Below are 114,645 nucleotides of genomic sequence, written 5' to 3'. Positions count from 1 at the left end.
ATGTGCGCGCGGATGCGACTCCACAGCCCATCGGCTCCGAGCAGGAGAGCGCCATGGGCGCACCGTCCATCGGCGAACCGAAGCTCCACCGAGTCCCGCCCCTCCTCATAAGACTCGACCGGTTGTGCCAGATGGAGCGCCACCTGATCCTGACGCTGCACCGCTTCCAACAACAGTTGCAGCAAATCGGCACGCGCGATGGTGAGGTACGGCGCTCCATAACGCTCACGGGCCCGCGCAGCCAAGGGCAGCACGCCGAGTTGTCGGCCGCCGGCAGCGTCGCGCACCACCAATCGTGGGGGCTCATGCGCCACCGCTTCGAGTGCGCGCCTCAGGCCCCATTCATGCAAAACACGGACGGCATTGGGCCCCAACTGAATGCCCGCCCCAAACTCCTCGAAGGCGCGACGCCGCTCGAACAGTGAGACCACCGCCCCCCCGCGCGCGCAGGCAAGCGCACTCGCCAACCCGCCGATCCCGCCGCCCGCAATCAAGACTGTCCGATGCATGCCGAGGATTGTGCCGTTCGTTGCGACGCCGCCCGTGCATCCACGAGAAGAAAAAGCACCGGATTTGCGCAAACACAAACAAAAACGCCCGACAGGCGCCGGGCGTTTTTGAGCGTTTGGGGTGGCTGATGGGACTCGAACCCACGACGACCAGAATCACAATCTGGGACTCTACCAACTGAGCTACAGCCACCGTAGAACCAAAATTATATATCGGAGCTCAGCCGCCCTCGGCCTCTTTCGACGGCTCCGGGACCAGAATCTTGACGCCAAACGCCGCCTTGAGCGACGAAAGGTAAGCCTGGACTTCCGCGCCGGTCCACGCCTCTGCCCAGGCCTGCCGGCTCTTTTGGCGCATTGCTTCCGGCACTTCCGTCGCTGGCAAGACGGATTTCACGCGCACCACCACATAACCCTGGGCGCCAAGGTCGACGCCCACCAGCGCAGGCAAATTCGAGCGTGGCGCACGCAAAACCGCGTCGATGACCGCACCCGGCAAGCCAGCGGTTTGATCACGGCCGACGGTCAACCGCTCAGGGAGAACGGCCGAAGCCGGCGTGCTCTTCCACTCGCGCAAACGTTTTTCGCCCTCCGCCTTAGCCAGGGCGACGCTGCGCTCTTCGAGCCAAAGCTCTTTCACCTGGTCGCGAACTTCGGCATACGGTCGCGTGTGTGCCGGTTCATGGCGCAACACCCGCCCCGCAACCAGACGGTTCGGCCCCAATTCGATCGCCTCGGTGTTGCGCTTTTTCTCGATGGACTCAGCGCTGAACAGGGCGGCCAAGAACTTCGGATCCGCCAGCACACCGGCCTCGCCCGGTTTGGGCTTGCGCTCCACGCCCTGAGCGACTTCGAGCCGAAGCTTGAACCGTTCGGCAACCGGCTTGAGACTCTCCGATTGTTCGTAGACGGCGTTGGAAAAACTCTCCGCCAACTCCGCGAACCGACGCTGCGCGAGGGTTTTCTTCAGTTCGTCGACGATTTGCGCCCGAACCTCCGCGAGGGATTTTTGCTGCCCCCCACGAACATCGGTCACGGTGATGATGTGATAGCCAAATTCCGTCTCGACCACATCGCTGATCTCGCCCTTCTTGAGCGAGAACACGGCGTCCTCGAAGGGTTTGACCATGGCGCCGCGGGCGAAGAAACCCAGATCACCCCCATTCGCGGCCGAACCCGGATCCTGCGAAACCTGACGGGCAAGCTCCGCAAAACGCGCCGGATTCTGGCGCAGCTGCTCGCGAATTTCGTTCGCTTTGGCCTTGGCCTGCTCTCGAGCCGCCGCGCCCGCCCCTGAATCGACAGCGATCAGGATGTGGCTGGCCCTGCGTTCTTCCGGTGTGGCATACCGCGCCGCGTTCTGCCGGTAGTAGTCCTCGACCTCAGCGTCGCTCACCGAAACGCTTTGCCGAACGGTGTCGACATCCAACACGACATACTCCACGTCGATACGCTCCGGCGCCTGAAATCGCTGCGGATGGGCCTCGAAGTACGCCTTCAACTCATCCTCGGTGGGCTTGAGGCCATCGCGGAAACTCTTCGGTGCAAATCGTGCCAGCTCGATTTCTCGCCGCTCGAACAAGGCCGCCAGCGCGACGTCCGCCAGCTGGGGAACCATCAATTGGCTCTCGCTCACGGCCCGAACCACCTGTTGGGCCGAAAGTTCGGCACGAACCTGCGCCTCGAACACCTCGGGCGTCAAGCCTTGCGATGCCAACAACTGCCGGTAGCGATCGACATCGAGCTTGCCATCCGGCCCGCGCAGGCCCGCAATCACCGGATTGCTCTGCAGCTCCAGCGCCAGCTTGGCGTCGCCCACCGATAGATGCCAGCGACGTGCAGCCGCTTCGAGCAAACGGTCCTGGACCAGGCGCTCGAGGGTGGCGTAACGAGCTCGAGGCGACTCGAGCAAGCCAAGGTCGAGGTTCGGCATCGCTTGACGCGCCCGATCCACCTCGAGCTTGTGCGCCTGATCCCATTGCGCCTGCGTGATTTCCACGTCGCCAACCCGCGCCACCACCGGCGACTTCTCCCGGAAACGGTTGTATCCATCGAGCCCGAACAGCACGAACGAAGGAACGATCAGCAGAAACAGCAGGAACTGCATGATCCTTTTGTGCTTGCGGACAAAATCAAACATGAATCAAACTTTCCTGGACAGAAAAAAAGAGGCGAACGGTCCGTTCGCCTCAGTTGAAATGGTGGGTGCTGAGGGGTTCGAACCCCCGACCTACGCCTTGTAAGGGCGCCGCTCTACCAACTGAGCTAAGCACCCCATGCCCGAGCCGACGCAGCCGTCGCCCGACGGTGGATCAGTTGACCGCGTCGCGCAATGCCTTGCCAGCCCGGAACTTGGGAACCTTTGCAGCTTTGATTTTAATGGACGCTCCGGTACGTGGATTGCGGCCGCTTCGCGCCGCACGCTTCGTCACCGCGAAAGTACCAAAACCGACCAGCGAAACCGACCCGCCCTTCTTCAGCGTGGTCTTGACCGCACCGAACATCGCTTCCAGCGCGCGGGCGGCGGCCGCCTTGGAAATATCCGCCTGGGTCGCGATGTGCTCAATCAATTCCGACTTGTTCACCGAATGCCCCTCTTTCATTGGTTTTCGAACGGCTATCCCGCCGCGGCGGGTAGCGCCCCACAAAAAAGCCACGCGAAGCGTGGACCTGCCTGTCTGGGCCCGAGGACTGGGTTCAGCCCCGGTAGCCGATGCGGATTAGATTCGCTGCACCCAGGGGTGTCAATCGCCGGGCAGGCCGTTGCTACAACTGCTCACAAACCCCCGAAATTCCTGACACCAAGCCCAACACCGTCGGCGCTGCCTCGTGAACGATGGACAGCATCAGCGGCGTATGGCTAAGGCGACACCGGCCGCAACGAAAGCCGTACCGACCAAGGTCAGACCCGTGACAGGCTCATCGAACCAGACCCAGGCCAGGATCGCCGTCGTCGGCGGAACCAAGTACATCAAACTGGCCACCGCGGTCACGGCGCCGCGGCGGATCAACAGGTAGAGCAGCGAACTCGCGCCCAGCGTGAGTCCAAGCACCGACCAGCCCAGCGCAAACACCAGCGCTTCGTTCCAGGCCATCCCCTCGGATTCCAGCCCAGCGAGCGGCGCTGCGATCACGGCCGCCGCCAGCAATTGCACCGAACTCGCGACCGGCAGATCGACCGGCGCCAAATGACGCTTTTGGTACAGCGTCCCGAACGTAATGCTCAACAAAGCCGCAAGGGCAAACAGCACGCTCGTGAAGCTCAGCGCACCTGCCGTGGTGGGCAGGTGCAGCTTTTGCCAAAGAACCAGGACCACGCCGACAAACCCCAGACCGAGCCCCAGCCAACGTCCGCTGAACGCTCGTCCCCCATCTTTGAAACCGGGCTCCGGTTGAACCAGGATCGCCGTCAGGATTGGTTGCAGCGCGACGATCATCGACACCAGACCTGCTCCCATCCCCGCTTTGACGGCCGACCATACCCCACCGAGGTAACCCGCGTGCATCAGCGCCCCCATCACGGCCAGATGCCAGTAGGTGCGCCGATCCACGGGCCATGGGCTGCGAGCCATCCATGCCCACCCGAGGAACAAGGGGATCGACAGCAAAAACCGCCACAGAAGAAAAGTCCAGGGTGGCGCGTGGGGCATCCCTAGGCGGGCCACGATGAACCCCGTGCTCCAGATCAGCACGAACACCGCCGGCGCCAACACCGACCAACGCGCAGACGGCGCCACCGATCTATTTCGCCCGAGCCCGAATCTCGGGGACCGCGCGCCTCAAGTAGTAAACCATCGACCAAACGGTCAAAACCGCGGCCACCCAGATCAGCCCATGTCCCCAACGCCGGGTGTCGATCGAGCCGAAGAGCGTGGCGTCGAAAAGCAAGAACGGAATGGCCACCATCTGGAACGTCGTCTTCAGCTTCCCGAGCATGTGCACAGCCACACTGCGCGAAGCGCCGATCTGAGCCATCCACTCCCGCAACGACGAAATCGCGATTTCGCGGCCGATGATGATGAGTGCCACGAAGACGTCGACCCGCTGCAGATGAACCAGCACCAACAGGGACGCCGAAACCAGAAATTTGTCCGCCACCGGATCGAGAAACGCACCGAAGGCCGACGCCTGGTTGAGCCTGCGCGCAAGATAGCCATCGAGCCAATCGGTCAGCGCAAAGACCACGAACAAAAGCGTTGCAATCTGGTTGGCCCGCTCCATTTCGACCGGCAGGTAGTAGGCCCCCACGATCAGCGGAATCGCCACGATACGGGTCCAGGTCAGCAGCGTCGGAACGGTCAGGAACATGTTGGCATTTTGGCACGAGCCCAGCGCGTCGGAATGGCTTCAGTGAAACGCGCGATGGATGGTTTCGGCGAGCGACCGGGATATCCCCTCGACCCGCATCAAGTCCTCGACACTGGCCTCCGAGACGCCCCGAACCCCACCAAACTGCTGCAGCAGCCGAGCGCGGCGCTTGGGGCCGATGCCTGGGATCTCTTCGAGCGCCCCTCCGCCGAAGCGCGTCTTCGCGCGCTGCGCACGCATTCCAGTGATCGCGAATCGGTGAGCCTCATCGCGGATTTGCGCCACCAGCATCAAGGCGGCGGAGTCGGGACGCAAGCTGCGCTTCTCCCGCCCATCCGCGAAAACCAACTCCTCGAGTCCGACCTTGCGCCCCTCGCCTTTTTCGACCCCAACGATCAAGCGCTCGCTCAAGCCCAAGGAGCGGAACACTTCCGCAGCCGCATGAACCTGCCCAACCCCGCCATCCACCAGAACGACCGAGGGGAGCCTCCGGCCACGGGCATCCCCTCCTCGCGCCGATGCCTCTTCCCCAGTGCTGACCGCCGCCTCCGAAGGCTCGACTGCGGCCAGCGGGCCGTAACGACGTCGAAGCGCCTGTCGCATCGCCGCGTAATCATCCCCCGGGGTGATGCCTTCGATTCGAAAGCGCCGATATTTGGAGGGCTGCATTTGGTGGTGGTCGTAAACCACGCAGGAGGCATGCGTCGCCTCGCCCGAGGAATGCGAAATGTCGAAACACTCGATCACGACCTCATCCAGGTCCTCGACATCCAAGCCCAAAACCTCCGCCAGCGCCTCGGTCCTCGCGCGGTGCGAGCCTTGTTCACTCAGAACCCGTGCGAGCTGAATCTCGGCGTTCTTTTCAGCCATTTCCAGCCACACACGATGCACCCCCCGGGGACTGTCCGTGATCTTCAAGCGCCCTACCCCCTCCTGGACGAGCAGTTGCTGGAGCTCAGGCTCGACGGCCTGACTGACAATCAACAAGGGCGGTAGGGCCGCCCCGAGGTAATGCTGCGCCAGAAAGGCGTGGAGTACCCGCTGCTCCAGCGACGCCGGTGCCGAAGCACCTTCGTGCGCCTCGTTCACGTCACCCACAGCCGCAGACGGTTGCCAGCCTTCGGAGATGGCCATGGCCTCCTCGATGTTCTTGGGGAAAAACGCCCGGTCGCCCAAATGCCGCCCGCCGCGGACCATCGCCAAATTGACGCAGGCCCGACCACCGCCCACGCGAACCGCCACGATATCGGCGTCCTTCTCGCCCCCCGTTTCCACGGCCTGCTGATGGAGGATCGTCGACAGCGCTGCGATCTGGTCACGAACCTCGGCTGCCCGCTCAAACTCGAGCGCGTCCGAATGGGCCTGCATGCGTGCGCGCAGTTCCCCAAAGACCTGCTCCGTCTCCCCCCGCAGAAAAGCGGCTGCGCTGGCGACGTCGCGTCCATACGTTTGCGGATCGATGTACCCGACACAGGGGCCCGAGCAGCGCTTGATCTCGTACAGCAAACAAGGCCGGGTGCGATTCAGAAAGACTGCATCCTCGCAGGTGCGCAAGCGAAAAACCTTTTGGAGCAGCCGAATCGACTCCTTGACCGCTGCCGCGTTCGGGTAGGGCCCGAACAGCAGATGCTCGCGAACCGGACGTCCGCGGTAATAGGCCAAGCGTGGAAACAGCGTGGCAGCGCCCGAGCGCGGTCCGCTCGGCTGCTCGCTGCCCGCATACATCAACACGAGGGACGGGTAACTCTTGTCGTCGCGAAAGAGAATATTGAACTTCGGGCGTAGCGCTTTGATCAGGTTGTTCTCGAGCAGCAGCGCCTCGGCTTCGGAGCGAACGACCGTGGTCTCCAGACGGCGGATCTTGCTCACCATGTAAGCGATACGCGTCCCACCGGTACGCAGCCGGAAGTAGCTTGCGACGCGGCTGCGCAAGCTCACAGCTTTGCCGACATACAGCAGTTGATCCTCCGCATCAAAAAACCGATAGACACCGGGCAGGTCCGGGAGCGATCCCACCTGTTCGAGGAGTTCTGGCGGATGGGGCACGACGTCGGTGGGCTGAGATTCCATAGGGTGTCTCGTACGGCACAAAGCGGCTGGGCTATCCAAGGCAACGCTGAATAAGTTCCCGTGAAGGCCCGCGCCCGCCGCCGGGATGCGCGGCGCGCAAGGGAGAATTTCAGCGTCACCACAAGCATATCGAGACCCTGAGTTGGCCCCAAAACGGCAAAGGGCCGCAGTCGGAAACTGCGGCCCTCAAAATGGTCGGCGTGGCGGGATTCGAACTCGCGACCCCTTGCACCCCATGCAAGTGCGCTACCAGGCTGCGCTACACGCCGAAGCTGCAATTATATCGTGCTTTTCAGTGAAGAATCGCTCGTTTCCGGCTCGCCGTCCTCCAACAGACGTCGAATTTCGAGCAACTGTTGGCGGATGGAGCCCAAGGCCGATGAAGCCGCGATCGGCGAGTTGGAACCCGCGGCATCCGAAGCCTCAACCACAATGGGTGAGCCGCCCTTCTCCAGCGGCTCACCCGTCCAAACGCCGGCGTCGCTCGCACCTTGCTGCAGCTGCGCTCGAGCGCCGCTGATCGTAAAGCCTTGCTCATAGAGGAGTTCACGAATCCGCCGCACCATCAAGACTTCATGGTGCTGGTAGTAGCGCCGGTTTCCGCGACGCTTCATCGGCCTCAACTGAGCGAACTCCTGCTCCCAATAGCGGAGCACATGCGGCTTCACGCCGCACAGGACCGCGACTTCTCCGATCGTGAAGTAGCGCTTCGCAGGAATCGGCGGCAAATTCGCAGCGCTCGTCATCGTTCAAAATCCGAGACATCGTCGCCATCGGCTTTCAAAGCCGCGTTCGAGCCGCCTTGAAGCTGGGCACGCAGCTTCTGGCTCGGGTGGAACACCACCACGCGCCGAGCTTCGATGGGCACGAGCGCCCCGGTACGCGGATTGCGCCCGGGCCGGGGCGCTTTGGTTCGGATCTCAAAGCTGCCGAAGCCCGCGATGCGGACATCTTCGCCCTTGATCAATTCGCTGCCGATCAGGTCGAAAAATGCGTCCACCATCTCCTTGGACTCGCGCTTGTTCAGCCCGATGCGCTCAAACAGCAGCTCCGCCAACTCCGCCTTCGTCAAAGCCGGTGTTTCGAGGTTGTCGACCGTGATCTCCATCGCTGGCTCCATGTCTGCCACCCACTCGTGAACCCAATGCGCTTCAGGCACGCAAGCGCGCCCCGAATTCCCGCTGAAGCGAGGCAAGAATCGTAGAAACGGCCTCGTCCATCTCCGCATCCGTCAGCGTTCGCTCATTCGAACCAAAGACCAAACGAATCGCGAGGCTGCGATGACCTGCGGGCACCGCTTGGTCCGACTCAGCGCCCGCAGCCTTGGGGCGATAGACGTCGAAGATCCGCACGTCGCGCAAGATGGTCCCAGGGGCCGCCCGTTCGATCGCCGCCGAAACGGCCCCAAACAAGACGCCATCCGGCAACACGATGGCGATGTCGCGATTCGAGGCGGGGAAACGTCCAACCTCGATCAAACGCGGAACCACGCGCTCGCAGGCCGCACGGAAGTCAATCTCGAAGAGGACCGGAGGCCGCGCGAACTCCCATTGTTGCCGCCAGCGGGGATGCAGCTCGCCGACAAATCCGATCGAACGCCCTTCGAGCAAAATCGCTGCGCTGCGCCCCGGGTGCAAGGCCGGATGCTCGCTGGCTTGAAACGACAGGCGCCGCGGCTCGAACAACTGCTCGATGTCGCCTTTGACGTCAAAGAAGTCGACCCAACGGCCTGGGCCGTCCCAGTGTGGCACATCCGTCTGCCCATAGGCAATGCCTGCGAGCTTCAGGGGCTGGTCGATGCCCGCCACTTCAAAGGCCGACTCCGCAACGTTCGGGTTGCGGCGAAACACACGACCGATCTCGAACAGTCGAACCCGGTCTACACGATGGTCGAGATTGAATCTCAGCGCACTGAGCAGAGACCCAACCAGGGTCGACCGCATCACGGCCAGATGGCTCGCGATCGGATTGAGAACCCGGATTGGATCGGGATTCGCCGCCAGATCGCGCTCCCAAGCCTCGTCAACGAAGCTGAAGCTGATGGTTTCGTCGTAGCCCAGATCGGCCATCACACGACGTAAATCCGCCGCCGAGCGCTCGGACTCGGCACTCGGCTTGGCCTGCAGCGGCGCAAGAGGCGTCTCGTCGGGCAACTGGTCGTAGCCGATCATGCGGGCGATCTCTTCGATCAGGTCTTCTTCGATCCGCAAATCAAAACGGAACGTCGGCGGCAAAACGGCGAGCTGGCTTTCGTCCAGGCGCCGCGTCGGCAACGACAGCGCCCGAAGCGCTTGCTCGCAGCGCTCGATTCCCAAAGGCATACCCAGCACCTTCTCTGCGCGATCCACGCGCAAGCGCACTTCCTCCGGGCTCGGAACGTTCACCGGGAGGTCCTGGACCGGCCCGGGCTCGCCGCCACAAATCTTCTGAATCAGGTCGGTGATCCGCTCGAGGTGTTCGACCGTGAGTGCTGGATCAACGCCACGCTCGAAGCGGTGCCCAGCGTCCGTGGAAAAGTTGAATCGACGCGCACGTCCCGCGATCGCCCTGGGCCACCAGAAAGCCGCCTCGAGGTAGACATGGCGCGTTGCTTCGCCCACAGCGGTCGCATCGCCCCCCATGATCCCCGCCAGCGACTCCACCTGCTCCGCATCGGCAATGACGCCGACGGTTTCGTCCAGCTCAACCGTCTGTCCATTGAGCAGCTTCAGGCGCTCACCCGGGCGTCCCCAACGCACCTCGAGCCCGCCGTGTATCCGTTCCAGGTCAAACACATGCGAGGGCTGCCCCGACTCGAACATCACATAGTTCGAAATGTCGACCAGCGCCGACACGCTGCGCTGCCCACAGCGTCTGAGGCGCTCGACCATCCAAGCCGGCGTGACCGCCTGCGGATTGACGCCCCGAATGACCCGACCGGAGAAGCGGCCACAAAGATCCGGGGCCGCCACTTTCACGGGAAGTGTGGCGTCGGTCCTCGGCTCGATCTTGGGGAATTCCAGGGGTTTGAGCGGGGTTCCCGTGAGCGCGGACAGTTCCCGCGCCACGCCATAGACACTCAGGCAATGCGCGAGATTGGGCGTGAGCTTGAGCACGAAGATCGTGTCGTCCAGCTGCAAAAAGTCGCGAATGTCTACGCCGACCGGTGCCTCGGGACTGAGCTCGAGCAAGCCGCCATGGTCGTCCGAAAGCCCGAGCTCCCGTGCCGAGCACAACATGCCCTCGCTCTCCACACCCCGCAACTTGGCCTGGCGAATCTCGAAGGGCGCACCATCGGCCCCCGGTGGCAACGCCGCGCCGACGCGAGCACAGGGAACACGGATGCCCGCCCGGGCATTCGGTGCCCCACAAACGATTTGGAGTAAACGATCCTCTCCCACATCGACCCGGCAGACCCGCAAGCGGTCAGCATTCGGATGGGGGGTAGCCTCGACGATCAAGCCGACGACGACACCTTGGAAAGGAGGGGCCACGGGGCGGGTTTCCTCGACCTCGAGACCACCCATCGTCAGCACATTGGCCAACTCGTTCGTAGACAGTGGGGGGTTGCAGAATTCGCGCAGCCAAGACTCAGGGAATTGCATTTGGGGCGCCTTTTGAATTACTGGAATTGCCCAAGGAAACGGACATCGCCTTCAAAAAACAGACGCAAGTCGGAGATGCCATAGCGCAGCATGGTCAAACGGTCAGGCCCCATGCCGAAGGCAAAACCCATGTAGGCCTCGGGATCGAGTCCCATATTCCGAATCACGTTGGGGTGCACCTGCCCCGCCCCCGCAACCTCGAGCCAGCGACCCGCAAGCGGCCCATCGGGAAACTGAAGATCGACTTCTGCGCTCGGCTCGGTGAACGGGAAGAAACTGGGACGGAAGCGCAATTGGAGATCGTCGCGTTCAAAGAAGGCACGGCAGAAGTCCGTGAAAATCACTTTCAAGTCCTTGAAACTGACACTTCTTCCGACCCAGAGTCCCTCGCACTGGTGGAACATGGGCGAATGCGTCGCGTCACTGTCGACCCGGTAGGTGCGGCCCGGCGCAATGACGCGAATATCGGGCATGTCCTCACCGGCCTCGAGCCGGTCCCGATATTTCGCAACGTGATGCATCGCGTGTCGGATCTGCATCGGACTCGTGTGGGTGCGCAGCAGATAACCGCCCTCGACGTAGAAGGTGTCGTGCATCGACCGCGCTGGATGATCCGCGGGCGTGTTGAGCGCCGTGAAGTTGAACCAGTCTGTCTCGATCTCCGGCCCCTGCGCCACGTCGAAACCCATCGAGCCAAAGTACTGCTCGATGCGCATGATCGTCCGCGAGACCGGGTGCACGGCACCTGCCCCACGGCGACGCCCTGGGAGCGTCACGTCCAGGCGTTCGGCCCGCAACTGCCGCTCGAGCTCCTCTGCCGCCATGGCCTGTCGGCGCTCGTTGAGCGCGGCCTCGACCGCTTGCTTGACCCGATTGATCTGCGCTCCCATCGCCTTGCGCTGCTCCGGATCGAGCCCCGCGAGGTCTTTGAGCAAGGCGGTGACGCGCCCGGACTTGCCAAGAAAGCGAGCCTTTGCATTTTCAAGCTCGGCCACGGTCTGCGCGCGGGCAAAACTGGCCCGGGCTTCATCGACCAAGACGCTGTAATCTTCCATGACGGCGGCTTCGTGTACGGATGGATGCTGGAAAAGAAAAAGGATTGAAGCCTTCAAGCCCCAACCCTTTTCCCGAATCGAACGCTCCGCCTCATCGAGGCGGGCTGGATCAGGCGGTGGCCAACTGCCCCTTGACCTTCTCCACGATCGCGGCAAATGCAGCCTTGTCGTGGATCGCCATATCCGACAGGACCTTACGGTCGATCTCGATGGCGGCCTTTTTCAGACCGTTGGCAAACTGGCTATAGGTCAAGCCACACTCACGCGCAGCCGCATTGATCCGTGCAATCCACAACTGGCGGAACACCCGCTTCTTGGTCCGGCGATCGCGATAGGCATATTGCCCAGCCTTCATCACCGCCTGCTTGGCGATCCGGAAGACGTTACCACGACGGCCACGGAAACCCTTGGCCAGAGCCAGAACCTTCTTGTGACGGGCACGCGCCGTCACTCCACGTTTTACGCGAGGCATGTTGAATTCTCCTTGTTCGTCCGTCGATTACAGGCCAGCAAAAGGCATCATTTGCGCAACATGCCCCATGTTGGTTTTGTCGACCGTCACCGGTCCACGCAGATGACGCTTGTTCTTGGTGGTTTTCTTGGTCAAGATGTGGCGCTTGAACGCCTGGCCCCGCTTCACCGTCCCACCTGGACGAACACGAAAGCGCTTTTTCGCGCTGCTCTTGGTCTTCATTTTGGGCATTTTCTGCTCCTTCTGAATTGTGCTCGTGAGGCGTCTGCAAGCGATTGCAGCCTTGATGGCCCCGAGACACTTAAAAAATCACTGCGTTTTGGCTTCCGTCGCCTCGACCGCCTTCGGTGCGGCCTTTTTACGGGCGGGCGCGATCATCATGATCATCTGCCGCCCCTCGAGCTTAGGAAACTGCTCCACCACGATCTGATCGGCCAACTCGTCCCGAATCCGGTTCAACAACGCCAGACCCAACTCCTGGTGCGTGATCTCACGACCACGGAACCGCAAGGTGACCTTGACTTTGTCGCCTTCAGCCAGGAAGCGCCGAATGTTGCGCATCTTGATCTGGTAGTCCCCCTCGTCGGTACCCGGACGAAACTTGACCTCTTTGATTTCGATGACGGTCTGCTTCGCCTTTGCCTCGGCTGCACGCTTTTGTTCCTGATACTTGAACTTTCCATAGTCCATCAGGCGACAAACCGGTGGGTTCGCCGTGGCGGCGATTTCGACCAGGTCCACATCAAGCTCGCCGGCCATGCGCAACGCCTCGGAGAGGCTGACGATCCCGAGCGGCTCGTTGTTCGGCCCCGAAAGCCGGACCTCCGGAGCCATGATTTCTCGGTTGAGTCGATGCTTGCGCTCTTCGCGCTGGCGACGGTCACGGAATTCGGTAACGATGGCTAAAACCCTTCAAAAATACTGAGAAAACCGTCTACGGAAGATCCGCGCAACAGGCTCAGGCTAGGCCGACTGTTTCTTCAGAACTTCCCGCTGGATCAGGTCCGCGAAGTCGGACACCGGCATCACACCGAGATCCTTGTTCCCGCGCGCACGGACGGCAACGGCGCCGACTTGACGCTCCTTGTCGCCGACGACAAGGATGTAGGGAAGCTTTTGGACGGAGTGTTCGCGGATTTTATACGTAATTTTCTCGTTCCGTTGGTCCAGAGCCACGCGAATGCCGCGATGGCGCAACTGCTGCGCCACCTCGGCTGCGTAATCGGACTGGGCATCGGTGATGTTGAGTACGGCCACCTGCACCGGTGCCAGCCACGTGGGCAAGGCCCCTGCATGCTGCTCGATGAGAATGCCGATGAAGCGTTCCAGGCTGCCGACGATGGCACGATGCAGCATCACCGGGCGATACCGCGCGCCGTCCTCGCCGACGTATTCGGCGTCGAGCCGCTCCGGCATGGAGAAATCCACCTGGATGGTGCCGCACTGCCAGGGTCGGCCGATGGCGTCCTTGAGCGTGTATTCGATTTTGGGACCGTAAAACGCGCCGTCGCCGGGGGCGATCTCGAAGTCACAGCCCGAGGCGCGCAAGCTGTCCATCAAAGCCGCCTCGGCCTTGTCCCAGCTCGCGTCCGAGCCGATGCGCTGCTCCGGACGGGTCGCGACCTTGTAGATGATGTGCTCGAACCCGAAGTCGCGGTACACCCGCTGCAGCAAGCGGGTGAAGGCATTGACCTCGGATTGAATTTGGTCTTCGGTACAGAAGATGTGACCATCATCCTGCGTGAACGCGCGCACGCGCATGATCCCATGCAGGCCGCCGCTGGGTTCGTTGCGGTGGCATTGTCCGAATTCGCCGTAGCGCAACGGCAGATCGCGATAGCTTTTGATGCCCTGCTTGAAGATGAGGATGTGCCCCGGGCAGTTCATCGGCTTGAGCGCGTACTCCCGCTTTTCCGACTCGGTGACAAACATGTTTTCACGGTATTTGTCCCAGTGGCCGGTTTTCTCCCACAGCGCCTTGTCGAGAATCTGCGGCCCTTTCACTTCGAGGTAACCGTTTTCTCGGTAGACGCGGCGCATGTACTGTTCGACCTCTTGCCAGAGCGTCCATCCCTTGGGATGCCAAAAAACCGTACCCGGCGAGAGCTCATCGAGATGAAAGAGGTCGAGCTCGCGGCCGAGTCGGCGGTGGTCGCGCTTTTCGGCCTCTTCGAGCATGTGCAGGTACTGTTGCAGTTCTTCCTTACTCGCCCACGCCGTCCCGTAAATCCGCTGCAGCATCTCATTGCGATGGTCGCCCCGCCAGTAGGCCCCCGCGACCTTCATCAGCTTGAAAAACTTCAGCTTGCCGGTCGAAGGGACGTGCGGACCGCGGCACAGATCTTCGAACGCCCCCTCGCGGTACAGCGACACCTCTTCGCCGGGCGGGATGGACTCAATGATCTCGGCCTTGTAGTGCTCGCCGAGGCCTTTGAAATAAGCAACGGCCTCATCGCGAGGCAAGACTCGGCGAACCACCGGCTCGTCGCGCGCCGCAAGTTCGGCCATGCGCTTCTCGATCGCCTGCAGGTCCTCGGGCGTGAACGGCCGCTTGAACGCAAAGTCGTAATAAAAGCCGTTCTCGATCACGGGACCGATCGTGACCTGCGCTTCTGGAAACAGATCTTTGACCGCGTAAGCCAACAGGTGAGCGGTCGAGTGACGAATGATCTCGAGCCCCTCAGGATCCTTGGCGGTGACGATGGCCACGTTCGCATTCGTGGTCACCGGCGTGCTGAGGTCGACGAGCTTCCCATCGACCTTCCCTGCGATGGCCGCCTTGGCAAGGCCTGGACCGATGGCAGCCGCGACATCGGCGACCGTCACCGGTTGCGGGAAGCTTCGCTTGGAACCATCGGGGAGCGTGATTTCGATCATGTTGTGCGTTCGTTGACGTCGAGACGCGGCGATGATCCCCACAGGCGCAGGCGCCTTTGTGAACCCGCAGCAAAACGGGAGATTTTATCGCCCCACACCCGTCGCCAACGTGCGGAACGATGGCTGCCTCCCATAAAAAAGCGCCCGGCAGAGCGGGCGCTTGCAGCGCAGGGCGGCCAGTGATCGGCCGCCCATTCACCGGCTTCAGTGGAACTGGGCCTCTTCGGTGGAGCCCGTGAGCGCCTTGACGCTCGACGAGCCGCCCTGGATCACCGTGGTGACATCGTCGAAGTAGCCCGCACCCACTTCCTGCTGGTGCGACACAAAGGTGTAGCCTTTTTCGCGGGCAGCGAATTCGGGCTCCTGCACCATTTCGACGTAGTGCTTCATGCCTTCACCGCGGGCGTAGGCATGGGCAAAGTTGAAGGTGTTGAACCAGTTGATGTGGATACCCGCCAGCGTGATGAACTGGTACTTGTAGCCCAACGCCGAGAGTTCGTCCTGGAAGCGGGCGATCGTCTTGTCGTCGAGGTTCTTCTTCCAGTTGAACGAAGGCGAGCAGTTGTAAGCCAGGAGTTTGCCCGGGTTGGCCGCCAGAACCGCTTGAGCGAACTCGCGGGCAAAGCCCAGATCCGGGGTGCCGGTTTCGCACCAGACCAGGTCGGCGTAGGGCGCGTACGAAACGCCGCGGCTGATGGCCTGTTCCAGACCATTCTTGACACGGAAGAAGCCTTCTTGCGTGCGCTCGCCGGTCAGGAACGGACGGTCGCGCTCGTCATGATCCGAGGTGATGAGGTTGGCTGCCTCGGCGTCGGTGCGCGCGAGAACGATGGTCGGCACACCCATCACGTCGGCTGCGAAGCGCGCGGCGATGAGCTTTTCGATGGCTTCCTGCGTGGGCACCAGAACCTTGCCGCCCATGTGACCGCACTTCTTGACGGCTGCGAGTTGATCCTCGAAGTGAACGCCCGCGGCACCTGCGATGATCATGTTCTTCATGAGCTCGAAGGCGTTGAGCACGCCGCCGAAGCCGGCTTCCGCATCGGCCACGATCGGCAGGAAGTAGTCGATGTAGTCCTTGTCGCCGGGGCCGATGCCACGCCCCCACTGGATTTCGTCCGCACGCTTGAAGGTGTTGTTGATGCGACGAACCATGACCGGCACCGAGTCGTACGGGTACAGCGACTGGTCGGGGTACATGGTTTCACCCGTATTGCCATCGGCTGCGACCTGCCAGCCGCTCAGGTAAACGGCCTCGAGACCGGCTTTCGCCTGCTGCATCGCCTGCCCCGCGGTGATGGCGCCAAACGCATTCACGTAGCCCTTCTTGGCGCCCCCGTTGATCTTGGCCCAGAGCTTTTCCGCACCGCGCTTGGCGAGCGTGTGCTCGATGTGCACGCTGCCGCGCAGCCGCACCACATCGGCGGCGGTGTAGCCACGCTTGACCCCCTTCCAGCGGGGATTGGTCGCCCAATCTTGCTCGAGTGCAGCGATCTGCTGCTCGCGGGTCATTTGCTCAGGATTGCTTTGGGACATGAAGAACCTCCAGAAGTTCAGAAAAAGAAACCGATACACCCACGGACGACGAGCGACGCCAGGGACGGTGGAACTATAACTCTTCTATAAGACATTTGACCACTCATATGTCTTATATAAGACCGGAAGGACCCAAACAAAAACAAGGACTTATCTTCGAATTTCTTGATGTGAAACGTTTTTTCTTATTTTCGAAGCAAAAACAGTTGCATCGGAAGAGATCGTTTCGCACGTGAAAAGCATTTCCCACATGATGGAATGCCGTCACTGCCGCTACGACAGCCGTCAAAATCCCCCGATGAACATCGATCCTGACCGCGCCTCGGGACTGAGGCGGCCCGTGGCCTATGCGGCGCTGGCCTCGAGCATGGCGCTCGTGGGCAGCTACGTCGCCCTCAGCAAGCCGCTGGCCCAGACCTTCCCCATTTTCTTGTTGGCCTGGCTGCGTTTTGGGATTGCCGCGCTTGCGATGCACTCCTGGGTAAGGCGTCGTGCGGATGAGCCGCCGATCGCCTGGAGAACGCACGCAGCCCTGTTTGGGGAGTCCTTGTTTGGCAACTTCCTCTTTACCGTGTTCATGGTCTGGGGTGTCGGGCGCAGCGGCGCCATCGCGGCGGCCATCGTGATGGCGTCCATCCCGGCTTGGGTCGCTTTGCTGAGTGCGGCGTTCTTGTCGGAACGCGTCACGCAGCGGGAATGGATTGCCGTGGCGCTCGCGGTGATGGGCATCGCCCTGCTGGGCCTGGGCCAGCACACGACGGCCCAGGGCGTCGCAGCCGACACGGCCGCGATCGACCCGCTCGGCCTCGCGGCGTTGCTGGCCGCAGCGCTGTGCGAAGCCATCTATTCGGTCATTGGCAAACGCTTGACGGGCTCGCTCGGTGCAAAGCGCATCACCGCCATCATCAACCTTTGGGGGCTGGCGCTGGCTACGCCGCTCGGGGCGTTTACGGCCTGGCACTTCCGCTTCGATCGCGTCGGTCCAGGCCAGTGGGGGCTGCTGGTGTTCTACGCCTTTGCCGCCTCGGTCTGGAGCGTCTGGCTCTGGATGACCGGGCTAAAAACCGTACCCGCCTCACGCGCGGGTGTCTTCACGGTGATGATGCCGCTGTCGGCGACGCTGGTGGGGGTGCTCGTGCTCGGGGAGCCGCTCAACCCGCTGCAGGGCGCGGCCCTGGCCTTGGCCTGCCTCGCGGTTATCCTGGCGACGCAACCGACATCCGACGCCGGCAAGGCCAGGGCAACGCCGACTCCGCCTCAGTGATCGCGGCCCGTTCGACACCGAACGGCGCATGCCATGACTGGCCGGTTGCGCGTTGCCCCGGTCAATTCAGCTCCGCGCTGCCGAGCAGAGGTCGATCGGCAACCACGATGCCGTCTTCATCGGCATAGAGCCAGTCGCCCGTGGAAATTTTCACGCCTTGGATTTCGACGGTGATGCCCGCCTCTCCCGCCCCACGCTTCTCGGTGCGCATGGGCATGAGCGCCAAGGCGCGAATCGGCAAGCGGCTCTCGCGCAGTTCGGCCACGTCGCGCACCGCACCGTCGACGACAACGCCCGCCCAGCCATGCTCCGCGGCCAGCCGTGCGAGCATGCCGCCGAGCAAGGCGCGCCGGGTCTTGCCGCCCCCGGCCACCACCAGAACCCGCCCCTCGCCGGCCGATTGAACCGCCTCGCGCACACGGGAGTTGTCCTCGTCACAGCGCAAGGTGTAGACCGGACCGGCAAATGGCACGTCGCTGCCAAAGCTGCGGAACACCGGCGGTAGCACCCGAAAGGCGCCACTGTGGTCGTTTTCGTGAGCGTCACAGAGATCGCAGGTTGAAAAAGCAAGGCTGCGGAGCGTGGGCGTTGTCATGGGTATCGTCCTCTTCGGATGGATTCGTCGGGAAACGGCAACGATTTTCTTCTCAATGTGGACTTTTTGGCCCCGGTGCCCCTTGGAGCAGGCTGTTTTCTCCATTAGCATGGGCGCAGCCAGTCGAGAAGCCGTTTTCGCTGGTGATTGATCCACATCGACAAGAGGACTGAAACGATGGCAACTGCAACGAAAGCTCCCGCAAAGAAAGCGGCCCCGGCCAAGAAGGCCGCCGCGGCAAAGAAAGCCGCTCCGGCGAAGACCGCCGCGGCTCCGGCGAAAAAAGCGGCTCCGGCGGCGAAGAAGGCTGCCCCTGCCGCCAAGAAAGCGGCTGCACCGGCCAAGAAGGCTGCTGCCAAGAAACCTGCGACCAAGCGCGCGCCGAACCCGGCCTTCATGAAGCCCATGACGCCGAGCGACGCGCTCGCCGCCATCATCGGCAAAGGCCCGTACCCCCGCACCGAGGTGACCAAGCGCGTGTGGGCTTACATCAAGGCCAACAAGCTGCAAGACGCGGTGCAAAAGCGCATCATCGTTGCGGATGCCAAGCTCAAAGCCCTGTTCGGAAAAGCCAAGGCCGACATGTTCGAGATGACCAAGATCATCAACCAGCATCTCAAGCCTTGAGCGACTGAGCCCCCTCAAAAACCGACGCCCAGCGTCGGTTTTTTGTTTTGGGACCCTTTCAGGACGGGTCGCGTGGCTCGAAGAGTGTGGCGCGGGTCGAGATCACGTGGGGGTCTTGCATCACCTCGATCAGCGTTCCCTCTGGACGCGCAAGCGCGGCGCGGAACGCGGGCTCGAAGTCCGCCGTGCGCTCGACCCGGCAACCCGCGTAGCCATAGGCTCGAGCGAGCGCGACGAAGTCCGGGTTGCGCAGCACCGACCCGCTCACACGGCCCGGGTAGCTGCGCTCTTGATGCATACGGATGGTTCCGTAACTTCCGTTGTTGAACAGCACGACGATGGTCTTGGCCCCGTACTGGACTGCGGTTGCGAGTTCCTGCCCGTTCATCAGAAAGTCGCCATCGCCCGTGAGCGTCACGACGGGCCTGCCACTGATGATTTGCGCGGCAATGCCCGCAGGCACCCCATAGCCCATGCTGCCGTTGCTCGGAGCCAGCTGGGTTTTGTAACCGCGCGCCAAGCCCGGATAGCGGAAATACCGGTGCAGCCAGCCGGAAAAGTTACCAGCTCCGTTCGTCAACACCGTCTGGGCGTCCACGCAGCGCTCGATGCATGCAACGATTTGCGCCAGATCGACCGCACCGCCCAGCGCCTGCGGTTCCCGGTTGGCTTCAAAGCCCATGTGCAGATCGCTGGTCCAGGCGTCCCAGGGTCGGGTGGCCGGAGGCGTCAAGGCGGCAAGCGCCTCGCAGACCGGCTCCATACCCGAGCACAGCGCGACCGTGGCCCGATAGACGCGGTTGAGTTCCTCGGGGTCGGGATGGACATGCAGCAGCCGCTGCCGCGGTAATGGTGACTCAAACAGCGTGTAGCCGCCGCTGGTCATTTCGCCCAGACGGGCGCCGAGGGCCAGCACCAGATCACTGGAACGGATGCGCTCGGCGAGCAAGGGTTGGATGCCGATGCCGACATCCCCGGCGTAATTGGGATGATGGTTGTCGAAACAGTCCTGGAAACGAAATGCGTTGGCCACCGGCAGGTTCCAGGACTCGGCAAACGCTTGCAGCTGCTGCGCGGCGGCGCTCGTCCACCCCCCTCCTCCGGCGATGACCAAAGGGCGCTTGGCGGCCCGCAGGTGTTCTGCCATGCGCGCCAACGCCTGCCGGTCGACGCCCGGACGGACGGCCTCGATCCGCTCGAGCGGCGTGGCCTCGACGGCTTCGGCGAGCACGTCTTCCGGGAACACCAGCACGACCGGGCCGGGTCGTCCGTTGAGGGCCGTGGCGAACGCGCGCGCTACGTACTCCGGAATGCGCCGCGCCTCATCGACCCGCTCGACGCGCTTGGCCATGCCGCGCGTCGCGGGGCCGAACATCGCGGAAAAATCGACCTCTTGAAACGCCTCGCGGTCGCGCACGTCGCGGCCGACATCCCCGACGAGCAGCACCATCGGGGTCGAGTCCTGAAACGCCGTGTGCAAGCCAACAGCCGCGTTGCTCGCCCCGGGCCCTCGCGTCACGAAGCACACGCCGGGGCGCCCGGTGAGCTTGCCCGCAGCCTCAGCCATGTAGGCTGCACCGCCCTCGTGCCGGCAGGTGATGAAGCGGATCTGGTCGGCGCGGGCATGGAAACCGTCGAGTGCGGCGAGGTAACTCTCGCCGGGGACCCCGAACACATGCCGCACCCCCTGCGCAATGAGGCAATCGACCAGACAATGGCCGCCAAGCTTCTTGATGGGAGCATTCATGCCCACATTTTGAAGGCGTTGCGGCCGGGCGCGTCGTCACATTTGTTTTCCAATCGATGCGCGACGCGGTCAGCCAGTCGATGAGGCTGCGCGTTTCCCGTCAGAGGGCAACGCTGAACCAGTCACTCGCGCGCTTCGCATCCCATCCCGCAGCCGGGCGCGCGCCATCGGGAGAACTGATTCAGCGTTGCCATCGGGGACGATCGACCCCCGCAGCGAATCGCATGTCCAGCCGAGAGGCCGATCGACTTTTTTCTACTGGTACGCCACCCGAACCATGTCCCACCGACGTTCTCGATTCCCCTGGCCCGCATTGGGCCCGCTCGCAGCCTTGCTCGTCCTCGGTGGCTGCGCGGTGTATCCACCGCCAGACGGAACGGTGGTGGCCCCTGCGCCCGCGGGAACGGTCTGGGTCGACGCGACCGTGGTGCAACCGGCACCGATCATCGTCCACACACCGCCACCGCCGCCCCGCTATGAATGGGTTCCCCCGCCGCCCTTCGTCGGTGCGATTTGGATTGCGGGCTTTTGGGAATGGCGCAACGGTTGGGTTTGGGTGCCTGGCCGTTGGGTGCGCCCACCCGGTCACGATCACCGCTGGATGCCTCCGCGCTATGAACAGCGCGATGGCCGCTTGATTTTCGTTCCCGGGTTCTGGGTTCCGCCGGGGCACCGAGCCGGCCCCGGTTATGGGGCGCCGCCACCCTACGACGACCGCGACAACCGCTGGGAACGTCAGCGGGAAGAAGAGCGCCGTCGATATGGGCCGCCGCCCGGTCAGCGACCGCCACCGCCGCCCTTGCCGCCCGCGCCGAGACCGCCGGACGCAAAGAAAGACCCTTTGGACCACCCGCACGGCAAACCGCCCAAGGATAAGGACGGCCGCCGCGACAACCGCGCCCCCGGCACGCCGGGGCCGTGGTGGGAAAACACGGAACCCGCTGCGCCCGCCCGCCGCGGACCCGACCCCAGCGACCGACTGCCTTGAGGTTCAGGCTCGATCCGAAGCTGCAGCCCTCGCCGCTGTGCGCCGCCCCACGGCCAGCGCCGCGCCCACGTTGAGCAGCAGCACGAGCGCGGCGCCGGCCAGTGTCGCGCCATACCAGCCGCGGTCCATGAGGCCACCAAAAATCAGGGGCGACACGGCAAAGCCCGCGTCCAGCCCGGAGTACACCAGGCCATAGACCCGGCCGGTGGCGCCCTTAGGCGTCGCGCGCTTGATCATCATGTCGCGGCTCGGACCGCCAATACCCACGGCAAAGCCTGTGGCCGCCAGCACCGCCATGGTGCCGCCGGCACCAAGCCAACCGGTGGCGCACAAGGCCAGCCCCAGTGCACCGGCGGTCATGCACAAAGCCACCACGCGGTCGCTGTGCGCGCCGTGGCGCGCGGCGACAAAGCCGCCGACGAACATGCCCACCGCGCCGCTGAGCATGTAGGCGGTGAGGGTGAGCGTCGCGGCCTCGAAAGTCACGCCGTACAGGGCCTGGAGCAGCGACACCGAGAAGCTCTGGATCACCGCCAGCGTCATGGTGGAGAGGAAGAAAAAACCAAAGCACCACCACACCACCGGCAGGCGCAGAAAGGCCAGGTCGCTGCCCTTGGGCGCATCGGCGCTGCGGCGAACCGCCTCGGTGCGCAGGTGCACGCGCTGCAGGGCCAGGAGCGCGAGCACCGCCGCATACATCAGCGCCGCGCCCACGTAGGCCGCGCGCCAGCCCCACAGCGCCGTGGCGGCTGCGAAATACGCCGGTGCCAGCGCCCAGCCCAGGTTGCCGGTGAGCCCGTGCGCGCTGAACGCATGTCCGAGCCGCGGCGCCGACACCCGCTGGTTCAGGATGCTGAAGTCCACCGGGTGAAAGGTGCTGTTGGCCAACCCCGCCAGCACCGCCACCGCCAGCAGCGCCGGGTAGCCGCTGGCGGCGGAGGCCACCAGGCAGGCCAGCAGAAACAGGCCCAGCGAGGCGAACAGCGCCGGCCGCGCGCCGATGCGGTCCACCACGAAGCCGGCCGTCGCCTGGCCGGTGCCGGAGACGGCGAAGAACACCGTCATCAGAAAGCCCAGTTCCGCATAGCTCAGCCCGAACTCGCGCGCAAACACCGGGAACATCACCGGCAGCAGCAAGTGACCGAAGTGCGAGCTGGCATGGGCAAGACCAACGAGGCCGATGACGGTCGCATCACGCCGAAGCGGAACCGGGACGGCGAGCGGATTCAGATTCGATGGGGTCATGAGAGGCGCGGCAGCGACAAAGGTTAGGCCCTCAGCAATCCTACCGTCCCCGCACGTCGCGCCCCACGCGCGCGGGCTTCAACCGCGACCGCTTCAGGGTAATCACCCAGATCGCCAGCGTCAAACAGTGCTTTTTCGCTACTTTTTTAAGAGCATTGAGACAAACCCAACACACCTTGCTCCACCGCCTCGCGCGCCTGGGCAAGGACGGCAGCTTTCCATTGCGGGGTATCGGTGTAGAAGGCCTCGCGCAGGGCACGGCGAAGGGCGGCGGCCTGCTCGGGGCGCACGCCGCCCTCGCGGTGGTTCCACAGCCACTGCTCGCCGCGCAGGGCGTGCAGCACGGTGAGCAGCGGCTCGGTGCCGAACTCCATGGCGATGGCAGTCACCTCCGCCTGCGGGCATTCGTCGTACACCGCGCCCCACATCAGGCCCGAGAGCGCCGCCGAGACCGAGTCGCCCTGCCCGAACCGGCTGATGGGCGTGGCGCCCGCGCCGCCCCACCAAGCCTGGGCGCGGGCGTAGGCGGCATCGTCATCGGCACGGCCGGCGAAACCGCGCTCGCACGCGCCCTGCTTGCCCAAGCCGGTGTGCAGGTCGATCCAGCCGATGCGCCGCGCTCGCGCACCTTCGCGGCGCAGGATGCGCCGCAGCGCCTGGTTGCTCCAGGCGGGCGCGGTGCCGCCGAAGAACAGGCCATCGGCGTACTCGTACTGCCCGCCCGAGACCGCCTGCTGCAGCGTGCGCAGGCCTTTGCGCAGGATCAGCCCCGCAATCGCCAGCCGGTTGCCCCAGCCCGGCGGCCATCGGGCGGGCAGCAGCAGTGGATGCAGCGCCGCATACGCCGGGTTGCGCGGCAGCGGGCGGGAGAAGTCGTGGAAGTTGCGGTTGAGGTCCACGTTCTCGTGCGTGGCGCGCCGCGTGTGCGAAAAGCCAAACGGGTTGATGGCGTGCACATGCACCAGCGCCACGCCCGATGCGTGGAGCGCTGCGCGAAAGCCCGCGTCGCGCAGCAGCGCCACCTGCACGCCCGAGCCGCAGTAGCCCTCCACGCCATGACAGCCGCTGCTCAGCAGCAGCACGCGCTCGGCCCCGGGCGCGCCGTCGCGCACCACGTCGATCGCCAGCGGCTCGCCGTCGGCGCCGGGCAGCGGATGCGGTTCGGACTGCACCGCAAGCCCGGCCGCCGCTGCGGCGTCGAGGAATTTCGCCCGGGCTTCGCGGTAGCTCTGCGAGAAGGCGTCGAGGTCGGCGGGGTGAGACAAGGTGGACATGGCCGTGAGGGGTGGGCGGGACGTGGAAGCCCCTCATTGTGGGCCGCAACCCACCTCGCGCGTCTTGGGGCAAGCCCGCGGCGAATCCGCAACCCTACCGTCTTAAGTTTGTAATCATTTATCAATCTTGTCGCCGGGAACCCAGCGTATTTCTGTCAGATCGCGCTACAAATTTTGACCGGTTTAAGCGCAGAAGAACATTTGCGCACGCTTCATTTCAGACGACCTTCAGGTGTGGCTTCGACACTGCGCACGTCCGTCAACCGCAAAGGAAGGAGAACCCTGATGCACACCCACCGTCTGTCGCGCGCCGCCCTCGTGCTGGCCGCACTCACCGCCGCCGCGAGCGGCTACGCACAAACCCCGCCACCGGGCCGGCTGCTGGCCTCCAACTGCTTCCAGTGCCATGGCACCAATGGCAAGGGGCCGGGCTTCGAGACGCTGGCCGGGAAGTCAGCCAGCAAGATCTTCAGTGAACTCAAGGAGATGCAGGCCGGCAAGGAAGGCAACGGCATCATGACCAAGCACGCCTTCGGCTACACCGACGCGCAGTTGCAGGCCCTGGCCGCCTGGCTGTCCACGCAGCGCTGATTCCGCGCCACCCACAACCACAACCCCATCAACGGAGCCCACTCATGGACAGAAGAACCCTGCTCGCGGCCGCAGCCAGCCTCGCCGCCGCCTCGCTCAGCGCCCTTGCCGACGACAAGAAGAAAGAGAAAAGCACCTCGCCGACGCCCACACCGACCAACCCGCCATCGAACACGATCAAAGCCCGCGTCATCGTCATCGGCGGCGGCATGGGTGGCGCCACGGTGGCGAAATACCTGCGGCTGTGGAGCAACGGCAGCATCGGCGTCACGCTCATCGACCGCAATCCCACCTATGCCTCGTGCATCATGAGCAGCCTGGTGCTCACCGGGCAGCGCACCATGTCCAGCCAGTACTACAACTACGACGCGCTGCGCAGCAAGTACGGCATCACCACCGTTTTCGGCGACGTGGTCGCGGTGGACCCGGTGGCGATGAAGGTTCGGATGGCCGATGGCACCACGCTTGCAGCCGACCGCATGGTGATGGCGCCGGGCATCGAGTTCGACGACGTGCCTGGCCTGGGCAACTCCGACCGGATGCCCCACGCCTGGAAGGCCGGCCCGCAAACCACGCTGCTCGCCGCCCAGCTCGCGGCCATGCCCGCGGGCGGAACGGCGGTGCTGACCATCCCGCAAGCGCCCTACCGCTGCCCGCCCGGTCCGTATGAACGTGCGTGCCTGATCGCCGACTGGCTCAAGGCGAAGAAGCCGGGCTCAAAGCTCATCGTGCTCGATGCCAACCCCGACTTCGTGACCGAAAAGGACAATTTCTCCAACGCCTTCTTCAACCTGCACGGCAGCGTGATCGAGTACCACACCAACGCCGCCGTGACCGAGGTGGACCCCGCATCCATGTCGCTCGTCACCACCGTCGGCACGCTGCGCAACATGAATGTCGTCAACCTCATCCCGCGCCAGCGCGCGGGCGGCCTGGTGAGCACCGTGGGCCTCAACAACGCGACGAACGGGCGCTTCGCCGGGGTGGATGTGCTCAGCTACCAAAGCACGGTGAGCGGTGCCGACCGCATCCACGTGATCGGTGACGCATCCGCCACCACGCAGCCCAAGGCCGGGCACATCGCCAACCAGGAGGCCAAAGTGTGCGCCGACGCCATCGTGCGCCTGCTTGGCGGCAGCGCGCCCGACCCCGCGCCGGTGACCAACTCGGCCTGCTACTCCACCATCACCATGACGCAGGCCTCGTGGCTCACCGCTGTGTTCCAGTACGACCCCGTGGCGCGCGCCATGGCCGCCGTGCCCGCGGCCAGCGGCGCCTCGGTGGGCTGGAGCAGCGGTAACTTCAAACAGATGAACACCTGGTTCAACGCCTTGATGGCGGACACCTATGCGTGATGCGTCGCTCGGCAGCGGTCGGACTGTGGCCTAATTAGCCATTTCTAACCCAACCCGTTTCGAAGGAGCACGTCATCATGGGTAACAAGATCGTCACCGAAGCCGACCGCAAAGCCACGCCGCGCCCGAAAGTGGCCGGCGGCTTCACTGCCACGGCCGGCCACGGCCAGCGCATCAGCAAAGAGCGCGGCCCGGCCACGCGCAGCAAGAAGAACCCGGGCAAGCGCGCCCACCAAGGCGGCTGACCCGAGTCAACGGCGGCAACCCCTGCCGCCCGCCCAAGCGCCCGCAGCCGACGCATGGCCGCGGGCTTTTTTTTGGGCGTAGGGGACAACTCTTGATCCTTGCCGAGCCGGCACCACATGAACAGATGTTGCTTTCGGGTTCGGCCCGGAGCCCCCCACGCTACGATGCGGCCCAGCCCGCAGCCGTGAAGGATCCAGCATGGAATTCAAGGACTACTACAAAATTCTCGGTGTCGACCGCAACGCCTCGGTCGACGACATCAAGAAGGCCTACCGCAAGCTGGCCCGCAAATACCACCCCGACGTCAGCAAAGAGCCCGACGCGGCCAAGCGCATGGCCGAGATCAACGAGGCCAATACCGTGCTCTCCGACCCTGAGAAGCGCGCCGCCTACGATGCGCTGGGCAGTCAGTACGCCCATGCCGGCGGCGGCGACTTCCGTCCCCCGCCCAACTGGGACGCGGGCTTCGAGTTCACCGGCGGCCCCGGTGGCGGCGAGGACTTCAGCGACTTTTTCGAGCAGCTCTTCGGCCGTGCCGCCCGCGCCCGTGCCAGCGGCGGGCAGGCGCATGCGTCGCGCGGCCAGCCGCGACCGATCCGCGGTGAAGACCACCACGCGAAGATCGAACTCGACCTCATGGACGCGATCACCGGTGCCGAGCGCACCCTCACGCTGCGCGCGCCCAAGCTCGACCCGCAGGGGCATGTCGTGACCGAGGCGCACACGCTATCGGTCAAGATCCCCAAAGGCGTGGTCGAAGGCCAGCAAATCCGCCTGGCCGGTCGCGGCGGGCCGGGCTACAACGGCGGCCCCAATGGCGACCTGTTCCTCGAGGTGCATTTCCGCCCGCATCCGCGCTGGCGCGTGCAGGGTCGGGACCTCTACGCCACGCTGCCGCTCACGCCTTGGGAAGCGGCGCTGGGCGCTGAAATCGAAGTGCCCACGCCCACGGGCCGCGTGCAGGTCAAGGTGCCGGCGGGCTGGAAGAAGGGGCGCAAGCTGCGCCTCAAGGGCCACGGCATCCCCGCGCGCACGCCCAACGACACGCCGGGCGACCTCTACTACGAGCTCGAACTCACCCTGCCGCCGGCCGACACGCCCAAGGCCCGCGAAATCTACGAGACGATGGCGCGCGAACTGCCCTACAACCCGCGCGCTGGCCTGTAAGGGAAAGGACGCACGCATCATGACCGACCTGATCGCTGAAACCGTCTGCCAGTTTCTCGACGACCACACGCTCGACATCGAAGCCCTCGCGCGCGCCTGCGCGGTGTCGCCGCAATGGGTGAGCGCGCATGTCGAAGCCGGCTTCCTCGACCTCGCGCCCGGCAGCCCGCCCGGGCGCTGGACCTTTGCCAGCGCGAGCCTCGTGCGCGCGCGGCGCCTCGCCGAGCTCGAGCGCATGTTCGACGCACCGCCCGAAATCGCCGCCCTCACCGCCGACCTGATCGAAGAAGTGCAGCGCCTGCGCGAGCGGCTGCGCGCGCTCGGCCTCGAAGATTGACGACGCCTCGCCCGCAGGCCGAACCGTCCGGCCGCGGGCGAGCCGCTTGCCGCTCAGGCCGGGGTCGGTTAGTATTACATCCGTAATAACGGAGGTTCCCCATGCACATGCTCAAGCTCACGCAAATCGGCAATTCGGTCGGCGCCGTGTTCCCCAAGGAATTGCTGGCGCGGCTGCATCTGGACAAAGGCGACGAGCTATACGTCACGGAAACGCCCGACGGGCTGCGCATCACCGTGCACAACCCTGAGTTCGAAGCGCAGATGCGGATCGCGCGCGAGATCATGAAAGAGCGCCGCAACGTGCTGCACGAGCTCGCCAAATGAACCGCTGGGTCTGGATCGACCGCGCGGTCATTCTCGCCATCCACGACGCGCAGCTGGCCGAGCACGGCGGCCTCAGCGGCGCGCGCGACCTCGGCCTGCTCGACTCGGCGCTGAGCCGCCCGCAGCACCTCGACGCCTATGGCGAGCCCGACGCCGCCGCCTTGGCCGCCGCCTACGCCTACGGCATCGCGCGCAACCACCCTTTTCTCGACGGCAACAAGCGCACCGCCTTCGTCGCGGCCGCGCTGTTCCTGCGTCTGAACGGTCAGACACTCACGGCCACCGATGCCGACTGCGTGCTCACCATGCTCGCCCTCGCCGCCGGCGACCTCAGCGAAGAGGCCTATGCCGACTGGCTGCGCCGCCACACGGCATCCAAGGGCTGACTTTCAAGAAAAACCGCCGAACCCCAGCGTCAAACGGTGCTCTTACGCTCCTTTTTTTGAAGTCACCAGACACCTTTAGGCCACCGCCTGGGCCGCTATGATCGCGCCATGCTGCCGCCCTCCAGCCCTGCGCATCCCGCCCCGACCCTGACCGCGACCGCGCCCGAGCGCCGCGACCCCGCCGCCGAAACGCTGGCCGCTGCCGCCTTCATCGAGCGCTGGCGCGGCGTCACCGCCAGCGAACTCGCCAGCGCGCAAACCTTCATCACCGAACTCTGCGGTCTGCTGGGCGTGCCCGCGCCCGACCCGGCGGGCGACGGCAGCTACACCTTCGAGAAACCCGTCACCTTCCGCCACGGCGACGGCAGCACCAGCGCCGGGCGCATCGACTGCTACCGGCGCGGCGCCTTCGTGCTCGAAGCCAAAAAGCTGCGCGGCCGCGCCAGCAGCTTCGACGGCGCGCTGCTGCGCGCACGCCAGCAGGCCGAGGACTACGCCCGCGCGTTGCCTGCCGAGGAAGGCCGCCCGCCCTTCGTCGTCGTGGTCGACGTCGGCCATGTCATCGAGCTCTACGCCGAATTCACCCGCAGCGGCGCCACCTACACCCCCTACCCCGACGCGCGCAGCCACCGCATCCGGCTCGAACAGCTCGCCGACGCCGCCCTGCGCGAGCGCTTGCGCCTGCTCTGGCTCGATCCGCTCGCGCTCGACCCCGCGCGCCTCAGCGCCCGCGTCACCCGCGAAGTCGCCGCCGAACTCGCCGAACTCGCGCGCAGCCTCGAAGCCGCCGGCCACCGCGCCGAAACCGTCGCGGCCTTCCTCACGCGCTGCCTGTTCTCGATGTTCGCCGAAGACGTGGGCCTGCTGCCCGAACACGCCACGCCGCCCGGCGCGCTGCCCAGCGCCACCGGTGCACCTGAGAGCGCGCCCGAAGGCGCCTTCACGCGGCTGCTGCGCCAATACCGCACTCAAGGCGCCACGCTCACCCAGATGCTGCGCGTGTTCTGGCGGGCCATGGACGAAGGCGGCTTCAACGCGGCGATTGCCGCCGAAGTGCTGCGCTTCAACGGCAAGCTGTTCAAAGGCGCGGCGGGCGACGACTATGTGCTGCCGCTCACGCCCGAGCAAATCGACGGCCTGCTGCGCGCCGCGCAGGCCAACTGGCAGGAGGTGGAGCCCGCCATCTTCGGCACGCTGCTCGAGCGCGCGCTCGACCCCACCGAGCGCCATGCGCTCGGCGCGCACTACACGCCGCGCGCCTATGTGGAGCGGCTGGTGCTGCCCACCGTCATCGAGCCGCTGCGCGCGGACTGGGCCCATGCGCAGGCCGCCGCGCTGCTGCTCGCGCGCGAGGCCGATACCCTCGACGGCAAAGCCCGCGAAGCCCGACTGGCCGACGCGCGCGCCGAAGTGCGGCGCTTTCACCACCAGCTCTGCACCACCCGCGTGCTCGACCCCGCCTGCGGCAGCGGCAACTTCCTCTACGTCACGCTCGAACACTTGAAGCGCCTCGAAGCCGAAGTGCTCGACACCCTCGAACAGCTCGGCGACACCCAGGCCCGCCTCGGGCTCGAGGGCGAAACCGTCACCGTGCAGCAATTGCGCGGCATCGAAACCAACCCGCGCGCCGCGGCCCTTGCCGAACTGGTGCTGTGGATCGGCTGGCTGCAATGGCAGGTGCGCACCCAGGGCCGCTCCAGCGTCGCCGAGCCGGTGCTGCACGACTGGCGCAACATCGAACACCGCGACGCGCTGCTCGCCTACGACCGCATCGACTACGAAACCGACGCCCACGGCCAGCCGCGCACCCGTTGGGACGGCGTGACCACCAAACCCCACCCCGCCACCGGCGAGCCGGTGCCCGACGAGACCGCCCGCGTGCCCATCGAGCGCTACGTCAACCCGCGTCCGGCCACCTGGCCCGAGGCTGACTTCATCCTCGGCAATCCGCCGTTCATCGGTGACAAAGCCAAGCGCCGTGCCCTCGGCGACGGCTATGTGGACGCGCTGCGCGCCGCCTGGCCCGAAGTGCCCGAGAGCGCCGACTTTGTCATGTACTGGTGGCACATCGCCGCGCTGGCCGTGCGCGAGGGGCGCGCGCGGCGCTTTGGCTTCATCACCACCAACAGCCTGCGCCAGACCTTCAACCGCCGCGTCGTCGAAGCCCACCTGAAGGCGGCGCCAAACCCGCTGCGATTGGCCTTTGCCATCCCCGACCACCCCTGGGTGGATGCCGCCGACGGGGCTGCCGTGCGCATTGCCATGACCGTGGGCAGCCTCGATGCGGGAGAGGGCCTGTTGCAGACCGTGATCGCCGAGCGCGAAACCGGCGAGGATGCGCTCGACGTCACCCTCGCCGCCCGCGAAGGCCGCATCCACGCCGACCTCACCATCGGGGCGGATGTGGCGGGAGCGGTGGCATTGGCCGCAAACGCGCGCATCAGCTCGAACGGCGTGATGTTGGCAGGCAGCGGGTTCATCGTGTCGCCAGAGGATGCGACAGCGCTCGGCTTGGGCCAAGTGCCAGATCTGGAGCGCCATATTCGCCCCTACCGCAATGGCCGCGACCTGACCGACAAGCCGCGCGGTGTCATGGTCATTGACCTGTTCGGCCTCACCGCCGAGGAAGTGCGCAGCCGCTACCCGGCAGTTTTCCAGTGGGTATTCGAGCGAGTCAAACCTGAGCGCGACCAAAACAACCGACCCAAGCTCAAAAGGGATTGGTGGCTATTTGGCGAACCGCGCCAGGGCTGGCGCGCGATGTCGGCGAACCTGCACCGCTATATCGCCACTGTCGAAACCGCCAAGCACCGCCTCTTTCAGTTCCTCGACGCCGCCATCCTGCCGGACCACAGGCTGATCAATTTCGCGTTGGACGATGGTTTTTTCTTGGGCGTGCTGTCCTCGCGAGTTCATGCGTTGTGGGCCATGCGAAGTGGAAGTTGGTTGGGCGTCGGCAACGATTCCGTTTACGCCAAAACCCGCTGCTTCGAAACCTTCCCCTTCCCCGATGCCGATACCGGCCTGACCGACGCGCTGCGTGAGCGCATCCGCCACCGCGCCGAGGCCATCGACGCGCACCGCAAGCGCGTGCTCGCTGCGCATGCCGAGCTCACCCTCACTGGCCTCTACAACGTGCTGGAGGCGCTGCGTGCGGGCCAGTCCCTCAGCCCCAAGGAGCAAGCCGTGCATCAGGCCGGGCTGGTGTCGGTGCTGGCCTCGTTGCACGACGAGCTCGACGAGGCGGTACTGGCCGCCTACGGCTGGAGCGATCTGGCCGCGCCCCTGGTGGGCCGCCCCGGTGCCACCACGCCGCTACCGGACAAGCCGCCCGAACAGGCCGCCGCCGAGGAGGAGCTCCTCGCGCGGCTTGTCGCCTGCAATGCGCGCCGCGCCGCCGAAGAAGCCCGCGGCAACATCCGCTGGCTGCGCCCGGACTTCCAGGCCCCCACCGCCGCGCCCACCGAGGCCGCAAGCCCCACCGCGGCGCTTCTAAATCTAGAGCAAGAAAGCGGCAATTCACGCCGGGCTTCCGGGGTTTTTTCTTCAAAACCTGCCGACGAAGCCACTCCGAACCCCGCTGGCGACGGCGCGGCCCACCGGCCACTCGCAGCCACGTCCGCACCGGCACCCACACCCACACCCGCCGCCGAGCCGCCCCTGCCCTGGCCCGCCAGCCTGCCCGAGCAGGTGCGCGCCGTCGCCGAGATGCTCGAGCGCGCCGCAGCACCGGTGCCGATCTCCGCCATCGAGTCGCGCTTCAAAGGCCGCGGCCCGTGGAAAAAAAGCCTGCCCCGCATCCTCGAAACCCTCGAAGCCCTGGGCCGCGCCGAACGCCTTGCCACCCCCACCGGCGAGTGCTGGCGGGGCTGAGAGGCTGGGGATTGGCAGCGTCGGTGCATTCGTGCGTGGAAACGGTCTACACTGTGCGCCATGAACGACCCGTTCACAAAACGACTTCGCCGCACCGATTACAGCCGCTCGGGTTTTATGGGTGCCGGTTCGCTGCTGGCGCTGATGCTCGCGGCGGCCACATCGCCGATCGCGGCGGGGTCGGATTTCATGGCTTGGAAGGAGGATCCGATGACCGCCGAACGCCCACACACCCCCACCGAGCCGCGCGGGCTCAATGTGCTCGGCACCCCGCTCAAACCCTGCAGCACCGCACCGCTCACCGGCTATGCGCGCGACGGCTTCTGCAGCGTCGTCGGGCAGGACGCCGGCGTGCACGGCGTCTGCGCGGTGATGGACGAGCGCTTCCTGCAATTCACCCGCGCGCAGGGCAACGACCTCATCACCCCGCGGCCCGAGTGGCGCTTTCCCGGCCTCAAGCCCGGCGACCGCTGGTGCGTCTGCGCGGGCCGCTGGCAGGAGGCTTTGGACGCCGGCGTCGCGCCCAAGGTGGTGCTGGCCGCCACCAGCGAAAAAGTGCTCGACAGCCTGTTCCTCGACGACCTGCTTAAGCACGCCGTGGATGCCCCGGCGGGCCTGAATCAGCGCTGAGAGGCTGAGCTGGGCCGCTTCCGCCGACGACTGCGCTCATGCCCGAGCCCCGCGCCCTCGTCTGGTTCAAACGCGACCTGCGCTGCGCCGACCATGCGCCGCTGGCCGGACCGGGGCGAATTTCCCAGCCTCGTCGAACTCGGCCTGCCTGCCGAGCGCCCCACACCGGCTGCGGGCGAGGCCGCGGCGCGGCAGACGCTGCAGAGCTTTTTGTCCACGCGCGGCGAGGGCTACCGCTTCAACCTCTCCAGTCCGCTGCGCGCCGAGCAGGACTGCTCGCGCCTGTCGGCCTACCTCGCCTTCGGCATGATCGGTATGCGGCAGGTGCATCAGGCGACCGCGCAGCGCATCGCCGAACTGCTCGCCGCAGGCACGCCGCAGGCGAAGAGCTTCGCGCGCCATCTCGACGGATTTGCCGCGCGGCTGCGCTGGCATTGTCATTTCATGCAAAAGCTCGAAGACGAGCCGGGCATCGAGTTCCACAACTTCGCCCGTGCCTACGACGGCCTGCGCGACCCAGAGCCCAACCCCCAGCTGTTCGCCGCCTGGCGCGAGGGGCGCACCGGCTTTCCCATGGTGGACGCCTGCATGCGCTGCCTCAACGCCACCGGCTGGATCAACTTCCGCATGCGCGCGATGCTGGTGAGCTTTGCCGCCTACCACCTGTGGCTGCACTGGCGCGCGCCGGGCCTGCATCTGGCGCGCCAGTTCCTCGACTTCGAGGCCGGTATCCACTGGAGCCAGATGCAGATGCAATCGGGCACCACCGGCATCAACACGCTGCGCATCTACTCGCCCACCAAGCAGCAGCGCGACCACGACCCCGATTTCGGCTTCATCCGCCGTTGGCTGCCCGAATGGGGCACACGCAACTATCCGCCGCCGATCGTGGACGAGCGGGCGGCGCTCGCCCAAGCCAAGACGCGCCTCTATGCCCTGCGCCGCCAGCCCGAGGCGCGCGCCGAGGCCGACGCCGTGCAGCAACGTCACGGCTCACGCAAGAGCGGGCTGCCACCCACCCAGCGCCCGCGCTGCCGCAGTGCCGAAACCCCCTCGGCCCTGCAACGCGAGTTGTTTGAATGAAATGAAACCACCCACCGGCTACAAGGGCAACAAGGCCAGCCTGCCCAGCAAACCCTGCGCCGTCTGCGGTCGGCCCATGAGCTGGCGCCGCGCCTGGGCCAAGAACTGGGAACAGGTGCGCTACTGCAGCGAGGCCTGCCGCCGCCAGGCCCAGTCACAGCGCGGCACCCAACCGGACGGCGGCGGATGAACGCGCCCCCGCGCCCCGTGCCGCAACCGCTGCGCCATCTCGTCCTGGTGCTGGGCGACCAGCTCGATGCCGCGTCGAGCGCCTTCGACGGCTTCGACCCCGCGTGCGACGCGGTCTGGATGGCCGAAGTCGCCGAGGAATCGACCCATGTCTGGTCCTCCCAGCCGCGCATCGCGCTCTTTCTCGCCGCCATGCGCCATTTCGCTGCGGACCTTGCTGCGCGCGGCTGGGCGGTGCACCACACACGCCTGGACGATGCGACCAACACCGGCACGCTCGCCGGCGAACTGGCCCGTGCGGTGCAGGCGCTGCGCCCGGCGGCACTCATCCTCACCGCGCCGGGCGACTGGCGGGTGCTGCAGGCGCTGCGTGCGCAGGCGCGTGCGCTCGGGCTGCCTCTGGAGCTGCGCGACGACCGGCATTTTTTTGCCACCGTGCGCGATTTCGCCACCCACGCCCAGGGGCGCAAGAGCCTGCGCATGGAGTTCTTCTACCGCGAGATGCGCCGCCGCCACCGCGTGCTGATGGACGGCGACCAGCCCGCCGGTGGGCAGTGGAATTTCGACGCCGACAACCGCGCTGCCTTCCCGCCGAGCGGCCCACCCCCGGTGCCCGCGCCACTGGGCTTCGCGCCGGATACGGTCACGCGAGCGGTCATCACGCTGGTGCGCGAGCGTTTTGCCGGCCACCCCGGCGCGCTGGACGACTTCGACTGGCCCCTCACCCGCGCGCAGGCCCTGTCCGAGTTGGAGGATTTCATCACCCACCGACTGGCGGACTTCGGCCGCTGGCAGGACGCGCTCTGGCCCGCGCAGCCGTGGCTGTGGCATTCCCGCCTGTCGGCCGCGCTCAACCTCAAGCTGCTCCACCCCCGCGAGGTGGTGGCCGCGGCCGAAGCCGCCTGGCGCGACGGAACGGTGCCGCTGGCCAGCGCCGAGGGCTTCATCCGCCAGATCCTCGGCTGGCGCGAATACGTGCGCGGCATCTACTGGACGCAGATGCCAGGCTACCTCGAGGGCAACGCCCTGGGTGCGCACCTGCCGCTGCCTGCCTGGTTCTGGACCGGCGAAACCGACATGGCCTGCCTGCGCGACGCCCTGCGGCAAACCCTGCGCCTGGGCTACGCGCACCACATTCAGCGGCTGATGGTCATCGGCCTTTATGCGCTGCTGCTCGGCGTGCGCCCGCGGGAGGTGCACGCCTGGTTTCTGGCGGTGTATGTGGACGCGGTGGAGTGGGTGGAGCTGCCCAATGTGCTGGGCATGAGCCAGTTCGCCGACGGCGGCCGGATGGCGAGCAAACCCTATATCGCCAGCGGCAAATACATCGAACGCATGAGCGCAGGCAGCTACTGCCGCGGCTGCCGTTTTGATCCGGCGCTGCGCACCGGCCCGCGCGCCTGCCCCTACACCACGCTCTATTGGGATTTCCTGCTGCGCTTTGAAGCGCGGCTGGCGGCGAATCCGCGCACGGTGATGCAGGTGAAAAACCTCGCCCGGCTGGATGCGGCCGAGCGCGAGGCCATCCGCACGCAGGCGCAGCTGCTGCGGGAGGGGTCATGAACACGCCACCCGCCGCGCTCGACGCTCTGCACGACTTCCCGCCCACGATCGAGGCGGCCCGCGCGCGCCTCGCCGCGATGCGGCCAGCCGACTATGCGCGCAGCCGCAACCATTTGAACCTAAATCCGGCAGTTGGGCGCGCCCGGGCGGGCCGTCGTCGGGCGCGCGGGCAAGGCGCAAACCACAGCCATGGCGCTCGCCATGGCGAGGATTTGCAACGCCGCCCCCGCGCCCGAGGGCGGCTCGAACGGGTGCGCAGCGCTCACCCAAGCGGTGAACGGCTTTTGCACCCAAAACGGTTCAAACATCAACACCTTGTATTCAGCTCAAAGCGGTCAACTGCCGGATTTAGGTTGAACGGCGCGGTCACCCGGCTTTCGCCCTATCTCACGCACGGCCTGCTGACGCTGCCAGCGCCCTGGCCCGAGCCCGCGACGCGCTGCCGATCGTTCTCGGCCTACTGGGCCGAGGTGTCTCGCCATCCCTTGAGGAGAACCGTTCCATGACTGAATCCACCCCCATCGTGCTCATCACCGGCGCCCGCGGCGGCATTGGCCGCGCGCTGTGCCATCAGCTGCAATCCGAGGGCTGGCGCGTCGCCGCCGTCGGCCGCGACGCCGCGCTGCTCGAAGACGTCCCAGCGCAGGCGCGCATTGCCGCCGACACCACCACGCCCGAAGGCGCAGCGCTGGCCATCGCGGCGTGCAGCACGCAGCTTGGCGCGCCCACGCATCTGGCGCACTGCGTAGGCAGCACGCTCATCGCGCCGCTGCACCGCACCACCCCGGCGCAGTGGCGCGAGGTGTTGCGGGTGAACCTGGACAGTGCGCTCGCGATGCTCGGCGCGTGGATCGAGTCGCGCCGCGCAGCGCAGGCGCCGGGTGCCGCCGTGCTGGTGAGTTCGGTGGTCGCCGGCATCGGTGTCGCCAACCACGAGGCGATCGCCGCGGCCAAGGCCGGGGTCGAAGGGCTGGTGCGCAGCGCCGCGGCCACCTATGCGGGGCTGGGGCTGCGGGTCAACGCGGTGGCGCCGGGCATGACCGACACGCCGATGACGGCGGGCATGCTCAAAGTCCCGGCGATGCGTGAAGGCGCGGGCAAGCAATATCCGCTCGGCGGCGTGCAAACACCCGATCAGGTCGCGCAAGCCATGGCCTGGCTGCTGTCAGACGCTGCCAGCCGCATCACCGGCCATGTGCTGCCGGTCGATGGCGGCTTCAGCCATGTGCGACCGTTGGTGAAGTGAGCCGGGGCGCGCGCCGCCTTGGAGTAGCGGCGCGGCCGGCCCTGGACAGCCTGGTCACGCGCTCTTTTTTTAAGAGCGAACATCGCCGATTTCACGCCGGCAAGCGCTGAAAAATTCTTGAAACACGAGCTTCATGGCCCTGTCACAGCGCTGAGTGAAGATCGGCGGGCGAAGCGTCCGGTTCTGGCGCACCGAAAACGTGCGAGGTTGCCATGCGAGCCCAGCCGATCTTTGAAAAGACCTCAAAAGCCTTGGAAGTGTTGGCCCAGCGCGGGCGTGAACTGACGCCCCGGCAACGGGCCTTGCTGCTCTTGGTCAATGGACAGCGCAGCCTGCGGGAGTTGGAAGCGCTCATGGGTCAGCCCGTCGCCGATCCGTTGCAGTCGCTGCTGCAGGGCGGCTACCTGCAGCCCGCGAACCTTGTGGCAGCCGAGCCTCCGCCCGACGACCCGGTGGTTGCCGAGCCCCCGGTCCGCGTCGCCACGGTGGCCGACCGGTTCACGCACGGCCGCTCCGTCGCCGCGGCGCGTATGTACCTGTTCGACATGACCGAGCGCTTCTTTGCGCGCGCCCAGCCCGAGCGTGCGCAGCAGTTGCGCGACTTGTTCCGCCAAGCCCGCGATGTGGCCGAACTGGTCGAGTCGGCGTGGCTGCTGCTTGCGCATGTCAAGGCGCTTGCCGGCGAAGAGCGTGCCGAGGGCATCCGCCTGCGGCTCGCCACCATGCTGCCGGAGGGCGCGCTCGACGCCGTTACGTCCGCTACAGAATCTTCCGAAGCAAGCCTGTGACCTGGCGGAAGCGCGCGCCGTAGGGCGGGTAGAACAGATGCCCCAGCCCCAAGCGCGACTGCACCAGCACCGATTTTTCGTGGGTGAAGGTCAGGAAGCCGCGGTGGCCGTGGTAGGCGCCCCAGCCGCTTTCGCCCACGCCGCCAAAGGGCAGGTTCTCGTGCGCGATGTGCATGAGCGTGTCGTTGACCGACACGCCGCCGCTGACGGTGCGGTTGAGCACCGCGTCGCGTGATGCGATATCGCTGCCGAACCAGTACAGCGCCAGCGGCCGCGGGCGTGCGTTGATCGCCTCGATGGCTTCATCGAGCGTGTCGTAGGGCACGACGGGCAGCACCGGGCCGAAAATTTCCTCCTCCAGCACGCGCTGCCCGGGCTGCGCGCCAAAGAGCAGCACCGGCGCCATCTGGCGCGTCTCGGGGTCGATGTGCAGCTGATTGAGCGCGCCGCCTGCGGGGTCGACCACGACCACGCGCGCACCGCCAGAGCGGGCCTCATCGACCAGCGCGCGCAGCCGCGCGAGGTGGCGCTCGGTGATGACGCTGGCGTAGTCGCCGTTGCCCATAATTTTTGGGAACAGCCGAGCGACTGCCTGGGTAAAGGCGCGCTCGAAATCGGCCTCCATGCCGCGGGGCAGCAGCACATAGTCGGGCGCAATGCAGGTCTGGCCCGCGTTGAGCAGCTTGCCGTGGGCGATCTTGAGGGCCGCGTCACCCATGGTGACCGAGCGATCGATGACGGCGGGCGACTTGCCGCCGAGTTCGAGCGTGGTCGGCGTGAGGTTGGCCGCCGCCGCAGCCGCCACCTTGCGACCGACCGCGGTCGATCCGGTGAAGAACAGGTGATCGAAAGGCAGCGAGGCGAATTCAGCCGCGACCTGCGCGTCGCCCTCGATCACGCAAAACTCCTCCGGCGCGTAGTGCTGCCGCACCAGTTCAGCCAAGAGCGCCGAGGTGCGCGGCGTGAGTTCGCTGGGCTTGAGCATGACCCGGTTGCCCGCGGCCATGGCCGTAGCCGCCGGAGCCAAGGCGAGTTGGATCGGATAGTTCCACGGGGAAATCACCCCCACCACGCCCAGCGGCTGACGCTGGATGTAGGCTGTGGCCGGCTGCAAGTACACGGGCGTGGCCACCCGCGTGGGCTTCATCCAGCGCGGCAGGTGGCGCTGCAGATGGCCGAGCATGGCGCGCAGCACGAACAAGTCGGCCACTTCGGTCAGACCCGGCGAGCGCACGCCAAAATCAGCCTCCACGGCCGCATGCAGGGCCGCACCGTGGCCGTCGATCAGCTTCTTCATGCGGTGTAGCCGGTCGCGTCGCACCGAGAGCGGCGGATCGATCTCGGCGCGGCTGGCACGGAACTGGGCGTCGAACAAAGCGTGCATGGGCATGGCAAACGGTGGTGGGTTGTGCGTCATTTAGCCATCATAGGAGCGCCGCCGCCGCCCGATTAGAGGGCTCGCCCCAATCGACCCGGCGAAAAAAAAGACCCCCGGCCCGAGGGCTGGGGGTCTAGCACAGGCCGTGGTGCAGGGCCGATCAGGCGACGCCGCCGCTGAATATGAACTGGCCTGGTGCGCGCACCGGGTCCACCGAGACGGTGATGACCGACTTCGGCGGGAAGCGCCCTTCGAGCAGCAGCTTCGCCAGCGGGTTCTCGATGCGCTGCTGGATCGCCCGCTTGAGCGGCCGCGCGCCGAACACCGGGTCGAAGCCCACTTTCGCCAGCTCCTCGAGCGCCGCGGGCGTGACCTGCAGATCCAGATCCATCTTCGCCAGCCGCTCGCGCAACGCTTGCAGCTGGATGTTGGCGATCGACTGGATGTGCTTGGCGTCCAGCGGATGGAACACCACCGTCTCGTCGATGCGGTTGAGGAACTCGGGCCGGAAGTAGTTCTTCAGCTCGTCCGTCACCGCGTCCTTGATCTCGTCATAGGGCCGCCCGGCCATGTTCTGGATGATGGGCGAGCCGATGTTCGAGGTCATGACGATGACCGTGTTCTTGAAGTCCACCGTGCGGCCCTGTCCGTCGGTCAGCCGCCCATCGTCGAGCACCTGCAACAGCACGTTGAACACGTCGGGGTGGGCTTTTTCCACCTCGTCGAGCAGCAGCACGGAATACGGCTTGCGACGCACCGCCTCGGTGAGGTAGCCGCCTTCTTCATAGCCCACATAGCCCGGGGGCGCACCGATGAGACGCGCGACCGAGTGCTTCTCCATGAACTCGCTCATGTCGATGCGCACCAGGTGCTCTTCGCTGTCGAACAGGAAGCCGGCGAGCGCCTTGCACAGCTCGGTCTTGCCCACGCCGGTGGGGCCGAGGAACAGGAACGAGCCGGTGGGCCGGTTCGGGTCCGACAGACCCGCCCGCGAGCGCCGGATGGCGTTGGAGACCGCGACGATCGCCTCGTCCTGGCCGACCACGCGCTCGTGCAGCTTCTCTTCCATGTGCAGCAGCTTGTCTTTCTCGCTCTGCATCATCTTGGAGACCGGAATGCCAGTCGCGCGGCTGACCACCTCGGCGATTTCCTCCGCGCCCACTTGCGTGCGCAGCAGACGGCGCGGCTTGCCTTCGCCACCGGCGGCGGCTTCCTGCTCTTGCGCCTGCTTGAGGCGACGCTCGAGCTCGGGCAGCTTGCCGTATTGCAGCTCGGCGACCTTGTTGAAGTCACCCTTGCGCGTGAGCTCCTCGATCTGCAGCTTGAGCTTCTCGATTTCCTCGCGAATCTGTTTGCTGCCGAGCACGGCGGCTTTTTCGGCCTGCCAGATCTCTTCGAGGTCGGCGAGCTCTTTCTTGATCTTGGTGATTTCTTCCTCGATCATCGCCAGGCGCTTTTGCGACGCCTCGTCGTGCTCTTTCTTGAGTGCCTCGCGCTCGATTTGCAGCTGAATCAGCCGCCGGTCGAGCTTGTCCATCACTTCGGGCTTGGAGTCGATCTCGATCTTGATCTTGGCTGCCGCCTCGTCGATCAGGTCGATCGCCTTGTCGGGCAGGAAGCGGTCGGTGATGTAGCGATGGCTCAACTCGGCCGCGGCGACGATCGCCGGGTCGGTGATGTCCACGCCGTGGTGCAGCTCGTACTTTTCTTGCAAGCCGCGCAGGATCGCGATGGTCTGCTCGACGGTGGGCTCATCGACCATCACCTTCTGGAAGCGGCGCTCGAGCGCAGCGTCTTTCTCGATGTATTTCCGATACTCGTCGAGCGTGGTCGCGCCGATGCAGTGCAGCTCGCCGCGCGCCAGCGCCGGCTTGAGCATGTTGCCCGCATCCATCGCGCCCTCGGCCTTACCGGCGCCCACCATGGTGTGGATTTCGTCGATGAAGAGGATGATCTTGCCCTCTTCCTGCGCGATTTCCTTCAGCAGCCCTTTGAGCCGCTCTTCGAACTCGCCGCGGTACTTGGCGCCGGCGAGCAGCCCGGCCATATCGAGCGAGAGCACGCGTTTGTCGCGCAGGCTCTCGGGCACTTCGCCGTTGACGATGCGCTGCGCCAGCCCTTCGACGATGGCGGTCTTGCCCACGCCGGGCTCACCGATGAGCACCGGGTTGTTCTTGCTGCGGCGCTGCAGGATTTGAATCGTGCGGCGAATTTCGTCGTCGCGGCCGATGACCGGGTCGAGCTTGCCGTTGCGGGCGCGCTCGGTCAGGTCGAGGGTGTACTTCTTGAGCGCTTCGCGCTGGCTTTCGGCTTCGGGGTTGTCCACTTTCTGTCCTCCTCGGATGGTGTTGATGGCGGTGTCTAAAGATTTACGGTTGAGGCCGAGCTTGCGGGCCTCGTCGGCCAGGGTCAGCCGTTTGTCGGCTTCCAGCGCCAACAGGAACATTTCGCTGGCGATGTAGTCGTCGCCGCGGTCGAGCGCTTCCTTGTCGGCCGCCTGCAGTAGGCGCAGCAGGTCGGGGCCGACCTGCACCTGGTCCTGGCCCTGAACCTCAGGCAAACGGGCAACGGCCGCATCGGCGGCTGCCTCCAGGGCACGCACGTCGACGCCAGCGCGCTCCAGCAAGGAACGCGGCCCATCCTGCTGCCGCAGCATGACGGCGAGCACATGGGCCGGATCGATGTACGCATGGCCCTTGCTCATGGCCAGCGTCTGCGCTTCCTGCAGCGCTTCCTGGAATTTGGTGGTGAGTTTGTCGATTCGCATGGAAATCCTCCGTTGACTCGGCAACTTGGGCCGGATCGGAAGGATTTCAAGGCGCAGCCGCCGCGGCAGCTTTAACGCCGGTCAAGGGGCGCAGGGCCGATCAGGTATTGCGGCTGGCGATGCCCCAGCGCGCCAGCGCCGCGTCGTCGCTCACGCGGGCATCGACCCAGCGCGCGCCCTCGGGCGTCTGCTCTTTCTTCCAGAACGGCGCCTGGGTTTTGAGGTAGTCCATGAGGAATTCGCAGGCCCGGAAGCTCTCGTCGCGGTGCGCGCTGATGACCGCCACCAGCACGATCTGGTCCAGCGGCTCGAGCAGACCCACGCGGTGAATCACCCGCGCGCCGAGGATGTCGAAACGCTGGTGCGCCTCGTCGATCATGGCCTCGATGGCCTTTTCCGTCATGCCGGGGTAGTGTTCGAGCTCCATCGTCGAGACCGATACGCCTTCGTTGCGGTCGCGCACCGTGCCCACGAACGCGCAGACCGCGCCCACGCCCTTCTTTTCCGCGCGCAGCCGCGCGACTTCGGTGGAAAGGTCGAAATCCTCGGTCTGGACGCTCACCCGCGGCGTGCCCATGGCGTTCAACCTCCGGTCACGGGCGGAAAGAAGGCGACCTCGCAGCCCTCGGCCAGCGGATGGTTCTCATCGGCCATGACCTGGTTCACCGCCGCGCGCACCGCCCGCCCCGGCGCGAGCAGCTCGGCATAAGCCCCACCGCGCGCCACCAGCGCCTGGCGCAGCTCGCCCACATTGGTCGCCGAAGTGTCGAGCGCAAGTTCGGAAATCCCCAGGCCCTCGCGCAGCGAGGCAAAAAAGCGGAGTTGGACGTGGATGTTCGGCATAGCCCAAACATCATAAGCCGAACCCGATCGAAACGATCGAACGCATTCAGCGCTGCCCGAGCCAAGCCGCCAGTGGCTGCGGCCGCGACCAGAGATAGCCCTGCCCGAGATCGACGCCCCGCGCGGCCAGGAACGCCCGCTGTGCTTCGGTTTCGACGCCTTCGGCCACCAGTTCCAGGCCCAGCGCCTTGGCCATGGCGATCAGGGCCTCGACGAGGCTGTCGGCCTGCGCGCCAGTGCCCAGATCGCGCACGAAGCTCGCGTCGATCTTGACCACATCGAAGGGCAGTTGGCGCAGGTAAGACAGGGACGAATAGCCGGTGCCAAAGTCGTCGAGCGACAGGCGCACGCCGTGCGCAGCCAGGCGTTCCAAATGCCCCCGGCCCTTGGCACTTTCGAGCAGCACCGACTCGGTGACTTCCAACTCGAGCCGCTCTGCGGGCCAGCCGGTGCGCGCGAGACGCTCGAGCACCTGGTCGGCAAAGTCGGGCAGCTCGAGCTGCCGCGCCGAAACGTTGACCGCCACATGCCGCCAACGGGGTTGCGCGCGCGCCAATTCGGGCGCTGCCGCCAACGCCAGATCGAGCACGCGCCAGCCGAGCGCGGGCATCAGACCCGCATCCTCGGCGAGCGGGATGAACTCTGCCGGCGGAACCAGCCCGCGCTGCGGATGCCGCCAACGCAGCAAGCCCTCGGCCGCGACCGCCTCGCCCGAATCGAGCGCGATTTGCGGCTGCCACCACAGCTCGAGACCGTCCGCACCGCTGCCCTGCAAGGCCGCCTCGAGTGCGACCCGCAAGGCCCGCGTGGCCTCGGTCGACTGGCTGAAGCCCCGCTCATACAGCACCCAGCGGTTGCGGCCGGCCGCTTTCGCGCGATAGAGCGCTTCATCCGCATGGCGCAGCAGCGTCCCGGGGTCGGCCCCGTCGCGCGGCCCAAGCGCAATGCCGATGCTGGCGCCCAGCGACCAGCGCTCGCCGCCCGCCACCAGCGGCGCGCGCAGCGCCTCGAGCACATCCTCGGTGCGCTCGATCGCGACTTCGGCGCTGACGCCCTCGAGCAGCAGCACGAATTCATCCCCGCCCAGCCGGGCGGCGAGGTCGCCCGCGCGGACATGATGGAGCAGCCGCAGCGCCACTGCGCGCAGCAGCTCGTCGCCGACCTCATGACCGCGCGTGTCGTTGACTTCCTTGAAGCGGTCGAGGTCGATGAACAGCAAGGCAATCGAGGTCTCCCCCCGATCGGCGCGCGCCAGCGCATGCTGCAGGTGCTCCATCAGCAGCCGCCGGTTGGGCAGGTCGGTCAGCGCGTCGTGCAGCCCGATGTGCAGCAACCGTTGTTCCGCAGCGCGCAGCGCGGCGACCTCGCGCGCCAGATCCACCTCGCGTGCCCGCAGCCGCGCGGTGTAGACCGCCAGGCGCCGCCGCAGGTGGTTGAGGGCGCGCGCCAGCGTGTGCAGCTCGGCGCTCGAATAGTCGGTGCGCACCGAATCGGTGAAGCTCAAAGCCGCCATGCGATGAGCCGCATCGGCGAGCGTCTCGATCGGCCCCGAAAGCTCGAGCGCCCAGCGGCGCATGAACACCGCAGCCGCCGCCATGGCCAGCACCATCGAGAGCAGCAGCGCCCCCATCCAGAACCGAAGCGGCGGCAGAAAGCTCATCCAGGGTGCCGCCAGAAACAAAGTGAGCGTCTCCTTCCCCAAAGCCACGGGCTGACGCGTCCAGAGCCAGGGCTGCCCCGTGATCCACGCCGTGTGGACGGCCTGGGCGTCGCTGGCATGTGCGACAAGCGCGCGCAGCACCGGATCGGGCACCGCATCGAGCCGCATCAGTTCAGGCTCGCCCGAAGGCGCCACGCCCAGCGTCAAGGACACGGCGGCACCTGCCAACCCCAGCCATTCATCGCCCGAGGTATCGACGATGGCCACACGGCCCTCAAGAGGCCGCGACAGGCGCTCGGCGATGGCCTGGATCTCCTGCACCCGCAGGTCGAATCCCAGGGCCCAGAGACTTCCGTCGCGGGCGCGCCAGGCGCGGGCTGCGGTGATGCCGGGCTCGCGCGTGGTGTAGAACACATAGGGGTGGGTCCAGCGCGTCACGCCGGGTTGCCCGGTCGCCAGCCGGTACCATGGGCGTTCACGCGGGTCGTAGGGCAGGCGCTCACGCCAGCGGCGCAGCTCCTGGCCCTGCGGGTCGAAGGCAACAAAGCGATGCTCGTCGCCCCAGCGCTCGCGATCGGTCAGGCGGAGCCACCATTCCTGACGGTCGGCCCGCCACAGCAACAGCCAGCCCTGTCCGCGCTCATTGCCCAGCACGACCGAAGTCGCGGCCGGCAGCGCCGCCATCACGCCGCGCGCGTGCCGGATGAAGGCTTCGGGCGCATCGAGCGTCGGCGGATTGGCCTGCCAGTCCGCGATCAGCAGGGTTTGCAGACCGCCCACATCGTCAAACGCCGTCGCCACTTCGGCGCGCACGGTCTGCGTCTGGCTCGAAAACAGGGCTTCGGCGTGCCGCTGCGCCAAGGGTGCGACGACGACCAACACGACGATGAGCAAAAACGCGAGCAGCAACGCCAACGCCACCCCAAGAAAACGCACCACCAAAATCCGCCGAAACCGCGGCCGTACCGGCTGCGCCAAGGGCGCAGGGGAAACCGGCGGTTCGGGCGTGGCCATGGGGCGGTTCCTGGGGCGCGTGCCCTTAGCCGATCAGGCCCTGGAGCGGCCAGTAGGCGACCCGGTCGCCGTGCCGAATGGCCTGGCCCGGCGGGTTGTCGACGAAACCGTCGCCCCAGACCGCCGAGGTGAGCACCCCCGAGCTTTGATTGGGGAACAACTCGAGCCCGCCCTGGGCGTTGCGGCGCACCCGCAGGAATTCGCGGCGCTTGTCGGGCCGCGGCCAGTCGAAGTGCGCGGGCAGCCACAGCGGCGCGGGCAGACCCGCCGGCGCGCCTTGCAAAGCCAGCAGAAACGGCCGCACCAGCACCAGAAAGGTCACGAAACTCGAGACCGGGTTGCCAGGCAGACCGATGAAGTGGCAGTGCGGGCCGGAGGCATGGAGGCTGTTGGCGCCCCTGCGCACATGGCCATGCGCGAAGGGCTTGCCGGGCTTGATGGCGATCTGCCACAGGTCGAGCGCGCCGAGCGTGCGCACGGCGGGTTTGATGTGGTCTTCCTCACCGACCGAGACGCCGCCGCTGGTGAGGATGAGGTCGTGATGGTCGGCCGCGCTTTGCAAGGCTGCGACCGTGGCGTCGAGCCGGTCGGGGACGATGCCGAGGTCGCTCACCTCGCAGCCGAGGCGATGCAGCAGCGCGCGCAGAAAGAAGCGGTTCGAGTTGTAAATCGCGCCGGCGGGCAGCGCTTCGGGCGCGACCTCGCCGGGCATGACGAGTTCGTCGCCGGTCGAAAACAGCGCCACCCGAGGCCGCGCGACGACTTCGAGCCGCGCCGCGCCGATGCTTGCCGCAAGCCCCAGGGCGGCGGGGTTGAGCCGCGTGCCGCGCGTGAGCACGGTCGCACCGCGCGCCACATCCTCGCCGGCGCGGCGCACGAACTGGCCCGCGCGCGGCACCGAGAGGAAGCGCACGCCGTGAACGTCGCCGCTGACCGCCTCGGTGTCTTCCTGCGGCACCACGGCGTCGGCACCTGCGGGCACGGGTGCGCCGGTGAAGATGCGCGCGGCCGTCCCAGGCTCGAGCGGCTGCGGCGCGTCCCCCGCGGCGATGCGCTGCGACACGCGCAGCACGACGCCGGGGTGGCTGACATCGGCGGCGCGCACCGCATAGCCGTCCATCGACGAGTTGTCTTGCGGCGGCACGTGCAAGGAGGAGATCAGGTCTTGCGCGAGCACCCGCCCGTCGGCCTCGAAGGTGGAGACGAAGTCCCGCCGGGCGAGCGGCGAGACGGTGGCCAGAAGCGCGGCGAGCGCGTCGTCGAGGGGGCGCAGCGGCGCGCGCGCCGGTGGCGTCGCCAAGGGCGCGGCACGGTGCGCGTCGTTCGACGCGGCCTCAGCAGGCGCAGGGGGCGCATAGGGCGGAACATGGGTCATGGCAGCGAACTCCGGGACAGGCCGCAAGGCGCGGCGGCAATCTTGCAACGCTGTGTTTCAACCTAAATCGGGCAGTTGGGCGCGCCCGAGCGGGCCGTCATCGGGCGCGCGGGCAAGGCGCAAACCGCAGCCATGGCGCTTGTCATGGCGAGGATTTGCAACGCCGCCCCCGCGCCCGAGGGCGACTCGAACGGGTGCGCAGCGCTCACCCGAACGGTGAACGGATTTTGCACCAAAAATCGTTGGAACCTCTGCATCTTGCTTTCGGCGAGTAGCGGTCAACTGCCGGATTTAGGTTCAAATGTACAGCGCGGCGTCGTATTCGAAGCGCTCACCGTGCGCGATCAGCCAGCGCGCGAGCGCGTCGGCGTCGTTGAGGTCGAGGACCGGCAGACCGGTGGGCTCGGGCAGGGCCGAGGGGTCGTCGGTGGCAATGGCGACGATGAAGTCGTCATGCGGGTACCGCGCCGGCTTGCCCGAGGCCGCGCGCCAGACTTCGATCTTGAGCAGGTCGCTGTCTTTGTAGCCTTCGACCAGCACCCAATCGACGCCGGGCCAGAGTTCCGCGATCAGCTGGTGCACCGTGAGTTCGCCTTCGCGCTCGAACTCACGAATCAGGGCGAGCCGGCGGCTCGAGGCGGCCACCACCTCGAAGGCGCCCGCCTCGCGGTGGCGGAAGGTGTCTTTGCCGGGATGGTCGATGTCGAAGCGGTGGTGCGCATGCTTGACCACCGACACGCGCTGCCCGTGCAGCTTGAGCGCGGGGATGAGCCGCTCGACCAGCGTGGTCTTGCCCGAGCCCGAATAGCCCGCAAAGCCGACGACTTTCATAGCGACCCCTGTCGATGATTCATTTTTTGAGCCCAGATTGTCCATTGGGACGCACGAAGATGGCGCGGCGGTTTGCGAGTGGATTCGCGCACGGGGGAGGAGCCAATAGCCGAGTCTATTGGCGACGAGCACGGGGGCGAAGACGCCGCAAAGCGACCGCCAGGGCGTGCGTAGGCCCGTAGGGCCGCCGAATGGACAATCTGGGTTGAGAGCAACATCCGACCATTTCACGCTGGCATGGGGCCGAAAAAGCATCAAACCGCAGCTGCGATGAGCGCCTTGACCGCCTCGGCGTCGGCATCGAGCACCTGCACGCGCTTGGGCAGATCCTCGATGCCCACAAACCGCGCCGGGCGCTCGGGCTCGCGTCCCAAGGCCTCGACGATGGTGTCGGCGAACTTGATCGGCAGCGCCGTCTCGAGCACGATCATCGGCACGCCGGGCTTCCCGTGTTCACGCGCCACCTTGACGCCGTCGGCGGTGTGCGGGTCGATGATGACGCCGTCGCGCGCGTACACGTCGCGGATGGTGGCCAGACGGTTGGCGTGGGTGCTCTTGCCGCTCTCAAACCCGTAGCGGCTCCGGGCGAGCGCAAAGGCCGGGTCCTGGCTGAGGTCGAACCGCCCCTCGCGCGCGAGTGCCTCACCAAACAACGCCTTGCAGCGTGCGGCATCGCGCCCGATCAGGTCGAACACGAAGCGCTCGAAATTGCTGGCCTTGGAAATGTCCATCGACGGGCTCGAGGTCTCGTGCGTGTCGGCGCTGCCGCGCACGCGGTAGACGCCGGTGCGGAAGAATTCATCGAGTACGTCGTTTTCGTTGGTGGCCACGACCAGCCGGTCGATCGGCAAACCCATCTGCCGCGCCACATGCCCCGCGCAGACGTTGCCGAAGTTGCCCGAAGGCACGGTGAACGACACCCGCTGGCTGTCGTCGGCGGTCGCCTGGAAATACCCGGCGAAGTAATAGACGACCTGCGCAAGCAGCCGCGCCCAGTTGATCGAGTTGACCGTGCCGATCTTGTAGCGGCGCTTGAAGTCGAGGTCGTTGCTGACGGCCTTGACGATGTCCTGGCAGTCGTCAAAGACGCCGCGGATGGCGATGTTGTGGATGTTTTCGTCCATCAGGCTGTACATCTGCGCCTGTTGGAAGGGGCTCATGCGGCCATGCGGGCTGAGCATGAACACCCGCACGCCCTTCTTGCCGCGCATCGCGTACTCGGCCGCGCTGCCGGTGTCGCCGCTGGTCGCGCCGAGGATGTTGAGCGTCTCACCGCGGCGGGCGAGTTCGTACTCGAACAGGTTGCCGAGCAGCTGCATCGCCATGTCTTTGAACGCGAGCGTCGGGCCGTTGGAGAGCGCTTCGAGCATCAGCCCAGGCTCGAGCGGCTTGAGCGGCACGATCTCGCGCGTGCCGAACACCTCGGCGGTGTAGGTGCGCTCGCAGAGCGCGCGCAGGTCATCGGCCGGGATGTCGTCGATGTAGAGCGAGAGGATCTCGAACGCCAGCGCCGCATAGCCGTCGCGCTGCCAGACCCCGCGCAGCCGGGCCAGGGCCGCGGCGTCGAGCGGCGGGTAATGCTCGGGCAGGTAGAGGCCGCCGTCGGGCGCGAGCCCTTCGAGCAGGATTTCGCAGAAATGACGGCGCTCAGGATGGCCGCGGGTGCTCAGGTACAGCATCTCAGTTCAACTCTTCCTTGCGGATGCGCACGATCGGCGCGAGCACCGTGGGCAGCGCCTGCAGCCGGGCCAGCGCCTCGTTCATCGTGCCTTCGCGAGTTTCATGGGTGAGGATGATGAGGTCGGTGGCGGTGGCGCCCTCGCCCAGCACTTCATCGGCCTCGCGCTGCAGCACCGCGTCGATGCTGATGCCCGCCTCGGCCACGATGCCGGTCACGCGCGCGAGCACGCCGGCCTCGTCGGCCACGCGCAGGCGCAGGTAGTAGCTGGTGCGCACCTCGCTCATGGGCAGCACCGGCAGGTCGCTCATCGCGTCGGGCTGGAAGGCCAGATGCGGCACGCGCTGGTGCGGGTCGGCCGTGTGCAGCCGCGTCACGTCCACCAGGTCGGCAATCACCGCGCTGGCCGTAGGCTCGGCACCCGCGCCTTTGCCGTAGTAGAGCGTCGGCCCCACCGCGTCGCCGTGCACCACCACGGCGTTCATCGCGCCCTCGACGTTGGCGATCAGCCGCTTGGCTGGAATCAGCGTCGGGTGCACGCGCAGTTCGACGCCGCCGGCCGCACGCTTGGTGATGCCCAGCAGCTTGATGCGGTAACCCAGTTGCTCGGCGTACTTGATGTCCTGGGCGCCGAGCTGCGTGATGCCTTCGACATAGGCCTTGTCGAACTGCACCGGAATGCCAAACGCAATCGCGCTCATCAGCGTCGCCTTGTGCGCGGCGTCCACGCCCTCGATGTCGAAGGTCGGGTCGGTCTCGGCGTAGCCCAGGCGCTGCGCTTCCTTGAGCACCAAGTCGAAGTCCAGGCCCTTGTCGCGCATTTCGGACAGGATGAAGTTCGTCGTGCCGTTGATGATGCCGGCGATCCACTGGATGCGGTTGGCGGTCAGCCCTTCGCGCAGCGCCTTGATGATCGGAATGCCCCCGGCCACCGCGGCTTCGAAGGCCACCATCACGCCCTGGGCCGACGCGGCCGCGAAAATCTCGGTGCCGTGCACCGCCAGCAGCGCCTTGTTGGCCGTGACCACATGCTTGCCCGCAGCGATCGCTTCGAGCACCAAAGTCTTGGCGATGCCGTAGCCGCCGATGAGCTCGACAACGATGTCGATGTCCGGGTTCGCAATGACGGCCCGAGCATCGGCCACCACGGCCACGCCGTCACCGACGATGGATGCGGCTCGGGCCACGTCGAGGTCGGCCACCATCGTGATTTCGATGCCACGGCCCGCGCGACGGCGGATTTCTTCCTGATTGCGCCGCAGCACCTCGAAGGTGCCCCGCCCGACGGTGCCGATGCCAAGAAGGCCGACTTGGATGGGTTTCATAGCCATTTTTCCAACAAAATCGCATCCAGCCCGGCGAATACCGGCGCTGTATTGCTACTAAAAAAGAAGTGTCAATCGGTGCCGTGACGGCGTCGATAGGTTTCGAGAAACTTCGCCAGCCGGCCGATCGCCTCGCGCAGATCGTCTTCGTGCGGCAGAAAGACGATGCGGAAGTGGTCGGGGTCGGGCCAGTTGAAGCCGGTGCCCTGCACCAACATCACGCGGGTTTCCTGCAGCACCTCGAGGAAGAATTGCTGATCGTCCGCGATCGGGTAAATTTTTGGATCCAGCCGCGGGAACATGTAAAGCGCCGCCTGCGGCTTGACACAGCTGACGCCCGGAATCGCGGTGATGAGTTCATACGCCAGGTCGCGCTGGCGCCGCAGCCGCCCGCCCTCGCCCACCAGGTCTTTGATGCTCTGGTAGCCGCCCAGCGCCGTCTGGATCGCGTACTGGCCCGGCACATTCGAGCACAGTCGCATGTTCGAGAGCATGTTCAGGCCCTCGATGTAGTCCTTCGCCGGCCTTTTGTCGCCCGAGACCACCATCCAGCCCGCGCGGTAGCCGCAGGCGCGATAGGCTTTGGAGAGCGAATTGAAAGTGAGCGTGAGCACATCCTCCGACAAGCTCGCCAGCGCCGTGTGCTTGGCACCGTCGTAGAGCACCTTGTCATAGACCTCGTCGGCGAAGATCACCAGCCGGTGTTCCCGCGCGATCTGCACGATCTCGCGCAGCAACGCATCCGAATACAGAGCACCGGTCGGGTTGTTGGGGTTGATGACCACGATGCCCTTGGTGCGCGGCGTGATCTTCGCGCGAATGTCGTCGAGATCGGGCATCCAGCCGTCTTCTTCGCGGCAGCGGTAGTGCACGGGTGTGCCCCCCGAAAGGCTCGCTGCGGCGGTCCAAAGCGGATAATCGGGCGAAGGCACGAGGATTTCATCGCCGTTGTCGAGCAAGGCGTTCGTCGCCATCACGATCAACTCACTCGCGCCATTGCCGAGGTAGATGTCGTCGAGAGTCACGCCCTTGACGCCTTGCTCCTGCGTGTAGTGCATCACGGCCTTGCGCGCCGGGAAGATGCCCTTGCTTTCCGAGTAACCCGCCGAATTCGGCAGGTTGCGGATCATGTCCTGCTGGATTTCCTCGGGCGCATCGAAGCCGAACACGGCGAGGTTGCCGATGTTGAGCTTGATGATCTTGTGGCCCTCCTCCTCCATCTGCCGCGCCGCGTCCATGATCGGGCCGCGGATGTCGTAGCAAACGTTGGCGAGCTTGGCGGATTTGCGGATTGGCTTCAAAGTCCCTCCGGACGGCAGTGTTCAGGCAAGGCGCGTCTCGCCTGGCCCGGGCATCGGAAACCTATAATTTGAACACATCGGCCACGGGGCTCGCCCACCATGAAATTCACCGCTGACCGCTACGACGTGCCGATCGTCACCGGCTACGGCCCCGACTGGATCGCGGTCGACGGCGAACGCATCGACGACAGCGTCCTCATCAGCAGCCTGGGCGCACGCGAAGCCTGGAACTGCGCTGCATTCGAACAGCTCGAAGCGCAGCACTTCGAGACCCTGCAGCGCTTTGGCGTCGAGCTGGTGATTTTCGGCAGCGGTTTACGCCAGCGTTTTCCGCATCCCCAGTGGCTCGCTGGCCTCTATCGCGAGCGCATCGGCGTCGAAACGATGGACACCCGCGCCGCGTGCCGCACCTACAACATCCTCGCCGGCGAAGGGCGCAAGGTCTTGCTGGCGGCACTCATCGAGCGCGTGGCACCTCCCGGAAGCCCCTAGACCGCGCCGACACCCAAAGCGCGGTAAAATCCTGGTTTGCCGCAATCCACGGCCTGGCCCTGAACAGCGGTTCATCTTGAGACCGCAACCGGCCTCTGGCCTTGCAGCACCGACTGTCACACAAGATTGAAGACCATGGCGATCGTTGTCAACAAACCCCTCCCGGAATTCGAAGCCAACGCAACCGGAGGCGTCAAGGTCACGAACACGTCGCATCTCGGGCAAATCCTGATCCTTTACTTCTACCCGAAGGACAACACGCCCGGCTGCACCACCGAAGCGATGCAGTTCCGCGACCATTACCCAGACTTCGTCAAGGCCGGTGCGGTCGTCTTCGGCGTCTCGCGCGACAACATGAAGTCGCACGAAGAGTTCAAAGCCAAGCTCGAGCTGCCCTTTGAACTCATAGCCGACACCGAAGAAAAAATGTGCCACATGTTCGGTGTCGTCAAAAACAAAATCATGTACGGCAAAAAGGTCAAGGGCATCGAGCGCAGCACCTTCCTCATCGGCCCCGACGGCATCGTGAAGGAAGAATGGCGCGGCCTCAAAGTCCCCGGCCACGTCGAGGAAGTGCTCAAGGCCGTCAAGGCCCTGAAGAAAAAAGAAAAAGCCGCGGCATAAGGCAACGCCAGGCCAGCCCCTACGGCGGGAGGGGCGGCCGCATGTGCATAATCGACGGCATGCCACTGCCGCCTCCACCCGCCAAGCGGGCCGCCGTCCTCCCCAAAGAAGTCATCGAAACACTCGCGCCGCCCGAAGCGCGCGCGGCTGCGTCTCCGAAGGCGCGAGGCCGCAGCCGCCATGCACCGCCGCAAGCGGCTGGCGCGGCCCCTGCGACGGTGACCGAGCGAATCCTCGCCCCCGCTGCCGCCCCGGCTCCCCAGCCAGAAGCGCATTCCGCACCGACCGAGCCGCGGAAAGCCGCGGCTGCGCCCGCCAAACGCAGCGCTTCGAAGCCGGCTGCGGCTTCAGCCGCTGCGACGCCCCCAAAAGTGTTCGTACTCGACACCAACGTGTTGATGCACGACCCGATGTGCCTGTTCCAGTTCGAGGAACACGACATCTTCTTGCCGATGATCGTGCTCGAGGAACTCGACGGTCACAAAAAAGGCATGACCGAAGTGGCCCGCAACGCCCGGCAGGCGAGCCGCATGCTCGACGCGCTGGCCGCGCATGGCAAAGATCTGGGTGCCGGCATCCCGCTCGACGCCACCGGGCACCGCGAGGCCACCGGCAAGCTGTTGTTCCAGACCCAGGCCCTGGAGCACGCGCTGCCGCTGAGCCTGCCGCAAGGCAAGGCGGACAACCAGATCCTCGGCGTCGTTCAGGCGCTGGGTCGGGCCTTGGCCCCGCGCGAGGTCGTGTTGGTATCCAAGGACATCAACATGCGCGTCAAAGCACGCGCGCTCGGCCTGGCTGCCGAGGACTACCAAAACGACAAGGTGCTCGACGATGGTGACCTGCTCTACACAGGCTCACTCGCGCTGCCGGCGAATTTCTGGAGCAAGAACGGCAAGACGGTGGAGAGCTGGCAGCAGGGGCAGCATACCTACTACCGCATCACCGGGCCGATCGTCCCCTCGCTGCTGATCAACCAATTCGTCTATTTCGAAGCACCGGGCGAGCCCAGCCTCTATGCCCGCGTCACCGAAATCCGCGGCAAAACCGCGGTGTTGCGCACGCTGCGCGACTTCACGCACCTGAAAAACGCGGTCTGGGGCGTGACGGCGCGCAACCGCGAACAGAACTTCGCGCTCAACCTGCTCACGGACCCCGAAATCGACTTCGTCACCCTCGCCGGAACGGCCGGCACGGGCAAGACGCTGATGGCCCTGGCCGCTGGCCTGACCCAGGTTCTCGACGAACGGCGCTACACCGAAATCATCATGACGCGGGCGACCGTCAGCGTTGGTGAAGACATAGGCTTCCTGCCCGGCACCGAAGAAGAAAAAATGGGCCCCTGGATGGGCGCGCTCGACGACAACCTGGAATTTCTCGCCAAAGGCGATGGCGGCAACGCCGGCGAATGGGGGCGCGCGGCCACGAACGAACTGATCCGCAGCCGCATCAAGATCAAGAGCATGAACTTCATGCGCGGGCGCACCTTCTTGAACAAGTTCGTGATCATCGACGAGGCGCAAAATCTCACGCCCAAGCAGATGAAAACGCTGATCACGCGCGCCGGCCCCGGCGCCAAAATCGTCTGCATGGGCAACCTCGCGCAGATCGACACGCCGTACCTGAGCGAGGGTTCATCCGGGCTGACCTATGTCGTCGACCGGTTCAAAGGCTGGCCCCACAGCGGCCACATCACCCTCGCACGTGGTGAGCGCTCACGCCTCGCCGACTTCGCCAGCGAAGTGCTCTGAGCCTCAGTAGCCTTCGTTGGGCGTGTAGTTCTCGAAGCGGGTCAGCGGCGCGATAAAGGTCAGCTTGACGGTCCCGGTTGGGCCGTTGCGCTGCTTTCCGATGATGATTTCGGCGACGCCTGGCTCTTTGCTGTCTTTGTTGTAGTAATCGTCGCGGTAGATGAACATGATGATGTCGGCATCTTGTTCGATGGCACCGGACTCGCGCAGGTCGCTCATCATCGGGCGTTTGTCGGTTCGGGTCTCGACGCTGCGGTTGAGCTGCGAGAGCGCAATCACCGGACATTGCAACTCCTTGGCGAGCATCTTGAGGCCGCGCGAAATTTCCCCGAGTTCCGTCGCCCGGTTGTCGCCCGCGCTGCTCGAGCCCCCCATGAGCTGCAGATAGTCGACGACGATCAAGCCGAGCTTGCCGCATTGACGTCCCAAACGGCGGGCGTTGGCCCGCAGTTCGGCCGTCGTCAGGCCCGGCGTTTCGTCGATGTGGAGCGACACGGTGCGCAGCCGCTCGATCGCTTCGGTCAGGCGCGGCCACTCCTCATCGGTGAGCTTGCCGGTGCGCAGATGCCCCTGGTTGATGCGGCCGATCGAGCCCACGATCCGCACCGCCAACTGCGAGGCACCCATCTCCATCGAGAACACCGCGACCGGCAGCCCTTCGTTCAACGCGACATGCTCGGCGATGTTGATCGCAAAAGCGGTTTTACCCATACTGGGCCGCGCGGCAAGGATGACCAGGTCGCCCGGCTGCAGTCCCGATGTCATGCGGTCGAGGTCATAAAAACCCGTGGGCACGCCCGTGATGTCGTTGGGGTTCTCGGCCATCTCCTGGACGCGGTCGAGGAGCTGCACGACCAGCGCATCCATCGACTGGAAGCCCTGCTTCATCCGCGCGCCTTCCTCGCCGATGCTCAAGATCTTCTGCTCGGCCTCGTCGAGGATCTTGTCGACCGGCTTGCCCTGCGGGTTGAACGCGTTGGTGGCAATCTCGTCGCTCGCCGTGACGAGCTTGCGCAGGATGGAGCGCTCGCGCACGATCTCGGCATAGCGCCGGATGTTGCTGGCGCTCGGCACGTACTGCGCCAGCGCATTCAAATAGGCCAGACCGCCGGCCTCTTCCGCCTTTCCCTGAACCTGGAGCTGGTTGAAAACCGTCACCACGTCGGCGGGCTTGGACTGATGGATCAGCGCCCCGATGGCCGCATAGATCAGCCGGTGTTCGTAGCGATAGAAGTCGGTCTCGACCAGCAGATCGCCCACACGATCCCATGCCAGGTTGTCGAGCAGCAAACCACCCAGCACGCTGGATTCGGCCTCGACCGAGTGCGGCGGCACGCGCAAGCGTGCCACCTCCGAGTCCGCCGCAACGTGGAGATCGTCGGGGCCCGGAACATCCGGCAAAGTCAGGCTGGTGTGCATGGAATTCATCGAACCAAGAAAAGCGCAGATGCTATCGCCCCAGCGTCGCTCCGTCACGGGACAAGTCTGTGGACAAACCGGGGATCGGCAGGGGAAATACCGGGGAAATGCGGGGGAAATGCGGGGGAACACGGTTGCCGCCGAGCCCCAGGGCGACGCGCCCCAAAAAAGAAAGGCCGCCGGAGCGAACCCCGGCGGCCTGACATGCAGGGCCGACGTTTACGCGGTTTCGCCGTAGACCGAAACCGTCACTTCGACCAGCACATCGGTGTGCAGCGCCACGCCCACGGTGGTGTCGCCCACCATCTTGATCGGGCCGTGCGGCATGCGGATTTGCGCCTTCGCGACTTTGTAGCCCATTTTGTTGAGCTCTTCCGCAATGTCGTGGTTGGTCACCGAGCCAAACAGACGCCCGTCGACGCCCGCCTTTTGGGTGATCTTGATGGTGCTGCCCGCGAGCTTTTCGCCCTGGGCTTGTGCTTCGGCCAACTTGGCCGCAGCGGCCTTCTCGAGTTCAGCGCGGCGCGCTTCGAACTCGGCCTTGTTGGCGGCCGTCGCGCGACGCGCCTTGCCGCTGGGAATCAGAAAGTTGCGGGCGTAGCCGTCTTTGACCTTGACGATATCGCCGAGATCACCGAGGTTGACGACCTTTTCGAGCAGGATGACTTCCATCGTCGTTCTCCTCAGATCTTGTGTTGGTCGGTGTAGGGCAGCAGCGCCAGGAAGCGCGCACGCTTGATTGCGGTGCTCAACTGGCGCTGGAAGATCGCCCGGGTGCCCGTGAGGCGCGCGGGGATGATCTTGCCGTTTTCAGCGATGAAGTCACGCAGCGTGTCGACGTCCTTGTAGTCGATCTCGGTCACACCGGTGACCGTGAAGCGGCAGAAGCGCTTGCGCTTGAACAACAGGTTTTGTGCGGGGCGCTTGGGGCGCTTGTCTTTATTGAAACGTTTCGGTCCGGCCATGATGGACTCCTGAAGATGGATCGGTCTTAAATTCTTGAAGATGCAAAACGACGCCTTTGCCGTTGCGCGAAGTCGCGAGAAAACCGCGAAACCGCCATGAACTGCCTACGGCTTGCCGGCTGAGGGTTTCTGCCAGCGAACCCAGCGCCACGGCCCGCATCCTGAGCTTGACGACGCGGGCTGTGCCCGCCTCCTCGACCACCGACTCATGCTCCAGCCAAAGATCCAAAGCCGGCACGCCCGCAGGCGTGTACCGAATGGGCTTGGCTTCTTCGATGAGCGCGTCGAGTTCGAAACAGTTCACTCAGGAAAAGGCAAAGGCGACGGCCATCAGGCGCTGTGCTCGACGGCGCCGGATTTGCGGGCTTCCTCGCGCTCGACGATTTTCATCATCGACGACGGGCCCGTCTCGGCTTGAGCCTTTTGGACCGTCAGATGGCGCAGCACCGCATCGTTGAAGCGGAATGCATGCTCGAGCTCGGCCATCACGGCTTGATCGGCCTCGATGTTGACGCACAGATAGTGCGCCTTGCTGAGCTTGTTGATTTGATAGGCGAGCTGACGGCGCCCCCAGTCCTCGACACGGTGGATCTTGCCGCCGCCGGCGGTGATCATGCCTTTGTAGCGCTCGAGCATGGCCGGAACCTGCTCGCTCTGATCCGGGTGGATCAGCAAAACGATTTCATAGTGACGCATCGATACTCCTTGTGGATGGCCCAATCAGGCGTTGGCAACAGCCACCCCCGGCGTCAACACGGGGTGTGGCAAGGGAAAGCCCGCAATTATACGAAAACCCAGCGCAGCGCCGTCCGCGCTCAGAGGCAGAGAGGGAATTGGGCGTGCCCGAAGGGGCGCCCCAAAACGCGCCCGAGTAGGCGCAAAGCACAGCCGTAGCTCGGGCTACGGCGCGCATTTGCAACGCCCTCTGGCGTGTTTTGGGGCGTCGAAGCGGGCACGACCAATTCCCTCTCAGCCTCTCAGCCCTGGGCGCCCGCCACGTGCACCGATACGACCGCCCGATCGTCCCCGAGCACGATGAGCGCCATCAGCAGCTCTTCCAGGCTTCGCGCCTGACCACTGCGCCGCGCCAACAGCGGCGTGGCCGCGGGGTCGAGCACGATGAAGTCCGCATCGCAGCCGGGCGCAAGATTGCCCACCACGCCCGCCAGGCCCAGGGCGGCGGCCGCGCCGGCCGTATGCAGCCACCACAGCCGCGTCGCGGGCAGGCTGACCCCCGGCTTGGTCTGCCCTTCCCGGGCGACCTCGTACGCTGCCAACATGGTGCGAAACGGGCTCAAGCTCGTGCCGCCGCCCACATCGCTCGCCAAGCCATGCAGGAAACCGGCCTCGGCCGCGGCCGCAAAGTCGAAAAAGCCGCTGCCCAAGAACAAATTGCTCGTCGGGCAGACGGCGGCGGCCGTGTGGCGCTGGCGCATCAGCGCTCGGTCGTCGGCGTCGAAGTGAATGCAGTGCGCATACACAGCACGCTCGCGCATGAGGCCGTGGTCGTCATAAATCGCAAGGTAGCTGCGCGAGTTCGGGAACAGCGCGCGCGCCCAGCGGATCTCGTCGCGATTTTCCGCCACATGCGACTGGATCCAGACATCGGGGTAGCGCGCGGCGAGGGTACCCGCACCCCGCAGCTGCGCTTCGCTGCAACTGGGCGCAAAGCGAGGCGTGATGGCATAGCCGAGCCGGTCGACGCCATGCCAGCGCTGGATCAGCGCCTCAGTGTCCAGCAGGCTTTGCTCGGTCTCATCACGGACCGCCTCGGGGCTGTGGCGGTCCTGTAGGCACTTGCCGGTGATGAGGCGCAGACCCCGCCGGCGCGCTGCCGAGAACAAGGCATCGACCGAAGCCGGGTGCGAGGTCGAAAAAGCCAGCGCGGTCGTTACCCCATGACGGGCCAGTTCATCGAGGAACAGCCCGGCCAGCTCGGTGGCGTGTTCCGGGTTGGCGAACCGTGCCTCGGCGGGAAAGGTGTAGTGCTCGAGCCAGGGCAGCAAGCCCTCAGCGGGCGAACCGATGACATCGAGCTGGGGGTAATGCACATGCAGGTCGATGAACCCGGGCGCGAGGATGCGCCCGGGCAGATGCTGCAGCGGCACCGCGGCAAACCGCGGCGCGAGCGTCGCAAAGTCACCCGCCGCGACGATGACGCGCCAGCCTTGAGGCCCCGGCGCCGTCACCAACAGTCCGTCGCGGTCGTATACCGCGGTGCCATCGGCATCGAAGCGGAGGAGTGATGCGCGCCAAGCTTGCATGGCGGCTATTTTGGCAGCCGGCCTTGGACGCCCGAAACCAGAAAGTTCATGTTCGCGATCTGCTCGTCGTTGAGAACCCCGCCGCGCGCCACGCGCTCCTGACCCTCGTTATCCAGGATCGGGCCACGCCAAATCTGCAGCCGGCCGCGGGCGATGTCCTGCTGCCGCGCCAACACCTCGTTGCGCACCGCCTGGGGCACCTTGGGGCCAAAGTCACCGACACGGATCATGCCCTCGCGGATGCCGCCGAGCGTGCTGCCGCTCTTCCAGCGCCCCTCGAGCACCGCGCGCACCCGCTCGACCTCGTATGCGCCCCAGTGGTGGCTGACGGCGACGATTTGTGCATCCGGTGCCACATGGCGCATGTCGGAGTGATAGGCGACGGCGAGCTTGCCGCGTTGCTGGGCGGCCGCCATCACGGCGGTCGATCCAGTATGGAAGGCGATCACGTCCACGCCTTGATCGAACAAGGCCATCGCGGCGTCGCGTTCTTTGGGCGGATCGAACCAGGCGCCGAGCCAGACCACTTTGACCGTCGCCTTCGGGTTGACCGATCGCATGCCGAGCGTGAAGGCGTTGAGCCCCTGGATGACCTCCGGAATCGGGAAGCCGGCCACATAGCCGGCCACCCCATTGGGGCTCATCCGAGCTGCCGCGATGCCGGCAAGGTAGCGTCCCTCGGCATAGCGGGCATTGACGGCGGCGACATTCGGCGCCGTCTTGTAGCCAGTGATGGATTCGAACTTGACCTGCGGAAAGTCCCGCGCCACCTTCAGCGTGGGCTCCATGTAGCCAAAGCTCGTCGTGAAGATCAAACCGTGCCCAGTGGCGGCCAAATCGCGGATCACGCGCTCGGCGTCGGCGCCTTCGGGCACGTCGGCCACGACCGTGGTTTGAACCCGGGGGCCGAAGGCGGCCTCGACGGCCTTGCGGCCCTCGTCGTGCTGGTGTGTCCATCCCGCGTCCGTGACGGGCGAGACATAGACGTAGCCGACCTTGAGCGCCGGCGCGGCCGCTGCGGCGGGTTGGGCAAAGCTGGGGGAGAAAAAGCAGGCGGCCGCGAACGCGGCAGCGAGGTTTTTGTACATGGTGTTCCTCTACATGGCCCCGAAACCAAAAAACGAAGCCCGCCGGGGCAGCGGGCTTCAAACTCCATTTTACGGGATCGCCATGCGCTCGAAGACGGTCTGGAGTTCGGCGCGCCATCGGGCCTTGTCGGTCGGCGCGGCGAAGCTCGCGTCGATGCTGTTGGCGGCCAACAGCCGGGCATGCCCGGCGTCGAGACCCAAGGCGTCGAAGGTCAGGCGGTAGTTGTCGAGCAGGTAGCCGCCGAAATACGCCGGGTCGTCGGAGTGGATGGTGACGCACAGCCCGGCGTCGAGCAGCGCGCGCAGGTTGTGCTGCGCCAAATCGGGAAACACCCGCAAGCGGACGTTGGAGAGCGGGCAGACGGTCAGCGGCACCCGGTCCCGGGCGAGCCGCGCCAACAAGGCCGCGTCTTGCGCCGCCTGCACGCCGTGGTCGATGCGTTCCACGTGCAAAGCGTCGAGTGCACCCCAGATGTAGGCGGGAGGGCCCTCCTCGCCCGCGTGCGCGACCCGGTGCAGTCCGAGTTCGGCCGCACGCGCGAACACGCGCGCGAACTTCTCGGGGGGGTGTCCCAGTTCGCTCGAATCGAGGCCGACGCCGATGAAGCGGTCGCGCCAGGGCAGCGCGGCCTCGAGCGTCTGCAGCGCGTCTTCCTCGCTGAGGTGGCGCAGAAAGCACAGGATGAGCGCGGCACTCACGCCCAGTTGTGACTGCGCCTGCACGCAGGCGCGGTGCAGGCCTTCGATGACGACGCCCATGGGTACGCCGCGCGCGGTGTGGGTCTGCGGGTCGAAAAAAATCTCGGCCCGCACGACCCCGTCGGCTGCGGCGCGCTGCAGGTAGGCCCAGGCCATGTCGAAAAAGTCCTGCTCGGTGCGCAGCACGCTGGCGCCGGCGTAGTAGATGTCGAGAAAGCTTTGCAGGTTGCTGAAGGCGTAGGCCGCGCGCAGCGCCTCCACGCTCGGGTAGGGCAAGGCCACGCCGTTGCGCTCGGCCAGTGCGAAGATCAGCTCGGGCTCGAGCGAGCCTTCGACGTGGATGTGCAACTCCGCCTTGGGCATCGCGCGCAGCAAGGCGCCCAGGCGCTCGCGCGGGACGGTTGAACGCTCCGACATGATCAGCCCCTCACTCCATGACGACGCACATGAAAAGGGGCCGCTGCGGGCGACCCCTGGATTGGCTGCAGAAGGCGGCTTACTTCTTGTCGCCGCCCGGGATCTTGCCTTCGACGCCCTTGACGTAGAAGTTGATGCCGCCGAGGAATTTGTCGTCGGCAACCTCATCCTTCTTGAGCACTTCCTTGCCGTCTTGGCCCAGGATCGGGCCCTTCCAGATCACGAAGCTGCCATCTTTGAGGCCGGCCTTGACCTCGTCGAGTTTCTTCTTGGCGTCTTCGGGCACGTCGGCCGCCACCGAGACGAAGTCGATCGCACCTTCCTTGACGCCCCACCAGCTCTGGCCCGTCGTCCACTTGCCTTCGAGCACGTCACGCACGGCCTTGATGTAGTACGGCCCCCAGTTGATGACAGCCGAGCCCAGGTGGGCCTTGGGGCCGTAGGCGCTCATGTCCGAATCCCAGCCGAAGGCGCGCTTGCCCATTTTCTCGGCGGTCTGCAGCACGGCCGAGGAGTCGGTGTTTTGCATGAGGACGTCCGCGCCACCGTTGATGAGGGCGGTGGCCGCTTCGGTTTCCTTGGGCGGGTTGAACCACTCGTTGACCCAGACCACCTTGGTCTTGATCTTCGGGTTGACCGACTGCGCGCCCAGCGTGAAGCTGTTGATGTTGCGGATGACCTCGGGGATCGGGATGGAGCCAACCACGCCGAGCGTGTTGGTCTTGGTCATCTTGCCGGCGATCACGCCCGCCATGTAGGCGCCTTCGTAGGTGCGGCTGTCATAGGTGCGCATGTTGGGCGCGGTCTTGTAGCCGGTGGCATGCTCAAACTTCACCTCGGGGTTATCGGCAGCCACTTTGAGCATGGGCTCCATGTAGCCGAAGGTGGTGCCGAAAATCAGCTTGTTGCCCTGCGCCACCATGTCGCGCAGCACGCGCTCGGCGTCAGCGCTTTCGGGCACTTTCTCGACGAAGCTGGTGACGACTTTGTCGCCGAATTCCTTCTCGACCGCCTTGCGGCCGTTGTCGTGTGCAAAGGTCCAGCCGCCGTCGCCCACCGGGCCGACGTAGGCGAACGCCACCTTCAAAGGCTCGGGCTTGGCGGGCGCCGGGGCCGACGCTGGCGCTGCGGCCGGCGCGGGCGCCGGTTCTTCCTTCTTGCCACAGCCGGCAAGCGTCGCGGCAGCCAGCGCCGACAGCGCAGCGACCTTGAACAGGGAGCGTTTGTGCAGATCAGTCATGGATCGGGTCTTTCTTGAGGAAGGGTACGACACGGAAGTAAAGGCTCATTATGAGCCGGGGAAAAACGGCTTGCCAAGCGAGGCCGGCATGTTCACGCGGATCCAGGTCGGATTGCGCGAGATCAACGCGAGCACGACGATGGTGGCCAGGTACGGCAGCATCGTGAGCACTTGGCTAGGCACATCGACGCCGAGCCCTTGCAGATGGAACTGCAGCATCGTGACGCCGCCAAAGAGATAAGCCCCAAGCAAGACGCGCGCCGGCCGCCAAGTGGCAAAGGTGGTGAGCGCCAGCGCGATCCAGCCTTTACCGGCCACCATGCCCTCGACCCACAGCGGCGTGTAGATCACCGAGAGGTACGCGCCGGCGAGCCCGCAGAGCGCGCCACCGGCGAGCACTGCGACGAAACGGATGCGCCGCACGGGGTAGCCCAGCGCATGAGCGGATTCGGGCGACTCCCCCACCGCGCGCAGCACGCGCCCCGCACGGGTGCGGTAGAGGAACACAATCTGGGCGACAGCCAGCAGCACCGCACCATAAACGAGCGGGTGCTGGCGAAACAGGGCTGTGCCGACGAAGGGCCAATCCGAGAGGCCGGGAATGGCGAACTGCGGTCGCGGGGGCAGCTTTTCTTGCACGTAACGGATGCCGGCAAAGGCCGAAAAGCCCACCCCGAACAGACTCAGCGCGAGCCCGGTGGCGTATTGATTGGTGTTGAGCCAGATCACCAAAACACCGAAGAAAGCCGCCAGCAGCGCACCGGCCCCCATGCCTGCGGCAAACCCGAGCCAGTCGTTGCCGGTGTGCACGACGGTGGCAAAGCCCGCCAGGGCGGCGCACAGCATCATGCCCTCGGCGCCAAGGTTGACAATGCCGGCCTTTTCATTGATCAACAAACCCAGCGCCGCCAGCGCGAGCACGGTGCCCGCATTGAGCGTGGCCGCCAGCAACAAAGCATAGGCTTCCATCAGCGCCCTCCCCGGCCCCAGCGGACCCGGTAATGAATCAGCGTGTCGCAGGCGAGCAGCGTGAACAGCAACAAGCCCTGGAACACCCCGGTGATCGACTTCGGCAGCCCGAGCCGCGACTGCGCCAATTCGCCCCCGATGTAAAACATGCTCATGAGCACCGCGGACAACACCATGCCCGCGGGATGCAACCGCCCGACGAAAGCCACGATGATGGCCGCAAAACCGTAGCCGGCCGGCACGTAGGGCGTGAGCTGCCCGACGGGGCCCGCGACTTCGAGCGCACCCGCAAGCCCCGCGCAAGCCCCCGACACCAACAGCGCCAGCCACAGCGCCCGCCGCGAGGAAAAGCCCGCGTAGCGCGCGGCCGCTGGCGCGAGGCCGCCGACCTGCTGCGCAAAACCCGCACGGGTGCGGAACAGGAAAACCCAGAGCGCGCCCGCCCCGAACAAAGCCAGCAGCAAGCCCACGCTGACCCGTGAGCCGCTCATGAGCCGCGGAATTTGCGTGACCGCGTCGAAACTGCGGGTCTGGGGGAAGTTGTAGCCCGCGGGGTCCTTCCAGGGGCCGTAGACGAGGTAGCTGAGCACCATTTCAGCGACATAGACGAGCATGAGGCTCACCAAAATCTCATTGGCATGGAAGCGGTCGCGCAGCAAAGCCACCAGCGCCGCCCAGGCCATGCCGCCGAGCATGCCGGCGATCACGACCACGATCCACACCCAGCGGCCGGTTCCGCTTTCGGCGAGCAAGGCGACACCGCCCGCGGCAATCGCACCCATCACGAACTGGCCTTCGGCGCCGATGTTCCAGACGTTGGAGCGAAAACACACCGCCAGCCCCAGCGCGATCAGCAGCAGCGGCGTGGCCTTGACCATCAGCTCGCCCAGCGCATAGGCGCTCTTGATGGGCTCCCAGAAGAACACCGCGAGGCCGCGCGCGGGGTCCTTACCCAGCAGGGCGAACAAGGCCACGCCGATGAGCACGGTTATGGCCAGCGCCAGCAGCGGCGAGCCCAGGCTCCACGCCCGTGATGGGGCACTGCGCGCCTCAAGCCGCAGCATGGTCGGCCTCCTGCACGGCAGCGAGATGCCGCTGCACGTCCTCGTCCCACAGCCCGCTCATCCACTCGCCCACGCGGGCCATGGTGGCCGCTTCGCGCTCCAGCGGCGGCGAGATGCGGCCCTTGGCCATCACATACAGCCGATCGCTCAGTTCGAACAATTCTTCCAACTCCTCGCTTACCACCAGCACGGCGCAGCCCGCGTCGCGCAGCGCCAGAATCTCGCCACGAATCTGGGCGGCAGCACCCACGTCCACCCCCCAGGTGGGGTGCGCGACGATGAGCAGCTTGGGGCTCGCGTCGATCTCCCGTCCCACGATGTATTTCTGGAGATTGCCCCCCGACAGCGAGCGGGCCAGGGCTTCCGGGCCGCTGGTGCGCACACCAAAGCGCTCGATGATGCGCGCGGCCTGGGCCCGCAGGGCGTGCAGCTCGAGCCAGCCGCCGCGGCCGACCGCCTCGGTGCGCGTGAGCAACAGGTTGTGGGCAAGCGACAGGGTCGGCACCGCGCCACGGCCCAAGCGCTCTTCGGGCACGAAATGCAACCCCAGGCGCCGCCGCGCTGCAGGCCCGAGCGAACCGACGGGCTTGTCCGCGATGCGGATGCACTCGCTGGAAGCACGGGTGTCTTCACCCGACAGGGCGTAGAGCAACTCGCGCTGGCCATTGCCCGAGACGCCCGCGATGCCCACCACTTCGCCCGCGCGCACCTCGAGCGTGATGTCGTGCAGGTCGGTGCCAAAGGGATGTTCCCGCGGCAGGTCGAGCGCCTGCACCTGCAGCACCGCGGCCCCGGGCTGGGCCCGCGCATGGCGCAGCGCGGGCGGCTCGGCGCCGATCATCATGCGGCTCAGGCTCGCATTGCTCTCCACGCGCGGATCGCACACGCCCGTGACGCGGCCCGCGCGCATCACGGTGCAGGCGCTGCACAGCGCGCGGATTTCATGCAGCTTGTGGCTGATGTAGAGGATGCTGCAGCCCTCGGCGGCGAGCTGGCGCAAGACGACGAAGAGCCGCTCCACCGCCTGCGGCGTGAGTACCGACGTGGGCTCATCCAGGATGAGCAACTGCGGCTCGCCGAGCAGCGCGCGGATGATCTCCACCCGTTGCATCTCGCCCACACCCAGCGTGTGCACGGGGCGCGAGGGGTCGATGTCGAGCCCGTATTCGCGCGCCTTGGCGCCGATGCGCGCGGTCACCTCGGCCAACGAGAACTTGCGATCGAGCCCGAGCCAGACGTTTTCCGCCACGGTCAGCGTGTCGAACAGGCTGAAGTGCTGGAACACCATGCTGATGCCCAGCGCGCGCGCCTCCTGCGGGTTGCGCACCTTCACCAGCTGGCCGTTGAACCGAACCGTGCCCTCATCGGGCTGGGTGGCACCAAAGATAATCTTCATCAGCGTGGACTTGCCCGCGCCGTTCTCGCCGAGCACGGCATGGATCTCACCGGGCTGTACGGTGAGCGAAACGCCCTGGTTGGCCACCACGCCGGGGTAGCGCTTGGTGATGCCTCGCAGCTCGAGGCGGGGCACGGGCGCGGCGCTCACGGCAGCACCTCAGGCCGGTGATTTTGAACAAAACAACGCATGAGCCGGCTTGAAACGGGACTTTCCTGCTATTGAAATAATATCGAACCGCTCCGGGCCGAAGACAACCGGCAGGAATGGCTCGCACGCTCCAAGGGCAACGCTGAACATTCAGCGTTGCCCAAGCGCGCTATTGTCGTGCAGACGCGGCGGGTCACCGCGGCCGCGAGCCGGGATGCCCGTTTATCGGGCCTCGCCCTCAATTCAGCGGGAGTTCTATGGCCACCGTCTCGGGGTCGGGCTGCTCGGCGCTCGGCTGGAAGCCCAGTTCCTGCGCCAAGGCCAGCATGCGCTGGTTCTCGCGCAACACGGTGGCCACGAGCTTCTGGGTGCCGTGCGCGCGCAGATAGCGGATGAGTTTGTCCATCAGCAGGTGCCCGAGGCCCGTGCCTTTGAGCTCGGAGCGCACGATGATGCCGAACTCGGCCTCTTCGTTGTCCGGATCGGCCAGCGCGCGCGCCACGCCCAGCGTGCGCGGCTGGCCGTCCGGGCCCGGTGCGGTGGCGATGAAGGCCATCTCGCGCATGTAGTCGATTTGCGTGAGCCGCGCGAGTTCGCTGCGCTCCATGGTGCGGCGGCTGTAGAACACGCGCATGCGGATGTCCTCGGGGTCGAGGTGCGAGAGGAATTCGACATGCGCCTCTTCGTCCTCGGGGCGGATCGGCCGAAGCGTGATGGTCTGCCCGTTCCATTCCACGGTTTCGGCCAGTTCGGCCGGATAGGGCCGAATCGCAAAGTGCGCGGCGCCGGCCGGCCCGGTCGGGTCGAGCCGGATGCGCGCGTCGAGCGCGACCACGCCGTCCTCGTTGGCCAGCAGCGGATTGATGTCGAGCTCGGCCAGTTCGGGAATGTCGGCCAGCATCTGCGACACCGCGATCAAAACGGCCTGAATCGCCTCGATGCGCGCGCCGGGCGTGTCGCGCCAACCCTGCAACAGCCGCGCAACCCGCGTGCGCTGGATCAGCGAGCGCGCCAGCGGCTCGTTGAGCGGCGGCAAGGCCACGGCGCGATCGGCCAGCACCTCGACGGCCGTGCCGCCGTGACCAAACAGAATCACCGGGCCAAACACGCGGTCGACGGTCGCGCCCACGATCAGTTCACGCGCATGCGCCGGACTGGCCATGGCCTGCACCGTATATCCCTCGATCCGCGCTTCGGGCCGCAGGCGCCGCACGCGCGCGAGCATTGCCTCGGCTGCTTCGCGCACCGCCTCCGGCCCATCGAGCGCGAGCGCCACACCGCCCACGTCGCTCTTGTGCGTGAGGTCGGGCGACAGAATCTTGAGGGCCACCGGATAGCCAATCGCTGCGGCCGCTTCCACCGCGGCCTGCGGCTCGGGCGGAACGCGGCGCGTGGAGACGACCGGGATGCGGTAGGCATCGAGCACGGCCTTGGCCTCGGGCTCGCTCAGCATCGTGCGGCCGGCAGCCAAAGCCTCTTGCACCAGCGCGCGGGCGGCCGCCACGTCGGGCGGCTCGATCAAAACCGCAGCGCTCGGCGCCTCGATCAACTCGGCCTGCGCACGGTGGTAGGCACGCAACATCGCAAAGGCTCGCACCGCCTCTTCCGGCGTCGGATAGTCGGCGATGCCTGCCGCCTTGAACATCTGACGCGCCTCGGCCACCCCATGGCCGCCCAGCCAGCAGCCCATGAGCCGCGCCGTGGCGCTCTTGGGCACCTGTGCGAGCGCGCGGGCGATGTCGGCACTCGGAACAATGGCGGTAGGCGCGTGGATGAACAGCACCGCCTGGGCTGCCGGGTCGGCGCACAGCGTCTCGAGCGCGCGCACATAACGCTCGACCGGCGCGTCGCCGATGATGTCCACGGGGTTGCCGTGCGACCAGTTCGGCGGCAGCACGGCATCGAGCTTGGCCAGCGTGTCCGGTGCCAATTCGGCCAGCGGCACACCGACCTGCGCGGCCGCATCCGCCGCCATGACGCCAGCGCCGCCGCCGTTGGTGAGCACGGTCAGCGCCTCTCCACGGTTGCTGCGAAAACGCGCCAGCGTCTCGGCCGCAAGGAACAGGTCTTGCAGGCTGTCGACCCGCAACATGCCGGCACGCGCAATGGCCGCGTCGTAGACCGCATCCGACCCGGCGAGCGCGCCCGTGTGCGAGGCGGCTGCCCGCTGCCCCTGCTCCGAGCGCCCGCTCTTGACGACGATGACGGGCTTGTTGCGCGCCGCCGCCCGAGCGGCCGACATGAATTTGCGCGCCGCCTCGACGCTCTCCACATACAGCAGGATGGCGCGGGTGCGCGCATCGGTGGCGAGGTAGTCGAGCAGGTCGCCGAAATCCACGTCGGCGTGCTCACCGATCGAGGCCAGACAGGAAAACCCGATGCCTTGCGCGTCCGCCCAGTCGAGCATCGCGGTGACCAAAGCCCCGGACTGGGAAATGAAGGCCAGTTCACCCGGCTGCGCATCGATATGCGCAAAACTCGCGTTGAGCCCGCTGTGCGGCACCAGCAGGCCGAGACCGTTGGGGCCAAGAATGCGCAGCAACGCCGGGCGGGCCGCATCGAGCATGGCCTGCTTTTGCGCCGCGTCGAGCCCCGCCGTGAGCACGACCGCCGCGCGCGTGCCCGCACGCGCCAAAGCCGCCACGATGCCGGGCACGGTCGCGGGCGGCGTGCAGATCACGGCGAGCTCGGGCACCTGCGGCAAAGCCTCCACGTTCGGATAGCACGGCGCGTCGCCGAGGCGGCGATGTTTGGGGTTGACCGCATAGACCGGGCCGGCGTAGCGACCCCGGCTGAGGTTGCGCCAGACGGTCGCCCCCACGCTGGCCGGCCGTTCGGACGCCCCAATGACGGCAACGCTAGCGGGGTCGAAGAGGGAATCGAGGTGGCGAATGCTCATGGAGGCGTTTGGCAGTGGATGGGGGTCGAGGAAAGACCAGTCTAGGGATGGATCGGCCTTGCATCGAGCCTACCCGCTTCCGGTGACGCTGCCATGACGCGGGACAAAGCCAGAGCTTTCAGCCTAAATCCGGCAGTTGGGCGCGCCCGGGCGGGCCGTCATCGGGCGCGCGGGCAAGGCGCAAACCGCAGCCATGGCGGGCGCCATGGCGAGGATTTGCAACGCCGCCCCCGAGCCCGAGGGTGGCTCGACCGGGTGCGCAGCGCTCACCCGAGCGGTGAACCGCCTCCGCAGCAAAAACCAGTGGAACAACAACACCTTGCGTTCAGCGAAAAGCGGTCAACTGCCGCATTTAGGCTCAGCGTATGGCTTCGATCGAGAGTTTCTTATCGACCACCTGCGGCATGACCAGCGCGTAGCCCTGGTTCTGCCAGTGCACGAGTTCGGTCATGGCCGAGGGCGCGACCTCGACGAAGGGCTGCAATTCCTCGGGGGTGTAGCCGTAGTCGGCCAGCGCGAGGCCGCAGACGCGGAACTTCACGCCGCGCTCGGCGTAGTAGCGCATGCGCTGAACCACCTCGGCATAGCGCGCTTCGTTTTTGCGGGCCACGGTGACGATCTCGGTGCCGTGCAGCAACACGATGATCTTCATGTCCTCGTCGAAGAAGCTGTAGGGCGCCTCGGTCAAAGGGTTGACGAAGGAACGTACCCAGTAGAGCGCGGTCGCCATCTTGTCGGGATGGTCGAGGTACATGTCAAACAACACCTTGGGCTTCGCATAGGGCGTCTGCACGCGCTGCGCCTGGGCCTGCGCAGGCGCAGCGGCCAAGCCCGCGGCGCCAAGGATGAACGTCGCCAGGGCGACGCGGCGGGCAAGGATTCGAAGCTTTGGGAACGGGCTCATGGCGGGCTCCTGGGTGGGTGCCGGCCCAGTGTAGAGCGCAGCGACGCTAGGGGCAACGCTGGACCAGTCCTCGCCCGGCGGACGAGAGGGACTGCAGCGTTCGCTCAGACCCCCGCGAGCGAGCGCAAGCCGCTCGGATCGACGAGGTTGAGCACCCGGCCCGAGCCGCTGATGAGGCTGCGTTCGCGCAGATGACGCAGCACGCGCGAAAAGGTCTCCGGGGCGATGCCGAGCTGCTGCGCGATCTGGCGTTTGCGCTCGCGCAGCAGGACGGCGAGGCCGCCGGACTCGGGCAGCGGCTCGGCGTGGCGCAGCAGCCACTCGGCGCAACGGGCTTCGGCGTCTTTGACGAGACGGCTGACCGCCATCTCCGTCTGTTGGCGATGCGCGCGGGCAATGTCGCGCAACACGGTCTGCGCGGCGTCGGGCAGCGTCGCGGTGGCCCGCAGAAAGGCCGCGAGCGGCACGCGCCGAATGACCAATTCGCTTTCAGCCACCGCATCGACCAAATTGGGCAGGCCCAGGACCGCCGAGGATGCATCGAGCCAAAACGGCCCTTGCACCGCGCCGAGCACATGCGGCATCTCCGAACCGTCGAGCAAACCGAGCGCCACGCGGCCGGACTCGAGGTACGTCACTTCCGCCAAGGGTTGCTGCCGCCGCAGCACGACCTGCCCCGGCGGCAACGACTGCGCCAAGCCAGAAGACTCGAGGGACATCAAAGCAAACATCGTGCGCCGAATGTGCCTGCGCCGCCCCCGCACCGCCTTGAGACAAATCAAACCGCACGCGGCTTTTCACCGCGTCGTCGCTGCTGTGCTCGAGGACTTTGGATTTGGTCGGACCAGGCCTTGCCGATTAAACTGGACACCGAAGATCACTTGAAGATCACTTGATCTCGTCCCCTGCTCGCTGGATTCCTCGCGCGCCTGAGCCGCCTTCCAATCATGAAGCCCGGAACCGAACTGCCCCCGCATTTGCAGCTGATGGAGCGCCCGATCCACCCCTGGCGTTGGGGGGTCTCGGCGGGCCTGGGGCAGGGCTTGCTCGGCGCCGCCGTGGCGACCGTGCCCGACGCCTGGCCCAGTCCGTACACGCTGGACCTGGCCGCCGTGGGTCTTCCGGACCTGCCGTCGGCAGCCTGGGTGCTCAGCTTCAGCCTGATTGCCGGGGCGATCGGCTGGCAGTTGGGTCGCCGACAGCGTCAACACCAACTCGGGGGCGAGCGCATGGTGCGACGGCTCTTCGAGGTGATCGATCTGCTGCCCGATTCGGCGGCCGTGCGGGACGCCCAGGGCCGCTATGTTTTGTGGAACCGCGCGGCCGAGCAGCGTTATGGGCTGCGGGCCGCGCACGCGTATGGCCACCGCCCGCAGGAGTTGTTCCCCCCGGCCTTCGTGGCGGCCCTTGCGGCAATCGAGCAGCGGGCGATCGAGACCCATGAGAGTGTCGAGGAACGGGTCGATGTGCCTGCCGTGTATGGACGACCGACCAGCCGAGCCTGGGTGCGCATGTCGCCGATCTATTACTCCAGCGAACCCAAACGGCTGCGGGGCATCGTCTCGGTCGTGACCGACATTACCGAGCAAGAGCAGCGCGACGCGGCGGCACGCGCCGAACACGCCAAGCTGGAAATGGCGCTGGAAGCCAGCCATGCCGGCATTTGGAGCGTAGACGTCGAAACCAGCTCGGCCCGCTACGACCTGGCCTACGCGCGCTTGCTGCATTGGGAGGGTGACCTCGAGACCTTCCATCAGGAGTTCGACTTCCGCAAGCGCCTGCACCCCGAAGACCGCGACACCATCCTCGCCGCCGAGGCCGCCAGCATGAAGGGGGGCCTGCCCTTTGCGCATGATTACCGCATCCTTTGCATGGACGGCAAGTACCGCGCTTTCAGCGCCCGCGGCCGCCCTCTGGTGGACGCCGACGGCCGAATGCGCTTCATCGGCATCGTGATCGAAGCGACGGCGTAGGGAAAGCCGCATCTTTTCGATCCTTTTTTGATAGCAAACCAAGACCGAATCACGCCGGCGTTCCGCCGTTTTTCCTGAGAACTTGTGTTGCGGGAGCCTCCGCAGCCCGCCCGGCCCCGTTGCGCGTCCAGTCGGCCATGAGGCGCGAGACAGCCGCGTCGAGGGCGGCCTCGTCACCGCGGTTGTCGATCTCATGCACCCATGGCGCCCAGTCCGCAGGCCAGGGTTCGGCCACCCCTTGCTGCCCGTCCAACACCGCTTCGGTCGCGTCGGACGGATCGGCGCCGTGCTGCGCCCGAGCCACCAGCCGCGCGCGCAGCACCGGAACGCTGGCCCAGCAATGCACCAGCGCGAAGGCCGCGCCGCGCCGATCCGCCGCCGTCTGGGCCGCGGCGCGTTCGTGCTGGCGCAAAAAAGCGGCGTCGAGCACGACGGAATGCCCCGCCTGCAGCAGCGCGTCCGCTAGGCTCAGCAGCCGCGCGTAGGTGGCGGCGGTCGCCTCCGCGCCATAGAGCCGCTGGGCCAGCAGCGACCCCGGCGCGGCGCGCTCGGTCGGTGCCAAGCCCATCAGCCGCTTGCGCTCGACGTCCGAGCGCAGCCGCAGCGCGCCCAGCCGCTCACTCAGGCGCGCGGCCACCGCCGACTTGCCCGAGCCCGACAGACCCGTCATGACCACGAGCCGGGGCCTCGGCGGCGGTGCCGCTAGGGTCGCAGCCAACGCGAAATACCGATCGAACGCCGCGCCTTCCCCGGCCAGCGCCGCCACTTTGGCGCGCACCAAGGCGCGGTAGGCGGCAAACGGCCGCAAGGCCGGCAGGCCCAGCCATTCGTCCATGCCCTCGGCCCAGGCGTTGATGAAGCGCCAGGCGTGACCGTCGAGCCCATGCGCGAGCAAGTCCATGAACGTGAACGCGACATCGCAGACCAAGTCGATGCAGCGCAGCGCGGGCTCGAACTCCAGCGCGTCGAACGCCATCACCGAGCCCTGCCAGCGCACCAAATTGCCCAGATGCAAATCCCCATGCCCCTCGCGCAGATGACCGGCCTGGGCGCGTGCTTCGAGCGCAGGCGCCAGCGCCGCGAACGCCGCCCCGAGCCGCTCGCGCAGCGCCTGCAAGCCGTCCACACTCGAGCAAGTGCCGCAAGCGCCCGAAGCAGCCATCGCCTCGAGCTCGTCGATCGTCTCGCGCGCCCAATCCCACGGCTGCTTGCGCGGCCACTGCGACTCGGGCAACGGCTCCAGACTGCGGTGAAAGCCCACCAGATGCGCCGCCAGCGCGTCCACCAGATCGGGCCCGAGCGCGCCGCGTCGCGCCAGCGCGCGCAGTTCCTCCCCCGCGTCGAAACGCCGCATTTCGACCACGGTGTCGAGCCGCGCGCCCGGGCCGTCGATTTCGGGCGCCTGCAAGGTCCCCGTGACCGCGCGCACGCCGAGATAGAGCGGCGCGGCCGTGCGGCGGTTGAGGCGCCACTCCTCGGCGCAGAAATGCGCGCGGCGCTCGGCCGTGCTGCAGTCGATGAAGGCGAGGCGCACCGGCTTCTTGAGCTTCCAGGCGCGGTCCGCACTCAGCAGCACACTCGAAATCGGCGTCTGCACCACGCTGTCGGCGCCAAGCCGCGTGCGCAAAGACGCGACCAGCAACTCGTGGTCGGCCAGCGTCAGCTCGGGCGCGGGGTGCAGGCCAGAGGTAGCAGCAGTTGTCGGCATTGGGTAAGGATAAAGGCAAGGCTGATGCAGCGCCGAACAAGTCCCCCGCGCGCCGCATCCCCCGGCCGTCGGCGCCTTCGCCCCATGCCAGAATGGCGCGATGACCCACCCCGCCTATGCCGCGCTCAGCGCCACCTTCACCCGCCTCTACCGCCTCGGACATCTCTCGGCCATTGCCGGCTGGGACCAAGCGACGATGATGCCGCCCAAAGGCAACGCCGCGCGCGGCGCGGCACTCGCCGAGCTGCAGGTGCTCATGCACCAGACGCTGACCGACCCCAAGCTGCGGTCGGCGCTGGACGCCGCGCAGACGGAGGCGCTCGATGCGTTCGAGCAGGCAAGCCTGCGCGAAATGCGTCGGGCCTGGGATGCGGCCAATTCTCTGCCCGAGTCCCTGGTCGAAGCGCAAAGCCTCGCCACGTCCAAAGCCGAGCACGCCTGGCGCACCCAGCGCCCGGCCAACGACTGGGCGGGTTTTCTCGAGAACTGGGGCCCGGTCGTCGCGCTCGCGCGGCAGGAAGCGCAATTGCTCTCGCAGGCGCGCGGGATCAGCCCGTATGACGCGCTGATGGACAAGTACGAGCCCGGCATGCGCAGCGCCGACATCGAGCGCCTGTTCGCCGAGATCAAAACCTGGCTGCCCGGGCTCATCCGCGCCGTGCGCGAGCGCCAGGCCAACGAGCCAGCCCGGGTGCCGCAAGGGCCGTTTCCGGTCGAGCGCCAACGCGCACTCGGGCTCGCCGTCATGCAGCGGCTCGGCTTTGACTTCGAAGGCGGGCGGCTCGATGTCTCCACCCACCCGTTTTGCGGCGGCGTGCCCGAGGACGTGCGCGTGACCACGCGCTACACCGAGGACGACTTCACCCGCAGCCTCATGGGCATCATCCACGAGACCGGCCATGCCCGCTACGAGCAGAACCTGCCGCGCGCCTGGGTGCACCTGCCGGTGGGCCAAGCGCGTTCGATGGGCATCCACGAAAGTCAAAGCCTCGCGTTCGAGATGCAACTGGGCCGGCACCCGGGTTTCCTCGCGCATCTGGCGCCGCTGCTGCGCGAGCACCTGGGCGCGCAGCCCGCACTCGAGCCCGAGAACCTCGCGCGACTCTACACGCGCGTCGAGCCCGGCCTGATCCGCGTCGACGCCGACGAGCTGACCTACCCCGCGCACATCATCCTGCGCTTCGAGATCGAGCGCGCACTGATCGACGGCGAAATCGAAGCCGCCGACGTGCCCGCGCTCTGGGACGAAAAGATGCGTGCTTACCTCGACCTCGACACCCGCGGCAACTTCCGCGACGGTTGCATGCAAGACATCCACTGGCCGCTCGGCGCGTTTGGCTACTTCCCAAGCTACACCCTGGGCGCACTGTACGCAGCGCAGTGGTTTGCCGCCATGCGGCGTGAGACGCCCGAGCTCGACCGCCAAATCGCCGCCGGAGAACTCCAAACCGTGTTCGACTGGCTGCACACCCACATCTGGAGCCAGGCCAGCCTGTGGCCGACCGAAACACTGGTGCGCCGCGCCACCGACGAAGCGCTCAACCCGGCGCATTTCCGCGCGCATCTCGAGCAACGCTACCTGCACGCCTGAACGTACCGCGAGTCCGCCGCTTCAGCGCGCCTCAGCCCACTCCTGAATCAGCGCGCGCTCGGCCTCGGTGATGCCGGTCGCGTTGTTGAGCGGCATTTGGCGCAGCACCACCACCTGCTGGTAGATGGCCTGGGCCTGCGCGCGGATGGCGGGCTCCGAATCGAGCCGGATGTTCTTGAACTGCAGATCCGCGCCGTGGCAGTTCGTGCACCGCTGGGTGATGATGGCCTGCACCACCGGAAAGCTGTCTTTGGAACTTTTTCCCGTTGATACCGGCGTGGAATGATCGGTTGTTGCTATCTTTTTAGGATTTTCCTGCGGCAGCACGCGCAAGCCCACGATCACCGCGACGATGATCACCACGCCTGCCGCCGCCCACGGCCAGGGGTGCGCCGCGCGTCCGTGCCGCCAGCCGTGGCGCTGCACGAAAAACTGCCGGATCAGCGCACCCGAGAGCATCATCAGGATCAGGATCAGCCAGTTCCAGCGGTGGGTGTAGAGGAAGGCGTAGTGGTTGCTCAGCATCGCAAAGATCACCGGCAGCGTGAAATAGGTGTTGTGCACGCTGCGCTGCTTGCCGCGCTTGCCATGGACCGCTAGGTCCGCCGCCTTGTACGGCGCGCCCGAGGTCATCGCCGCCACCACCTTGCGTTGACCTGGAATGATCCAGAAGAACACATTGGCGCTCATGGCCGTGGCCAGCATCGCGCCCACCAGCAAAAACGCCGCACGGCCCGCGAACCACTGGCACGCAAGCCAGGACGCAAACGCCACCACGATCAACACCAACACACCGACGATGCGCTCGCCGTTTTCGCGAAAGCCAAACCACCGGCAGATTCGGTCGTAGATCAGCCAGAACGCCACCAGAAAGCCCAGCGCCGCCGCCACCGCTGCGCCCGCGCTCCAATCCATCAGCGATTTGTCGACCAGAAAGGTGCCCGCGTTCCAGAGATAGAGCACGGTGAACAGCGCAAAACCCGACAGCCAGGTCGAATAGCTCTCCCAATAAAACCAGTGCAGTTCGGTGTGGATCTTCTTCGGTGCCACCATGTACTTCTGCGGGTTATAAAAGCCCCCGCCATGCACCGCCCACATCGCCCCGTCCACGCCTTTTTCGAGCAGGTCGGGCGACTTCGGTTTGACCAGGTTGTTGTCGAGAAAAACGAAGTAGAACGACGAGCCGATCCAGGCAATCGCCGTGATCACATGCAGCCAGCGCAGCAGCAGATTGGCCCAGTCGAGCAGATAGGCTTCCATCAACGGACTCCGGGCGGCTCACCACTGCGGGCGCTGTGAACCACCAAACGGTCGCGCACGAAGCCAGACGGGCTCTCGGCCCGCACCCCGACATCCGCACCGCTGCGACCTGTGCACGTAAGTGTATACAAAGAGGGATCCATCGGAAACCGACGGAAACGACGTCCGTCCCGACCGGCTCAGAGGCTGAGAGGGAATTGGGCGTGCCCGAAGGGGCGCCCCAAAACGCGCCCGAGTAGGCGCAAAGCACAGCCGTAGCTCGGGCTACGGCGCGCATTTGCAACGCCCTCTGGCGTGTTTGGGGGCGTCAAAGCGGGCATGACCAATTCCCTCTCAGCCTCTCAGCGGGTTTGCAACAACTGCGCCACCACGCCCGCGGCAATCACCGCCGGCTCCTTGCCCAGGATGCCCGGCACACCGATCGGGCAGCGCACCTGGGCGATCTCCTCAGCCGAAAAGCCACGCCCCTCGAGCCGGTGGCGAAACGCCGCCCATTTGCTCTTGCTGCCGATGAGGCCAACGAACGGCAGGTCACCGCGCACGCGCTGGCGCCGCAAGCAGCGCGCGACCACGTCCAAATCCTCGGCATGGCTGAAACTCATGATGAGCACGCGGCTGCCGGGTGCGATCGAATCGACCGCCGCCTGCACCGGCTCCGAATGCTCGGCGCGCACGTTCGGCGGCAGCTCCGGGGGGAAAATCCCCTCGCGGCTGTCGATCCAATGCACCGCCACCGGCAAGGGCGCGCACGCCTGCACGATCGCCCGCCCGACATGGCCGCCGCCAAACAGCGCCACCGGCAGGGTGGCCGGCGTCAAACGCTGCATCAACCGCTGCCGGGCCGCAGCGTCGAGCCCCTGCAAACGCTCAAACCGCAGTTGCACCACGCCGCCGCAACACTGCCCGAGGCTGGGCCCGAGCGCCACGCGCCGCTCCAGCGTCTGCGCCGAATCGGCAGACTCGCTCGCCGAGAGCATCTGGCGCGCCTGCGCAATCGCATCAAACTCCAAATGCCCGCCGCCGATCGTTCCGCGCACCGCCTGCGCCGACACCACCATCCAGGCCCCCGCCTCGCGCGGTGCGGAGCCTTGCGTGGCCACCACCTCGACCAGCACCGCAGGCTCCTGCGCCCAGCGCTCGAAAACTTCCGTCAACGCGTTCACCACTGATTACCTTTCGACTCGGCCCGAGCGCCGCTCCGGTTGCACAATTACCGCTGACCCAGTATGCCGAGCCCAGCTTTTCTGAACTTCTTCTTCGGACCATGCCCCAAACGCTTTTGATGACGACACCCCGCAGCGCCCGCGGCCTGCGTGCCCTGGCTGCCACCGCGCTGACCCTGCTGGCCGCGGCCTGCACCACCCCGCCGTCGCCACCGCCCGCTGCCCCCTCGGCGCCCCCGTCTACGCCCACCGCGCCCCCTGCGCCGGCCGCTGCTGCACCCGCCGGCGTGGCTGCGTCGCAGGCACGCAGCCCCCGTGAGTATCGACGCGATGCGGCCGCGCACCTCTACCGGCTCAACACCGATCGCATCTATATCGGCCGCCTGCCGCCGATGCTCTACGCCATCGGCACCGTGCAAGTCGAGGTCGACCGGCGCGGCCAGGTTCAGGGCATCCACTGGATGCGCGCTCCGACCCACGCCCCCGAAGTCGTCGCGGAAATCGAACGCACGATCCGCGCCGCCGCCCCCTTCCCCGTCCCCGAGCGGCTCGGCAAAGTCACCTACACCGACACTTGGCTCTGGCACAAGACCGGTCGCTTCCAGCTCGACACCCTGACCGAAGGGCAAGACTGAACCGCCCCCTGCGGCGTCGGCCACGGCGCGACGCCCCCTGCCGCACGAGCACGCCCCCGCACCCCCTGGAGGCGCGGGGGCTTGAAACCCATCGTCCCCATCCCAAGCTGACCGTCGACGCTGCCCGATTTTCGGGCACTTGGTTTTGCGCGGCAGCCTGTTGCCGCCGCTGCATTGGCGTCGTCTCAACAACAGCAACAACGGAAGGATCGACGATGAAAACCTCACTCAAAACCCTCAAACCCAGCCACCTCGCGCTCGCGGCTGCGCTGGCCTTTGGCGGCGCCTCGGCCTATGCAGCCGATGCGGCACCCGCCGCCACCAAGCCGGTGCCCGGCGCCAACGCCAATGTGCAAGCCCAGACGCGCAAGCAGACCGACACCTTGATTCAGGAAGCCGTCACGGCCCTGCGCGAGACCGAATCGGCGCTGCAACTGCTCGAACAAGGCAAGAAGAAGGAAGCACTCGAGGCCATGGCCCGTGCTACCGGCAAGCTTGAAATCATCGTCGCGCGCGACGCCAAACTCGCGCTCGCCCCCGTCGACGTCGTCGTGCGGGCGCATGAATTCCTCGGCACGGCCAAAGACATCGAGCGGGTCGTCAAGGAAGCCAAATCGGCACTCGGCGACCAGCGGGTGCAGGACGCCCGCCGCTTGCTCGAGCCGCTGGCGAGCGAAATCACGATCGAGGTCGTGAACCTGCCGATGGCCACCTACCCGGCTGCCATCAAAGAGGCCGCCCGTCTGACCGAGAAGGACCAAATCGCCGAGGCGAAAAAGCTGCTGGCCACGACACTGAACACCTTGGTGGTGCAGCAAACCGCCATCCCGATCCCGCTGCTGCATGTCGAGGATGCGCTCAAGGAGGCGGAGCAACTGGCCCAAAAGGCGAGCCGCACGGCCGATGAAGAGAAAAAACTCGCCGACCTACTGCGCTTCAGCAGTGAAGAGGTGGCCCGTGCCGCCGCGCTCGGCTACGGCAGCAAGGACGAGCACAAAACCTTCCAGAAAGAGATCAAGGAACTGCGCAAGAAGACCGAAGGCGGCAAGTCCGGCAGCGGCTGGTTCGAAGGCGTGAAGGCTTCGCTCGCCAAGCTGTTCAAGTCCAGCCAAAACGGCAAAGCCAACGCCACCCAACCTTGATCGAGGAGCCCCATCATGACGGACAACCTCGTGAAAACGCCCGACAACGGCGTCACCCGGATCGCCTTCGTCTCCCTGATCCAGACGAACTGGAAGTGGCTGGCGCTGCGGGGCGTGCTGGCTCTGCTGTTTGGTGCCATTGCGCTGTGGTCGCCGCTGGCGGCCGTCTACGCGCTGACCTTCGTCTTTGGTGCTTATGCGTTCGCCGACGGTGTGCTGTCGGTGGGCCTGGGCATCCACCACGCGCGCCAGAAGACCGACCAATGGTGGTCCTGGGTGCTGCGTGGGGTGCTTGGCATCTTCGCTGGCATCGTGGTGCTCGTCGTGCCCTGGGCGGCGGCCATGACGCTGGTCGTCTTCAACTGGGTGCTGCTGTCGCTGTGGGCGATCGCCACCGGCGTCTTCGAATTTTCTGCCGGCCGTCGCCTGCAGCGCGAAGGCGGCCGAGGCTGGATCCTGATGCTCAGCGGCGCCATCAGCGTCGCCTTTGGCGCTGCGGTTCCGGTCGTGCTGACCTTGAACCCCGCTGCCGGCATGGTGACCATGGGCCTGATGATGGGCGTGCAAGCCCTGATCACGGGCGCCCTGTTGCTGGCTTTGGCGCTCCAACTGCGCAAGAGCGCCTGAGCGCCCGGCAAACCCGAACGCAGGGCTGAGCGTTCCCCCACCGGTTCGGGGCGACCGACTCAGCCTTGCGTCGACCCGACGCTTCCGAAACCAACCCTAGAGAATGAGAAACACAACATGACCGAACTCGATTCATTGACCCAAGACCTGCAGTCCGCGTTTGGCGACGCAGGAGCCCCTGTTTTGTCCATTTATGCGGACATCAACCCCGCACGCCCCGAAAACGCGGGCCGCGCGTGGGCCAAGCGCATCAAAAACGCCCTCAAGGACCTGCCCGAAATCCGCGACGCTCACGGCAAGCGCGACACGCCGCTGTATGACGAAGTCCTGGCGCTCATCGACGAGGAACGTCCGGCTGCACGCACGCTGGCGCTGTTTGCGACCCGCGGCTTGCACGGCCGTCTGGTCGTGCGCCGCATCGACCTGCAGGTGGATCTGCCGGTGGTCGACCTGGCCCAGGGGCGCGTGGAAGCGCGCTGGGGCGAGCCGTATCTGACGCCCATCTTCTTCGCCGCGGACGAATACGAGCGTGGCGGTGTGCTCCATCTCGAAGGCGCGAAGTGGCGCTTTTATGAGCTGTTCCTGGGCGAGCTGCGTGAAGACACCGCCGTCTTTGCCGACATCAGCGCCGACGAATGGCGCGAGCTCAAAGACCTGGCCGAGCGCATCGAAAACGCCGCAGCGCTGCGCCGTGCGCACACGGGTGGCAGCTTCGACAAGCTCTCGCCGAAAGAGCGCGAAGCCGCGAAAGTCAGCACCTGGATGCACAAGCTCTACACGCGCCTCGCCCAGGCGCTCGACAAGACGGTCGACCGCTTGGGTGTCGAGCGCCTCGTCCTCATGGGCGAACCGTGGCAGGTGTCGCATTTCGAGGGTTACCTCAGCCGCGGCCTGCGCAACCGGGTGGTCGCCCGCGTGCCCCAGCCCGGCAACGCATCGAACCCGACACCGGCCGACTTGCTCGAACGTGTGACGCCGGCCCTCGAAGCGGCCGAACGTCAGGCCGAATTGGCGCTGCTGGAACGCATCAAGGAGCAGCCGGGCGTCTGGGGTCTGGACCCCGTGCTCGACGCGCTGCAACTGGGGCGTGTGGAAACGCTGGTGCTGCCCTGGGCGCTGGATGCGCGCATCTGGCGCTGCCCTGAGGGCGCTGTGGGCGGCACGGCAGAAATGGCCAAACTCTTTTGCGACCAGCCGCAGGAAGTGGCTTTGCGCGACCATGTCTGGCAGCTCGCGCGCGACTTTGGCGCGCGGCTTGAGTTCGTTCGCGGTGAGGCCGAAGCCCGAGTGCTGCGCGACTTCCAGGGTGCGGCAGCGTCGTTGCGCTGGTAAGCTCGGCGGCGATCATCCGACGGATTCAAACCACACATGAACATCAAACTCCATTACGAAGGCACCTCGGCGCAGGATGCGCCGGGCTGGGCCCAGGCCCTCGAAACCCAGATGTCCAAGCAGCTCCAGCCGCTGCTGGTCAAGCACGGTGCTGAGGACAGCGTGCTGCACGCGACGCTGGGCAAGCTCAAGCGGGGCGGCAAGGCTTTTACCGTGCGGCTGCACATGCACCTGCCGGGCAAGAAGATCATCGCTGCGAGCGCCGAGGGCGCTGAGCCGGTCGTCGCGAGCGAAGCCGCGATGGCGCGCCTGTTCCGCGAAGCCAAGAAGCACTTTGAGCTCTTGCGCGGCCAGGATCAGTACAAGCGCAAGGCGCGCCGCGAGCGGCTGCATGCGCTCAAGGAACAGATCGCGGCGATGCCCGAAACCGTGGCGACGCAGGCGCAGCAGGGCATCGATGCGCTGCTGCAACGCCTCGAAGCAGTGGCACGCCGTGAACTTGCCTACTTGCGCGCCGTCGGCGACCTGCCCTCGGACTACCCGACCGTGCGCGATGTCGTCGACGAGGCCGCCGCCGCGACCAAAGCCGCGTGGCAGCCCGGTGCGGACTCAGACGCGGTCTATCGGCAACTGCTGAAAAACCTCTTCAAGGCCATCGACCGCGAGGTCGCCGCGAGCCGCCCATACGGCGAGGCCGTTTCGCTCGACGCTCCGGTGCCAACGGACGCTCAGGACGACGCCGAATCGATGGTCGAAGAAGAACTCTACGAGTACTACCAACCCGACGATACGCTCAGCGTCGCCGATGTGCTGCCGGAGACGGTCGAGGCTGCTGCCGAGAGCACCGAGCAGCCTGCCGCCGCAGAGCGGGCTGGCGAACAAGCCTACGTGGTCGATGTGCTCAAAGACCTGCCGGTGGCGTGGCGCCGCGCCTTGCTGCTCGCCGAACTCGACGCGCTGGCCCATGCCGCCATTGCCGAAGTGCTCGACACCACCGAGCGCAGCGTGGCGAGCTGGATCGAACTGGCGCAGAGCTTCATCGAGGCGCGCCTCGGCGACGCGGGCATTGCTCGGCCCAGCGGCGAAGGCCGGGTGCGGCTGACGGTGTGGTTGCATGGCGGCGGTCGCTGAGCCGCTGACACGCTGACCGGTCGGCTCCAGCGGACACACGGCCGACCATGCCTGTCCTCGGCAACGATGCCTGGACCCTGGGCGCCCTGGTGGCTTCGGCCATCGTGGCGCCCTTCTTTATGGGCCACGCGCTGCTGCACAAGCGCGAGCCGCGCTCGGCCACGCTGTGGCTGCTCGTGATCGCCGCGCTGCCGCTGGCGGGCTCGGTGCTCTATCTTTTGTTTGGGGTCAATCGCATCGAGCGACGCGCACGGCGTCTGCGGGCCTCGGTGCACCGCGCCGCTGCGGCAGCCCCCGCACAGGCCGGTGGTGACGCCCCGCCTCCGGTTCCGCCCACGTTCCAGGGCTTGGCGCACCTGGTCGAGTCGGCCACCGGCTTGCCACTCACAGCCGGCAATGCGGTCGAGCCGCTGCACGGCGGTGCGATGGCCTACCCCGAGATGCTGCGAGCCATCGACGAGGCGCGCCACAGCATCGCACTGGCCAGCTACATCTTTGACGGCCAAGGCATCGGCAGCGCCTTCGTCGACGCGCTCGTTCGCGCGCACCGTCGGGGCGTGGCCGTGCGCGTCCTGATCGACGACGTGAATGTCCGGCTTTCCCGCCAGACCGCCTACCGCGCGCTGGCCCGCGAGCGCGTGCCCGTCGCCTCGTTCAACCCCCCGATCGTTCCCGCCCGGCTGCATGCGGTTCAGTTGCGCAACCACCGCAAGTTGCTGCTGGTCGATGGGCGTGTGGGCTTCACGGGTGGCATGAACATCCATGCGCCCTACTGGTCGCCGGCCGCGCCCCAAGCTGCCTTCCGGGACCTGCACTTCCGCATCGAAGGGCCGGTGCTGGAGCACTTGATGCTGACCTTCACGCGCGACTGGTTCGACAGCGCCGACGAATGGCTCGGGTCCTCCTTCTGGCGCAGCGGGTCAGGCTGCCCTGCAGCGTGGCCCGCGGGCGACCGTGACCGCCGCAGCAGCGCCCTCGCACGCGGCATCGAAGCTGGCCCCGACGACACCATCGATCGTCTGCTTTGGACCTGGTCCGGTGCACTCGCGAGCGCACAACACAGCGTGCGCATTCGAACGCCTTATTTCGTGCCCGAAACCACTTTGCTCACCGCCCTCTCCACCGCCGCCTTGCGCGGCGTGGAGGTGGACCTGATCGTGCCGCAACGCTGCGACCATGCCTTCGTCGGATGGGCCAGCCGCGCCAGCTACGCCCAGGTGCTCGAACATGGCGTGCGCGTCTTTGAGCGGCCGGGCCCTTTCGACCACACGAAGCTCATGCTCGTCGACCGCCAATGGGTCAGCCTCGGCTCGGCCAACTGGGACGCGCGCAGCCTGCGGCTCAATTTCGAATTCAACCTCGAGGTCTACGATGCCGCGCTCGCGGCCCGGCTCGAAGGCGATTTCTTCGAACGCCGGGCCGAATCGCACCCGGTCACGCTGGCCCATTGGCACGCCCGGCCTTTGGCGGCGCGGCTGCGGGACCACGCAGCCCGACTGTTCACGCCGATTCTCTGAGCCTCACTCCAAGGCGGAACGCACCCGCTCGCAGGCGAGCAAGATGCGCTCGGGCGTGGCCGGCGCGTCGAGGTCGACGCGCACGCGGTGCCCACCGACGGCGGCCACGGCATCGCGCAAGGCAAAGAAGGTCGACAGCGCCAGCATCAACGGCGGCTCACCGACCGCCTTGCTGCGGTAGGGCGTGGGTTTGATGTTCTCGCCCTCGAACAGCGACACCTTGAAATGCTCGGGCACGTCGCCGGCCACCGGAATCTTGTAGGTGCTGGGCCCGTGCGTGAGCAGCCGGCCGCGGCCCAAGCCCGCGGCGTCGCCTTTGAGGGACCAGATGCACTCTTCCATCGTGAGCCACCCCATGCCTTGCACGAACGCCCCTTCGATCTGGCCGCGGTCGATGGCCGGGTTGATGCTGCGGCCCACGTCATGCACGATGTCCACCGCGCGCAACCACCATTCGCCGGTCCGGGTGTCGATTTCCACCTCGCTCACCGCCGCGCCGTAGCAGTAGTAGTAGAAGGCCTTGCCTTGCAGGGTGTTGAAGTCGTAGGCAATCTCGGGCGTGCGGTAAAAGCCCGTGCACGACAGCCCCACGCGATCGAGCCAGGCCTGCTTGACCACCGAAGCCCAGCTCAGCCGAGTTTCTGAGTCTTTTTGGCGGTATGCCGGCGTCAAATGGACTTCGCCCGCTCTGAATTCGATAGCATCCGGCGGCAGGTCGAGCATGCGCGCGGCCACACCCGCGAGCCGCGCGCGCAGCTGCGCACAGGCGTCCATGATGGCCGCGCCATTCATGTCCGCGCCGCTCGACGCCGCGGTGGCGCTGGCGTTGGGCACCTTTTGCGTGTCGCTCGCCGTCACGCGCACCAGTTCCACGGGAATGCCCAGCGCGTCGGCCGCCACCTGCGCCATTTTGGTATTGAGGCCCTGCCCCATCTCCGTGCCGCCGTGGTTCACGCTGACGGTGCCGTCCTGGTAGACATGCACCAGCGCGCCCGCCTGGTTGAGCATGGTCGCCGTGAATGAAATGCCGAATTTGAGCGGCACGAGGGCGAGGCCCCGTTTGCGGGTGCGGCTCTGGGCGTTGAACGCGGCGACGCGCGCGCGCCGCTCGGGGTAGCCGGATTCGGCCTCGAGCTGGTCGATCACGCGGTCACCGATCCAGTCCTCGATGCGCTGCCCATACGGCGTGGTCAGACTCAGCGCATCGCCCGAGACCGCCGGGTCGCGGTAGAGGTTGACGCGACGCACCTCGAGCGGGTCCTTGCCGAGCGCCTGCGCGATTTCCTCGATCACCGTCTCGATGCCAAACATGCCTTGCGGGCCGCCAAAGCCGCGAAACGCCGTGGCCGATTGCATGTGCGTCTTGCAGCGGTGGCTCACCACGCGCAGATGCGGCAGGTGATAGCAGTTGTCGATGTGCAGCACCGCGCGGTCGTTGACTGGGCCGGAAAAGTCGGTGGAGTAGCCGCAGCGCGACGCGAGCGTCACATCGAGCGCGAGAATCCGGCCCGTGTCGTCGAAACCCACGTCATAGTCAATGCGGAAGTCGTGCCGCTTGCCGGTGATGGTCATGTCGTCATCGCGATTGACCCGCAGCTTCACCGGCCGCTTCAAATGCCAGGCGGCGAGCGCCGCGCTCTGGCTGAAGATGCTCGACTGGCCTTCCTTACCCCCGAACGCTCCACCCATGCGGCGGCAGATCACTTCCACGTCGTGCGTCCCGAGGTTCAGCGCTGCCGCGGCCTCGCGCTGGTTGCCGTCGGGGTGCTGGGTGGACACATAGAGCGTGAGCTGCCCATCTTCGCGCGGCACGGCGTAGGCAATCTGCCCTTCCAGGTAGAACTGCTCCTGCTGCCCGCAATGCGTGCGGCCGCTGAGCCGGTGCGGCGCGCGCTCGAGCATCGCCGCGGGCTCGCCGCGCGTGATGCCCTTGGGCGGCAGGATGAAGCTCTGCGCGGCCATCGCCTCGTCGATGGTCAGGATCGCCGGCCGCTCGCGCACCGCGACCTTCGCGTTTCTCGCCGCCTCGCGGGCGTAGACCATCTCGCGCGCCACCACGATGGCCACCGGCTGCCCCAGGTACTGCACCACGCCATCGGCCAGAAACGGGTCGTCATGGACGATCGGGCCACAGTTGTTCTCGCCCGGGATGTCGCGCGCGGTGTAGACCGCGACCACGCCATGCTCGGCCATCAAGGCGGCGCGGTCGATGCCCTCGCCGATCAGCTCGCCATGCGCCACGGGCGAGAGCACCAGCGCCGCGTACAGCGTGCCGCGCAGCTCGGGCAGGTCGTCGGTGTAAGCCGCCTCGCCCGTCACATGGAGCCGGGCGGATTCGTGCGGCAGCTCGCGGCCCTGCACGGGCGCGAGCGACATCAAGGTTTCGGGCAAGGCAGGCGCGTTCATCGGGCAGTCTCCTCGACGCCAGCGGCGTCCTCAACGAATTGCAGCACCAGATTGCGCGCCAGCAGCGCGCGGTAGTGCCAGCTCGCGCGCAAGCCGTCACGGGGCGTAAAGCCAGCCGCCACGGCGGCGTCGAGCTCGGCCGCCGTCACATCGGCCGGCGCGCGGCCTTCGAGCACCGCCTCGATCAGCGGCACCCGGCAGGGCGCGGGCGCAAGCCCATTACAGGCCACGCGCACGTCCGCGAACCGCCCCTCCACGAGCCGGTAGCGCAGTGCAAACAGCGTCGCCGAAATATCCTGCTCGAAACGCTTGCTGACCTTGTGCGCGCGAAACACCTCGCCCGCGCGCGGCCGCGGCACCACCACCGCCTCGATGAACTCGCCGCTTTCGAGCACGGTGCGCTTTTGCCCCGTGTAAAACTGCGTCAGCGGCAGCCGCCGCGTCTGGCGCCCCCGACGCAGCAGCAGCGTCGCGTCGAGCGCCATCAGGCAGGGCATGGAATCCCCAATCGGCGAGCCGTTCGCAATATTGCCCGCCAGCGTCGCGGTGGAGCGAATCGGCGGCGAGCCAAAGCGACGCAGCACCTCCGCGAAATCCGGGTAGGCGTCGGCCAACAGCGTCTGGACCTCCGCGAGCGGCACCGCTGCGCCAATCTGCCAGGCCTCGGGCGTGGTCTGCACCCGACGCAGTTCCGCCACATGGCCCAGGTACGCGATGCGCGCGGGCCGCAAAAACGCTTTGTTGACCTTGAGGCCGATTTCCGTGCTACCCGCCAGCAAGGTCGCATCCGGGTTCTTCACCAAATAGTCCGCCAGTTCCTCGACGGTCGCGGGTGCCACGAACTCGCTGCCTTTTTTCGTTCGCAACACCGGCTGCACGACGATCTCGCCCTCGAGGCTGTAGGTCGGCTCGGTCGCGCGGCGGATCTGCTGCAGCAAAGGCAGATCGGCCGCGTCGTCGATGCGCAGCGCCTCGGCCGGTGCCTGCGCCGCTTGCAACGCCGCGTCCACGATCGGGCGGTACCCCGTGCAGCGGCACAGATTGCCACTGAGCGCATCGTTCACCTCCGCACGGCCCGGCTGCGCCACCGACTGCAGCAAGCCCGCCAAACTCATCACGATGCCCGGCGTGCAAAACCCGCATTGCGAACCGTGGCAGGCCACCATGGCCTCCTGTACCGGGTGCAAACGACCGTCCGCCCCTTGCAAACTCTCCACCGTCTTGAGCGATTTGCCATCGAGCGTGGGCAGCAGCTGCAGGCAACTGTTGACCGGCGCGTAGCGCACCCGCTGGCCATCCTCGGTCAGTTCGCCCACCAGCACCACGCAGGCTCCGCAGTCGCCTTCGGCGCAACCCTCTTTGGTTCCGGTGCGGTGCAGGTGCTCGCGCAGGTAATCCAGCACCGTCGTCGTGCGGCGCACGCCCCGGGCTTCGACGATGCGGCCGTCCAGCACGAAGCGGACGGTATTGGTGACTTCTGGCATGGGGCGTTGGGGGCGGTGAGACAAAGTACTGATTCTATGCAGCCGACCTTATGACGGCCATATAAAAAAAGAATGGCGATCGCCGCGTCAGGAGCCGCGATAAGTCGCGTAACTCCACGGGCTCACCAGCAGCGGCACGTGGTAATGCTGATCCGGGTCGGCCACGCCAAAATCCAGCGTCACCACGTCGAGAAAGGGCGGTTCGGGCAAAGCCACGCCGCGTGCGCGGAAATAGTCCGCCACGGAAAAGCACAGCCGGTAGGTACCCCGGTGGAAGCTGGCGCTGTCCAGCACGGGGCCGTCGGGATTGCGCCCGTCCGCATTGAGCACGATGCGGCGCAACAGCCGCGGCAGCGCGCCGTCCGCGTCGGTGGCATACAGGGCCACGGCCATGCCGGCGGCCGGCGTTCCGTGCATGGTGTCCAAAACATGCGTGCTCAGTCCCATGAAAGCCTCCGGCGGGCATATCCCAGACAAAATCGTCGACTGAAGTGTATGCACTTTCGGGTGCGCGCTCTAGAATCCCCCGCATGGACACATCCACCGCCACCCGCAGCATCGTCGATGCCCTGACCCGCGCCATCATCGAACACCGCTTATTGCCCGGTGCCAAGCTGGCCGAGCAGGCATTGGCCGACCACTTCGGCGTATCCCGCACCCTGGTACGCCAAGCCTTGTTCCAGCTCGCGCAAAAGCGCCTGGTGCGCATGCTGCCCGCGCGCGGCGCCTTCGTCGCCTCCCCCTCGGCCGAAGAGGCCCGGCAGGTGTTTGCGGTGCGCCGGCTGCTGGAAGTGGGCATGGCGCGCAGCCTCGCGCGCGAGGCCACCCCGGAAAAGCTTGCCGCGCTGCGCGAGCACATGGCGCTCGAGCGCGCAGCCGTCGCTGCGGGGAATGTGTCCGAGCGCACCACCTTGCTCGGGGACTTTCATGTGCGCATGGCCGAACTGCTGGGCAACCGGGTGCTCGCCGAAATGCTCAGCGACCTGCTCTCGCGCTGCGCCCTCATCACGTTGATATACCAGAGCCGCGACGCCGCCGCCCACTCCAGCGACGAACACCTCGAATTGGTCGAAGCCCTCGCCGCCGGCGACGAGGAGCGCGCCGCGCGGCTCATGGCCGAGCACCTCGACCATGTCGAGGCCAGCCTCACCTACGACCGCCCCGTGCCCACGCACGACATCGCCCAGGCCCTCTCGTCATGACGCACGCCCTCTACGACACCACCGCTCCCTACCCGCGCGACCTGGTCGGCTACGGCCGCAACCCGCCGCACGCGCGCTGGCCCGGGGGTGCGCGGATCGCGGTGCAGTTCGTGCTCAACTACGAGGAAGGGGGCGAGAACTGCGTGCTGCATGGTGATGCTGCAAGCGAGCAGTTCCTATCCGAAATGTTCAACCCCGCGGCCTACCCGGATCGCCACCTCAGCATGGAGGGCATCTATGAATACGGCTCGCGCATGGGGGTGTGGCGGCTGCTGCGCGAATTCGAGCGCCGCGGCCTGCCGCTGACCGTCTTTGGCGTGGCCAGCGCACTGCAGCGCCACCCCGAGGTCACGGCCGCCTTGACCGAACTCGGCCACGAGATCGCCTGCCACGGCCTCAAGTGGATTCACTATCAAAACGTGCCCGAGGAAGTCGAGCGCGCCCATCTGCGCGAGGCCATCGCGATTCTGGAGCGGCTCACCGGTCAGCGCCCGCTGGGCTGGTACACCGGCCGTGACAGCCCCAATACCCGTCGGCTCGTGGTCGATGAAGGCGGCTTTGTCTACGACAGCGACTACTACGGCGACGATCTGCCCGTGTGGATGAAGGTGCGCCGCAGCGACGGCGCGGTGGTGCCCCACCTCGTCGTCCCCTACACCCTCGACGCGAACGACATGCGCTTCGCACTGCCCCAGGGCTTTGCGCAGGCCGAGGACTTCTACGTTTATCTGCGCGACAGCTTCGACGCGCTCTACGCCGAGGGCGACCCTGACGGACTCGACCGCCCGAAGATGCTCAGCATCGGCATGCACTGCCGACTGCTCGGACGGCCCGGGCGCATCGTGGCGCTGCAGCGCTTCCTCGACCACATCGAGCGCCACGACCGTGTCTGGGTGTGCCGGCGCATCGACATCGCGCGCCACTGGCGCGAACACCACCCCTGCCCCGCCATCGACTGAGAGGCTGACCCCGCCATGCCCCTGACGCTCGACACCCTCAATGAGGCCAGCGCGGCCGACGCCGTGGCCCTGCTCGACGGCATTTACGAACACAGTCCCTGGGTGGCCGAGGCCGCCCTGAGGCAACGGCCTTTTCGTACCCTGGCCCAACTGAAATACGCGCTGGCTCAGGCCGTGGCGACGGCTCCCCAGGAGCGGCAACTCGCGCTGCTGCGCGCCCACCCCGAACTCGCGGGCAAGGCGATGGTGCAGCGCACCCTGACCCCAACCTCCACCGGCGAGCAACAGACCGCGGGCCTCACCGCCTGCACGCCCGAAGAGTTCGAGCGGCTGCAAACACTCAACGCCCAATACAACACCCGCTTTGGCTGGCCCTTCATCCTCGCGGTGCGCGGGCCGCGCGGCACGGGCCTCAACCGCGCGCAGATCATCGCGAGCTTCGAACGCCGCTTGCGCAACCCGCCGGCCGTCGAATTCGCCGAGTGCCTGCGCCAAGTCCACCGCATCGCCGAGCTCCGGCTCAACGAGCGGTTTGGCTACACCCCGGCCCGCGGCAACCTGGTCTGGGACTGGCTGGAGCGGCTGGCCCGTCACAGCGACCCGGGCTACGCCGAACGCGGCGAGCTGACCGTCACCTACCTCACCGAAGCGCACCGCGCCTGCGCCGCCGAGATTGCCGAGCACATGCGCGCCAACGGCTTCGACGAGGTGGCTATCGACGCAGTGGGTAACGTCGTCGGCCGCTACCACCCGGCCGGTGGTGCGACCAGCGCGCGCTACCTGCTCACGGGTTCGCACTACGACACGGTCCGTCACGCGGGCAAGTACGACGGGCGGCTGGGCATCTTCGTCCCCATGGCCTGTGTACGCGAACTGGCCGCTGCGGGCCGGCGGCTGCCGTTCGGCATCGAACTGGTTGCCTTTGCCGAGGAAGAAGGCCAGCGTTTCAAGGCGACCTTCCTCGGCTCGGGCGCGCTGGTGGGCGACTTCCGGCCCGAGTGGCTCGAGCAACGCGACGCCGACGGCGTCAGCCTGCGTGCGGCGATGCTGCAGGCCGGCCTCGACCCCTCGGCCATTCCGGCGCTGCGCCGCGATCCGCGGCACTACCTCGGCTTCGTCGAAGTCCACATCGAACAAGGCCCGGTGCTCCACACACTGAACCTGCCGCTGGGCGTGGTTCGCTCGATCAACGGCAGCGTGCGTTTCGAGGGTGCGTTCATCGGCGTTGCCGCGCATGCAGGCACCACCCCCATGGACCAACGGCACGATGCGGCCGTCGCCGCAGCCGAGCTGGTACTGGCGGTGCAGGCGCGCGCCCGGGCCGATGGCGACTCTGTCGGCACCGTGGGACGGCTCGAAGTGCCCAACGGCTCGGTGAACGTGATTCCGGGCCGCTGCCGCTTCACGCTGGACCTGCGCGCGCCCACCGACCCGCAGCGCGATGCCCTGATTGCCGACGTGCTCGGCAGCCTGGCCGACATCAGCGCCCGGCATGGTGTCGAGCACACGCTGGAGGAGACGATGCGCGCCGCCGCGGCGCCCAGCGACCCCGCTTGGCAAGCCCGCTGGGAGGCAGCCGTGGCGGCGCTCGGCCTACCCGTTCACCGTATGCCCAGTGGCGCCGGCCACGACGCCATGAAGCTCCACCAAATCCTGCCTCAAGCCATGTTGTTCGTGCGCGGCGAGAACGGCGGCATCAGCCACAACCCGCTCGAATCCACCACCAGCGACGACATGGAGTTGGCCGTCGCTGCGTTTGAGCACCTTCTGAACCAACTCGCCGGCGACCCCGACGTCCAGACATGAATGATTACGAAGCTCTCGGCCGCTGGATCGACGCCCACTTCGACGAAGAGGTGCGCTTCCTGCAAGAACTCATCCGCGTGCCGACCGACACGCCGCCCGGCAACAACGCGCCGCATGCCGAGCGCACCGCAGAACTGCTCGAAGGCATGGGTCTGCGGCCCGAGCGCCATCCGGTGCCCGCCGAGGAGGTGCGTGCGCACGGGCTGGAGTCCATCACCAACCTGATCGTGCGCCGACGCTACAGCGACGAAGGTCCGGTGATCGCGCTCAATGCGCACGGGGACGTGGTGCCGCCGGGCGAGGGCTGGACGCACGACCCCTACGGCGGCGACATCGAGGACGGCAAGATCTATGGCCGCGCCGCGGCCGTGAGCAAAGGCGACTTTGCCACCTATACGTTCGCGCTGCGCGCGCTCGAAGCGCTGGGCAAGCCGCTGCGCGGCGGGGTGGAACTGCACTTCACCTACGACGAGGAGTTCGGCGGCGAGTTCGGCCCGGGCTGGCTGCTGAGCCAGGGCCTGACCCGGCCGGACCTGTTGATCGCCGCGGGCTTCAGCTACCAAGTGGTGGTGGCGCACAACGGCTGCCTGCAGCTCGAGGTGACGGTGCAGGGCGAGATGAGCCACGCCGCCATTCCGGACAGCGGCACCGATGCGCTGCAGGGCGCCGTGCACATCATGCAAGCGCTCTATGCGCTCAACCGCGACTACCTCGGCATGTGCTCAAGCGTCGAAGGCATCACGCACCCCTACCTCAACATCGGGCGCATCGAAGGCGGCACGAACACCAACGTCGTACCGGGCAAGGTGGTATTCAAACTCGACCGCCGCATGATCCCCGAGGAAGACCCCGCGCAGGTCGAAGCCTCGCTGCGGGACACCATCGCGGCCGCTGCCGCGCGCTTTGCCCCGCCGCGCGGTGGTCGTGCACTGCGCGTGGACGTGCGCCGCATCCTGCTCGCGCGTGCGATGGTGCCCCTGCCCGGCAACCGCGTGCTCGTCGAGCCGCTGCAGCGCCACGCGCAAGCCCTGTTCGGCGAACCGATCCCCGCGGTGGGCACGCCGCTCTACACCGATGTACGGCTCTATGTCGAGCGCGGCATCCCTGGCGTGATCTACGGCGCCGGGCCGCGCACGGTGCTCGAGTCGCACGCCAAGCGCGCCGACGAGCGCCTCGAGCTCGAAGACTTGCGCCGTGCCACCCAGGTGGTCGCCCGCACCCTGCGCGACCTGCTCGCGCCCAACTGCCGTGAAAGCTGTGGTGACCCGCGCAGCAGGAATCCGGCTCGGCGGTGGGGATACAGTATCTAGAAAACCCCCCAGGAAACCGTCCCAGGAGACCCCATGAGCCAAGAAAACCTCTCCCCTGCCGAACAAGCGCTGCGCGATGCGGCGCGCGAATACCACCGCCTGCCGGTGCGCGGCAAGATTTCGGTGCAACCGACCAAAGCCCTGTCGAACCAGCGCGATTTGTCGCTGGCCTATTCCCCCGGCGTGGCCTACCCCTGCCTCGACATTCAGGCCAACCCCGCTCTGGCGGCCGAATACACCTCGCGCGGCAACCTGGTGGGCGTCATCACCAACGGCACCGCGGTGCTGGGCCTGGGCAACATCGGGCCGCTGGCGGGCAAGCCGGTGATGGAGGGCAAGGGCTGTCTGTTCAAGAAGTTCGCCGGCATCGACGTGTTCGACATCGAACTCGCCGAGAACGACCCCGACAAGCTGGTCGACATCATCGCGGCGCTCGAACCCACGCTCGGCGGCGTGAACCTCGAGGACATCAAAGCGCCCGAGTGCTTCTACATCGAGAAGAAGCTGCGCGAGCGCATGAACATTCCCGTGTTCCACGACGACCAGCACGGCACGGCCATCATCTCCTCGGCGGCGCTGCTCAACGGGCTGGAACTCGTGGGCAAGCGCATCCAGGACGTGCGCGTCGCGGTGTCGGGCGCGGGTGCCGCAGCGCTGGCCTGTCTGGACCTGATGGTCGAGCTCGGTGTGCGGCGCGAGCACATCTTCGTCTGCGACTCCAAGGGCGTGATCTACGAAGGCCGGCCGGGCGGCTACGACGAATCCAAGGCCCGCTACGCGCAAAAAACCGATTTGCGCACGCTGGCCGATGCGGTGCGCGACGCCGACGTGTTCCTCGGCTGCTCGACCGCCGGCGTGCTCACCCCCGACATGGTGAAAACCATGGCGGCGCAACCCATCATCCTGGCGCTGGCCAACCCGGAGCCCGAAATCCGGCCCGAGCTCGCCAAGGCAGCGCGCCCCGACTGCATCATCGCCACCGGCCGCTCGGACTACCCGAACCAGGTCAACAACGTCCTGTGCTTCCCCTACATCTTCCGCGGCGCGCTCGACTGCGGCGCGACGCGCATCACCGAATCGATGAAGCTCGCCTGCGTGCGGGAAATCGCCGCGCTGGCCAAGAGCGAGACCAGCGACGAAGTCGCCGCCGCCTACGTGGGCCAGGAACTCGTCTTCGGGCCCGATTACCTGATTCCCAAGCCCTTCGATTCGCGCTTGATTCTGCGCATCGCGCCCGCCGTCGCCCAGGCCGCGGCCGAGTCGGGCGTGGCAACGCGACCCATCGCCGATCTGGAAGCCTACCGTCAAAGCCTCACGCGCTTCGTGACGCAAACCGGCATCCTCATGCGGCCGATCTTCAACGCCGCGAAGGCCGTCCCGCACGGCGCCAAGCGCGTGGCCTATGCCGACGGCGAGGACGAGCGCGTGCTGCGCGCGGCGCAGATGGCCATCGACGAGGACCTGGCCTTCCCGATCCTGATCGGCCGGCCCGCGGTGATCGAGGCGCGCATCGCCAAGGCGGGGCTGCGGCTCAAGCTGGGCCGCGATGTGGACAACGTCAACCCCGAGGACGATCCGCGTTTCCGCCAGTACTGGGAGCGGTACCACCAACTGCAGGCGCGCAACGGTGTGACGCCCGAGGGCGCCAAGGCGGGTGTGCGGCGCTCGAACACGCTGATTGGCTCGCTGATGATCTCGCTCGGTGATGCCGACGCGCTGATCTGCGGCCTCGTGGGCAGCTACGTCACGCATCTCGAGCGCATCGACAGCGTGCTGGGCCGCAAGGCGGGTTGCGCCAATTACGCCGCGCTCAACGCGCTCATGACCGAGCAAGGCCCGCTGTTCATCACCGACACCTACGTCAACGAGGACCCCACGGCCGAACAGTTGGCCGAAATCGCCTGGATGGCCACCCAGGAGGTGCAGCGCTTTGGCTTGCCGCCCAAAGTGGCCTTCCTGTCGCATTCGAGCTATGGCTCGTCCAAGCGCGCCTCGGCACGCAAAATGCGCGATGCGCGCAACCTGTTTGTCGCGGCTCATCCCGAAATCGAGTGCGACGGCGAGCTGCACGGCGATGCCGCACTGAAAGAGGACATCCGCAGCCAATACCTCGCCGATGCGACCCTGCACGGTGCGGCCAATCTGCTGATCTGCCCCAATTTGGACGCGGCCAACATCCTCTACAACGTGCTCAAGACGACGAGCAGCGGGGGCGTGACGGTCGGCCCGATCCTCATGGGGGTGGCGGGCGCGGCCCACATCCTCACGCCTGCGGCCACGGTGCGACGCGTGCTCAACATGACGGCGGTCGCGGCGGCCTCGGGGCTGCGCGCCGGGGCTTGATCGGGTTTCCCCTCGGGGTCGCGCAGCGGCCCGAGCGATCACAATCGGGCGGGCGAGCGGCACCGCCGGCGCCGAAGCGACGCAAGTGGCGCAAGCGGGTGACCGGGAACGGCTCGGGGCGTGGTCGGGCACACGGCTTGCTTGTCCTCGCCCCAGCCCGCGCTGCCCCGGCGACGCCGCATCAACATCTGGGTTTATTTTCGGAGCGCACCATGAACAAACGACATCTCTTGCAATTTGCCGCCGCGCTGACGCTGGGCGCTGCCCTCGGGGGCGCACAGGCGCAGCAAAGCACGCCGATCAAGTTCCAGCTCGACTGGCGCTTCGAGGGGCCTTCGGCCTTGTTCCTCACGCCGCTGGCCAAGGGGTATTTCAAGGAGGCCAAGCTCGACGTCAGCGTCGACGCGGGCAATGGCTCGGGCGGGGCAGTCACCCGCGTCGCCTCGGGCACCTACGACATGGGCTTTGCCGACCTCGCAGCCCTCATGGAATTCCACGCCAATAACCCCGACGCGCCGAACAAGCCGGTGGCGGTGATGATGGTCTACAACAACACGCCCGCGGCGGTGATGGCGCTCAAGAAGTCGGGCATCAGCAAGCCCGCCGATCTCTCGGGCAAGAAGCTCGGCGCCCCGGTGTTCGACGCGGGTCGGCGCGCGTTCCCGATCTTTGCCAAGGCCAATGGCGTGAGCAACGTGACCTGGGTGTCGATGGACCCGCCGCTGCGCGAAACCATGCTGGTGCGCGGTGACGTGGACGCGATCACGGGCTTTTCGTTCACCTCGCTGCTCAACCTCGAAGCGCGCGGCGCTCAAGCGTCGGACGTGGTGCTGTTCCCCTACGCCGACTACGGCGTGAAGCTCTACGGCAACGCCATCATCGCCACGCCGAAGATGATCAAGGAGCACCCCGAGGCCGTGCGCGCCTTCCTGAAGGCCTTTGCCCGCGGCGCCAAGGAGGTCATGGCCAACCCCGACGCGGCGATCGAATACGTCAAGCAGCGCGACGGCATCATCAACGTGGAGCTGGAAAAACGCCGCCTGCGCCTGGCCATCGACAGCGTGATCGCCAGCCCCGACGCGCGCGCCGAAGGCTTTGGCCGCGTGGTGCCTTCGCGCCTGGCCTTGATGGCGTCTCAGGTGTCGGATGCGTTCAACACCAAGACCCGCGTGAACCCCGACGCGGTCTGGAATCCGAGCTTTCTGCCCAGCGCCGCCGAACTCAACGTGCTGCCGCCCGCGCGCAAGTGAACCCGCCTGAGCCGCTGACGCCCGCCATGAGCGCCGCCGATCCGCACGCCAAGCTCCACGCCGAGCCTTTCGTCGAGTTCCGCGACGTCTGGCTGGCCTACAACGACGAACTGCTCGCGCAAAACCATTTCGCGGTGGAGTCCATCGACCTCACGGTGCGCCGCGGCGAATTCATCGCCATCGTGGGGCCTTCGGGCTGCGGCAAGTCGACCTTCATGAAGCTCGCCACGGGCCTCAAGCGCCCGTCGCGCGGCAGCATCCGCATCGACGGCGCGCCGGTCACCGGGCCGCTGAAGATCTCGGGCATGGCGTTTCAGGCACCCTCGCTGCTGCCTTGGCGCACGACGGTGGACAACGTGCTGCTGCCGCTCGAAATCGTGGAACCGCACCGCAGCCAGTTCAAGGCACGGCGGCCCGAATACGAAGCCCGCGCACGCGCGCTGCTGCAAAAGGTGGGGCTCGCCGGTTACGAGGACAAATTCCCCTGGCAGCTCTCGGGCGGCATGCAGCAGCGCGCAAGCATCTGCCGCGCGCTCATCCACGAGCCCAAGATGCTGCTGCTCGACGAGCCCTTCGGCGCGCTCGACGCGTTCACCCGCGAAGAACTCTGGTGCATCCTGCGCGACCTCTGGACGGAACAGCGCTTCAACGTGATTCTCGTCACGCACGACCTGCGCGAGTCGGTCTTTCTTGCCGACACCGTCTACGTCATGAGCAAGAGCCCCGGCCGCTTCGTGGTGCGCCGCGAAATCCACCTGCCGCGCCCGCGCGACCTCGAAACCACCTACAGCACCGCTTTCACCGACATCGTGCACGAGCTGCGCGGCCACATCGGCGCCCTGCGCCGCCCCGACGCACCCGCCCTGCCCCAATGAGGAACCCTGACCGATGAACGCCAAACCCCTCGAACGCTGGGCGCCTTGGCTGCTGCTGGTGGCGCTGGTCGCGCTGTGGCAGCTGGTGTGCACGGTGTTCGACGTGTCCGAATTCGTGTTCCCGAGCCCGGCGCGCATCTGGAACCAGTTCTGGGAGTTCAAAACCATCATCGCCGGCCACGCCTGGCGCACCTTCTGGGTGACGATGGCCGGCTTTGGCATCGCCATCGTGGTGGGGGTGCTGCTGGGCTTTATGCTGGGCAGCTCGCGGCTGGCGTATGCCGCGGTCTACCCGCTCATGACCGGCTTCAACGCGCTGCCCAAGGCGGCGTTCGTGCCGATCCTGGTGGTGTGGTTCGGCATCGGCGTGGGGCCCGCAGTGCTGACCGCCTTTCTCATCAGCTTCTTTCCCATCATGGTCAACATCGCCACCGGGCTGGCCACGCTCGAGCCCGAACTGGAAGACGTGCTGCGGGTTCTGGGCGCGCGACGCTGGGATGTGCTGATGAAGGTCGGCTTGCCGCGCTCGATGCCGTACTTTTACGGCTCGCTCAAGGTGGCGATCACCCTGGCCTTCGTCGGCACCACGGTGTCGGAAATGACCGCCGCCAACGAAGGCATCGGCTACCTGCTGATCTCCGCCGGCTCGGCGATGCAAATGGGCCTGGCCTTCGCCGGCCTGCTCGTCGTCGGCGTGATGGCGATGGCGATGTATGAACTCTTCGCCGTCATCGAAAAGCGCACCACCGCCTGGGCACACCGCGGTTCGCAGGGGCATTGAGGGCTCTGGTGCCGAATGCCCGCGGTCGGCCCCAGCCAGAGCATTTTTGAAGTTTTCAGCCGAATGCCAGCGTCAATTCCCGCTCTGCCGCTCCTGTTTTAGGAGTCATGGCTTGCCCCGCCGCTGCCCGCATTCGCTGCGGGCAGCTCCGCGCGCCGCGTTGTCTCGAGCACCCACTGCGCGTAATCGGGCGTGCTGGCCGCCCAGGGCAGCATCACGATTTCCGGCACCGTGTAGGGGTGGTGGTCGCGGATGAAGCGCGCCAGCGGCTCGAAATTGGCGCGCACCGTCTTGATGCTCAGCAGCCACTCGGCCTCGTCGCACAGCGCGCCCTGCCAAAGATAGGTGCTGCGCACCGCCTGCCGCTGCACGCAAGCCCCGAGCCCGGCCTCGACGATCGCGCGCGCCAAAGCGCGTGCTTGCGCCTCTTCGGGCAAGGTGGTCCAGACCACCCCGAAATCCTTGGCGTTCCGTGCCTCATCCATCGTCGTGCTCCATGCGGATACCGGGCCCGAGCATAGCGCGGCCTCGGTAGAATGCGAGCCTTCGGAGACGTGGGAGAGTGGTTTAATCCAGCGGTCTTGAAAACCGCCGACGGGCAACCGTCCGTGAGTTCGAATCTCACCGTCTCCGCCAGCCTTGCTTCCCGGTTCGCGCCCGCCTCGGGCGACTCCTTTGAACCGTCGCGTCGAAACGCCCCATCCGCTGATTGTCCCCCCCCCCCGAGCGGCCTTGGTGTGCCTGCCCGCCGCAGTCCCGAGCTGCTGCGCGCCTGACTTCGTACGCCAAAATGTGGCTTCGCCCCACCCGGCGCCGTCGCGCCGGGTGCAACCCGCCCGTTCAGTCCCCGAACCGATCCCAAAAAAACCGCAGGGAACCCTTCATGACCAGCATTCAACAACGTGCCGAACTGCAACGCCGCATCTGGCAAATCGCCAACGATGTCCGTGGTGCGGTGGACGGCTGGGACTTCAAGCAATATGTGCTGGGCGCGCTGTTCTACCGCTTCATCAGCGAAAACTTTGCCGCCTACATGGAAGCCGGGGACGACAGCCTCCGCTATGCCGAGCTGCCCGACAGCGTCATCACGCCGGAAATCAAGGACGACGCCATCAAGACCAAGGGGTATTTCATCTACCCCAGCCAGTTGTTCGTCAATGTCGTGGCCAAGGCCGGCAGCAACGAAAGCCTCAACACCGATCTCGCCGCGATTTTTGCCAGCATCGAAGCCTCGGCCAGCGGCTACCCGTCCGAGCAGGACATCAAGGGCCTGTTTGCCGACTTCGACACCACCAGCAACCGCCTAGGCAACACCGTCAAAGACAAGAACGCTCGCCTGGCCGCCGTGCTCAAAGGCGTCGCCGATCTGGACTTTGGCCCCTTCGACGCAGCGCACATCGACCTGTTCGGCGATGCCTATGAATTCCTCATCTCCAACTACGCCGCCAATGCGGGCAAATCGGGCGGCGAGTTCTTCACCCCGCAGCATGTCTCCAAGCTGATCGCGCGCTTGGCGCTGCACGGGCAAACCAGCGTCAACAAAATCTACGATCCGGCCTGCGGCTCCGGCTCGCTGTTGCTGCAAGCCAAAAAACAATTCGACGAGCACCGGATCGAAGACGGCTATTACGGGCAGGAAATCAACCACACCACCTACAACCTGGCGCGGATGAATATGTTCCTGCACAACGTCAACTACGACAAATTCAACATCCAGCTTGGCAACACCTTGCTGGAACCCCACTTTGCCGACGAAAAACCCTTCGACGCCATCGTCTCCAACCCGCCGTATTCGGTGAAGTGGGTGGGCTCGGACGACCCCACGCTGATCAACGATGAGCGCTTCGCCCCGGCGGGCGTACTCGCGCCCAAATCCAAGGCCGACTTCGCCTTTGTGCTGCACGCGCTCCACTACCTCTCGGCCAAGGGGCGCGCGGCCATCGTCTGCTTTCCCGGCATCTTCTACCGCGGTGGGGCGGAGCAGAAAATCCGTCAATACCTGGTGGACCACAACTATGTGGAAACCGTCATCGCGCTCGCGCCCAATCTGTTTTACGGCACCACCATCGCGGTAAACATTCTGGTGCTGTCCAAACACAAGCCGGACACCCGCACCCAGTTCATCGACGCCAGCGGCCTGTTCAAGAAAGAAACCAACAACAACGTGCTGCTCGATGAACATATCGAGCAGATCATGGCCGTGTTCGACAGCAAGGCCGACGTGCTGCACTTTGCCCAATCCGTGCCGCTGGAGCGCATCCGCGCCAACGACTACAACCTGTCGGTCAGCAGCTATGTGGAGGCCAAAGACACCCGCGAGGTGGTGGACATCGTGCAGCTCAACGCTGAGATCAAGCGCACGGTGGCCCGCATCGACGAACTGCGCCGCGCCATCGACGCCATCGTGGAAGAAATCGAAGGAGGCGCGCAATGACCGACACGCCGGTTGCCCTCATCCCCGCGCCCGAAGGCTACGCCGATTGGCTGGCCGAACTCAAAGGCCGCATCCACCGCGCCCAGCAACGCGCGACGCTGGCGGTCAACCGGGAGCTGATCACCCTCTATTGGCAAATTGGGCGCGACATTCTGGAACGGCAAGCCCAACAAGGCTGGGGTGCCAAGGTCATCGACCGCCTGTCGCACGACCTGCGCACCGCCTTCCCCGAGATGCAGGGGTTTTCCCCGCGTAACCTCAAGTACATGCGGGCCTTTGCTGAAGCGTGGCCCGATGCTGAATTTGTGCAAGCGGTGCTTGCACAATTGCCCTGGTACCACCATCTGGCGCTGCTGGAAAAGCTCACGAGCCCAGAAGACCGCCGCTGGTACGCGGCCAAGGCCATCGAACACAACTGGTCCCGCAACGTGCTGGTCATGCACATCGAAAGCCGCTTGCTCGAGCGCAGCGGCGCGGCCATCACCAACTTCGATGCCCGTCTGCCCAAGCCGCAATCCGACCTGGCGCGCGAATCGCTCAAAGACCCCTACCGCTTCGATTTTCTGGGCATAGGCCAGGAAGCCAGCGAGCGCGACATTGAAACCGCGCTGGTCGAGCACGTCACCGACTTCCTGCTGGAGCTGGGCGCAGGCTTTGCCTTCGTGGGTCGGCAAGTGCTGCTCAACGTGGGCGGTGACGAGTTTTTCATCGACCTGCTGTTCTACCACCTCAAGCTGCGCTGCTATGTGGTGATCGAGCTCAAGGCCGGCGCGTTCAAGCCCGAGCATTTGGGGCAACTGGGCTTTTACCTCACCGCCGTCGACCGACAACTGCGCCATGAGCACGACAACCCGACCATCGGCCTGCTGCTGTGCAAGAGCAAAAACAAAGTGGTGGCCGAATACGCCCTGAGCGACAAGACCCAGCCCATGGGCATTGCCGAATTCAAGCTACCGGAATCCATGCCCATCGAATGGCAAAACAGCCTGCCCAGCATCGAGCAGATCGAACGCGAATTGCAGGGAGGACAGACATGAGCCGCGAGAACTTTTTGGAGAGGCTGTTGGGCGGGGTGGATGTGGCTTGGAAGCCCTTGGGGGAAATTGCGGAGACATACGGCGGCCTGACCGGAAAAATAAAATCAGACTTTGATGGGGGCGACTCACGGTATGTCAGCTACAAAAATATTTTCGACAACTTGTCAGTCGATTTGAAATCTCTCGAACCAGTGAATATTGCCGAATCGGAGAATCAAAATTTCATCGGGTTTGGTGATGTTTTATTCACGGGATCATCAGAGACGCCTGACGAGGTCGGTATGTCTTCGGTGGTTATGACGCCCCCGGACGAGAAAGTCTATTTAAATAGCTTCTCGTTCGGCGTTCGCTTTAGAAATGACGTTCCGATTTTGCCAGGGTACTCGAAGTATCTTTTTAGAAGCGGTCTCATGCGGTCGCAAATTGCAAAAACCGCTAGTGGCGTGACCCGTTTCAATGTATCCAAGGAGCGATTCAGAAAAATCCTCATCCCCATCCCCTGCCCGGACAACCCGAAAAAATCGCTGGAAATCCAGGCCGAAATCGTCCGCATTCTGGACAGCTTCGCCGAGCTGACCGCCGAGCTGACCGCCGAGCTGACCGCCCGCAAAAAGCAGTATGCCTATTATCGCGATCAGTTGCTGCGGTTTGAGGATGGGGAGGTGGAGTGGAGGACGTTGGGGAAAGTGGCATGCTATTCTACCAATCGAATTCATGCGCAACAGGTTGACCAAGAAAACTATGTTGGTGTCGATAACCTATTGCAAGACAGGGCAGGCAGGGGTAATTCAAGTTATGTGCCGACTTCAGGCAGGCTGGTTGAATACAAGCCGAACGATATATTGATCGGGAACATCCGTCCGTACTTGAAGAAAATATGGCACGCTGACCGCTTTGGCGGAACAAATGGTGATGTGCTTGTGATACGCGCAACAGACACACGCCTCAATCCACGATATCTTTTTCATGCGCTGGCCGTGGATAGGTTCTTTGATTACATGATGCAGCACGCCAAGGGCGCAAAGATGCCGCGCGGTGATAAGACAAGGGTTTTGGAATATCAAGTGCCAATTCCTTTCCCAAACAACCCAGAAAAATCCCTCGCCGAGCAAGCCCGCATCGTCGCCATCCTCGACCAGTTCGACGCACTGACGAACTCTCTCACCGAAGGCCTGCCGCGCGAGATCGAGTTGCGCCAGAAGCAATACGCCTATTACCGCGATTTGCTGTTCAGCTTCCCCAAACCCACAGGTAACAAGATATCCAGCGAGGCTTGACATGAGCGACTACAAGACCATCGCCGAATCCAATCACTTCATCGTGCTGGACCGCTACACGCCCGCGTGGAAAGCGGCGGAGAGCTACCAGAGCGAATACGATTTGGAGATGGAGCTGATCCGCGACCTGCAAAGCCAGGGGTACGAATACCGCGCGGACCTGAACACGCCCGCGGTGCTGCTGGCCAATGTGCGCGAGCAGTTGCAGGCACTCAACGGGGTGCGGTTTTCGGACGGGGAATGGCAGCGCTTCGTGGAAACCTGGCTGGACCGGCCCGGCGACGGCATCGTCGAGAAGACCCGCAAGATTCAGGACGATCACATCCACGACTTCGTGTTCGACGATGGCCGCATCCAGAACATCTATCTGCTGGACAAAAAAACCATCGCTCGCAATAAGGTGCAGGTGATCCGCCAGTTCGAGCAGACGGGCAGCTTGGCCAACCGCTATGACGTGACGATTCTGGTCAACGGCCTGCCGCTGGTGCAGCTGGAGCTCAAACGCCGCGGCGTGGCAATCCGCGAGGCGTTCAACCAGGTGCACCGCTACAGCAAGGAGAGCTTCAACAGCGAGCATTCGCTGTTCAAGTTTTTGCAACTGTTCGTGATTTCCAACGGCACCGATACCCGCTACTTTGCCAACACCACCCAGCGCAACAAAAACAGCTTCGATTTCACGATGCACTGGGCAAGAGCGGACAACAGCCTGATCCGCGACCTGAAGGATTTCACCGCCACCTTTTTCCAGAAAGACACGCTGCTGCGCGTGCTGCTGCATTATTCGGTGTTCGACACCAGCAACACGCTACTGGTGATGCGCCCGTACCAGATCGCCGCGTGCGAGCGGATTTTGTGGAAGATCAAGAGCAGCTACCAGGCCAAAAACTGGAGCAAGCCGGAAAGCGGCGGCTACATCTGGCACACCACCGGCAGCGGCAAGACGCTCACCAGTTTCAAGGCGGCGCGGCTGGCCACCGAACTCGATTTCATCGACAAGGTGCTGTTCGTGGTGGACCGCAAGGATCTGGACTACCAGACCATGAAGGAATACCAGCGCTTCTCGCCCGACAGCGTGAACGGCTCGGACAGCACGGCGGGGCTCAAGCGCAATCTGGAGAAGGATGACAACCGCATCGTCGTCACCACCATCCAGAAGCTCAACAACCTGCTCAAGAGCGAGGCCGACCTGCCCATCTACCGCAAGCAGGTGGTGTTCATTTTCGACGAGTGCCACCGCAGCCAGTTCGGCGAGGCGCAAAAGAACCTGAAAAAACGCTTCAAAACCTTCTACCAGTTCGGCTTTACCGGCACGCCGATTTTTCCGCAAAACGCGGCGGGCGCGGAGACGACGGCCAGCGTGTTCGGGCGGGAACTGCACTCGTATGTCATCACCGACGCCATCCGCGACGAAAAGGTGCTGAAGTTCAAGGTGGATTACAACGATGTGCGCCCGCGCTTCCGCGCCCTCGAGACCGAGCAGGACGAGCAGAAGCTGAGCGCCGCCGAGAACAAACAGGCGCTGCTGCACCCGGAGCGCATCCGCGAAATCACCCAGTACATCCTGACCCATTACCGCCAGAAGACCCACCGCCTGCAACCGGGAAGCCGGGGCTTCAATGCCATGTTCGCGGTCAGCAGCGTGGACGCGGCCAAGCTGTATTACGAGAGTTTCCAGGCGCTGCAGAAGGACAGCGCGCAGCCGCTCAAGGTGGCGACCATCTTTTCCTATGCCGCCAACGAGGCGCAGGACGCGGTGGGCGACATTGCGGATGAAGGCATGGATGTCTCGGCCATGAACAGCACCGCCAAGGCGTTTCTGGGCCGCGCCATCGCCGATTACAACGCGCTGTTCAAGACCAACTTTGGCCTGGACGGCGAGGGCTTTCAGAACTATTACCGCGATCTTTCCTTGCGGGTGAAGAACCGTGAGGTGGATTTGCTGATCGTGGTGGGCATGTTCCTCACCGGCTTCGATGCGCCGACCTTGAACACCTTGTTCGTCGACAAAAACCTGCGCTACCACGGTCTGCTGCAGGCGTATTCGCGCACCAACCGGATTTACGACGCCACCAAGGCCTTCGGCAACATCGTCACCTTCCGCGATCTGGAGCAGGCGACCATCGATGCCATCACCCTGTTTGGCGACAAGAACACGCGCAACGTGGTGCTGGAAAAGAGTTACCGCGAATACATGGAAGGTTTCACCGACGCCCTCACGGGCGAGGCGAGGCGCGGTTATGTCGAGGTGGTGCAAGAGCTGCAAAGCCGCTTCCCCGACCCCACGGCCATCGAAAAAGAGGCCGACAAAAAGGCGTTCGTGAAGCTGTTCGGCGAGTATCTGCGCGTCGAGAACATCCTGCAGAACTTCGATGAGTTTGCGCGCCTCAAGGAATGGCAGGGCATCGATGCGAACGACCCGGCGGCGGTGGCGGCGTTCCAGGCCCGCCACGGTCTGGATGAGGCGGATCTGGCGGCCTTATCGGCCATTGCGCTGCCACCCGAGCGCACGCTGCAGGATTACCGCTCGGTGTACAACGATGTGCGCGACTGGCTGCATCGCCAGAAGCAGGCCGACCAGCAAGCCCAGTCCAGCATCGACTGGAACGATGTGGTGTTCGAGGTGGATTTGCTCAAATCGCAGGAGATCAACCTGGACTACATCCTGGAGCTGATCTTCGAGCACAACAAGAAGACCCGCAGCAAGTCGGAACTGGTGGACGAGGTGCGCCGCGTCATTCGCGCCAGCCTCGGCCAGCGCGCCAAGGAAAGCCTGGTGGTGGACTTCATCAACCAGACGGACCTGAACCAGCTCGGCGACAAGGCCGGCGTGATCGAGGCGTTCTTCAGCTTTGCCCGCGCAGAGCAGCAGCGCGAGGCGCAGGCGCTGATCGAGTCCGAGAACCTCAACCCGGAAGCGGCTCGGCGCTATATTGCGGCCTCCCTGAAGCGGGAATTCGCCAGCGACAGCGGCACCGATCTCCATGCCATCCTGCCCAAGATGAGTCCGCTCAACCCGCAATACCTGAGCCTGAAGCAGCGCGTGTTCCAGAAAATCGCCGCGTTCGTGGAGAAGTTCAAGGGCGTGGGTGGACCGGTTTGAGGGCCGCTGCTTGGAACACTGGGCCGGCTGCGCCAACGGGCGCGCAGCCCGCTCAAGGCAGAAACAGCGCCTGCAAGTCGCTCAGGAAGTCGAAGCCGCGCTCGGTGGGGTGTAGGCCTTGCAGGTCGCGTTCGATCCAGCCGCGGCGCTCGGCTTCGGCGAGTTGCGGCTCGAGGGTCGACAGCGGCAGGCCGGTGCGCGCGGTGTAGCGGGCGAAGTCGAAGCCCTCGCGCAGGCGCAGCGCGTTGAGCATGAACTCGAAGGGCAGGTCGGCGCGGGCGACTTCCTCGGCCTGGGCGATGGGTGCGCCGGCCAGCGCGCGCTCCAGGTAGCGTTCGGGCTCGCGCCAGCGCACCTGGCGCACGATGCGGTGCGGAAAGCTGAGTTTGCCGTGCGCGCCCGCTCCGATGCCGAGGTAGTCGCCGAATTGCCAGTAGTTCTGGTTGTGCACGCAGCGGTGGCCGCGCCGCGCGTAGGCGGAGACTTCATAGCGCTCGAGCCCGGCCGCCGCGGTGCGCTCGGTGATGCGGTCGAGCATGGCGTAAGCCAGGTCGTCTTCGGGCAGCGCGGGCGGGTGCTTGGCAAAGTAGGTGTTGGGCTCGATGGTGAGGTGGTAGACCGACAGGTGCGGCGGCGCGAAGGCGAGCGCCGTGGCCAGATCTTCGTCGAGCGCCGCGAGCGTTTGCTGCGGCAGGGCGTACATCAGATCGAGGTTGAAGGTGTCGAAGGCGCGGGCGGCCTCTTCGACCGCGGCGATGGCTTGCGCGCGGTCGTGCACGCGACCGAGCGCCTGCAAGGCCGCGTCGTTGAAGCTCTGCACACCGATCGAGAGCCGCGTGACCCCGGCGGCGCGGTAGGCGGCGAAGCGGTCGCGCTCGAAGGTGCCGGGGTTGGCCTCGAGCGTGACCTCGCAGTCCGGGATCAGCGGCAGGCGGGCGCGAATGGCGCTGAGCAGCCGCTCGATGGCCTCAGGGCTGAACAGGCTCGGCGTGCCGCCACCGATGAACACGCTGACGATGGGCCGGCCCCAGACCAGCGGCAGGCTGGCATCGAGGTCGGCCACCAGGGCCTCGACATAGCGGGCTTCGGGCACGGCCGCTGCCGCGTTGGCTTCGGGCGCGCTTGGCTGGCGGCCCTGCGGTGCGGCGCGAACCAGGGTGTGCTCCGCGGGCGGGGCGGCGCGCACGGCATGCGAGTTGAAGTCGCAGTACGGGCATTTTTTCAAACACCAAGGCAGATGCACATAGAGCGACAACGGCGGCTGCTCGCGCAGTTGCAGCGTGCCCGGCCGCAAGTAGTGGGCGGCGACGTCGGACAGGGGTTCGGTCACAGCCAACGCTCGCGAATCATGGCGGCCATGGCGCGTGCGGCCTTGCCGCGGTGGCTGTGGGCGTTTTTCACTTCGACCGGCAACTCGGCGAAGGTACGGCCGAACTCGGGGATGTACATCACGGGGTCGAAGCCAAAGCCGTTGTGGCCCCGTGGCTCGCGCGCGATCTCGCCGACCACACGGCCGACCGCCACCAGCGGCTCGGGGTCGTCGGGCGAACGCACGCCGACCAGGGTGCTGACCATGGCCGCGCGCCGGTTCGCCTGACCCTGCATTTGCTCGAGCAGGGCACGCACGTTGTTCGCATCACCCTTCTCAAAGCCGAACTGGGTGGCGTAGTAGGCGGTGTCCACACCGGGCAGCCCGCCAAACGCATCGACGCACAGGCCGGCATCATCGGCCAGCGCGGGCAGGCCGCTGGCCGCCGCCGCATGGCGCGCCTTGGCCAGGGCGTTCTCGAGGAAGGTGCGGTAAGGCTCGGGCGCCTCGGGGATGCCGAGTTCCCCTTGGCGGATCAGTTGCACCGGCAGATCGCCCAACATGGCCTGCAGTTCCGCCAGCTTGCCCGAATTGTTCGATGCGAGCACGATTTTCAAGGTTTTCCCCTTCTCCCCAGCATGAAATGGCCTTTAGTTGCTCTCGTTTTTGAAGCTCATACGCTGCAGTTCGAGCAACTCCCGGATGCCCTTCTCGGCCAGATCGAGCAAGCGGTTCATCTCGACGCGCGTGAACGGCACCCCCTCGGCGGTGCCCTGAACTTCGACGAAATGCCCGGCACCGGTCATGACGACGTTCATGTCGGTGTCGCAGGCGACGTCTTCGGTGTATTCGAGGTCGAGCAAGGGGGTTCCCTCGACGATGCCGACGGAAATCGCGGCAACCGGGTCGGTGATGGGGCTCTCGGTCAGTTTGCCTTCGGCCAGCAGCCGGTTCACCGCGTCCTGCGCGGCGATGAAGGCGCCGGTGATGGCCGCGGTGCGCGTGCCGCCGTCGGCCTGAATCACGTCGCAGTCCAGATGCAGCGTGCGCTCGCCGAGGCGCTTGAGGTCGAACACCGCGCGCAGCGAGCGGCCGATGAGCCGCTGGATCTCCTGCGTGCGCCCGCTTTGCTTGCCGCGCGCGGCCTCGCGGTCGCCGCGGGTGTGCGTGGCGCGCGGCAGCATGCCGTACTCGGCCGTGACCCAGCCTTCGCCGCTGCCCTTCTGGTGCGGCGGCACTTTGTCGAGCACGGAGGCGGTGCACAGCACCCGGGTGTGGCCGAACTCGATCAGCACCGAGCCCTCGGCGTGGATGGTGTAGCCGCGGGTGATGCGCACCGGGCGTAAGGCATCGGCAGCACGGCCGCCAGAACGAATGAATGTCGTCATCAAAGAGCTTCCTGTCGGTGAATCGGGACGAGCCCGCGCGGGGTCGGCCCGCTCCGAAGCGTCAACCTCTGCGGGCCGCGGATCGGCGGATCGCTTCGTTGATCTCGGCGATCGAGCGCTCGATGGCGGCGTCATCGAGTTCATCGGCCGAGGCGTCGGCGGGGCCGGCCTGGATGGTCGATGCGAAGACGCCATCGGAAATGCTGTCGGTCGACACCCCAAACGCCGACTCGGCCGCGCCGGGCGTCTCCCACTCGAACGCAATCGCCGTGACATTGTCGCAACGGGCACCTCCGGCACGCAGAGCGCGCTCGACGAGATCGGGAACGGCCTCTGCGACCGGAGCCTGCGCAACGCCGGCCACGATGGCCTCTTCGGGCAAGGTTCCCCACAGCCCATCGGAACACAACAGCAGACGGTCGCCCTGCAGCAGGCGTAAGGGCCCGCCGTGGTCGAAGATGGGGCGCACGGGCGAGCCCAGGCAGGTGAACAGGATGTTGCGGTTGGCGGTCGGCGGCCCACCGAGCGACTCGGACGCTGCCGGGTGCTCGGCGAAGGAATGGTCGCGCGTGCGGGTCAGCAACTGGCCGTCGCGCACGACATAAAGCCGCGAATCGCCGCAGTGGATCCAAAACGCATGGCCGTCTTGCAGCAAAGCCGCAACCAGGGTCGTGCGCGGGGTGTCGAGCATGCCTTTGTCGCCCGCATAACGCACGATCTGATGATGCGCGGCCATCAGTGCGTGCGTGAGGAAGGCGTGCGGATCGTCGACCGTGGGCCGCGCCTGGCGCTGGAACAAGGACGAGACGGTTTGCAAGGCCAGTTGGGCCGCCACCTCGCCCTCGGGGTGGCCACCCATACCGTCGGCCAGGGCAAAAAGGGCTGCGTCGCGCGTGTAGCAATAGCCCATGCGGTCTTCGTTGCGCTCGCGCCCGCCCTTGCGGCTGACCTGGAAGACGGAGAACATCATTTGATCTTCTTGCCGAATTCCGTCGCCGCCCGCAGACCCTTCTTGGTGTCGGTCATCAGGTTGTCGACCTGCAGCCGCACCTTCTCACCCAGCGTGAGCCTGGTGTAGCGTCGCTCGCTCTCGCGGGCAAGTTCCTTTTGCAACGCAAACACGGACTGAGGCCGCGACAAGGGGTCGAGCGACATGCACCAGTCGACCACTTCGATCAGGTTGTCGGAATACACCCCGCGCAGCCGGGCGAGCGACAGCGGCAGCCGGTCTTTCTCCTGCCGCTGCGGCGCGTCATTGGGCGGATAGCCCTGCATGCACGCGTAGATGCACGCGCCTATGGCGTAAATGTCCGTCCACGGCCCCATGCTCGAATCGCGCCGGTACATCTCGGGCGCGGCAAAGCCCGGCGTGTACATCGGCCGGATGAAATTGCCTTCCTTCGACAGCACTTCGCGCGCCGCGCCAAAGTCGATCAGCACCGCGCGGTTGTCGTCGGTAATGAAGATGTTCGCGGGCTTGATGTCCAGGTGCAGCATCTTGTGCTGGTGCACGATGCGCAGCCCGCGCAGGATTTCGTCGAACAAGGACCGGATGGTCGACTCCCGAAACACCTTCTGTTTCTTGAGGTCGCGCGCCGTGACGATGTAGTCCTGTAGGGTCGCACCCTCCAGGTAGTTCATCACCATGTAGACGGTCTCGTTCTCCCGGAAGAAATTGAGCACGCTCACGACCGAAGGGTGCGAAATCTGTGCCAGCGACCGCCCCTCTTCGAAGAAGCTCTTGAGGCCCAGGCGATAGAGCGAAAGCTTATCGGGCGCGACCTGCGGCAGCAACTCGCCCGGCGCGCGCGTGGCCAGCGAGGACGGCAGGTACTCCTTGATGGCGACATGCTGGCCCTCGGCGTCCACGGCGAGGTACACCACGCCAAAGCCGCCCGAGGAGACGCGGCGAACGATGCGGTAGCCACCAATGACGGTATCGGGAGGAAGGGGCGCAGGTTTGACCTTTGACATAATTCGCGGCGGCTCGACCTCGTGCAATGCGATGAGTACCCCATCTTGGCGAGGGATCCCGTCCCATGCCAAGCCCAACGCCAACAGCAGGAAAATCGAATGTCAGTTTACAGCATGACCGGCTACGCGAGCGTCCTGCACAACGGGGAAGATCCGCCCTCGGCCGAGGGCCCCTCTGTCTCCGCGCGCCCCCGGCTGAGCCTGGAGATTCGCTCCGTCAACAGCCGCTTTCTCGACCTGAGCTTCCGCCTGTCCGATGAACTCCGGGCGTTCGAGCCTGCCTTGCGCGAGCTGCTGACCCGATCCATCCGCCGCGGCAAGGTCGAACTGAGGGCGGGGCTGGACCGCTCCGCCGAAGAAGCCCTGTTCGACCCCGCGCCCCGGCTGCTCCAGCGCCTGGGGGCGGCACAGGACAAAGTGCTGTCCTGGCTACCCAAAGCCAAGCCGCTGAGCGTTGCCGACGTGCTGCGGCTGGCGGCAAACACGCCGGCTGGCAGCGACGAATGGCAGGCCGACGTGCTGCCGCTCGCCGAACGCGCCCTCGCGGCCTTCCTCGAAGCGCGGTCCCGAGAGGGCGAGCGCCTCGCCAGCCTGATGCGCGAGCGCTGTGCCGCGATCCGCGCACTCGCCCAGCAGGCCCAGCCCCTGATCCCCAAACTGGTCGAGCAACAGCGGCAACGCTTCATCGACCGCTGGAATGAAGCCTGCGGCCTGGCCGGCGGCGACCCTTCGAGCGCCGCGGTCCAGGAACGCGCGCTCAGCGAAGCCACGGCGTTTGCGCTTCGCATCGACGTGGCCGAGGAACTGGGCCGCCTCCTGTCGCACATCGAGGAAATCGAGCGACTGCTCGATCAGGGCGGAGAGGTGGGCAAACGCCTCGAGTTCTTGATCCAGGAACTACACCGGGAAGCCAATACACTCGGCTCCAAGGCTTCCACCTTGGAACTCACGCGTATCGCGGTCGACATGAAAGTGCTGATCGAACAAATGCGCGAACAGGTACAAAACATCGAATGAACATGGACTGCGCCCCCTCGACTGCGCTGGACGCCTCAGCCGCGACGAGCGACTACCCCGGCAACCTCTTCGTCGTCGCCGCACCGAGCGGCGCCGGTAAGTCCAGTCTGGTCAAGGCCCTGCTCGAACTCGATGCTCAGGTCCAGTTGTCGGTCTCCCACACCACCCGCGCACCCCGGGGGCAGGAACGCCATGGCCGCGAGTATTTCTTCGTTTCGGACGCCGAATTCGACGCCATGATTGCCGCAGGCGCGTTCGTCGAATGGGCAAACGTGCATGGCCATCGCTACGGGACCTCCCGCCGTGCCATCGAAGAGCGTATTGCCAGCGGCGCCGATGTGATTTTGGAAATCGATTGGCAAGGGGCTTTGCAGATCCGCCGCGCGTTCGCCAACGCGGTGCTCATTTTCATCCTGCCCCCAAGCTGGGAAGAGCTGCGTGCGCGACTGCTGCGCCGCGGCGAAGATCGACCCGAAGTAATCGCTCTGCGCCTGCGCAATGCCGCCGAAGAAATGGCCCATGCCCATGAATTTGACTACGTTATAATCAACGAAGTATTTGAACGCGCTTTGTTCGACCTCAAAGCCATCGTTCACGCGCAGCGCCTGCGCTACGTCGCCCAGCGACGCTTGCGCCCGGAGATCTTCTCCGCTCTGAACATTTCCTGATTCACCGAGACCACCATGGCCCGCATCACCGTTGAAGATTGCCTTCAAAAAATCCCGAACCGGTTCCAGCTCGTGCTCGCAGCAACGTACCGCGCCCGCATGCTGGCCCAGGGCCATACGCCCAAGGTTGAAAGCCGCAACAAGCCAGGCGTAACGGCCCTGCGTGAGATCGCGGCCGGCAAAGTTGGCCTCGAAATGCTCAAGAAAGTACCCATCTGAGCGCTCGAACGTCCGCCGCTTCGCCGCCCCATGCTGCCAGGCGAGAACCCCGAAGCGTCAGCCTAAGGCAACGCTGAACCAGTTCCCGTGACGGCACGCCCGCAGCTGCGATGCGCGGCGCGCGGGGGATTTGTTCAGCGTTGCCCGAAGCACCCCAAGGGGTGCTTTTTTCATAGCTCGCCGTTCTGGCAGTAAAGTCTCATCCTTATGAGCGCCGTCGTCCCCCCCTCTTCCACGCCGCCCTCGACCGAATCGAGGGGGCCTGGCAAGGCCCCGGCGGCCGCCAACGCAGCGGCGGCGAGCTTTGCAGCCCTGCTCGAGCGCCTGGACTATCTCGATCCTGCGGACATCGAGCGGGTGCGCCAGGCCTACCGATTTGCCGACGAAGCCCATCTCGGCCAATGGCGCCACAGTGGTGAGCCCTACATCACGCATCCCATCGCCGTCGCCGCCCAGTGCGCGCTGTGGAAACTCGACGCCCCCGCCCTCATGGCAGCGCTGCTGCATGACGCCATGGAGGATTGCGCCGTCACCAAAGCAGACTTGGTCGAGCGCTTCGGCTCCTCGGTGGCCGATCTCGTCGACGGACTGACCAAGCTCGACAAGTTGCAGTTCACCACCCGCGAAGAGGGTCAGGCCGAGTCCTTCCGCAAGATGCTGTTGGCCATGGCGCGGGATGTGCGGGTCATCCTCATCAAGCTCGCCGACCGCACGCACAACATGCGCACGCTGGGCGACATGCCGCGATCCAAGTGGGCGCGCATTTCTTCCGAAACGCTCGAAATCTATGCGCCGATCGCGCATCGACTGGGCCTCAACGAAACCTACCGTGAGTTGCAGGACTTGGCTTTCCGCCATCTGCATCCATGGCGGTATGCCGTGCTGGCCAAGGCCGTGCAGCGGGCCCGCAGCCGGCGGCGCGACCTGATTGCCAAGGTGCAAGCGGAAGTGGAGCGGGCGTTTTCCGAGTTGGGACTGAGCGTGCGAATCAGCGGTCGCGAAAAGTCGCTTTATTCCATCTATCGGAAGATGGAGGAAAAGCATCTAAGTTTCGCTCAGGTCACCGACATTTATGGCTTTCGCTTGATCGTGCCATCGACCATCGACTGCTATACGGGCCTCGGCGCCTTGCACCAGCTCTACAAGCCAGTCCCAGGGAAATTCAAAGACTACATTGCGATCCCGAAGCTCAACGGCTACCAGTCTTTGCACACGACGGTGGTCGGGCCATCGGGCATCAACGTGGAGTTCCAATTGCGCACCCAGGCGATGCATGTGGTGGCCGA

103 protein-coding genes and 4 tRNA genes (2 of these 107 only partly in view) are annotated in these 114,645 nt (G+C 65.9%); 45 read left to right on the top strand and 62 right to left on the bottom strand.

What is annotated here, in order from left to right:
* The 18 genes from EDC62_RS11115 to aceA all read right to left on the bottom strand — a co-directional run.
* Positions 1–509, bottom strand: the start of a protein-coding gene (locus EDC62_RS11115) for an FAD-dependent monooxygenase (RefSeq protein ID WP_124223701.1). The gene continues 694 nt to the left of window position 1, outside the view; the window shows 509 of its 1,203 coding nt (coding positions 1–509); the start codon lies at positions 507–509; its stop codon lies beyond the left edge, outside the window.
* A gap of 117 nt (positions 510–626) precedes the next feature.
* Positions 627–702 (bottom strand) — tRNA-His (locus EDC62_RS11110).
* A 27-nt stretch (positions 703–729) separates the two neighbouring features.
* Entirely contained in the window at positions 730–2,649 is a 1,920-nt protein-coding gene (locus tag EDC62_RS11105) for a SurA N-terminal domain-containing protein (protein ID WP_124223698.1), read from the bottom strand.
* A 59-nt stretch (positions 2,650–2,708) separates the two neighbouring features.
* Positions 2,709–2,784: transfer RNA gene (locus EDC62_RS11100), tRNA-Val, on the bottom strand.
* 37 nt (positions 2,785–2,821) lie between these two features.
* Entirely contained in the window at positions 2,822–3,094 is a 273-nt protein-coding gene (locus EDC62_RS11095; RefSeq protein WP_124223784.1) for an HU family DNA-binding protein, read from the bottom strand.
* 261 nt (positions 3,095–3,355) lie between these two features.
* On the bottom strand, positions 3,356–4,246 hold the full coding sequence (locus EDC62_RS11090; protein ID WP_245968852.1) for a DMT family transporter: 891 nt from the start codon (positions 4,244–4,246) through the stop codon (positions 3,356–3,358).
* A 4-nt stretch (positions 4,247–4,250) separates the two neighbouring features.
* Positions 4,251–4,817 (bottom strand): CDP-diacylglycerol--glycerol-3-phosphate 3-phosphatidyltransferase, encoded by a 567-nt coding sequence (pgsA, locus tag EDC62_RS11085; protein ID WP_124223695.1) that lies wholly within the window; start codon positions 4,815–4,817, stop codon positions 4,251–4,253.
* Positions 4,818–4,856: 39 nt separating this feature from the next.
* Positions 4,857–6,887 (bottom strand): excinuclease ABC subunit UvrC, encoded by a 2,031-nt coding sequence (locus EDC62_RS11080; protein WP_124223693.1) that lies wholly within the window; start codon positions 6,885–6,887, stop codon positions 4,857–4,859.
* Between the two features lie 192 nt (positions 6,888–7,079).
* Positions 7,080–7,156: transfer RNA gene (locus EDC62_RS11075), tRNA-Pro, on the bottom strand.
* A 9-nt stretch (positions 7,157–7,165) separates the two neighbouring features.
* A complete protein-coding gene (locus EDC62_RS11070) occupies positions 7,166–7,633 on the bottom strand; it encodes a MerR family transcriptional regulator (RefSeq protein ID WP_124223691.1) in 468 nt (155 codons plus the stop codon).
* Positions 7,630–7,995, bottom strand: coding sequence for an integration host factor subunit alpha (locus EDC62_RS11065; RefSeq protein ID WP_124223688.1), 366 nt, complete (start codon positions 7,993–7,995; stop codon positions 7,630–7,632). Before EDC62_RS11065 ends, EDC62_RS11070 begins: the two co-directional genes overlap by 4 nt.
* A gap of 43 nt (positions 7,996–8,038) precedes the next feature.
* Positions 8,039–10,471, bottom strand: a complete 2,433-nt coding sequence (gene pheT, locus EDC62_RS11060; protein ID WP_124223686.1) for a phenylalanine--tRNA ligase subunit beta — start codon at positions 10,469–10,471, stop codon at positions 8,039–8,041.
* A 17-nt stretch (positions 10,472–10,488) separates the two neighbouring features.
* A complete protein-coding gene (gene pheS / locus EDC62_RS11055) occupies positions 10,489–11,526 on the bottom strand; it encodes a phenylalanine--tRNA ligase subunit alpha (RefSeq protein WP_124223684.1) in 1,038 nt (345 codons plus the stop codon).
* A gap of 109 nt (positions 11,527–11,635) precedes the next feature.
* Positions 11,636–11,998: a 50S ribosomal protein L20 gene (gene rplT / locus EDC62_RS11050; protein WP_124223682.1), complete on the bottom strand. Its 363-nt coding sequence runs from the start codon at positions 11,996–11,998 to the stop codon at positions 11,636–11,638.
* 27 nt (positions 11,999–12,025) lie between these two features.
* Positions 12,026–12,229, bottom strand: a complete 204-nt coding sequence (gene rpmI / locus EDC62_RS11045) for a 50S ribosomal protein L35 (RefSeq protein WP_124223680.1) — start codon at positions 12,227–12,229, stop codon at positions 12,026–12,028.
* A gap of 78 nt (positions 12,230–12,307) precedes the next feature.
* A complete protein-coding gene (gene infC, locus EDC62_RS11040) occupies positions 12,308–12,898 on the bottom strand; it encodes a translation initiation factor IF-3 (protein WP_124223678.1) in 591 nt (196 codons plus the stop codon).
* A gap of 63 nt (positions 12,899–12,961) precedes the next feature.
* Positions 12,962–14,875: a threonine--tRNA ligase gene (thrS, locus tag EDC62_RS11035; RefSeq protein ID WP_124223675.1), complete on the bottom strand. Its 1,914-nt coding sequence runs from the start codon at positions 14,873–14,875 to the stop codon at positions 12,962–12,964.
* 204 nt (positions 14,876–15,079) lie between these two features.
* Positions 15,080–16,411: an isocitrate lyase gene (aceA, locus tag EDC62_RS11030; protein ID WP_211330992.1), complete on the bottom strand. Its 1,332-nt coding sequence runs from the start codon at positions 16,409–16,411 to the stop codon at positions 15,080–15,082.
* A 298-nt stretch (positions 16,412–16,709) separates the two neighbouring features.
* Between aceA and EDC62_RS11025 the strand changes: the two genes are divergently transcribed.
* Complete coding sequence (locus EDC62_RS11025; RefSeq protein ID WP_245968850.1) at positions 16,710–17,675, top strand: DMT family transporter; 966 nt, start codon at positions 16,710–16,712, stop codon at positions 17,673–17,675.
* Between the two features lie 61 nt (positions 17,676–17,736).
* On the opposite strand, the gene rraA is transcribed toward EDC62_RS11025, so the two are convergent.
* Positions 17,737–18,270, bottom strand: a complete 534-nt coding sequence (gene rraA / locus EDC62_RS11020) for a ribonuclease E activity regulator RraA (RefSeq protein WP_124223672.1) — start codon at positions 18,268–18,270, stop codon at positions 17,737–17,739.
* Between the two features lie 177 nt (positions 18,271–18,447).
* Here rraA and EDC62_RS11015 point away from each other — a divergent pair, with 177 nt between their 5' ends.
* Positions 18,448–18,897 (top strand): SWIB/MDM2 domain-containing protein, encoded by a 450-nt coding sequence (locus EDC62_RS11015; protein ID WP_124223670.1) that lies wholly within the window; start codon positions 18,448–18,450, stop codon positions 18,895–18,897.
* A 58-nt stretch (positions 18,898–18,955) separates the two neighbouring features.
* On the opposite strand, the gene EDC62_RS11010 is transcribed toward EDC62_RS11015, so the two are convergent.
* Positions 18,956–20,644 carry a thiamine pyrophosphate-binding protein gene (locus EDC62_RS11010; protein ID WP_124223668.1) on the bottom strand — a complete coding sequence of 563 codons (1,689 nt, stop codon included), beginning with the start codon at positions 20,642–20,644 and terminating at the stop codon, positions 18,956–18,958.
* Between the two features lie 277 nt (positions 20,645–20,921).
* Between EDC62_RS11010 and EDC62_RS13245 the strand changes: the two genes are divergently transcribed.
* Positions 20,922–21,632, top strand: a complete 711-nt coding sequence (locus EDC62_RS13245; protein WP_124223665.1) for a hypothetical protein — start codon at positions 20,922–20,924, stop codon at positions 21,630–21,632.
* Positions 21,633–21,635: 3 nt separating this feature from the next.
* On the opposite strand, the gene EDC62_RS11000 is transcribed toward EDC62_RS13245, so the two are convergent.
* Both EDC62_RS11000 and EDC62_RS10995 read right to left on the bottom strand, forming a co-directional pair.
* A complete protein-coding gene (locus tag EDC62_RS11000; protein WP_124223662.1) occupies positions 21,636–22,877 on the bottom strand; it encodes an MFS transporter in 1,242 nt (413 codons plus the stop codon).
* 146 nt (positions 22,878–23,023) lie between these two features.
* On the bottom strand, positions 23,024–24,151 hold the full coding sequence (locus EDC62_RS10995) for a M14 family metallopeptidase (RefSeq protein ID WP_124223660.1): 1,128 nt from the start codon (positions 24,149–24,151) through the stop codon (positions 23,024–23,026).
* A 285-nt stretch (positions 24,152–24,436) separates the two neighbouring features.
* On the opposite strand from EDC62_RS10995, the gene EDC62_RS10990 reads away from it, so the two are divergent.
* The 12 genes from EDC62_RS10990 to EDC62_RS10940 all read left to right on the top strand — a co-directional run bounded on the left by EDC62_RS10990 (position 24,437) and on the right by EDC62_RS10940 (position 35,897).
* A complete protein-coding gene (locus EDC62_RS10990) occupies positions 24,437–24,742 on the top strand; it encodes a c-type cytochrome (protein WP_124223658.1) in 306 nt (101 codons plus the stop codon).
* A 44-nt stretch (positions 24,743–24,786) separates the two neighbouring features.
* Complete coding sequence (locus EDC62_RS10985; protein ID WP_124223655.1) at positions 24,787–26,097, top strand: FAD-dependent oxidoreductase; 1,311 nt, start codon at positions 24,787–24,789, stop codon at positions 26,095–26,097.
* 77 nt (positions 26,098–26,174) lie between these two features.
* Positions 26,175–26,342: a hypothetical protein gene (locus EDC62_RS13040; RefSeq protein ID WP_170159065.1), complete on the top strand. Its 168-nt coding sequence runs from the start codon at positions 26,175–26,177 to the stop codon at positions 26,340–26,342.
* A 199-nt stretch (positions 26,343–26,541) separates the two neighbouring features.
* Complete coding sequence (locus EDC62_RS10980) at positions 26,542–27,510, top strand: DnaJ C-terminal domain-containing protein (RefSeq protein ID WP_124223653.1); 969 nt, start codon at positions 26,542–26,544, stop codon at positions 27,508–27,510.
* A gap of 19 nt (positions 27,511–27,529) precedes the next feature.
* A complete protein-coding gene (locus EDC62_RS10975) occupies positions 27,530–27,847 on the top strand; it encodes a MerR family transcriptional regulator (RefSeq protein WP_124223650.1) in 318 nt (105 codons plus the stop codon).
* Between the two features lie 101 nt (positions 27,848–27,948).
* Positions 27,949–28,173 (top strand): AbrB/MazE/SpoVT family DNA-binding domain-containing protein, encoded by a 225-nt coding sequence (locus tag EDC62_RS10970; RefSeq protein WP_124223648.1) that lies wholly within the window; start codon positions 27,949–27,951, stop codon positions 28,171–28,173.
* Positions 28,170–28,559, top strand: coding sequence for a type II toxin-antitoxin system death-on-curing family toxin (locus tag EDC62_RS10965; protein WP_124223646.1), 390 nt, complete (start codon positions 28,170–28,172; stop codon positions 28,557–28,559). Before EDC62_RS10970 ends, EDC62_RS10965 begins: the two co-directional genes overlap by 4 nt.
* A 108-nt stretch (positions 28,560–28,667) precedes the next feature.
* The gene (locus tag EDC62_RS10960; protein ID WP_245968849.1) at positions 28,668–32,432 is read left to right on the top strand and encodes a class I SAM-dependent DNA methyltransferase; all 3,765 of its coding nucleotides are present in this window, start codon (positions 28,668–28,670) and stop codon (positions 32,430–32,432) included.
* A gap of 60 nt (positions 32,433–32,492) precedes the next feature.
* Complete coding sequence (locus EDC62_RS10955; RefSeq protein WP_342767072.1) at positions 32,493–33,062, top strand: DUF2237 family protein; 570 nt, start codon at positions 32,493–32,495, stop codon at positions 33,060–33,062.
* Positions 33,063–33,155: 93 nt separating this feature from the next.
* Positions 33,156–34,145 carry an FAD-binding domain-containing protein gene (locus EDC62_RS10950; protein ID WP_124223641.1) on the top strand — a complete coding sequence of 330 codons (990 nt, stop codon included), beginning with the start codon at positions 33,156–33,158 and terminating at the stop codon, positions 34,143–34,145.
* A 1-nt stretch (position 34,146) separates the two neighbouring features.
* On the top strand, positions 34,147–34,335 hold the full coding sequence (locus EDC62_RS10945; protein ID WP_124223639.1) for a DUF2256 domain-containing protein: 189 nt from the start codon (positions 34,147–34,149) through the stop codon (positions 34,333–34,335).
* Complete coding sequence (locus EDC62_RS10940; protein WP_124223637.1) at positions 34,332–35,897, top strand: cryptochrome/photolyase family protein; 1,566 nt, start codon at positions 34,332–34,334, stop codon at positions 35,895–35,897. The genes EDC62_RS10945 and EDC62_RS10940 overlap by 4 nt, the downstream gene beginning before the upstream one ends.
* A gap of 119 nt (positions 35,898–36,016) precedes the next feature.
* Here EDC62_RS10940 and EDC62_RS13035 read toward each other — a convergent pair whose 3' ends face one another.
* On the bottom strand, positions 36,017–36,205 hold the full coding sequence (locus EDC62_RS13035) for a hypothetical protein (RefSeq protein ID WP_170159057.1): 189 nt from the start codon (positions 36,203–36,205) through the stop codon (positions 36,017–36,019).
* Between the two features lie 194 nt (positions 36,206–36,399).
* On the opposite strand from EDC62_RS13035, the gene EDC62_RS10930 reads away from it, so the two are divergent.
* Together EDC62_RS10930 and EDC62_RS10925 are read left to right on the top strand one after the other, a co-directional pair.
* A complete protein-coding gene (locus tag EDC62_RS10930; RefSeq protein ID WP_124223635.1) occupies positions 36,400–37,143 on the top strand; it encodes an SDR family NAD(P)-dependent oxidoreductase in 744 nt (247 codons plus the stop codon).
* A gap of 212 nt (positions 37,144–37,355) precedes the next feature.
* Positions 37,356–37,931: a hypothetical protein gene (locus tag EDC62_RS10925; RefSeq protein ID WP_124223632.1), complete on the top strand. Its 576-nt coding sequence runs from the start codon at positions 37,356–37,358 to the stop codon at positions 37,929–37,931.
* Here EDC62_RS10925 and EDC62_RS10920 read toward each other — a convergent pair.
* The 11 genes from EDC62_RS10920 to EDC62_RS10875 all read right to left on the bottom strand — a co-directional run bounded on the left by EDC62_RS10920 (position 37,903) and on the right by EDC62_RS10875 (position 52,103).
* Positions 37,903–39,348, bottom strand: a complete 1,446-nt coding sequence (locus EDC62_RS10920) for a coniferyl aldehyde dehydrogenase (RefSeq protein ID WP_124223630.1) — start codon at positions 39,346–39,348, stop codon at positions 37,903–37,905. The genes EDC62_RS10925 and EDC62_RS10920 overlap by 29 nt on opposite strands.
* Positions 39,349–39,469: 121 nt before the next feature.
* Entirely contained in the window at positions 39,470–42,076 is a 2,607-nt protein-coding gene (clpB, locus tag EDC62_RS10915) for an ATP-dependent chaperone ClpB (protein ID WP_124223627.1), read from the bottom strand.
* 100 nt (positions 42,077–42,176) lie between these two features.
* The gene (locus EDC62_RS10910) at positions 42,177–42,653 is read right to left on the bottom strand and encodes a molybdenum cofactor biosynthesis protein MoaE (protein WP_124223624.1); all 477 of its coding nucleotides are present in this window, start codon (positions 42,651–42,653) and stop codon (positions 42,177–42,179) included.
* 5 nt (positions 42,654–42,658) lie between these two features.
* Entirely contained in the window at positions 42,659–42,910 is a 252-nt protein-coding gene (moaD, locus tag EDC62_RS10905; protein WP_124223776.1) for a molybdopterin converting factor subunit 1, read from the bottom strand.
* Between the two features lie 55 nt (positions 42,911–42,965).
* On the bottom strand, positions 42,966–45,593 hold the full coding sequence (locus EDC62_RS10900) for a bifunctional diguanylate cyclase/phosphodiesterase (protein ID WP_124223622.1): 2,628 nt from the start codon (positions 45,591–45,593) through the stop codon (positions 42,966–42,968).
* A gap of 25 nt (positions 45,594–45,618) precedes the next feature.
* On the bottom strand, positions 45,619–46,968 hold the full coding sequence (locus tag EDC62_RS10895; protein ID WP_124223619.1) for a molybdopterin molybdotransferase MoeA: 1,350 nt from the start codon (positions 46,966–46,968) through the stop codon (positions 45,619–45,621).
* Positions 46,969–47,030: 62 nt separating this feature from the next.
* Entirely contained in the window at positions 47,031–47,201 is a 171-nt protein-coding gene (locus EDC62_RS13025; protein ID WP_170159064.1) for a hypothetical protein, read from the bottom strand.
* 64 nt (positions 47,202–47,265) lie between these two features.
* Positions 47,266–47,844: a molybdopterin-guanine dinucleotide biosynthesis protein B gene (gene mobB / locus EDC62_RS10890; protein WP_124223616.1), complete on the bottom strand. Its 579-nt coding sequence runs from the start codon at positions 47,842–47,844 to the stop codon at positions 47,266–47,268.
* A 209-nt stretch (positions 47,845–48,053) separates the two neighbouring features.
* Complete coding sequence (gene thrC, locus EDC62_RS10885; RefSeq protein WP_124223613.1) at positions 48,054–49,478, bottom strand: threonine synthase; 1,425 nt, start codon at positions 49,476–49,478, stop codon at positions 48,054–48,056.
* Position 49,479: 1 nt separating this feature from the next.
* Positions 49,480–50,802, bottom strand: coding sequence for a homoserine dehydrogenase (locus tag EDC62_RS10880; RefSeq protein WP_124223610.1), 1,323 nt, complete (start codon positions 50,800–50,802; stop codon positions 49,480–49,482).
* A gap of 71 nt (positions 50,803–50,873) precedes the next feature.
* A complete protein-coding gene (locus EDC62_RS10875; RefSeq protein ID WP_124223608.1) occupies positions 50,874–52,103 on the bottom strand; it encodes a pyridoxal phosphate-dependent aminotransferase in 1,230 nt (409 codons plus the stop codon).
* A 99-nt stretch (positions 52,104–52,202) separates the two neighbouring features.
* Between EDC62_RS10875 and EDC62_RS10870 the strand changes: the two genes are divergently transcribed.
* The 3 genes from EDC62_RS10870 to EDC62_RS10860 all read left to right on the top strand — a co-directional run bounded on the left by EDC62_RS10870 (position 52,203) and on the right by EDC62_RS10860 (position 54,967).
* Positions 52,203–52,595: an Mth938-like domain-containing protein gene (locus tag EDC62_RS10870; protein ID WP_124223606.1), complete on the top strand. Its 393-nt coding sequence runs from the start codon at positions 52,203–52,205 to the stop codon at positions 52,593–52,595.
* Between the two features lie 135 nt (positions 52,596–52,730).
* Positions 52,731–53,219, top strand: coding sequence for a peroxiredoxin (locus EDC62_RS10865; protein ID WP_124223603.1), 489 nt, complete (start codon positions 52,731–52,733; stop codon positions 53,217–53,219).
* Between the two features lie 59 nt (positions 53,220–53,278).
* On the top strand, positions 53,279–54,967 hold the full coding sequence (locus tag EDC62_RS10860; RefSeq protein WP_124223601.1) for a PhoH family protein: 1,689 nt from the start codon (positions 53,279–53,281) through the stop codon (positions 54,965–54,967).
* 3 nt (positions 54,968–54,970) lie between these two features.
* Here the strand turns inward: EDC62_RS10860 and dnaB are convergent, their stop codons facing one another.
* From dnaB to EDC62_RS10780, 16 genes are all read right to left on the bottom strand, one after another.
* Entirely contained in the window at positions 54,971–56,386 is a 1,416-nt protein-coding gene (gene dnaB, locus EDC62_RS10855) for a replicative DNA helicase (RefSeq protein ID WP_245968847.1), read from the bottom strand.
* Between the two features lie 219 nt (positions 56,387–56,605).
* Positions 56,606–57,058: a 50S ribosomal protein L9 gene (rplI, locus tag EDC62_RS10850; protein WP_124223596.1), complete on the bottom strand. Its 453-nt coding sequence runs from the start codon at positions 57,056–57,058 to the stop codon at positions 56,606–56,608.
* A gap of 11 nt (positions 57,059–57,069) precedes the next feature.
* Entirely contained in the window at positions 57,070–57,351 is a 282-nt protein-coding gene (gene rpsR / locus EDC62_RS10845; RefSeq protein WP_124223593.1) for a 30S ribosomal protein S18, read from the bottom strand.
* Positions 57,326–57,655 (bottom strand): primosomal replication protein N, encoded by a 330-nt coding sequence (priB, locus tag EDC62_RS10840; protein ID WP_124223590.1) that lies wholly within the window; start codon positions 57,653–57,655, stop codon positions 57,326–57,328. Before priB ends, rpsR begins: the two co-directional genes overlap by 26 nt.
* Before the next feature lie 26 nt (positions 57,656–57,681).
* Positions 57,682–58,047, bottom strand: coding sequence for a 30S ribosomal protein S6 (gene rpsF / locus EDC62_RS10835; protein WP_124223587.1), 366 nt, complete (start codon positions 58,045–58,047; stop codon positions 57,682–57,684).
* A gap of 281 nt (positions 58,048–58,328) precedes the next feature.
* Positions 58,329–59,615: a guanine deaminase gene (gene guaD, locus EDC62_RS10830; protein WP_124223584.1), complete on the bottom strand. Its 1,287-nt coding sequence runs from the start codon at positions 59,613–59,615 to the stop codon at positions 58,329–58,331.
* Positions 59,616–59,620: 5 nt separating this feature from the next.
* The gene (locus EDC62_RS10825) at positions 59,621–60,703 is read right to left on the bottom strand and encodes a BMP family ABC transporter substrate-binding protein (protein ID WP_124223582.1); all 1,083 of its coding nucleotides are present in this window, start codon (positions 60,701–60,703) and stop codon (positions 59,621–59,623) included.
* Between the two features lie 69 nt (positions 60,704–60,772).
* Positions 60,773–61,819, bottom strand: a complete 1,047-nt coding sequence (locus EDC62_RS10820) for an adenosine deaminase (RefSeq protein ID WP_124223579.1) — start codon at positions 61,817–61,819, stop codon at positions 60,773–60,775.
* Between the two features lie 79 nt (positions 61,820–61,898).
* Entirely contained in the window at positions 61,899–63,059 is a 1,161-nt protein-coding gene (locus EDC62_RS10815) for a BMP family ABC transporter substrate-binding protein (protein ID WP_124223577.1), read from the bottom strand.
* Positions 63,060–63,107: 48 nt separating this feature from the next.
* Positions 63,108–64,028, bottom strand: coding sequence for an ABC transporter permease (locus tag EDC62_RS10810; RefSeq protein WP_124223575.1), 921 nt, complete (start codon positions 64,026–64,028; stop codon positions 63,108–63,110).
* Entirely contained in the window at positions 64,028–65,092 is a 1,065-nt protein-coding gene (locus EDC62_RS10805; RefSeq protein WP_124223572.1) for an ABC transporter permease, read from the bottom strand. The genes EDC62_RS10810 and EDC62_RS10805 overlap by 1 nt, the downstream gene beginning before the upstream one ends.
* Positions 65,079–66,638 (bottom strand): ABC transporter ATP-binding protein, encoded by a 1,560-nt coding sequence (locus tag EDC62_RS10800; protein WP_124223570.1) that lies wholly within the window; start codon positions 66,636–66,638, stop codon positions 65,079–65,081. The genes EDC62_RS10805 and EDC62_RS10800 overlap by 14 nt, the downstream gene beginning before the upstream one ends.
* A 238-nt stretch (positions 66,639–66,876) precedes the next feature.
* Complete coding sequence (locus EDC62_RS10795; protein ID WP_124223568.1) at positions 66,877–69,537, bottom strand: bifunctional acetate--CoA ligase family protein/GNAT family N-acetyltransferase; 2,661 nt, start codon at positions 69,535–69,537, stop codon at positions 66,877–66,879.
* Between the two features lie 123 nt (positions 69,538–69,660).
* Entirely contained in the window at positions 69,661–69,849 is a 189-nt protein-coding gene (locus EDC62_RS10790; protein ID WP_124223565.1) for a hypothetical protein, read from the bottom strand.
* Between the two features lie 46 nt (positions 69,850–69,895).
* Complete coding sequence (locus EDC62_RS10785) at positions 69,896–70,441, bottom strand: DsrE family protein (RefSeq protein WP_124223563.1); 546 nt, start codon at positions 70,439–70,441, stop codon at positions 69,896–69,898.
* Positions 70,442–70,545: 104 nt separating this feature from the next.
* Complete coding sequence (locus tag EDC62_RS10780; RefSeq protein WP_245968846.1) at positions 70,546–71,160, bottom strand: Crp/Fnr family transcriptional regulator; 615 nt, start codon at positions 71,158–71,160, stop codon at positions 70,546–70,548.
* Between the two features lie 228 nt (positions 71,161–71,388).
* Between EDC62_RS10780 and EDC62_RS10775 the strand changes: the two genes are divergently transcribed.
* Complete coding sequence (locus EDC62_RS10775) at positions 71,389–72,414, top strand: PAS domain-containing protein (RefSeq protein ID WP_124223557.1); 1,026 nt, start codon at positions 71,389–71,391, stop codon at positions 72,412–72,414.
* 49 nt (positions 72,415–72,463) lie between these two features.
* Here the strand turns inward: EDC62_RS10775 and EDC62_RS10770 are convergent, their stop codons facing one another.
* On the bottom strand, positions 72,464–74,122 hold the full coding sequence (locus tag EDC62_RS10770; RefSeq protein ID WP_124223555.1) for a bifunctional aminoglycoside phosphotransferase/ATP-binding protein: 1,659 nt from the start codon (positions 74,120–74,122) through the stop codon (positions 72,464–72,466).
* 100 nt (positions 74,123–74,222) lie between these two features.
* On the opposite strand from EDC62_RS10770, the gene EDC62_RS10765 reads away from it, so the two are divergent.
* A complete protein-coding gene (locus EDC62_RS10765; RefSeq protein WP_124223552.1) occupies positions 74,223–75,713 on the top strand; it encodes a carboxypeptidase M32 in 1,491 nt (496 codons plus the stop codon).
* 21 nt (positions 75,714–75,734) lie between these two features.
* Here EDC62_RS10765 and EDC62_RS10760 read toward each other — a convergent pair whose 3' ends face one another.
* Together EDC62_RS10760 and xdhC are read right to left on the bottom strand one after the other, a co-directional pair.
* A complete protein-coding gene (locus EDC62_RS10760; protein ID WP_124223550.1) occupies positions 75,735–76,973 on the bottom strand; it encodes a urate hydroxylase PuuD in 1,239 nt (412 codons plus the stop codon).
* A gap of 341 nt (positions 76,974–77,314) precedes the next feature.
* Positions 77,315–78,136, bottom strand: a complete 822-nt coding sequence (gene xdhC, locus EDC62_RS10755) for a xanthine dehydrogenase accessory protein XdhC (RefSeq protein WP_245968845.1) — start codon at positions 78,134–78,136, stop codon at positions 77,315–77,317.
* Between the two features lie 101 nt (positions 78,137–78,237).
* On the opposite strand from xdhC, the gene EDC62_RS10750 reads away from it, so the two are divergent.
* From EDC62_RS10750 to cls, 6 genes are all read left to right on the top strand, one after another.
* Entirely contained in the window at positions 78,238–78,771 is a 534-nt protein-coding gene (locus EDC62_RS10750) for a hypothetical protein (protein WP_245968844.1), read from the top strand.
* 215 nt (positions 78,772–78,986) lie between these two features.
* The gene (locus EDC62_RS10745) at positions 78,987–79,913 is read left to right on the top strand and encodes a YfdX family protein (protein ID WP_124223545.1); all 927 of its coding nucleotides are present in this window, start codon (positions 78,987–78,989) and stop codon (positions 79,911–79,913) included.
* A gap of 15 nt (positions 79,914–79,928) precedes the next feature.
* Positions 79,929–80,540, top strand: coding sequence for an HdeD family acid-resistance protein (locus tag EDC62_RS10740; RefSeq protein ID WP_124223543.1), 612 nt, complete (start codon positions 79,929–79,931; stop codon positions 80,538–80,540).
* Between the two features lie 117 nt (positions 80,541–80,657).
* The gene (locus EDC62_RS10735; protein WP_124223541.1) at positions 80,658–81,872 is read left to right on the top strand and encodes a VLRF1 family aeRF1-type release factor; all 1,215 of its coding nucleotides are present in this window, start codon (positions 80,658–80,660) and stop codon (positions 81,870–81,872) included.
* Positions 81,873–81,908: 36 nt separating this feature from the next.
* A complete protein-coding gene (locus EDC62_RS10730) occupies positions 81,909–83,003 on the top strand; it encodes a sigma factor-like helix-turn-helix DNA-binding protein (protein WP_124223539.1) in 1,095 nt (364 codons plus the stop codon).
* A 47-nt stretch (positions 83,004–83,050) separates the two neighbouring features.
* Positions 83,051–84,520 carry a cardiolipin synthase gene (gene cls, locus EDC62_RS10725; protein ID WP_124223536.1) on the top strand — a complete coding sequence of 490 codons (1,470 nt, stop codon included), beginning with the start codon at positions 83,051–83,053 and terminating at the stop codon, positions 84,518–84,520.
* A gap of 3 nt (positions 84,521–84,523) precedes the next feature.
* Here cls and xdhB read toward each other — a convergent pair whose 3' ends face one another.
* The 3 genes from xdhB to uraH all read right to left on the bottom strand — a co-directional run bounded on the left by xdhB (position 84,524) and on the right by uraH (position 88,857).
* Entirely contained in the window at positions 84,524–86,926 is a 2,403-nt protein-coding gene (gene xdhB, locus EDC62_RS10720; protein WP_124223533.1) for a xanthine dehydrogenase molybdopterin binding subunit, read from the bottom strand.
* A complete protein-coding gene (gene xdhA / locus EDC62_RS10715; RefSeq protein ID WP_124223531.1) occupies positions 86,923–88,410 on the bottom strand; it encodes a xanthine dehydrogenase small subunit in 1,488 nt (495 codons plus the stop codon). The genes xdhB and xdhA overlap by 4 nt, the downstream gene beginning before the upstream one ends.
* An 87-nt stretch (positions 88,411–88,497) precedes the next feature.
* Positions 88,498–88,857 carry a hydroxyisourate hydrolase gene (uraH, locus tag EDC62_RS10710; protein ID WP_124223529.1) on the bottom strand — a complete coding sequence of 120 codons (360 nt, stop codon included), beginning with the start codon at positions 88,855–88,857 and terminating at the stop codon, positions 88,498–88,500.
* An 83-nt stretch (positions 88,858–88,940) separates the two neighbouring features.
* Between uraH and EDC62_RS10705 the strand changes: the two genes are divergently transcribed.
* The 8 genes from EDC62_RS10705 (at position 88,941) to EDC62_RS10670 (ending at position 98,936) form a co-directional block, all read left to right on the top strand.
* Complete coding sequence (locus EDC62_RS10705) at positions 88,941–89,612, top strand: GntR family transcriptional regulator (protein ID WP_124223526.1); 672 nt, start codon at positions 88,941–88,943, stop codon at positions 89,610–89,612.
* Positions 89,609–90,571 carry an allantoinase PuuE gene (gene puuE, locus EDC62_RS10700; protein WP_124223524.1) on the top strand — a complete coding sequence of 321 codons (963 nt, stop codon included), beginning with the start codon at positions 89,609–89,611 and terminating at the stop codon, positions 90,569–90,571. Before EDC62_RS10705 ends, puuE begins: the two co-directional genes overlap by 4 nt.
* Positions 90,572–90,586: 15 nt before the next feature.
* On the top strand, positions 90,587–92,377 hold the full coding sequence (uraD, locus tag EDC62_RS10695; protein WP_124223521.1) for a 2-oxo-4-hydroxy-4-carboxy-5-ureidoimidazoline decarboxylase: 1,791 nt from the start codon (positions 90,587–90,589) through the stop codon (positions 92,375–92,377).
* Positions 92,374–93,687 carry a M20 family metallopeptidase gene (locus EDC62_RS10690; RefSeq protein WP_124223519.1) on the top strand — a complete coding sequence of 438 codons (1,314 nt, stop codon included), beginning with the start codon at positions 92,374–92,376 and terminating at the stop codon, positions 93,685–93,687. Before uraD ends, EDC62_RS10690 begins: the two co-directional genes overlap by 4 nt.
* Positions 93,688–93,720: 33 nt before the next feature.
* A complete protein-coding gene (locus EDC62_RS10685; RefSeq protein WP_124223516.1) occupies positions 93,721–96,030 on the top strand; it encodes an NADP-dependent malic enzyme in 2,310 nt (769 codons plus the stop codon).
* 212 nt (positions 96,031–96,242) lie between these two features.
* Positions 96,243–97,280: an ABC transporter substrate-binding protein gene (locus EDC62_RS10680; protein ID WP_124223514.1), complete on the top strand. Its 1,038-nt coding sequence runs from the start codon at positions 96,243–96,245 to the stop codon at positions 97,278–97,280.
* A gap of 26 nt (positions 97,281–97,306) precedes the next feature.
* A complete protein-coding gene (locus EDC62_RS10675; protein ID WP_124223511.1) occupies positions 97,307–98,155 on the top strand; it encodes an ABC transporter ATP-binding protein in 849 nt (282 codons plus the stop codon).
* A gap of 13 nt (positions 98,156–98,168) precedes the next feature.
* Positions 98,169–98,936 (top strand): ABC transporter permease, encoded by a 768-nt coding sequence (locus tag EDC62_RS10670; protein WP_124223509.1) that lies wholly within the window; start codon positions 98,169–98,171, stop codon positions 98,934–98,936.
* 98 nt (positions 98,937–99,034) lie between these two features.
* On the opposite strand, the gene cutA is transcribed toward EDC62_RS10670, so the two are convergent.
* Positions 99,035–99,421: a divalent-cation tolerance protein CutA gene (gene cutA, locus EDC62_RS10665; RefSeq protein WP_124223507.1), complete on the bottom strand. Its 387-nt coding sequence runs from the start codon at positions 99,419–99,421 to the stop codon at positions 99,035–99,037.
* A gap of 63 nt (positions 99,422–99,484) precedes the next feature.
* Here cutA and EDC62_RS10660 point away from each other — a divergent pair.
* The 5 genes from EDC62_RS10660 (at position 99,485) to EDC62_RS10640 (ending at position 106,784) form a co-directional block, all read left to right on the top strand.
* Positions 99,485–99,572 (top strand) — tRNA-Ser (locus EDC62_RS10660).
* Between the two features lie 247 nt (positions 99,573–99,819).
* Positions 99,820–101,370 (top strand): type I restriction-modification system subunit M, encoded by a 1,551-nt coding sequence (locus EDC62_RS10655; protein ID WP_124223504.1) that lies wholly within the window; start codon positions 99,820–99,822, stop codon positions 101,368–101,370.
* Positions 101,367–102,407 carry a PDDEXK nuclease domain-containing protein gene (locus EDC62_RS10650; RefSeq protein ID WP_124223502.1) on the top strand — a complete coding sequence of 347 codons (1,041 nt, stop codon included), beginning with the start codon at positions 101,367–101,369 and terminating at the stop codon, positions 102,405–102,407. Before EDC62_RS10655 ends, EDC62_RS10650 begins: the two co-directional genes overlap by 4 nt.
* Positions 102,404–103,684 carry a restriction endonuclease subunit S gene (locus tag EDC62_RS10645; protein ID WP_124223500.1) on the top strand — a complete coding sequence of 427 codons (1,281 nt, stop codon included), beginning with the start codon at positions 102,404–102,406 and terminating at the stop codon, positions 103,682–103,684. The genes EDC62_RS10650 and EDC62_RS10645 overlap by 4 nt, the downstream gene beginning before the upstream one ends.
* Before the next feature lies 1 nt (position 103,685).
* Positions 103,686–106,784: a type I restriction endonuclease subunit R gene (locus EDC62_RS10640; RefSeq protein ID WP_124223498.1), complete on the top strand. Its 3,099-nt coding sequence runs from the start codon at positions 103,686–103,688 to the stop codon at positions 106,782–106,784.
* A 52-nt stretch (positions 106,785–106,836) separates the two neighbouring features.
* Here the strand turns inward: EDC62_RS10640 and hemW are convergent, their stop codons facing one another.
* The 5 genes from hemW to EDC62_RS10615 all read right to left on the bottom strand — a co-directional run bounded on the left by hemW (position 106,837) and on the right by EDC62_RS10615 (position 111,455).
* Positions 106,837–108,114, bottom strand: coding sequence for a radical SAM family heme chaperone HemW (gene hemW / locus EDC62_RS10635; protein ID WP_245968843.1), 1,278 nt, complete (start codon positions 108,112–108,114; stop codon positions 106,837–106,839).
* Positions 108,111–108,710: an RdgB/HAM1 family non-canonical purine NTP pyrophosphatase gene (rdgB, locus tag EDC62_RS10630; RefSeq protein WP_124223496.1), complete on the bottom strand. Its 600-nt coding sequence runs from the start codon at positions 108,708–108,710 to the stop codon at positions 108,111–108,113. The genes hemW and rdgB overlap by 4 nt, the downstream gene beginning before the upstream one ends.
* 33 nt (positions 108,711–108,743) lie before the next feature.
* Positions 108,744–109,481, bottom strand: coding sequence for a ribonuclease PH (gene rph / locus EDC62_RS10625; protein WP_124223494.1), 738 nt, complete (start codon positions 109,479–109,481; stop codon positions 108,744–108,746).
* Positions 109,482–109,542: 61 nt separating this feature from the next.
* Positions 109,543–110,451, bottom strand: a complete 909-nt coding sequence (locus EDC62_RS10620; RefSeq protein ID WP_124223491.1) for a PP2C family protein-serine/threonine phosphatase — start codon at positions 110,449–110,451, stop codon at positions 109,543–109,545.
* A complete protein-coding gene (locus tag EDC62_RS10615; protein ID WP_124223489.1) occupies positions 110,448–111,455 on the bottom strand; it encodes a serine/threonine protein kinase in 1,008 nt (335 codons plus the stop codon). The genes EDC62_RS10620 and EDC62_RS10615 overlap by 4 nt, the downstream gene beginning before the upstream one ends.
* A 99-nt stretch (positions 111,456–111,554) precedes the next feature.
* Here EDC62_RS10615 and EDC62_RS10610 point away from each other — a divergent pair, with 99 nt between their 5' ends.
* The 4 genes from EDC62_RS10610 to EDC62_RS10595 form a co-directional block, all read left to right on the top strand.
* Positions 111,555–112,472: a YicC/YloC family endoribonuclease gene (locus tag EDC62_RS10610; RefSeq protein ID WP_124223487.1), complete on the top strand. Its 918-nt coding sequence runs from the start codon at positions 111,555–111,557 to the stop codon at positions 112,470–112,472.
* Positions 112,473–112,474: 2 nt separating this feature from the next.
* Positions 112,475–113,140, top strand: coding sequence for a guanylate kinase (gene gmk / locus EDC62_RS10605; RefSeq protein WP_124223485.1), 666 nt, complete (start codon positions 112,475–112,477; stop codon positions 113,138–113,140).
* Between the two features lie 15 nt (positions 113,141–113,155).
* Complete coding sequence (gene rpoZ / locus EDC62_RS10600; RefSeq protein WP_124223483.1) at positions 113,156–113,359, top strand: DNA-directed RNA polymerase subunit omega; 204 nt, start codon at positions 113,156–113,158, stop codon at positions 113,357–113,359.
* A gap of 207 nt (positions 113,360–113,566) precedes the next feature.
* Positions 113,567–114,645: the beginning of a RelA/SpoT family protein gene (locus EDC62_RS10595; protein WP_124223480.1), read on the top strand. The gene runs 1,186 nt beyond the window's last position; only the first 1,079 of its 2,265 coding nucleotides appear in the window; it begins with the start codon at positions 113,567–113,569; the stop codon falls past the right edge of the window.

This window comes from Tibeticola sediminis (assembly GCF_003843835.1).
Lineage (GTDB): Bacteria > Pseudomonadota > Gammaproteobacteria > Burkholderiales > Burkholderiaceae_C > Tibeticola > Tibeticola sediminis.
This window is presented reverse-complemented; position numbering and strand designations above follow the sequence as displayed.

Bases quoted from the DNA above. Each gene is read 5' to 3' on its own strand.
- uraD (WP_124223521.1), top strand. From the start codon at position 90,587: ATGCCCCTGACGCTCGACACCCTCAATGAGGCCAGCGCGGCCGACGCC.
- rph (WP_124223494.1), bottom strand. From the start codon at position 109,481: ATGACGACATTCATTCGTTCTGGCGGCCGTGCTGCCGATGCCTTACGC.
- EDC62_RS10610 (WP_124223487.1), top strand. From the start codon at position 111,555: ATGTCAGTTTACAGCATGACCGGCTACGCGAGCGTCCTGCACAACGGG.
- EDC62_RS10820 (WP_124223579.1), bottom strand. From the start codon at position 61,819: ATGTCGGAGCGTTCAACCGTCCCGCGCGAGCGCCTGGGCGCCTTGCTG.
- EDC62_RS10925 (WP_124223632.1), top strand. From the start codon at position 37,356: ATGCGAGCCCAGCCGATCTTTGAAAAGACCTCAAAAGCCTTGGAAGTG.
- gmk (WP_124223485.1), top strand. From the start codon at position 112,475: ATGGACTGCGCCCCCTCGACTGCGCTGGACGCCTCAGCCGCGACGAGC.
- EDC62_RS10770 (WP_124223555.1), bottom strand. From the start codon at position 74,122: ATGCCGACAACTGCTGCTACCTCTGGCCTGCACCCCGCGCCCGAGCTG.
- EDC62_RS10735 (WP_124223541.1), top strand. From the start codon at position 80,658: ATGACCGAACTCGATTCATTGACCCAAGACCTGCAGTCCGCGTTTGGC.
- EDC62_RS10945 (WP_124223639.1), top strand. From the start codon at position 34,147: ATGAAACCACCCACCGGCTACAAGGGCAACAAGGCCAGCCTGCCCAGC.
- pgsA (WP_124223695.1), bottom strand. From the start codon at position 4,817: ATGTTCCTGACCGTTCCGACGCTGCTGACCTGGACCCGTATCGTGGCG.
- EDC62_RS10940 (WP_124223637.1), top strand. From the start codon at position 34,332: ATGAACGCGCCCCCGCGCCCCGTGCCGCAACCGCTGCGCCATCTCGTC.
- EDC62_RS10895 (WP_124223619.1), bottom strand. From the start codon at position 46,968: ATGACCCATGTTCCGCCCTATGCGCCCCCTGCGCCTGCTGAGGCCGCG.
- EDC62_RS10615 (WP_124223489.1), bottom strand. From the start codon at position 111,455: ATGTCAAAGGTCAAACCTGCGCCCCTTCCTCCCGATACCGTCATTGGT.
- EDC62_RS10920 (WP_124223630.1), bottom strand. From the start codon at position 39,348: ATGACGCACAACCCACCACCGTTTGCCATGCCCATGCACGCTTTGTTC.
- EDC62_RS10970 (WP_124223648.1), top strand. From the start codon at position 27,949: ATGCACATGCTCAAGCTCACGCAAATCGGCAATTCGGTCGGCGCCGTG.
- rpsF (WP_124223587.1), bottom strand. From the start codon at position 58,047: ATGCGTCACTATGAAATCGTTTTGCTGATCCACCCGGATCAGAGCGAG.
- EDC62_RS10985 (WP_124223655.1), top strand. From the start codon at position 24,787: ATGGACAGAAGAACCCTGCTCGCGGCCGCAGCCAGCCTCGCCGCCGCC.
- EDC62_RS11000 (WP_124223662.1), bottom strand. From the start codon at position 22,877: ATGACCCCATCGAATCTGAATCCGCTCGCCGTCCCGGTTCCGCTTCGG.
- pheS (WP_124223684.1), bottom strand. From the start codon at position 11,526: ATGGAAGATTACAGCGTCTTGGTCGATGAAGCCCGGGCCAGTTTTGCC.
- EDC62_RS10655 (WP_124223504.1), top strand. From the start codon at position 99,820: ATGACCAGCATTCAACAACGTGCCGAACTGCAACGCCGCATCTGGCAA.
- EDC62_RS11080 (WP_124223693.1), bottom strand. From the start codon at position 6,887: ATGGAATCTCAGCCCACCGACGTCGTGCCCCATCCGCCAGAACTCCTC.
- puuE (WP_124223524.1), top strand. From the start codon at position 89,609: ATGACGCACGCCCTCTACGACACCACCGCTCCCTACCCGCGCGACCTG.
- EDC62_RS10805 (WP_124223572.1), bottom strand. From the start codon at position 65,092: ATGCTGCGGCTTGAGGCGCGCAGTGCCCCATCACGGGCGTGGAGCCTG.
- EDC62_RS10685 (WP_124223516.1), top strand. From the start codon at position 93,721: ATGAGCCAAGAAAACCTCTCCCCTGCCGAACAAGCGCTGCGCGATGCG.
- EDC62_RS10995 (WP_124223660.1), bottom strand. From the start codon at position 24,151: ATGTCCACCTTGTCTCACCCCGCCGACCTCGACGCCTTCTCGCAGAGC.
- EDC62_RS10980 (WP_124223653.1), top strand. From the start codon at position 26,542: ATGGAATTCAAGGACTACTACAAAATTCTCGGTGTCGACCGCAACGCC.
- pheT (WP_124223686.1), bottom strand. From the start codon at position 10,471: ATGCAATTCCCTGAGTCTTGGCTGCGCGAATTCTGCAACCCCCCACTG.
- EDC62_RS10965 (WP_124223646.1), top strand. From the start codon at position 28,170: ATGAACCGCTGGGTCTGGATCGACCGCGCGGTCATTCTCGCCATCCAC.
- EDC62_RS10780 (WP_245968846.1), bottom strand. From the start codon at position 71,160: ATGTCCCTCGAGTCTTCTGGCTTGGCGCAGTCGTTGCCGCCGGGGCAG.
- EDC62_RS10910 (WP_124223624.1), bottom strand. From the start codon at position 42,653: ATGGGCACGCCGCGGGTGAGCGTCCAGACCGAGGATTTCGACCTTTCC.
- EDC62_RS10670 (WP_124223509.1), top strand. From the start codon at position 98,169: ATGAACGCCAAACCCCTCGAACGCTGGGCGCCTTGGCTGCTGCTGGTG.
- EDC62_RS10775 (WP_124223557.1), top strand. From the start codon at position 71,389: ATGAAGCCCGGAACCGAACTGCCCCCGCATTTGCAGCTGATGGAGCGC.
- EDC62_RS13040 (WP_170159065.1), top strand. From the start codon at position 26,175: ATGGGTAACAAGATCGTCACCGAAGCCGACCGCAAAGCCACGCCGCGC.
- EDC62_RS10620 (WP_124223491.1), bottom strand. From the start codon at position 110,451: ATGATGTTCTCCGTCTTCCAGGTCAGCCGCAAGGGCGGGCGCGAGCGC.
- EDC62_RS10815 (WP_124223577.1), bottom strand. From the start codon at position 63,059: ATGACTGATCTGCACAAACGCTCCCTGTTCAAGGTCGCTGCGCTGTCG.
- cls (WP_124223536.1), top strand. From the start codon at position 83,051: ATGCCTGTCCTCGGCAACGATGCCTGGACCCTGGGCGCCCTGGTGGCT.
- EDC62_RS10975 (WP_124223650.1), top strand. From the start codon at position 27,530: ATGACCGACCTGATCGCTGAAACCGTCTGCCAGTTTCTCGACGACCAC.
- EDC62_RS10650 (WP_124223502.1), top strand. From the start codon at position 101,367: ATGACCGACACGCCGGTTGCCCTCATCCCCGCGCCCGAAGGCTACGCC.
- EDC62_RS10880 (WP_124223610.1), bottom strand. From the start codon at position 50,802: ATGAAACCCATCCAAGTCGGCCTTCTTGGCATCGGCACCGTCGGGCGG.
- rplT (WP_124223682.1), bottom strand. From the start codon at position 11,998: ATGCCTCGCGTAAAACGTGGAGTGACGGCGCGTGCCCGTCACAAGAAG.
- rpmI (WP_124223680.1), bottom strand. From the start codon at position 12,229: ATGCCCAAAATGAAGACCAAGAGCAGCGCGAAAAAGCGCTTTCGTGTT.
- EDC62_RS11105 (WP_124223698.1), bottom strand. From the start codon at position 2,649: ATGTTTGATTTTGTCCGCAAGCACAAAAGGATCATGCAGTTCCTGCTG.
- rpsR (WP_124223593.1), bottom strand. From the start codon at position 57,351: ATGGCCGGACCGAAACGTTTCAATAAAGACAAGCGCCCCAAGCGCCCC.
- EDC62_RS13035 (WP_170159057.1), bottom strand. From the start codon at position 36,205: ATGTTTGAACCGTTTTGGGTGCAAAAGCCGTTCACCGCTTGGGTGAGC.
- aceA (WP_211330992.1), bottom strand. From the start codon at position 16,411: ATGTCCCAAAGCAATCCTGAGCAAATGACCCGCGAGCAGCAGATCGCT.
- xdhA (WP_124223531.1), bottom strand. From the start codon at position 88,410: ATGCCAGAAGTCACCAATACCGTCCGCTTCGTGCTGGACGGCCGCATC.
- EDC62_RS10865 (WP_124223603.1), top strand. From the start codon at position 52,731: ATGGCGATCGTTGTCAACAAACCCCTCCCGGAATTCGAAGCCAACGCA.
- EDC62_RS11015 (WP_124223670.1), top strand. From the start codon at position 18,448: ATGGCAACTGCAACGAAAGCTCCCGCAAAGAAAGCGGCCCCGGCCAAG.
- EDC62_RS10930 (WP_124223635.1), top strand. From the start codon at position 36,400: ATGACTGAATCCACCCCCATCGTGCTCATCACCGGCGCCCGCGGCGGC.
- thrC (WP_124223613.1), bottom strand. From the start codon at position 49,478: ATGCTGTACCTGAGCACCCGCGGCCATCCTGAGCGCCGTCATTTCTGC.
- EDC62_RS10760 (WP_124223550.1), bottom strand. From the start codon at position 76,973: ATGGAAGCCTATCTGCTCGACTGGGCCAATCTGCTGCTGCGCTGGCTG.
- EDC62_RS10795 (WP_124223568.1), bottom strand. From the start codon at position 69,537: ATGAGCATTCGCCACCTCGATTCCCTCTTCGACCCCGCTAGCGTTGCC.
- cutA (WP_124223507.1), bottom strand. From the start codon at position 99,421: ATGGATGAGGCACGGAACGCCAAGGATTTCGGGGTGGTCTGGACCACC.
- guaD (WP_124223584.1), bottom strand. From the start codon at position 59,615: ATGCAAGCTTGGCGCGCATCACTCCTCCGCTTCGATGCCGATGGCACC.
- EDC62_RS10640 (WP_124223498.1), top strand. From the start codon at position 103,686: ATGAGCGACTACAAGACCATCGCCGAATCCAATCACTTCATCGTGCTG.
- EDC62_RS10785 (WP_124223563.1), bottom strand. From the start codon at position 70,441: ATGAGCCCGTTCCCAAAGCTTCGAATCCTTGCCCGCCGCGTCGCCCTG.
- EDC62_RS10675 (WP_124223511.1), top strand. From the start codon at position 97,307: ATGAGCGCCGCCGATCCGCACGCCAAGCTCCACGCCGAGCCTTTCGTC.
- EDC62_RS11025 (WP_245968850.1), top strand. From the start codon at position 16,710: ATGAACATCGATCCTGACCGCGCCTCGGGACTGAGGCGGCCCGTGGCC.
- EDC62_RS10870 (WP_124223606.1), top strand. From the start codon at position 52,203: ATGAAATTCACCGCTGACCGCTACGACGTGCCGATCGTCACCGGCTAC.
- EDC62_RS10990 (WP_124223658.1), top strand. From the start codon at position 24,437: ATGCACACCCACCGTCTGTCGCGCGCCGCCCTCGTGCTGGCCGCACTC.
- EDC62_RS11065 (WP_124223688.1), bottom strand. From the start codon at position 7,995: ATGGAGATCACGGTCGACAACCTCGAAACACCGGCTTTGACGAAGGCG.
- EDC62_RS10950 (WP_124223641.1), top strand. From the start codon at position 33,156: ATGCGCCGCTGGCCGGACCGGGGCGAATTTCCCAGCCTCGTCGAACTC.
- EDC62_RS10860 (WP_124223601.1), top strand. From the start codon at position 53,279: ATGCCACTGCCGCCTCCACCCGCCAAGCGGGCCGCCGTCCTCCCCAAA.
- EDC62_RS10740 (WP_124223543.1), top strand. From the start codon at position 79,929: ATGACGGACAACCTCGTGAAAACGCCCGACAACGGCGTCACCCGGATC.
- rraA (WP_124223672.1), bottom strand. From the start codon at position 18,270: ATGACAACGCCCACGCTCCGCAGCCTTGCTTTTTCAACCTGCGATCTC.
- uraH (WP_124223529.1), bottom strand. From the start codon at position 88,857: ATGGGACTGAGCACGCATGTTTTGGACACCATGCACGGAACGCCGGCC.
- EDC62_RS10810 (WP_124223575.1), bottom strand. From the start codon at position 64,028: ATGGAAGCCTATGCTTTGTTGCTGGCGGCCACGCTCAATGCGGGCACC.
- EDC62_RS10900 (WP_124223622.1), bottom strand. From the start codon at position 45,593: ATGGCCACGCCCGAACCGCCGGTTTCCCCTGCGCCCTTGGCGCAGCCG.
- EDC62_RS10825 (WP_124223582.1), bottom strand. From the start codon at position 60,703: ATGTACAAAAACCTCGCTGCCGCGTTCGCGGCCGCCTGCTTTTTCTCC.
- EDC62_RS10750 (WP_245968844.1), top strand. From the start codon at position 78,238: ATGCCCCAAACGCTTTTGATGACGACACCCCGCAGCGCCCGCGGCCTG.
- EDC62_RS10960 (WP_245968849.1), top strand. From the start codon at position 28,668: ATGCTGCCGCCCTCCAGCCCTGCGCATCCCGCCCCGACCCTGACCGCG.
- EDC62_RS11070 (WP_124223691.1), bottom strand. From the start codon at position 7,633: ATGACGAGCGCTGCGAATTTGCCGCCGATTCCTGCGAAGCGCTACTTC.
- EDC62_RS10955 (WP_342767072.1), top strand. From the start codon at position 32,493: ATGAACGACCCGTTCACAAAACGACTTCGCCGCACCGATTACAGCCGC.
- rplI (WP_124223596.1), bottom strand. From the start codon at position 57,058: ATGGAAGTCATCCTGCTCGAAAAGGTCGTCAACCTCGGTGATCTCGGC.
- EDC62_RS10745 (WP_124223545.1), top strand. From the start codon at position 78,987: ATGAAAACCTCACTCAAAACCCTCAAACCCAGCCACCTCGCGCTCGCG.
- EDC62_RS11010 (WP_124223668.1), bottom strand. From the start codon at position 20,644: ATGAATGCTCCCATCAAGAAGCTTGGCGGCCATTGTCTGGTCGATTGC.
- dnaB (WP_245968847.1), bottom strand. From the start codon at position 56,386: ATGCACACCAGCCTGACTTTGCCGGATGTTCCGGGCCCCGACGATCTC.
- EDC62_RS10680 (WP_124223514.1), top strand. From the start codon at position 96,243: ATGAACAAACGACATCTCTTGCAATTTGCCGCCGCGCTGACGCTGGGC.
- EDC62_RS10645 (WP_124223500.1), top strand. From the start codon at position 102,404: ATGAGCCGCGAGAACTTTTTGGAGAGGCTGTTGGGCGGGGTGGATGTG.
- clpB (WP_124223627.1), bottom strand. From the start codon at position 42,076: ATGCGAATCGACAAACTCACCACCAAATTCCAGGAAGCGCTGCAGGAA.
- EDC62_RS13245 (WP_124223665.1), top strand. From the start codon at position 20,922: ATGTCCCACCGACGTTCTCGATTCCCCTGGCCCGCATTGGGCCCGCTC.
- mobB (WP_124223616.1), bottom strand. From the start codon at position 47,844: ATGGACAATCTGGGCTCAAAAAATGAATCATCGACAGGGGTCGCTATG.
- xdhB (WP_124223533.1), bottom strand. From the start codon at position 86,926: ATGAACGCGCCTGCCTTGCCCGAAACCTTGATGTCGCTCGCGCCCGTG.
- rpoZ (WP_124223483.1), top strand. From the start codon at position 113,156: ATGGCCCGCATCACCGTTGAAGATTGCCTTCAAAAAATCCCGAACCGG.
- EDC62_RS10690 (WP_124223519.1), top strand. From the start codon at position 92,374: ATGAATGATTACGAAGCTCTCGGCCGCTGGATCGACGCCCACTTCGAC.
- EDC62_RS10705 (WP_124223526.1), top strand. From the start codon at position 88,941: ATGGACACATCCACCGCCACCCGCAGCATCGTCGATGCCCTGACCCGC.
- thrS (WP_124223675.1), bottom strand. From the start codon at position 14,875: ATGATCGAAATCACGCTCCCCGATGGTTCCAAGCGAAGCTTCCCGCAA.
- EDC62_RS10765 (WP_124223552.1), top strand. From the start codon at position 74,223: ATGACCCACCCCGCCTATGCCGCGCTCAGCGCCACCTTCACCCGCCTC.
- EDC62_RS10730 (WP_124223539.1), top strand. From the start codon at position 81,909: ATGAACATCAAACTCCATTACGAAGGCACCTCGGCGCAGGATGCGCCG.